This window comes from Streptomyces sp. NPDC102406, from assembly GCF_044765725.1.
Lineage (GTDB): Bacteria > Actinomycetota > Actinomycetes > Streptomycetales > Streptomycetaceae > Streptomyces.
In genome coordinates this window covers 55,579-166,415 of record NZ_JBIWKP010000004.1, presented here as the reverse complement: position 1 = coordinate 166,415, position 110,837 = coordinate 55,579, and the positions used below count along the sequence as shown (strand labels likewise).

Annotated in this window: 102 protein-coding genes and 2 pseudogenes (1 of these 104 running past the window's edge); 61 read left to right on the top strand and 43 right to left on the bottom strand. The window is 71.4% G+C overall.

The window, feature by feature from the left end:
- Window positions 1-127: 127 nt before the first annotated feature.
- The 3 genes from ACIRF8_RS18795 to ACIRF8_RS18785 all read right to left on the bottom strand — a co-directional run bounded on the left by ACIRF8_RS18795 (window position 128) and on the right by ACIRF8_RS18785 (window position 5,250).
- Window positions 128-2,488, bottom strand: a complete 2,361-nt coding sequence (locus ACIRF8_RS18795) for a GH92 family glycosyl hydrolase (RefSeq protein ID WP_404216226.1) — start codon at window positions 2,486-2,488, stop codon at window positions 128-130.
- 147 nt (window positions 2,489-2,635) lie between these two features.
- Complete coding sequence (gene glgX, locus ACIRF8_RS18790; RefSeq protein WP_404216224.1) at window positions 2,636-4,753, bottom strand: glycogen debranching protein GlgX; 2,118 nt, start codon at window positions 4,751-4,753, stop codon at window positions 2,636-2,638.
- Window positions 4,750-5,250: a pep a2 gene (locus ACIRF8_RS18785; protein ID WP_404216222.1), complete on the bottom strand. Its 501-nt coding sequence runs from the start codon at window positions 5,248-5,250 to the stop codon at window positions 4,750-4,752. The genes glgX and ACIRF8_RS18785 overlap by 4 nt, the downstream gene beginning before the upstream one ends.
- 291 nt (window positions 5,251-5,541) lie before the next feature.
- Here ACIRF8_RS18785 and ACIRF8_RS18780 point away from each other — a divergent pair, with 291 nt between their 5' ends.
- From ACIRF8_RS18780 to glgB, 5 genes are read left to right on the top strand one after another with little or no spacing between them, the layout of a single operon-like run.
- Window positions 5,542-5,790, top strand: a complete 249-nt coding sequence (locus ACIRF8_RS18780; RefSeq protein WP_404216220.1) for a DUF5133 domain-containing protein — start codon at window positions 5,542-5,544, stop codon at window positions 5,788-5,790.
- A 34-nt stretch (window positions 5,791-5,824) separates the two neighbouring features.
- Complete coding sequence (locus ACIRF8_RS18775; protein ID WP_404216218.1) at window positions 5,825-7,795, top strand: alpha-1,4-glucan--maltose-1-phosphate maltosyltransferase; 1,971 nt, start codon at window positions 5,825-5,827, stop codon at window positions 7,793-7,795.
- A gap of 44 nt (window positions 7,796-7,839) precedes the next feature.
- A complete protein-coding gene (gene treS / locus ACIRF8_RS18770; RefSeq protein WP_404216216.1) occupies window positions 7,840-9,564 on the top strand; it encodes a maltose alpha-D-glucosyltransferase in 1,725 nt (574 codons plus the stop codon).
- Window positions 9,565-9,567: 3 nt separating this feature from the next.
- Window positions 9,568-11,001 (top strand): maltokinase, encoded by a 1,434-nt coding sequence (locus ACIRF8_RS18765; RefSeq protein ID WP_404216214.1) that lies wholly within the window; start codon window positions 9,568-9,570, stop codon window positions 10,999-11,001.
- Window position 11,002: 1 nt separating this feature from the next.
- Window positions 11,003-13,252 (top strand): 1,4-alpha-glucan branching protein GlgB, encoded by a 2,250-nt coding sequence (glgB, locus tag ACIRF8_RS18760; RefSeq protein WP_404216212.1) that lies wholly within the window; start codon window positions 11,003-11,005, stop codon window positions 13,250-13,252.
- Between the two features lie 28 nt (window positions 13,253-13,280).
- Here the strand turns inward: glgB and ACIRF8_RS18755 are convergent, their stop codons facing one another.
- Together ACIRF8_RS18755 and ACIRF8_RS18750 are read right to left on the bottom strand one after the other, a co-directional pair.
- Entirely contained in the window at window positions 13,281-13,928 is a 648-nt protein-coding gene (locus ACIRF8_RS18755) for an ANTAR domain-containing protein (protein WP_404216210.1), read from the bottom strand.
- 180 nt (window positions 13,929-14,108) lie between these two features.
- Entirely contained in the window at window positions 14,109-14,696 is a 588-nt protein-coding gene (locus tag ACIRF8_RS18750) for a hypothetical protein (protein ID WP_404216208.1), read from the bottom strand.
- Between the two features lie 213 nt (window positions 14,697-14,909).
- On the opposite strand from ACIRF8_RS18750, the gene ACIRF8_RS18745 reads away from it, so the two are divergent.
- Both ACIRF8_RS18745 and ACIRF8_RS18740 read left to right on the top strand, forming a co-directional pair.
- Complete coding sequence (locus ACIRF8_RS18745) at window positions 14,910-15,101, top strand: hypothetical protein (protein WP_404216206.1); 192 nt, start codon at window positions 14,910-14,912, stop codon at window positions 15,099-15,101.
- Between the two features lie 134 nt (window positions 15,102-15,235).
- Entirely contained in the window at window positions 15,236-16,711 is a 1,476-nt protein-coding gene (locus ACIRF8_RS18740) for a hypothetical protein (RefSeq protein ID WP_404216204.1), read from the top strand.
- Between the two features lie 32 nt (window positions 16,712-16,743).
- Here the strand turns inward: ACIRF8_RS18740 and ACIRF8_RS18735 are convergent, their stop codons facing one another.
- Complete coding sequence (locus ACIRF8_RS18735) at window positions 16,744-17,232, bottom strand: carboxymuconolactone decarboxylase family protein (protein ID WP_404216202.1); 489 nt, start codon at window positions 17,230-17,232, stop codon at window positions 16,744-16,746.
- A gap of 141 nt (window positions 17,233-17,373) precedes the next feature.
- Here ACIRF8_RS18735 and ACIRF8_RS18730 point away from each other — a divergent pair, with 141 nt between their 5' ends.
- The gene (locus tag ACIRF8_RS18730; protein ID WP_404216200.1) at window positions 17,374-18,285 is read left to right on the top strand and encodes a pirin family protein; all 912 of its coding nucleotides are present in this window, start codon (window positions 17,374-17,376) and stop codon (window positions 18,283-18,285) included.
- Here the strand turns inward: ACIRF8_RS18730 and ACIRF8_RS18725 are convergent.
- Entirely contained in the window at window positions 18,213-18,590 is a 378-nt protein-coding gene (locus tag ACIRF8_RS18725) for a hypothetical protein (protein WP_404216198.1), read from the bottom strand. The two genes, ACIRF8_RS18730 and ACIRF8_RS18725, sit on opposite strands and share 73 nt — an antisense overlap.
- Window positions 18,591-18,940: 350 nt before the next feature.
- Between ACIRF8_RS18725 and ACIRF8_RS18720 the strand changes: the two genes are divergently transcribed.
- Entirely contained in the window at window positions 18,941-19,081 is a 141-nt protein-coding gene (locus tag ACIRF8_RS18720; protein ID WP_404216196.1) for a hypothetical protein, read from the top strand.
- Window positions 19,082-19,115: 34 nt separating this feature from the next.
- On the opposite strand, the gene ACIRF8_RS18715 is transcribed toward ACIRF8_RS18720, so the two are convergent.
- A complete protein-coding gene (locus ACIRF8_RS18715) occupies window positions 19,116-20,399 on the bottom strand; it encodes an MFS transporter (RefSeq protein WP_404216195.1) in 1,284 nt (427 codons plus the stop codon).
- Window positions 20,400-20,633: 234 nt separating this feature from the next.
- Here ACIRF8_RS18715 and ACIRF8_RS18710 point away from each other — a divergent pair, with 234 nt between their 5' ends.
- From ACIRF8_RS18710 to ACIRF8_RS18675, 8 genes are all read left to right on the top strand, one after another.
- Window positions 20,634-21,776 (top strand): FecCD family ABC transporter permease, encoded by a 1,143-nt coding sequence (locus tag ACIRF8_RS18710; protein WP_404216193.1) that lies wholly within the window; start codon window positions 20,634-20,636, stop codon window positions 21,774-21,776.
- Between the two features lies 1 nt (window position 21,777).
- A complete protein-coding gene (locus ACIRF8_RS18705; RefSeq protein WP_404216191.1) occupies window positions 21,778-22,551 on the top strand; it encodes an ABC transporter ATP-binding protein in 774 nt (257 codons plus the stop codon).
- A gap of 14 nt (window positions 22,552-22,565) precedes the next feature.
- On the top strand, window positions 22,566-23,576 hold the full coding sequence (locus tag ACIRF8_RS18700; RefSeq protein ID WP_404216189.1) for an ABC transporter substrate-binding protein: 1,011 nt from the start codon (window positions 22,566-22,568) through the stop codon (window positions 23,574-23,576).
- Window positions 23,577-23,678: 102 nt separating this feature from the next.
- Window positions 23,679-24,437, top strand: a complete 759-nt coding sequence (locus ACIRF8_RS18695) for a methyltransferase (RefSeq protein WP_404216187.1) — start codon at window positions 23,679-23,681, stop codon at window positions 24,435-24,437.
- Window positions 24,434-25,243 carry a Rossmann-like domain-containing protein gene (locus ACIRF8_RS18690; protein WP_404216185.1) on the top strand — a complete coding sequence of 270 codons (810 nt, stop codon included), beginning with the start codon at window positions 24,434-24,436 and terminating at the stop codon, window positions 25,241-25,243. The genes ACIRF8_RS18695 and ACIRF8_RS18690 overlap by 4 nt, the downstream gene beginning before the upstream one ends.
- Window positions 25,240-26,247: a GHMP kinase gene (locus ACIRF8_RS18685; protein WP_404216183.1), complete on the top strand. Its 1,008-nt coding sequence runs from the start codon at window positions 25,240-25,242 to the stop codon at window positions 26,245-26,247. Before ACIRF8_RS18690 ends, ACIRF8_RS18685 begins: the two co-directional genes overlap by 4 nt.
- Window positions 26,205-27,218, top strand: a complete 1,014-nt coding sequence (locus tag ACIRF8_RS18680; RefSeq protein ID WP_404216181.1) for a pyridoxal-phosphate dependent enzyme — start codon at window positions 26,205-26,207, stop codon at window positions 27,216-27,218. The genes ACIRF8_RS18685 and ACIRF8_RS18680 overlap by 43 nt, the downstream gene beginning before the upstream one ends.
- Before the next feature lie 438 nt (window positions 27,219-27,656).
- A complete protein-coding gene (locus ACIRF8_RS18675) occupies window positions 27,657-28,760 on the top strand; it encodes a cytochrome P450 (protein WP_404216179.1) in 1,104 nt (367 codons plus the stop codon).
- Between the two features lie 72 nt (window positions 28,761-28,832).
- On the opposite strand, the gene ACIRF8_RS18670 is transcribed toward ACIRF8_RS18675, so the two are convergent.
- A complete protein-coding gene (locus ACIRF8_RS18670) occupies window positions 28,833-29,231 on the bottom strand; it encodes a helix-turn-helix domain-containing protein (RefSeq protein WP_404216177.1) in 399 nt (132 codons plus the stop codon).
- Between the two features lie 43 nt (window positions 29,232-29,274).
- Window positions 29,275-30,753 (bottom strand): DHA2 family efflux MFS transporter permease subunit, encoded by a 1,479-nt coding sequence (locus ACIRF8_RS18665; protein WP_404216175.1) that lies wholly within the window; start codon window positions 30,751-30,753, stop codon window positions 29,275-29,277.
- Between the two features lie 146 nt (window positions 30,754-30,899).
- On the opposite strand from ACIRF8_RS18665, the gene ACIRF8_RS18660 reads away from it, so the two are divergent.
- Window positions 30,900-31,562 carry a TetR/AcrR family transcriptional regulator gene (locus ACIRF8_RS18660; RefSeq protein ID WP_404216173.1) on the top strand — a complete coding sequence of 221 codons (663 nt, stop codon included), beginning with the start codon at window positions 30,900-30,902 and terminating at the stop codon, window positions 31,560-31,562.
- Between the two features lie 34 nt (window positions 31,563-31,596).
- Here the strand turns inward: ACIRF8_RS18660 and ACIRF8_RS18655 are convergent, their stop codons facing one another.
- Entirely contained in the window at window positions 31,597-32,475 is an 879-nt protein-coding gene (locus ACIRF8_RS18655; protein ID WP_404216171.1) for an SDR family NAD(P)-dependent oxidoreductase, read from the bottom strand.
- Window positions 32,476-32,841: 366 nt separating this feature from the next.
- Here ACIRF8_RS18655 and ACIRF8_RS18650 point away from each other — a divergent pair, with 366 nt between their 5' ends.
- The gene (locus tag ACIRF8_RS18650; RefSeq protein WP_404216169.1) at window positions 32,842-33,285 is read left to right on the top strand and encodes a subtilase-type protease inhibitor; all 444 of its coding nucleotides are present in this window, start codon (window positions 32,842-32,844) and stop codon (window positions 33,283-33,285) included.
- 90 nt (window positions 33,286-33,375) lie between these two features.
- On the opposite strand, the gene ACIRF8_RS18645 is transcribed toward ACIRF8_RS18650, so the two are convergent.
- Window positions 33,376-34,974, bottom strand: coding sequence for an APC family permease (locus ACIRF8_RS18645; RefSeq protein WP_404216167.1), 1,599 nt, complete (start codon window positions 34,972-34,974; stop codon window positions 33,376-33,378).
- A 198-nt stretch (window positions 34,975-35,172) separates the two neighbouring features.
- Here ACIRF8_RS18645 and ACIRF8_RS18640 point away from each other — a divergent pair, with 198 nt between their 5' ends.
- Entirely contained in the window at window positions 35,173-35,514 is a 342-nt protein-coding gene (locus ACIRF8_RS18640) for a GNAT family N-acetyltransferase (protein WP_404216165.1), read from the top strand.
- A gap of 29 nt (window positions 35,515-35,543) precedes the next feature.
- On the opposite strand, the gene ACIRF8_RS18635 is transcribed toward ACIRF8_RS18640, so the two are convergent.
- Window positions 35,544-36,365 (bottom strand): hypothetical protein, encoded by an 822-nt coding sequence (locus tag ACIRF8_RS18635; RefSeq protein WP_404216163.1) that lies wholly within the window; start codon window positions 36,363-36,365, stop codon window positions 35,544-35,546.
- 157 nt (window positions 36,366-36,522) lie between these two features.
- Entirely contained in the window at window positions 36,523-36,969 is a 447-nt protein-coding gene (locus ACIRF8_RS18630) for a MarR family winged helix-turn-helix transcriptional regulator (RefSeq protein ID WP_404216161.1), read from the bottom strand.
- 168 nt (window positions 36,970-37,137) lie between these two features.
- On the opposite strand from ACIRF8_RS18630, the gene ACIRF8_RS18625 reads away from it, so the two are divergent.
- Window positions 37,138-38,103 carry an alpha/beta hydrolase gene (locus ACIRF8_RS18625; protein ID WP_404216159.1) on the top strand — a complete coding sequence of 322 codons (966 nt, stop codon included), beginning with the start codon at window positions 37,138-37,140 and terminating at the stop codon, window positions 38,101-38,103.
- Window positions 38,104-38,135: 32 nt separating this feature from the next.
- On the opposite strand, the gene ACIRF8_RS18620 is transcribed toward ACIRF8_RS18625, so the two are convergent.
- Window positions 38,136-38,339 carry a hypothetical protein gene (locus ACIRF8_RS18620; protein WP_404216157.1) on the bottom strand — a complete coding sequence of 68 codons (204 nt, stop codon included), beginning with the start codon at window positions 38,337-38,339 and terminating at the stop codon, window positions 38,136-38,138.
- A gap of 263 nt (window positions 38,340-38,602) precedes the next feature.
- Here ACIRF8_RS18620 and ACIRF8_RS18615 point away from each other — a divergent pair, with 263 nt between their 5' ends.
- The 14 genes and pseudogenes from ACIRF8_RS18615 (at window position 38,603) to ACIRF8_RS18550 (ending at window position 52,879) form a co-directional block, all read left to right on the top strand.
- Entirely contained in the window at window positions 38,603-38,923 is a 321-nt protein-coding gene (locus ACIRF8_RS18615) for a PRC-barrel domain containing protein (protein ID WP_404216155.1), read from the top strand.
- A 144-nt stretch (window positions 38,924-39,067) separates the two neighbouring features.
- The gene (locus tag ACIRF8_RS18610; protein WP_404216153.1) at window positions 39,068-39,334 is read left to right on the top strand and encodes a DUF4235 domain-containing protein; all 267 of its coding nucleotides are present in this window, start codon (window positions 39,068-39,070) and stop codon (window positions 39,332-39,334) included.
- 177 nt (window positions 39,335-39,511) lie between these two features.
- On the top strand, window positions 39,512-40,015 hold the full coding sequence (locus tag ACIRF8_RS18605) for an SRPBCC family protein (protein ID WP_404216151.1): 504 nt from the start codon (window positions 39,512-39,514) through the stop codon (window positions 40,013-40,015).
- Window positions 40,008-41,630, top strand: a complete 1,623-nt coding sequence (locus ACIRF8_RS18600) for a phytoene desaturase family protein (protein WP_404216149.1) — start codon at window positions 40,008-40,010, stop codon at window positions 41,628-41,630. The genes ACIRF8_RS18605 and ACIRF8_RS18600 overlap by 8 nt, the downstream gene beginning before the upstream one ends.
- Window positions 41,631-41,679: 49 nt before the next feature.
- Window positions 41,680-42,573: an SDR family oxidoreductase gene (locus tag ACIRF8_RS18595; protein ID WP_404216147.1), complete on the top strand. Its 894-nt coding sequence runs from the start codon at window positions 41,680-41,682 to the stop codon at window positions 42,571-42,573.
- A 103-nt stretch (window positions 42,574-42,676) separates the two neighbouring features.
- Entirely contained in the window at window positions 42,677-43,183 is a 507-nt protein-coding gene (locus ACIRF8_RS18590) for a MarR family winged helix-turn-helix transcriptional regulator (protein ID WP_404216145.1), read from the top strand.
- Window positions 43,184-43,357: 174 nt separating this feature from the next.
- Window positions 43,358-44,539: a PP2C family protein-serine/threonine phosphatase gene (locus tag ACIRF8_RS18585; protein ID WP_404216143.1), complete on the top strand. Its 1,182-nt coding sequence runs from the start codon at window positions 43,358-43,360 to the stop codon at window positions 44,537-44,539.
- 180 nt (window positions 44,540-44,719) lie between these two features.
- Window positions 44,720-46,354 (top strand): PP2C family protein-serine/threonine phosphatase, encoded by a 1,635-nt coding sequence (locus ACIRF8_RS18580; protein ID WP_404216141.1) that lies wholly within the window; start codon window positions 44,720-44,722, stop codon window positions 46,352-46,354.
- On the top strand, window positions 46,351-47,460 hold the full coding sequence (locus ACIRF8_RS18575; RefSeq protein ID WP_404216139.1) for a B12-binding domain-containing protein: 1,110 nt from the start codon (window positions 46,351-46,353) through the stop codon (window positions 47,458-47,460). Before ACIRF8_RS18580 ends, ACIRF8_RS18575 begins: the two co-directional genes overlap by 4 nt.
- Entirely contained in the window at window positions 47,457-47,834 is a 378-nt protein-coding gene (locus tag ACIRF8_RS18570; RefSeq protein WP_404216137.1) for an STAS domain-containing protein, read from the top strand. The genes ACIRF8_RS18575 and ACIRF8_RS18570 overlap by 4 nt, the downstream gene beginning before the upstream one ends.
- Before the next feature lie 9 nt (window positions 47,835-47,843).
- Entirely contained in the window at window positions 47,844-48,329 is a 486-nt protein-coding gene (locus ACIRF8_RS18565) for a MarR family winged helix-turn-helix transcriptional regulator (RefSeq protein ID WP_404216135.1), read from the top strand.
- Window positions 48,330-48,441: 112 nt separating this feature from the next.
- Entirely contained in the window at window positions 48,442-50,523 is a 2,082-nt protein-coding gene (locus ACIRF8_RS18560; protein WP_404216133.1) for an MMPL family transporter, read from the top strand.
- A 120-nt stretch (window positions 50,524-50,643) separates the two neighbouring features.
- Window positions 50,644-52,077: pseudogene (locus ACIRF8_RS18555) on the top strand (penicillin acylase family protein); the annotation flags it as partial.
- A 46-nt stretch (window positions 52,078-52,123) separates the two neighbouring features.
- Complete coding sequence (locus ACIRF8_RS18550; RefSeq protein WP_404216131.1) at window positions 52,124-52,879, top strand: penicillin acylase family protein; 756 nt, start codon at window positions 52,124-52,126, stop codon at window positions 52,877-52,879.
- 70 nt (window positions 52,880-52,949) lie between these two features.
- On the opposite strand, the gene ACIRF8_RS18545 is transcribed toward ACIRF8_RS18550, so the two are convergent.
- From ACIRF8_RS18545 to ACIRF8_RS18535, 3 genes are all read right to left on the bottom strand, one after another.
- On the bottom strand, window positions 52,950-53,816 hold the full coding sequence (locus tag ACIRF8_RS18545) for a carbohydrate ABC transporter permease (protein WP_404216129.1): 867 nt from the start codon (window positions 53,814-53,816) through the stop codon (window positions 52,950-52,952).
- Window positions 53,813-54,781, bottom strand: coding sequence for a carbohydrate ABC transporter permease (locus ACIRF8_RS18540; RefSeq protein WP_404216127.1), 969 nt, complete (start codon window positions 54,779-54,781; stop codon window positions 53,813-53,815). Before ACIRF8_RS18540 ends, ACIRF8_RS18545 begins: the two co-directional genes overlap by 4 nt.
- 93 nt (window positions 54,782-54,874) lie before the next feature.
- Window positions 54,875-56,194 carry an ABC transporter substrate-binding protein gene (locus ACIRF8_RS18535; RefSeq protein ID WP_404216125.1) on the bottom strand — a complete coding sequence of 440 codons (1,320 nt, stop codon included), beginning with the start codon at window positions 56,192-56,194 and terminating at the stop codon, window positions 54,875-54,877.
- A 271-nt stretch (window positions 56,195-56,465) separates the two neighbouring features.
- Between ACIRF8_RS18535 and ACIRF8_RS18530 the strand changes: the two genes are divergently transcribed.
- Window positions 56,466-58,877 (top strand): glycoside hydrolase family 2 protein, encoded by a 2,412-nt coding sequence (locus ACIRF8_RS18530; protein WP_404216123.1) that lies wholly within the window; start codon window positions 56,466-56,468, stop codon window positions 58,875-58,877.
- On the top strand, window positions 58,874-59,905 hold the full coding sequence (locus tag ACIRF8_RS18525; protein WP_404216121.1) for a LacI family DNA-binding transcriptional regulator: 1,032 nt from the start codon (window positions 58,874-58,876) through the stop codon (window positions 59,903-59,905). Before ACIRF8_RS18530 ends, ACIRF8_RS18525 begins: the two co-directional genes overlap by 4 nt.
- Before the next feature lie 42 nt (window positions 59,906-59,947).
- On the opposite strand, the gene ACIRF8_RS18520 is transcribed toward ACIRF8_RS18525, so the two are convergent.
- Together ACIRF8_RS18520 and ACIRF8_RS18515 are read right to left on the bottom strand one after the other, a co-directional pair.
- Window positions 59,948-60,967, bottom strand: coding sequence for a LacI family DNA-binding transcriptional regulator (locus ACIRF8_RS18520; RefSeq protein ID WP_404216119.1), 1,020 nt, complete (start codon window positions 60,965-60,967; stop codon window positions 59,948-59,950).
- Window positions 60,968-61,070: 103 nt separating this feature from the next.
- Window positions 61,071-62,081, bottom strand: coding sequence for a glycosyl hydrolase (locus ACIRF8_RS18515; RefSeq protein WP_404216117.1), 1,011 nt, complete (start codon window positions 62,079-62,081; stop codon window positions 61,071-61,073).
- Window positions 62,082-62,271: 190 nt separating this feature from the next.
- Between ACIRF8_RS18515 and ACIRF8_RS18510 the strand changes: the two genes are divergently transcribed.
- The 5 genes from ACIRF8_RS18510 (at window position 62,272) to ACIRF8_RS18490 (ending at window position 67,271) form a co-directional block, all read left to right on the top strand.
- On the top strand, window positions 62,272-63,285 hold the full coding sequence (locus ACIRF8_RS18510) for a LacI family DNA-binding transcriptional regulator (protein ID WP_404216115.1): 1,014 nt from the start codon (window positions 62,272-62,274) through the stop codon (window positions 63,283-63,285).
- A 175-nt stretch (window positions 63,286-63,460) separates the two neighbouring features.
- Window positions 63,461-63,958 carry an N-acetyltransferase gene (locus ACIRF8_RS18505; protein WP_404216113.1) on the top strand — a complete coding sequence of 166 codons (498 nt, stop codon included), beginning with the start codon at window positions 63,461-63,463 and terminating at the stop codon, window positions 63,956-63,958.
- A 260-nt stretch (window positions 63,959-64,218) separates the two neighbouring features.
- Window positions 64,219-65,190, top strand: a complete 972-nt coding sequence (locus tag ACIRF8_RS18500; RefSeq protein WP_404216111.1) for a TIGR03557 family F420-dependent LLM class oxidoreductase — start codon at window positions 64,219-64,221, stop codon at window positions 65,188-65,190.
- A gap of 150 nt (window positions 65,191-65,340) precedes the next feature.
- Window positions 65,341-66,180, top strand: coding sequence for an SDR family oxidoreductase (locus ACIRF8_RS18495; RefSeq protein WP_404216109.1), 840 nt, complete (start codon window positions 65,341-65,343; stop codon window positions 66,178-66,180).
- Window positions 66,177-67,271: a type I phosphomannose isomerase catalytic subunit gene (locus ACIRF8_RS18490; RefSeq protein WP_404216107.1), complete on the top strand. Its 1,095-nt coding sequence runs from the start codon at window positions 66,177-66,179 to the stop codon at window positions 67,269-67,271. Before ACIRF8_RS18495 ends, ACIRF8_RS18490 begins: the two co-directional genes overlap by 4 nt.
- Window positions 67,272-67,275: 4 nt before the next feature.
- On the opposite strand, the gene ACIRF8_RS18485 is transcribed toward ACIRF8_RS18490, so the two are convergent.
- Window positions 67,276-68,334 (bottom strand): VWA domain-containing protein, encoded by a 1,059-nt coding sequence (locus tag ACIRF8_RS18485; protein ID WP_404216105.1) that lies wholly within the window; start codon window positions 68,332-68,334, stop codon window positions 67,276-67,278.
- Between the two features lie 119 nt (window positions 68,335-68,453).
- Between ACIRF8_RS18485 and ACIRF8_RS18480 the strand changes: the two genes are divergently transcribed.
- Window positions 68,454-68,744, top strand: coding sequence for a DUF3253 domain-containing protein (locus ACIRF8_RS18480; protein ID WP_404216103.1), 291 nt, complete (start codon window positions 68,454-68,456; stop codon window positions 68,742-68,744).
- On the opposite strand, the gene ppk2 is transcribed toward ACIRF8_RS18480, so the two are convergent.
- The 8 genes from ppk2 to yicI all read right to left on the bottom strand — a co-directional run bounded on the left by ppk2 (window position 68,723) and on the right by yicI (window position 78,832).
- Window positions 68,723-69,682 carry a polyphosphate kinase 2 gene (ppk2, locus tag ACIRF8_RS18475; protein WP_404216101.1) on the bottom strand — a complete coding sequence of 320 codons (960 nt, stop codon included), beginning with the start codon at window positions 69,680-69,682 and terminating at the stop codon, window positions 68,723-68,725. The two genes, ACIRF8_RS18480 and ppk2, sit on opposite strands and share 22 nt — an antisense overlap.
- Window positions 69,683-69,769: 87 nt before the next feature.
- Window positions 69,770-70,378 (bottom strand): cysteine hydrolase family protein, encoded by a 609-nt coding sequence (locus tag ACIRF8_RS18470; protein WP_404216099.1) that lies wholly within the window; start codon window positions 70,376-70,378, stop codon window positions 69,770-69,772.
- Window positions 70,379-70,398: 20 nt separating this feature from the next.
- Complete coding sequence (locus ACIRF8_RS18465) at window positions 70,399-71,256, bottom strand: cytochrome c oxidase assembly protein (RefSeq protein WP_404216936.1); 858 nt, start codon at window positions 71,254-71,256, stop codon at window positions 70,399-70,401.
- A gap of 20 nt (window positions 71,257-71,276) precedes the next feature.
- The gene (locus ACIRF8_RS18460) at window positions 71,277-71,843 is read right to left on the bottom strand and encodes a DUF2243 domain-containing protein (RefSeq protein WP_404216097.1); all 567 of its coding nucleotides are present in this window, start codon (window positions 71,841-71,843) and stop codon (window positions 71,277-71,279) included.
- A 150-nt stretch (window positions 71,844-71,993) separates the two neighbouring features.
- A complete protein-coding gene (locus ACIRF8_RS18455) occupies window positions 71,994-72,284 on the bottom strand; it encodes a hypothetical protein (protein WP_404216095.1) in 291 nt (96 codons plus the stop codon).
- Between the two features lie 97 nt (window positions 72,285-72,381).
- On the bottom strand, window positions 72,382-73,380 hold the full coding sequence (locus tag ACIRF8_RS18450) for a hypothetical protein (RefSeq protein WP_404216093.1): 999 nt from the start codon (window positions 73,378-73,380) through the stop codon (window positions 72,382-72,384).
- Between the two features lie 1,549 nt (window positions 73,381-74,929).
- Window positions 74,930-76,333 (bottom strand): phosphoribosyltransferase family protein, encoded by a 1,404-nt coding sequence (locus ACIRF8_RS18445; protein WP_404216091.1) that lies wholly within the window; start codon window positions 76,331-76,333, stop codon window positions 74,930-74,932.
- A gap of 267 nt (window positions 76,334-76,600) precedes the next feature.
- A complete protein-coding gene (gene yicI / locus ACIRF8_RS18440) occupies window positions 76,601-78,832 on the bottom strand; it encodes an alpha-xylosidase (protein ID WP_404216089.1) in 2,232 nt (743 codons plus the stop codon).
- A 490-nt stretch (window positions 78,833-79,322) separates the two neighbouring features.
- Here yicI and ACIRF8_RS18435 point away from each other — a divergent pair, with 490 nt between their 5' ends.
- The 4 genes from ACIRF8_RS18435 to ACIRF8_RS18420 are packed head-to-tail and all read left to right on the top strand — an operon-like array spanning window position 79,323 to window position 83,786.
- Complete coding sequence (locus tag ACIRF8_RS18435) at window positions 79,323-80,591, top strand: ABC transporter substrate-binding protein (protein WP_404216087.1); 1,269 nt, start codon at window positions 79,323-79,325, stop codon at window positions 80,589-80,591.
- 14 nt (window positions 80,592-80,605) lie between these two features.
- Window positions 80,606-81,553 carry a carbohydrate ABC transporter permease gene (locus ACIRF8_RS18430; protein WP_404216085.1) on the top strand — a complete coding sequence of 316 codons (948 nt, stop codon included), beginning with the start codon at window positions 80,606-80,608 and terminating at the stop codon, window positions 81,551-81,553.
- A gap of 5 nt (window positions 81,554-81,558) precedes the next feature.
- Entirely contained in the window at window positions 81,559-82,389 is an 831-nt protein-coding gene (locus tag ACIRF8_RS18425; RefSeq protein WP_404216083.1) for a carbohydrate ABC transporter permease, read from the top strand.
- A gap of 8 nt (window positions 82,390-82,397) precedes the next feature.
- Window positions 82,398-83,786, top strand: a complete 1,389-nt coding sequence (locus ACIRF8_RS18420; RefSeq protein WP_404216082.1) for a GH1 family beta-glucosidase — start codon at window positions 82,398-82,400, stop codon at window positions 83,784-83,786.
- Window positions 83,787-83,836: 50 nt separating this feature from the next.
- Here the strand turns inward: ACIRF8_RS18420 and ACIRF8_RS18415 are convergent, their stop codons facing one another.
- A complete protein-coding gene (locus ACIRF8_RS18415; RefSeq protein WP_404216935.1) occupies window positions 83,837-85,096 on the bottom strand; it encodes an ROK family protein in 1,260 nt (419 codons plus the stop codon).
- A 172-nt stretch (window positions 85,097-85,268) separates the two neighbouring features.
- Here ACIRF8_RS18415 and ACIRF8_RS18410 point away from each other — a divergent pair, with 172 nt between their 5' ends.
- The gene (locus ACIRF8_RS18410) at window positions 85,269-86,405 is read left to right on the top strand and encodes a phosphatidylserine/phosphatidylglycerophosphate/cardiolipin synthase family protein (protein ID WP_404216934.1); all 1,137 of its coding nucleotides are present in this window, start codon (window positions 85,269-85,271) and stop codon (window positions 86,403-86,405) included.
- 21 nt (window positions 86,406-86,426) lie between these two features.
- Here ACIRF8_RS18410 and ACIRF8_RS18405 read toward each other — a convergent pair whose 3' ends face one another.
- Window positions 86,427-86,930: a DUF6328 family protein gene (locus ACIRF8_RS18405; RefSeq protein WP_404216933.1), complete on the bottom strand. Its 504-nt coding sequence runs from the start codon at window positions 86,928-86,930 to the stop codon at window positions 86,427-86,429.
- A gap of 204 nt (window positions 86,931-87,134) precedes the next feature.
- Here ACIRF8_RS18405 and ACIRF8_RS18400 point away from each other — a divergent pair, with 204 nt between their 5' ends.
- Entirely contained in the window at window positions 87,135-87,713 is a 579-nt protein-coding gene (locus ACIRF8_RS18400; RefSeq protein WP_404216080.1) for a dihydrofolate reductase family protein, read from the top strand.
- 13 nt (window positions 87,714-87,726) lie between these two features.
- On the opposite strand, the gene ACIRF8_RS18395 is transcribed toward ACIRF8_RS18400, so the two are convergent.
- The 3 genes from ACIRF8_RS18395 to ACIRF8_RS18385 form a co-directional block, all read right to left on the bottom strand.
- A complete protein-coding gene (locus ACIRF8_RS18395) occupies window positions 87,727-88,785 on the bottom strand; it encodes a fatty acid desaturase family protein (protein ID WP_404216932.1) in 1,059 nt (352 codons plus the stop codon).
- Between the two features lie 91 nt (window positions 88,786-88,876).
- Complete coding sequence (locus ACIRF8_RS18390; protein ID WP_404216078.1) at window positions 88,877-90,013, bottom strand: ferredoxin reductase; 1,137 nt, start codon at window positions 90,011-90,013, stop codon at window positions 88,877-88,879.
- Between the two features lie 233 nt (window positions 90,014-90,246).
- Window positions 90,247-90,726: an acetate--CoA ligase family protein gene (locus ACIRF8_RS18385; RefSeq protein WP_404216076.1), complete on the bottom strand. Its 480-nt coding sequence runs from the start codon at window positions 90,724-90,726 to the stop codon at window positions 90,247-90,249.
- A 98-nt stretch (window positions 90,727-90,824) separates the two neighbouring features.
- Here ACIRF8_RS18385 and ACIRF8_RS18380 point away from each other — a divergent pair.
- The 6 genes and pseudogenes from ACIRF8_RS18380 to ACIRF8_RS18355 form a co-directional block, all read left to right on the top strand.
- Window positions 90,825-91,214: pseudogene (locus ACIRF8_RS18380) on the top strand (hypothetical protein); the annotation flags it as partial.
- Between the two features lie 79 nt (window positions 91,215-91,293).
- Entirely contained in the window at window positions 91,294-91,656 is a 363-nt protein-coding gene (locus ACIRF8_RS18375) for an STAS domain-containing protein (RefSeq protein ID WP_404216073.1), read from the top strand.
- On the top strand, window positions 91,653-92,585 hold the full coding sequence (locus ACIRF8_RS18370; RefSeq protein WP_404216071.1) for an anti-sigma factor RsbA family regulatory protein: 933 nt from the start codon (window positions 91,653-91,655) through the stop codon (window positions 92,583-92,585). The genes ACIRF8_RS18375 and ACIRF8_RS18370 overlap by 4 nt, the downstream gene beginning before the upstream one ends.
- Before the next feature lie 169 nt (window positions 92,586-92,754).
- Window positions 92,755-92,988 (top strand): hypothetical protein, encoded by a 234-nt coding sequence (locus tag ACIRF8_RS18365; protein WP_404216069.1) that lies wholly within the window; start codon window positions 92,755-92,757, stop codon window positions 92,986-92,988.
- Window positions 92,989-93,009: 21 nt separating this feature from the next.
- Complete coding sequence (locus tag ACIRF8_RS18360; RefSeq protein ID WP_404216067.1) at window positions 93,010-93,534, top strand: AAA family ATPase; 525 nt, start codon at window positions 93,010-93,012, stop codon at window positions 93,532-93,534.
- Window positions 93,535-93,580: 46 nt separating this feature from the next.
- The gene (locus ACIRF8_RS18355; protein WP_404216065.1) at window positions 93,581-93,895 is read left to right on the top strand and encodes a hypothetical protein; all 315 of its coding nucleotides are present in this window, start codon (window positions 93,581-93,583) and stop codon (window positions 93,893-93,895) included.
- Window positions 93,896-94,041: 146 nt separating this feature from the next.
- On the opposite strand, the gene ACIRF8_RS18350 is transcribed toward ACIRF8_RS18355, so the two are convergent.
- The 3 genes from ACIRF8_RS18350 to ACIRF8_RS18340 form a co-directional block, all read right to left on the bottom strand.
- Window positions 94,042-95,064 (bottom strand): DNA-directed RNA polymerase subunit alpha, encoded by a 1,023-nt coding sequence (locus ACIRF8_RS18350; RefSeq protein ID WP_404216931.1) that lies wholly within the window; start codon window positions 95,062-95,064, stop codon window positions 94,042-94,044.
- Between the two features lie 294 nt (window positions 95,065-95,358).
- Window positions 95,359-96,141 carry an SDR family NAD(P)-dependent oxidoreductase gene (locus ACIRF8_RS18345; protein WP_404216063.1) on the bottom strand — a complete coding sequence of 261 codons (783 nt, stop codon included), beginning with the start codon at window positions 96,139-96,141 and terminating at the stop codon, window positions 95,359-95,361.
- Between the two features lie 46 nt (window positions 96,142-96,187).
- Window positions 96,188-96,640: a MarR family winged helix-turn-helix transcriptional regulator gene (locus ACIRF8_RS18340; RefSeq protein WP_404216061.1), complete on the bottom strand. Its 453-nt coding sequence runs from the start codon at window positions 96,638-96,640 to the stop codon at window positions 96,188-96,190.
- Between the two features lie 141 nt (window positions 96,641-96,781).
- Between ACIRF8_RS18340 and ACIRF8_RS18335 the strand changes: the two genes are divergently transcribed.
- Together ACIRF8_RS18335 and ACIRF8_RS18330 are read left to right on the top strand one after the other, a co-directional pair.
- The gene (locus tag ACIRF8_RS18335; RefSeq protein WP_404216059.1) at window positions 96,782-98,242 is read left to right on the top strand and encodes an MFS transporter; all 1,461 of its coding nucleotides are present in this window, start codon (window positions 96,782-96,784) and stop codon (window positions 98,240-98,242) included.
- Between the two features lie 203 nt (window positions 98,243-98,445).
- Window positions 98,446-100,020, top strand: a complete 1,575-nt coding sequence (locus tag ACIRF8_RS18330; protein WP_404216057.1) for an MFS transporter — start codon at window positions 98,446-98,448, stop codon at window positions 100,018-100,020.
- Window positions 100,021-100,051: 31 nt separating this feature from the next.
- On the opposite strand, the gene ACIRF8_RS18325 is transcribed toward ACIRF8_RS18330, so the two are convergent.
- Genes ACIRF8_RS18325 through ACIRF8_RS18315 form a run of 3 tightly spaced genes read right to left on the bottom strand, consistent with a single transcriptional unit; the run spans window position 100,052 to window position 102,272 of the window.
- A complete protein-coding gene (locus ACIRF8_RS18325) occupies window positions 100,052-100,771 on the bottom strand; it encodes a GAF and ANTAR domain-containing protein (protein WP_404216055.1) in 720 nt (239 codons plus the stop codon).
- A gap of 23 nt (window positions 100,772-100,794) precedes the next feature.
- Window positions 100,795-101,523 carry an ANTAR domain-containing protein gene (locus ACIRF8_RS18320; protein WP_404216053.1) on the bottom strand — a complete coding sequence of 243 codons (729 nt, stop codon included), beginning with the start codon at window positions 101,521-101,523 and terminating at the stop codon, window positions 100,795-100,797.
- Window positions 101,520-102,272, bottom strand: a complete 753-nt coding sequence (locus ACIRF8_RS18315; RefSeq protein WP_404216051.1) for an ANTAR domain-containing protein — start codon at window positions 102,270-102,272, stop codon at window positions 101,520-101,522. Before ACIRF8_RS18315 ends, ACIRF8_RS18320 begins: the two co-directional genes overlap by 4 nt.
- Window positions 102,273-102,480: 208 nt before the next feature.
- On the opposite strand from ACIRF8_RS18315, the gene ACIRF8_RS18310 reads away from it, so the two are divergent.
- Window positions 102,481-103,398: an SGNH/GDSL hydrolase family protein gene (locus tag ACIRF8_RS18310; RefSeq protein ID WP_404216930.1), complete on the top strand. Its 918-nt coding sequence runs from the start codon at window positions 102,481-102,483 to the stop codon at window positions 103,396-103,398.
- A gap of 32 nt (window positions 103,399-103,430) precedes the next feature.
- Here ACIRF8_RS18310 and ACIRF8_RS18305 read toward each other — a convergent pair whose 3' ends face one another.
- Genes ACIRF8_RS18305 through ACIRF8_RS18295 form a run of 3 tightly spaced genes read right to left on the bottom strand, consistent with a single transcriptional unit; the run spans window position 103,431 to window position 106,936 of the window.
- Window positions 103,431-104,999, bottom strand: coding sequence for an FAD-dependent oxidoreductase (locus ACIRF8_RS18305; protein ID WP_404216049.1), 1,569 nt, complete (start codon window positions 104,997-104,999; stop codon window positions 103,431-103,433).
- Window positions 104,996-105,715 (bottom strand): methyltransferase, encoded by a 720-nt coding sequence (locus tag ACIRF8_RS18300; RefSeq protein WP_404216047.1) that lies wholly within the window; start codon window positions 105,713-105,715, stop codon window positions 104,996-104,998. Before ACIRF8_RS18300 ends, ACIRF8_RS18305 begins: the two co-directional genes overlap by 4 nt.
- 27 nt (window positions 105,716-105,742) lie before the next feature.
- A complete protein-coding gene (locus ACIRF8_RS18295; RefSeq protein WP_404216045.1) occupies window positions 105,743-106,936 on the bottom strand; it encodes a lycopene cyclase family protein in 1,194 nt (397 codons plus the stop codon).
- A 193-nt stretch (window positions 106,937-107,129) separates the two neighbouring features.
- Between ACIRF8_RS18295 and ACIRF8_RS18290 the strand changes: the two genes are divergently transcribed.
- The 3 genes in view from ACIRF8_RS18290 to ACIRF8_RS18280 are tightly spaced (each overlapping or abutting the next) and all read left to right on the top strand, a layout consistent with a single transcriptional unit that may run on beyond the window.
- Window positions 107,130-108,419: a polyprenyl synthetase family protein gene (locus ACIRF8_RS18290; protein ID WP_404216043.1), complete on the top strand. Its 1,290-nt coding sequence runs from the start codon at window positions 107,130-107,132 to the stop codon at window positions 108,417-108,419.
- A complete protein-coding gene (locus ACIRF8_RS18285) occupies window positions 108,416-109,954 on the top strand; it encodes a phytoene desaturase (protein WP_404216041.1) in 1,539 nt (512 codons plus the stop codon). The genes ACIRF8_RS18290 and ACIRF8_RS18285 overlap by 4 nt, the downstream gene beginning before the upstream one ends.
- A protein-coding gene (locus ACIRF8_RS18280) for a phytoene/squalene synthase family protein (RefSeq protein ID WP_404216039.1) crosses the window boundary here: on the top strand, window positions 109,951-110,837 show its 5' portion. It continues 127 nt past the right edge of the window; the window shows 887 of its 1,014 coding nt (coding positions 1-887); it begins with the start codon at window positions 109,951-109,953; its stop codon lies off the right edge, out of view. Before ACIRF8_RS18285 ends, ACIRF8_RS18280 begins: the two co-directional genes overlap by 4 nt.

The following is a 110,837-nucleotide window of genomic DNA, read 5'->3' as shown; positions in this document are numbered from 1 at the left end:
CCACCTGTCGTCGTCGGGGCCCCCCCCCCCCTCGGTTTTGTCCCCCCCCCCCCCCCCCGGGGGGGCCCCCGCCGCCCCCCCCCCGGGGGGGGCCCCCCCCCCCCCCCCCCCCCCCCACCCCGCGAGGTCAGTCCCGCGCCATGGCGGGCGGAGCCGCGTCGACGCCCCACCTCGTGGGCCGGTCGGAGAGCTTGATCCTCATGGTGCCGGAACGGAGCAGCTCCTTGTGGGTCAGCCAGCTCCGGCGCAGCTCGCCCGCGCCCGTCCGCACGGACGACACGTACTGGAGCTTCGACGCGTCGGCGCCCGGCGCCTCGATGGTCACCTTGCGTCCGTGCCCCGGCCGGATCTCGACCTTCTCGAACATCGGCGCGGAGACCAGGTAGTCGGCCGAACCGGGCTGCGCCTCGAAGACGCCCGCCATGGCGAAGACGAGCAGCGACGAGGTGGCGCCGAGGTCGTCGTTGCCGGGCATGCCGTACGCGTCGTCGGTGAACAGCGTCCGCTGCGCGCGCAGCACGGCCGACGTCTTCCACGGCGCCCCGGTCCACGCGTACATCCACGGCGTGTGGAAGTCGGGCTCGTTGTTGGGGTTGAAGGCGAAGTTGTCGTGGTAGTCGTACGCGCCCGTCACCCAGGACTCCGAGGCGGCCTTCGCCGGGTCGGTCAGGACGGTCGGCATGTCGAAGAACGTGTCGAGGCGCTGTTCGGCTCCCTTCTGCCCGCCCATGAGACCGAAGAGGGTCCGCGGGTCCTGCTGGGCGAGCCACTGGTACTGCCACGCGGTGCCCTCGTGGAACGCGCCGGACTGCGTCGGGTCGGGATCGCCGGCCACGGTGCCGTCGGCGTTCCTCGTGACGGGGAAGCCGGAGTAGCCCTTCGACGTGACGGAGGGGTCCCAGAGCTTGGTGAAGTTGTCGCAGCGCGAGGCGAGCGTGTCGGCCTTGTCCCGGTACCCGAGACCGTCGGCCATCGTGGACAGCGCGCAGTCCGCGAGCGCGTACTCCAGGGTGGCCGAGCCCGCCTGGCGGCTGTCCCCGTACAGGTAGCCGGGCAGGTTCCGGTAGCCGACGAAGCCGTTCGCGACGTACGACGGGTTGCCGTCACGGCCGCGGAACACCGACTGGTCCGCCGGTACCTCGTTGGCGTTCTCCCAGAGCGCGTCGAACAGTCGGCGCGCCGTGCGGTTGTCGAGCAGACCGCGCCGGTAGAGGTCGACGACCCACGGGGTGACGGGGTCGCCGCTCATCACGTTGGTCTCGCCGCCGCCGAGCCCCCAGCGCGGCAGCCAGCCCCCGTCCTGGTGGATGCGCAGCACGGACTTGGCCATGTCGGTGGCCTTGTCCGGTTCGAGCAGCGCCACCAACTGGTTCTGGGAGCGGTAGGTGTCCCACAGCGAGAACATCTGGTAGTACGGCGAGTCCGAGCGGTGCACCTTGTCGTCGAAGCCGCGGTAGCGGTTGTCGACGTCCGAGCCGACCGAGGGGTGCAGCAGCGAGTGGTAGAGCGCGCTGTAGTACGTCCGCTGGTCGGCGGTGCTGCCACCGGCCACCCGCATCCGGTCCAGCTCGTCCCGCCAGGTGTCGTGCGCCCGCGCCCGGGCCCTGTCGAACGACTTCGGCTGCTCGGCCACGCGGTTGAGGCGCGCGCCGTCGACCGAGGTGTAGGACAGACCCACCGAGGAACCGACCCGGTGGCCGTCGGCCGGGTCGAACGACAGCCAGGCGCCCGCGCGCTCGCTGCCGCGCGACGCTTCGCGCCGGCCCGGGGTGAGGGTGTCGTCGGTCCAGGTGCCGAACGTCGAGAAGGTCCGGTCGAACTTGGCGCTGAAGTAGACCCGGTAGCGCTCCTTGCCGGTCTCTCCGCAGAAGTTGCCGCCCTGGACCCAGCCCTCGACGGTGTCGTCGCCGACCACCTCGATGTCGCCGGCGTACGTGCTGCCGTTGCTCTGCCCGGCCTCGATGAGCACGTTCTGCGTGCCCGAGCCGCCGGGATAGGTGTAGCGGTGCTGGCCGGTGCGCTGGGTGGCGCTCAGTTCGGCCCGGATGCCGTTGTCGAAGGTGACCCCGTAATAGCCGGGCGCCCGCTCCTCGTCGGCATGGCTGAACCTGGCCGCGTACCGCGCCGGGTCGGACGAGGTGACCGCCCCCGTGGTCGGCATGAACCGTATGTTGCCCATCGTCTGGCAGCCGACGCCCGAGAGATGGGTGTGACTGAAGCCCAGGATGGTGTCCTGCGCGTAGTCGTAGGAGGCGTACTTGCCGAGCTGTGTGTCGGGGCTCAACTGCACCATGCCGAACGGGGTGGCGGCGCCCGGGAAGGTCGTGCCGTCACCGTTGTTGCCGATCGACGTGTCGACCAGCGCGGTGGGATCGTCGGCGAACTCCGGCCCCCGCTCCCGGGCGCTCGCCACGCCGGTGGTGACGGAGACACTGGCCATGGTGGCGATGGCCAACAAGGCGGTGGACAGGCGTTTCCACGCTCTCATCAGGGCCCTCTCGTACGACAACGTTGTCATAGTCAATGCCCGTCGATCTTTGTTCTTCCTGCGGGCGTTCGTCAATGCATCGTTGCGAAAAACGTGGGCGGCACCCCCCGGTGAGGGTGCCGCCCACGCCTGCGCTCGCCGTACGGCCTACCTGCGCGGCGCCTTGCCGGCGTCCTCCGGCGGGCAGGACAGGACGACGAGGCTCCGCTCCTGCACGAGCAGCGAGGTCTCCGCCTTGTACTCCGTCTCGTCGGACGTGCCGTTCGGTTCGGCCGTGTCGATCAGCTTGGTCCAGCGGGAACCGTAGACGGCGTCCGGCAGCACGAACTCCGTGGGCTCCCAGTAGCAGTTGAACAGCACCAGGAAGGAGTCGTCCACGACCGTACGCCCCTGGAGGGCCGGCGCCGAGAGCTCGTCGCCGTTGAGGAACACCCCGATCGCGTGGGCGTCGGGCCTGCTCCAGTCCTTGGGCGTCATCTCCTCGGCGTCCGGCCGCAGCCAGACCAGATCGGGCAACTGCCGCCCCTCCTGGGTGGCGTCCCCCTCGAAGAAGTGGCGCCTGCGTAGCACGGGGTGGTCCATGCGCAGGGCGATGAGTTCGCGGGTGAACCGCAGCAGGTCCCGCTGCTCCTCGTCGAGGTCCCAGTCGATCCAGCTCAACTCGTTGTCCTGGCAGTACGCGTTGTTGTTGCCGCGCTGGGTGCGGCCGAGCTCGTCGCCGTGGCTCAGCATCGGGATGCCCTGCGACAGCATCAGCGTCGTCAGGAAGTTCCGCTGCTGCCTGGCACGCAGCTCCAGGACCGCCGGGTCGTCGGTGGGGCCCTCGGCACCGCAGTTCCAGGAGCGGTTGTGCGACTCGCCGTCGTTGTTGTCCTCCCCGTTGGCCTCGTTGTGCTTGTCGTTGTACGAGACGAGGTCGCGCAGGGTGAACCCGTCGTGCGCGGTGACGAAGTTGACGCTGGCGCGCGGGCGCCGCCGCTCGTGTTCGTAGAGGTCGGCGGAGCCGGTCAGACGGGACGCGAACTCCGGCAGGGATCCCTCGTCGGCGCGCCAGAAGTCCCGGACGCTGTCGCGGTACTTGCCGTTCCACTCGGACCACAGCGGCGGGAAGTTGCCGACCTGGTAGCCACCGTCGCCGAGGTCCCAGGGCTCGGCGATCAGCTTCACGCGGCTGATCACCGGGTCCTGCTGGATGACGTCGAAGAAGGCGGAGAGCCGGTCCACCTCGTGGAACTGGCGGGCGAGGGTGGCGGCGAGGTCGAAGCGGAAGCCGTCGACATGGCACTCGGTCACCCAGTACCGCAGCGAGTCCATGATCAGTTGCAGCACGTTGGGGTGGCGCATCAGCAGGCTGTTGCCGGTCCCCGTGGTGTCGTAGTAGCGGCTGAAGTCCTCGTCGGACAGCCGGTAGTACGAGGCGTTGTCGATGCCGCGGAAGGAGATCGTCGGACCCTTCTCGTTGCCCTCGGCCGTGTGGTTGTAGACCACGTCGAGGATCACTTCGAGTCCCGCGGCGTGCAGCTCCTTGACCATGCTCTTGAACTCGGTGACCTGTTCGCCGAGTGTGCCGTGCGCGGCGTAGGCGTGGTGGGGCGCGAAGAACCCGATCGTGTTGTAGCCCCAGTAGTTGGAGAGGCCCTGGTCGAGGAGGAACCCGTCCTGGATGAACTGGTGGACGGGCATGAGCTCGACCGCGGTCACGTTCAGGGACTTCAGGTGCTCGATGACGGGCGGGCTCGCCAGTCCGGCGTACGTGCCGCGCAGCTCCTCGGGCACGTCCGGATGGGTGCGCGACAGCCCCCGCACATGTGCCTCGTAGATGACCGAGTCGGTGTACGAGTACGACGGCGGCGCGTCCGCGCCCCAGTCGAAGGCGGGGTCGACGACGACTCCGCACAGACCGTGCCCCGGCCCCTCGCCGGGCGGACGCTGTTCGTGGACCGCGAGGGCGTAGGGGTCGAGCAGGAACGCCGAGGCGTCACAGCGGTGCCCGGAGCTCGGCTCCCACGGGCCGTGCACGCGGTAGCCGTACCGCTGGCGCGGGCCGACGTCCGGCAGATAGCCGTGCCACACGAAGCCGTCGACCTCGGGCAGGGTCACGATCCGCTCGGTGCCGTCCGCTTCCAGGAGAACCAGGTCGACCTGCTCGGCGACGGCGCTGAACAGGGCGAAGTTCGTTCCGTGGCCGTCGTAGGAGGCGCCGAGCGGGTAGGGGCGTCCGGCCCGGACGCCCCCGGCCTCGCGGACCGTCGGACGTCCCGTCACGACGCGGTTCCGGCCGTCTCGGACGCACGGGCGGCACTGGCGTGCGCGACCGGAGTCTGCGGCACGCTGAGGGCCTCGCTCGACCAGGGCTCGGGCTGCTTCGCGCTGAGCGGCTCGCGGTCGTGGTCGGACTTGCGCAGGGAGAACCAGACGATGTGCTGGTTGTTCGTGGTGCACCGGCCCCAGCCGTCGCACAGGGAGGCCAGTTGACGCAGATGGGGGTGGGCGTCCTTGCGCTGTCCGGCCTCGGAGGGGTCCCGGTGCGACACCGCGGTGATCAGGTGCTGACCGGTCCACCACGTCTCGATCTCCACCCGCTCCACCGGGCCGGCCGCGGCCGCCTCCATCAGCAGCCCGACACCGCGCGCCGCCGACGTCACCAGTTTGTGCAGCCCCCAGTACCGCAGGTGGGCGGCGACGATGCGCTGCATCTGTCCGACGCGCTCAGGCGAGGACTCCACCTCGACGTGGTAGTAGCGGGGCTCTGTCCGGGTCATGGTTCATGCTCCTCACCGCGTGACTCACGCCGTCGCCGCGGCCACGGGGCCGTCGTCCGTACGGAACGTGAGCAGGGGTCGCTCGAACGTCATTGATCAGCCTTCACTCCGTACTCCGTTCGTGCAACACGAGAGTGATCGGGTGGTGACTCTCGGCTCAACAGGACGGATCGCCGATCACACCGCACCATGGTGAAAAGCGGCCGAGCGTGATCGTCCGCTGTCGCTCCGTGCATGTCCGGCGAGCCGCGCACGCATGAGGTCGCGGAATCCAGGAGGTCGACGGATGCCATGGACGCATCACAGGTCGGCGAGGAGATCGAGGCGAAGCTGAAGCACTACCGGTGGTGGCAGCGGCGCTATCTCGCCGCTCCCACAGATGCGCGGGTCCGCGAGCGGTTCGAGCGGACCGTCGCGGCGCTGTGCGCCGCGACGGGCGAGCGATGCGGCCGCGAGGCGGCGTCCACGGCCGAGCGCCGCCTGCGGGCCGACCGTCCTCCGCGCCGGGACGGCCGACCGGAGACGAGGCCGACCGCATGACCGACTGCCGCGCAGAGCACTGGAGGTGAGGGCGATGACGACCAGGACGCAACGGGTTCCGGTCCAGATCGAGGACGTGCGTCCCCGTGTCCACGGTGGCCGCGGCACGGCCAAGGCCGTGGCCGGCGAGACCTTCCCCGTCACGGCCCTGGTGTTCGTCGAGGGGTCGGGCATCGTGCGGCCGCACGCCGTGCTGCGTGACCCCGAGGGCCGCACGGTCCAGTGCGTCCCCATGCGCGAACTCGCCCCGGGCGAGGACCGCTGGAGCGCCCTCGTCACCCCGACGACGCCGGGCCGCTGGAGCTACTGCGTACAGGCGTGGTGCGACGTCGTGGCCGCCTGGCAGCGCGACGCCGCCATAAAGGTGCCGGCGGGTGTGGACAGCGACATCACGCTGGAGGAAGGCGCCGTGCACCTGGAGCAGGCGCTGGGGCGGGTCACCGACGAGGCGGCCCGGCGCATCCTGTTCGAGGCCATCCGGGTCCTCGGCGACGGAACGCGCGACGACATGGACCGGCTGGCGGCCGCCCTGGCGCCGGAGGTCCGTGAGGTGCTCGACACCCACCCGCGGCTCGACCGCCTGACCGAGAGCGCCCCGCTGCCGCTGCTCGTGGAGCGTGAGCGGGCCCTCTTCGGGGCCTGGTACGAGTTCTTCCCGCGCTCGGAGGGTGCCGTCGTGAAGGAGGGGGAGCCGCCGGTGAGCGGTACCTTCGCCACCGCCGCGCGACGGCTGCCCGCGATCGCCGCGATGGGCTTCGACGTCGTCTACCTGCCGCCGATCCACCCCATCGGCACCACGTTCCGCAAGGGGCCGGACAACAGCCTCACTCCTGGCCCGCACGATGTCGGGGTGCCCTGGGCGATCGGCTCGGCGGAGGGCGGCCACGACGCGATCCACCCCGACCTCGGCACGCTCGACGACTTCGACGCGTTCGTGGCACGGGCCCGCTCCGAGGGGCTGGAAGTGGCGCTGGACTTCGCGTTGCAGTGCTCGCCCGACCACCCGTGGGTGGAGAAGCACCCCGAGTGGTTCCACCACCGGCCCGACGGTTCGATCGCCTACGCCGAGAACCCGCCGAAGAAGTACCAGGACATCTATCCGATCGCCTTCGACCAGGATCTGCCGGGTCTGGTCGCGGAGACGACGCGGGTGCTGCGCCACTGGATGGCGCACGGGGTGCGTATCTTCCGCGTCGACAACCCGCACACCAAGCCGGTCGCCTTCTGGGAGCAGGTGATCGCGGAGATCGGCCGCACCGACCCGGACGTGATCTTCCTGGCCGAGGCGTTCACCCGCCCGGCCATGATGCGGTCGCTGGCCGAGGCCGGTTTCCAGCAGTCCTACACCTACTTCACCTGGCGCAACACGAAGGCGGAACTGACGGAATACGTGCGGGAGTTGGCAGGGGATTCGGCGGCGGTCATGCGCCCGAACTTCTTCGTCAACACCCCTGACATCCTCCACGAGTTCCTTCAGCACGGCGGCCGTCCCGCCTTCGAACTGCGCGCGGTGCTCGCCGCGACGCTTTCGCCGTCCTGGGGTGTCTACAGCGGATATGAACTCTGCGAGAACACACCGCTGCGGCCGGGCAGCGAGGAGTATCTGCGTTCCGAGAAGTACGAGCTGAGGCCGCGGGACTGGGAGTCCGCCGAGCGCGAGGGGCGGACGATCGCCCCGCTGATCACCGCGCTGAACGACATCCGGCGCCGCAGTCCTGCCCTGCGCGGACTGCGCAACGTGCACTTCCATCACGCCGACAACGACGCCGTGATCGTGTACTCCAAACGCTCCGGCCCGAACACGGTCCTGGTGGTCGTGAACCTCGACCCGCACCACACCCAGGAGGCGACGGTTCGCCTCGACTGCGCGGAGCTGGAGGTCGACCCCGACTCCACCTTCCCGGTGCGCGACGAACTCAGCGGGGCCACCTACATGTGGGGAGCGACCAATTACGTGCGCCTCGTCCCGGGGGAGTCACCGGCCCACGTCTTCACCGTCGGCTAACCACCCACCTCATTCTCCTGATCGCGGTACGGAGGCCGAACTGTATGTCCACGGACGAAATGGCGCAGTTGCCGTACATGCCCGCCAAGACACCCGACCCCGAGTGGTTCAAACGTGCCGTCTTCTACGAGGTGCTCGTCCGCTCCTTCTACGACAGCAACGGCGACGGTGTCGGTGACCTCAAGGGCATCACGGCGAAGCTGGACTACCTGCAATGGCTGGGGGTGGACTGCCTCTGGCTGCCGCCCTTCTACACCTCCCCGTTGCAGGACGGGGGCTATGACGTGTCGAACTACATCGTCACGCTGCCCGAGTTCGGTGATCTGGCCGACTTCGTGGAGTTCGTGGACGCGGCGCACCAGCGCGGCATGCGGGTCATCATCGACTTCGTCATGAACCACACGAGCGACCAGCACGAGTGGTTCCAGCAGTCCCGCTCGGACCCGGACGGCCCCTACGGCGACTACTACGTCTGGTCCGACGACGACACCAAATACGCGGACGCCCGGATCATCTTCGTCGACACCGAGGTGTCCAACTGGACCTTCGACCCCGTCCGCAAGCAGTACTACTGGCACCGCTTCTTCTCCCACCAGCCCGACCTGAACTACGAGAACCCGGCCGTGCAGGAGGAGATGCTGGCCTCCCTGCGCTTCTGGCTCGACCTCGGCATCGACGGGTTCCGCCTCGACGCGGTGCCCTACCTCTACGCCGAGGAAGGCACCAACTGCGAGAACCTGCCCGCGTCCCACGCCTTCCTGAAGCGGGTCCGCAAAGAGATCGACGCGAACTATCCCGACGTGGTGATCCTCGCCGAGGCGAACCAGTGGCCGGAGGACGTCGTCGACTACTTCGGGGACTACGCCTCGGGCGGCGACGAGTGCCACATGGCGTTCCACTTCCCCGTGATGCCGCGCATCTTCATGGCGGTGCGCCGCGAATCGCGCTACCCGGTCTCGGAGATCCTCGCGAAGACACCGGAGATCCCGTCCGGCTGCCAGTGGGGCATCTTCCTGCGCAACCACGACGAGTTGACCCTGGAGATGGTCACCGACGAGGAACGCGACTACATGTACGCGGAGTACGCCAAGGAGCCGCGGATGCGGGCCAATGTCGGCATCCGTAGGCGTCTGGCCCCGCTCCTCGACAACGACCGCAACCAGATCGAACTCTTCACCGCTCTGCTGCTCTCCCTGCCGGGCTCGCCGATCCTCTACTACGGCGACGAGATCGGCATGGGCGACAACATCTGGCTCGGCGACCGCGACGCCGTGCGGACCCCGATGCAGTGGACCCCGGACCGCAACGCCGGTTTCTCCTCCTGCGACCCGGGCCGCCTCTCCCTGCCCACGATCATGGACCCGGTCTACGGCTACCAGGTCACCAACGTCGAGGCGGCCATGGCCTCACCGTCCTCGCTGCTGCACTGGACGCGCCGGATGATCGAGATCCGCAAGCAGAACCCGGCGTTCGGCCTGGGCTCGTACACCGAACTGCCCTCCTCCAACCCGGCCGTCCTCGCCTTCCTGCGCGAGTACAAGGACGACCTGGTGCTGTGCGTCCACAACTTCTCCCGCTTCGCCCAGCCCACCGAACTCGACCTCCAGGCGTACGACGGCCGGCACCCGGTGGAGCTGATCGGCAACGTCCGGTTCCCGGCCATCGGCGAACTGCCCTACCTCCTCACCCTCGCGGGGCACGGCTTCTACTGGTTCCGGCTGCGCGGCACGAGCCTGACGCCACGCATGGCACACCACGATTGGACCTGATCCATGACATCGCCTCTGCTGTCCGACACAGGCGTGGGTCCCTCGCAGGTACCCGCCTCCTCCCTCGCGGCGCTCCTGGCGCGCTGGCTCCCGCGCCAGCGGTGGTTCACCGGACAAGGCCGCGACATCTCCGGCGTCTCCGTGGTCGCGGCGACGGCGCTGACGGCCGACTGCTACCACCTGCTGGTCCGCGTCGACCAGCGCGGCTCCTCGGGCGGCGACCACTACCAGGTGCTGCTCGGCGTCGCCGCCCAGATGCCGCCGCGCATGTCGCCCAGCCTGATCGGCGAGGTGGAGGCGCGAGCCGGCGAACGGCTCATGATCTACGACGCCGTGCACGACCACCGCGCCGCGATCGTGCTCCTCGAACGGCTCCGCAGAGGCGGCACCGCGGGACACCTGCGCTTCGAGTCGCTGCCCCGCACCGCGGTCCCGTGCGGCCTCACCCCGCGCGTCCTCGACGTCGAACAGTCGAACACGTCGATCGTGTACGGCGACGAGCTCATCCTCAAACTCTTCCGCCACATCCAGCCCGGCATCAACCCCGACCTGGAGGTCACGGGAGCGCTGGCGCGGCACGGTTTCACCCAGGTCCCCGCGCCCATCGGCTGGTTCCAGACGGAGGCCCCCTTCTGGTCCACCCTCGGCATGGTGCAGCCGTTCCTCACCGACTCGACGGACGGCTGGGCCCTTGCCCTGGAATCCGGCCGCCGCAGGCAGGGCTTCACCGACGAGGCCCACGAGCTGGGCCGCACGACGGGCGAATTGCACGTCGCCCTGGCCAGGGCGTTCCCGACCGACGTCGGTCCGGTCGACCAGCCGGCCCGCATGGCCGACGCGATGAGCCACCGCCTCCTGCGGGCGGCGGCACGCGTACCGGCGCTGCGCCCGTACGTGCCGGACCTCCAGGAGATCTACGCGGCCGTCGTCACGGCGGGCGGTGAACGGCCGCTGCAACGCACCCACGGCGACCTGCACCTGGGACAGGTGCTGCACGCGCACGGACGCTGGCACATCGTCGACTTCGAGGGCGAGCCGGCGAAGCCCGTGCCCGAGCGCCGGTCCCTGCGCTCACCCATCGCCGACGTCGCCGGCATGCTCAGGTCCTTCGACTACGCGGCCCAGTCCGGTCCGGAGTTCCACCCGCAGTGGGGCGAAGGCTGCCGGAACGCGTTCTGCGCGGGCTACGGCGAGTCCGGCGGCTTCGACCCGCGCGCCGTCCCCGCCGCCCTGCGCGCCCACGAGGCCGACCGCGCGGTCTACGAGGTCGTCTACGAGTCGGTGTACCGGCCCGACCTGATGGCGGTGCCGATGCAGGCGGTGGCACGCCTGTGCGCCACCCGGGGCACCCACCCGAGCGCCTCCTCCGTCATCGCCGCCCCGTCCGCCCCGCCCGCCGTATCCGGCTCGTCCGACCGCCCCGCCCAGGAGACCTGACATGTCCGTCGCCGACCCCGTCCTGCCCGTCACCCACACACCCCGCGTGGCTCCTCTCCCGGCGCTCGACGACGACGCGCGCCGCCGACTGCTGGACGGCGCCCACCACGACCCGCACTCCGTCCTCGGCGCCCACGGGATGCGCGACGGACTCGCGGTGCGCTGCCTGCGCCCGCACGCGCTGGCGGTGTCCGTCGTCATCGGCACGGGCGAGTGGGAACTCCACGACGAGGGCGACGGCCTGTTCGGGGGCAGGATCCCGGGCCAGGGCTTCGCGCCCTACCGCCTGCGGGTGACCTACCCCGAGGCCGTCACCGAGACGGAGGACCCCTACCGGTTCCCGCCCACGCTGGGCGAGTTCGACCTCCACCTCATCTCCGAGGGGCGCCACGAGGAACTGTGGACGGCCCTCGGCTCCCGGGTCCTCACATGCCGCGGGGTCGAGGGCACCCGCTTCACCGTGTGGGCGCCGAACGCGCGCGGCGTCCGCGTCCGCGGCGACTTCAACCACTGGGACGGCACGTCGCTGCCGATGCGCTCCCTCGGCTCCTCCGGGGTGTGGGAGCTGTTCGTCCCCGGCATCGGCGCCGGAGCGCAGTACAAGTACGAGCTGACCGGCCCGGACGGGACACACCTCGAACGGGCCGACCCCATGGCCCGCCGCACGGAGACCCCGCCCGCGACGGCGTCGATCGTGGACCTCAGCCAGTACGCCTGGGGCGACGAGGAGTGGCTGCGACGGCGCGCCGAGCACCCGGTCCACACCGCCCCCATGTCCGTCTACGAGGTCCACCTCGGCTCCTGGAGACCGGGTGCGACCTACCGCCGTCTCGCCGACGAACTGACAACGTATGTGCGGGACTTGGGCTTCACCCACGTGGAGCTGATGCCGGTCGCCGAGCACCCCTTCGGCGGTTCCTGGGGCTACCAGGTCACCGGCTTCTACGCGCCCACGGCCCGCCTCGGCACCCCGGACGACTTCAAGTACCTGGTCGACGCCCTGCACCAGGCGGGCATCGGCGTCATCCTCGACTGGGTCCCGGCCCATTTCCCGCGCGACGAGTGGGCGTTGGCCAACTTCGATGGGCGCCCGCTGTACGAGCCGCAGGACCCGCGGCGCGCCGCCCACCCGGACTGGGGCACCCTCGTCTTCGACTACGGGCGCAGGGAGGTCCGCAACTTCCTCGTGGCGAACGCCCTGTACTGGTGCGAGGAGTTCCACATCGACGGCCTGCGCGTCGACGCCGTCGCCTCCATGCTCTACCTCGACTACTCGCGCGAGGACGGGCAGTGGTCCCCGAACCAGTACGGCGGGCGCGAGAACCTCGACGCGGTCGACTTCCTCCAGGAGATGAACGCCACCCTGTACCGGCGCGTCCCCGGCGTCGTCACCATCGCCGAGGAGTCCACCGCCTGGAACGGCGTGACCCGGGCGACCCACGAGGTCGGACCCGACGGCTTCGGGGGACTGGGCTTCGGCCTGAAGTGGAACATGGGCTGGATGCACGACTCCCTCGACTACGTCGCGCACGAGCCGGTGCACCGCAAGTACCACCACAATGAGATGACCTTCTCGATGGTGTACGCGTACAGCGAGAACTACGTGCTGCCGATCTCCCACGACGAGGTCGTCCACGGCAAACAGGCCCTGGTGTCGAAGATGCCGGGCGACTGGTGGCAGCGACGCGCCAACCACCGCGCCTACCTGGCCTACATGTGGGCCCACCCGGGGAAGAAACTCCTCTTCATGGGACAGGAGTTCGCCCAGGGCGCCGAGTGGGTGGAGGACGAGGGCCCGCAATGGTGGGTGCTGGACGAGAAGCACGACGCCCACGAGGATCACCGAGGCGTGCAACGTCTGGTGGGCGACCTCAACGACCTGTACGCCTGCCACCCCGCGCTGTGGGAACAGGACACGCACCCCGACGGGTTCGCGTGGAGCGCGGCCGACGCCGCCGAGGACAACGTCTTCGCCTTCGTCCGCCGATCCGCCGACGGCACCCCCCTGCTGGCCGTGGTGAACTTCTCCCCGGTGGTCCGCCACGACTACCGACTCGGGGTCCCGGCCACCACGACGGGGCAGTGGCGGGAGATCCTCAACACGGACGCCGCGCGCTACGGCGGCAGCGACGTCCGCACCACCGAGCCGACGGCGGAGCGACCCGAGCCGATGGGCGGCTTCCCCGCCTCCCTGAGCCTGCGGCTGCCACCGCTCGCGGCGATCTGGCTGGCGCCGGTGCGCGAGGGCTGAGCGGGCGGCGTCGGGCGCGGTGGGCCGGTCACGTGGGGTCGTGCCGCAGCTCCCGCTCGATGATGCCGTGGGCGGTGTCCGACAGGGACGTGCCCGAGGCGTAGGACTGGGCGCGCAGCCGGTCCAGGGCCTCGGCCAGCGAGATGCCGAGCCGCTCGCTCAGGACGCCGGTGGCCTGATGGACCTCGGCCCGGTGCAGCCCCACCGTCCCCGCACCGCCGCTGCCGCGCGCCTCACCGGTGTCGCCGCCCGCGGGCCAGCGGGTCAGTACGTGCTGCGCCAGCGCGTCGGCGAGCAGCCGGCCCTGCGCGGACTGCCGCGCGGTGAGTGCGCCCGGGGTGCGCCGGTAGCCGGTCATCGTGCCGACGCGGACGGCGCCGAAGCGCACCGGCCAGACGAAGAGCGCCGCGATCCCCAGCTCCTCCGCCTCGGCGGCGAACTGGGGCCATTGCTGGGCGAGCAACCGGCTGATGTCGGGCACTTCCCGTGCCTCCGTCCCGGCCCGGAAGAGCCGGTTGGGGCCTTGTCCCAGGACGAACTGGAGGTCCTCCAGGCGTGCGCTGGTGTCATCGCTGAACCACACCAACTCCTGTGCCATCGAGATGGCGATGCCACCCAGACCCAGGGCGCGGGCGCAGGCGGTGGCCCATGACCGGCGCTCCTTCTCGTCCGCCACCGCATGCAGTCTGTCCAACAGTTCCCGGACCGTGGAACGCATATCCGCACACGCTTTCGTCAAGGCTTACCGCAGCGGCGTCAGACCGCCGCACCGCACCTTTTCAGCCTAGCGAGGACGTCCCGGCCCGACAGCCGGTCAGGGAGAATCCCCTGCGCCGCGGCCGGAGCGCCCGGTCCGCTACTCGGCCGCGGGGCGCGGGGACTCCGCCTGGCCCGGCGCGCTGTAGAAGACCGACGAACCCTGCTTGCTGCGCTGTGCGAGGCCCTTGGCGACCTGGCCCTCGACCGTGGTGCGCACGACAGGCTTCCTGAAGGTCCGGTCCGGGTGCGCGGCGGCCAGTGCCTCCGTCAGTTCGGCCGCCGAACGCGGTTCCTTCTGCTGCCTCAGGATGTCCTGCACCAGGGTCACCAGGGTCGGCCGCCCTTCACCCGACGGCTCCTTGTCCGTCCCGGACGGGGGTGCCGACGGCGTGGACGAGGCGGTACGCGCCGTTTTGCGCTTCGGTGAGCCGGTCTTCGCGCCCGCCCGGGCGGCGGACGCGCGCCGTGGCTTCACCAGCGTCGCCGCGCTCTCCTTCGCGTCGAGGGCCCGCCGCATGTTCTCCAGGATCGCCTGGTCGTCCCGCAACGCCTGCAACTGGGCCTCTAGCTTCTCCAGTTCGGCGACGATCCGCTCCTGTTCCTTCGCGTTGCGTTCGAGGTCGGCGGCGACCTGCGTCGCGTACTGCTCTTTGACACCTGTGGTGCCGGGGCGAGGATCCGTCACGAGAAACTCCTGTGTGCGCTGGGCGGATGGGCGGGAGCCACTGAGGGCGCCGATGACTGCGGGAGTCTACGGGCGTACCCATGGGACTCCTCTCTCCAGCGCTCCTCGCCCGAACCCCCGCGGGCCGCCGCGTCTTCGCGACGTCCGTCACGGAGCGTGCGTGGCCAGTAATGTTCTGGCCTGTGCTTCACGGGGAGGGCTACGGTCCTTCATATGTCCGCTACATATGCCCACGGCGCCGACCGGTCGGCTCATGAGCTCAACGAGCGGATCCGCTGTCTGATGCTCCGCTCCGGCGGACGGCTGACAGCCGACCAGCGGCGCGAGTACGAGGCCCTCGTCGCCGCGTGGGCGACGGCCGTGCGCGCGCACCCGTCCGGCGTCTGCCCCCCAGCCGTCCGGTGACGTAGAAACGCCGTACATCCCGCCTCGGCGTACGTGTGCGGGGGGTCGGCGGGAACGCGGAGGGCTTCCAGGGACGGGCCGCCGGGCCCGTCCCCCACCTTGCCGCTCGGGGCGGCGTCCCCAGGGAGTGAGCCATGCCGCAGCCGACCGCGTTGCACGACCTCGGCGCCCTGCGCTTCGGCAGCCGGGCCCAGTTCGACCCCGCTCACCTGCGCGGCGTGCGCGAGGCCGTACGGGACAGCGGGGTCCGCGACCTCTATGTGATCGTCCACGGGGCCCACAACGACGCGGCGGCCGGCGACGCCGTCGATGACGCCTTCCGGCGGCTGCTGACCGAGGCGTGGGGCGACGACGCCCACGACCTGGGGTTCCTCGGGGTGCGCTGGCCGTCCCTGTGCTTCAGGGACGAGGGAGCGCCCGGCGTCACCGAACCGGCCGCCGACGACCGGGACGGTCGCTCCGTGATCACCCGGGCGACCGCCGACGACCTGCACCGCCAACTGCCCGACAGCGCAGATTCGTTGGACGAGATCATCGACCTGCTGAACGAGCGACCGGAGCGAGGGACCGCCTTCGACGACTTCGGGTCCGCCCTGCGCCGCCTGGCGGAGGTCCCGTTGCAGGACCCGGCCGCGGGCTTCGCCTCCGACACGGAGGGCGAGGTGCTGCCGCAGGCCGATCCCCTCATGCTGTTCGAGGACACGAGGACGATGTGTGCCGAGTTCGCGGGCGCTTCCGCGGATGTGCGGAGTTCCCTGAAGGCCGAGGCGGGCGTGCCCCACCGGTACGAGAACGACGTGGACGAGACCTCCGTCTCCGACAACGGGACCCTGCTGGAGGATCAGGCGGCAGGACCACGGCCCGCGCGGCCGCTCAGTGACAGCGTGAACCGCACCGGCATGGTCGCCGCGGGCGGCCCCCTGGGCGAAGCCGCCCGCGCGATGGACCACGCCGAGCTGTGGGCGGGGGCCCACGAACTCTTCCGTCAGGTCGTACGTCATGTCCTGCGCCGCAGGGCCGGGTTGATCGGCGAGGCGGGTCTCGGCCCCTGCCTGCCGGCGCTGGCCGAGGGCGCCGAGGTCCGCCTCCATCTCGTGGGCCACGGACTCGGCGCCCGCCTGGCCGGTTTCGCGCTACGAGGTCTGGAGACGAGCGGGGCGGACCCCGTCACGCTGGCCTCCCTCACCCTGCTCCAGGGCGAGTTGTCGCACTTCGCCTTCGCCGACAGCCTGCCGCAGCAGGTCTCCGGGCACGGGGCGCTGTGGGAGCGGCAGCGACTCGTACAGGGCCCGCTGATCTGCACGTTCTCCCACCTCGACGCCCACCTGGGCGTGCTGTACCCGCTGTCGGCGCAGATGATCGGCGACTCCGCCGAACTGGCCACGTCCGCCCGCAAATGGGGCGCGCTCGGCTTCGACGGCATCCAGGGCGTCGACGGCCCGTCACCGGTCGCCCTGAAGGACGCGGCGACACAGGATCTGTGGGAGGTGCCGTACGTCAACGTGGACGCCTCCGACGTCGTCCGCTGCGACGAGACACCCTTGGGCGGCCACCACCACGTATTTCACCCGGAGATCGGCCGATTGCTGCGGCGCGTGGCGGAGCGCTGAGCCGAGCGCTCGACCGACACCTCTTCGGCTGGTCAGGCGCCCGGGCCGCGCACCGGGTGTTTGCTGAGGATGGAGACGCGGTTGAAGGCGTTGATGGTGATGGCGACCCAGATGACCGCGGAGATCTCGTCGTCGGTGAGGGCCGCGCGGGCCGCCGCGTAGGCGCTGTCCTGCGCGGTAATGTCCGAGGGCGCGGTGGTCGCCTCGGCGAGGGCGAGCGCCGCGCGTTCCCGTGCCGTGAACAGTTCGGTGTCGCGCCAGGCGGCGAGCGTACCGAGGCGCCGGGTGGTCTCACCGGCGCGCAGGGCGGCCCGGGTGTGCACGTCGAGGCAGTAGGCGCAGCCGTTGATCTGGGAGACGCGCAGGTTGACCAGTTCGACGAGGAGGCGGTCGAGCCCGGCGTCCGCGGCCGTCGCGCGCACCGCTTCCGATGTCTGCACCAGGGCGTGATACGCCTTCGGGCTCTGCTTGTCGACGAAGACGCGCCCGTAGGCCGGGGGTGGGACCGGTGCTGGTGCCATGTCGCTCAACTTGATCTCCTCGGGGGCCATGACGTGGTGACCCGGTAGGTGGTCCGGTTCGCTTCGCGCATCGCTCGGCCTTATGATCATCCATGGTTGTTGAATATCAAAATACTTGGGGTGGCAGTGGGAGGGCCAGAGATGGGCAAGGCGGAGGTACTCACCGCCCGGGACGTGCCGCTGGGCGGTCCGCGGGCCATGACGGTGCGGCGCACGCTGCCGCAGCGGGCCCGGACGCTGATCGGGGCATGGTGCTTTGTCGACCACTACGGCCCCGACGACGTGGCGGACACCGGCGGCATGGACGTCGCGCCGCACCCGCACACCGGTCTCCAGACGGTGAGCTGGCTGTTCAGCGGGGAGATCGAGCACCGGGACAGCCTGGGCAGCCACGCCATGGTGCGCCCCGGCGAACTGAACCTGATGACCGGCGGCCACGGCATCAGCCACTCGGAGGTCTCCACCCCCACCACCACCGTGCTCCACGGCGTCCAACTCTGGGTCGCGCTGCCGGACCGGCACCGGCACACCGACCGGGACTTCCAGCACCACGTTCCGCGGGCGATCCGGACCGACGGCGGCGCCGAGATCCGCGTGTTCCTGGGCTCGCTGGCCGGTACGACCTCACCGGTGTGCACCTTCACCCCCCTGCTCGGCGCCGAACTCCTCCTCGCACCGCGCGTGAGCGTCACCCTCACGGTGGACCCCGACTTCGAACACGGCCTCCTGGTCGACACCGGAGAGGTGATGATGGCCGAAACCCCCCTCGGCCAGGCCGAGTTGGGCTACGTCGCGCCGGGCGAGACGACCCTGACCCTCACCAACCCGACGGACGCGCCCGCACGCACGATCCTGCTGGGCGGGCCGCCTTTCGACGAGGAGATCGTCATGTGGTGGAACTTCATCGGCCGGTCGCACGAGGACATCGCGCGGGCGCGGGCGGACTGGATGGACGGTACGCGCTTCGGTGAGGTGAAGGGCTACGACGGGGACCGACTGCCCGCTCCGGAACTGCCGTCCGTACCCCTGAAAGCCCGGGGCCGGGTGCGCTGACCCGCGCCGACGGACAACTCGCCCCTCTCACGCTCCAGGAGCCGGCCGACCGCCACATCCCCGCCCTGGGCGGCGCTCGATCGCGCGCTGAAGGGCAGCGGCGACTCGACTTCGACGACGTCCCGAGCCTCGACCTCACCGGCGTCTCCACGCTGGTCCTCGTCTCGGCCGGGTACGCCGAGGACGAGCAGGCCATCGCCCGGCACCGGGCGGCTCTGGATGCGGCCGTGCGCGATGGCGTCCGTCACGTGGTCCGTACGAGCCTCACCGGCGCTGCCGATCACCTCGGCTCCGCGCTCGCTCATCGCGCCACCGAGCGGTTGGTCAAGGCCAGTGGACCTGGGTGGACCATCCTGCGCAACGGGCTCCGCGCCGAACTCTTCGGGGCGCTTGCGACCTGGACGGACGACGGCGTGGAATCGGCGTTCGGTGACGGAGCGCTCGCCGCCGTGGCGCGGGCGGACCTGGCGGCGGCTGCGGCCGTCGTGGCCGGTGACCCGACCGGGCACACCGGCAGGACCTACGACCTGGTCCGCGAACCGGTCACCGCCGCCCGCGTCGCCGCATCCCTCGACGTCGCGCACCGACCATCGCGCTCGGGGAGTACCGGGCCCGACTCCTCGCCGACGACGCGCTCCTGCCGTTCCAGCCGCCGATGCTCGCCTCGATCGCGACCAGCGTCCGCCACGGGTCCCTCGGCACCACCAGCCCCGACCTGGTCCGACCGCGCACCGACCCGCTCACCGTGGCCACGGCCACGGCCACTGCGGCTGCGATGCGCCCCGATGCCGGCTGACACGGACGGTTCAGCACGATGCGCCTTGTGCCCCTCAGCGGGCGTCACCGCGTCCTCGCCCCGTGGAGAAGGTGCGGGCGCTGGGAACGAGGGCGGCGGTGGCGGGCGCCGCGAAGCAGACGAGGGCGCAGGCCGCGAGGACCGCTGTGGTGCCGAAGGCGTCGATGGCGGGGGCGATGACGGTGAGTCCGACGGGGGCCAGGCCGTAGGAGAGCAGGAAGTCCAGTGAGGAGACGCGGGCCAGTTTGTCCGGGGCGACCTCGCGCTGGGCGGCGGTGAACCACGGCACGTTGAACAGTTCGATGCCGATGCCCGCGACGGCGTAGGCGGTCATCACGACGACCGGGTGCACGGGGAACACCAGGCTGAGCGGGGCGAAGCCGTAGGAGGCCAGGCCGGCGAGGGCGGCCCGGCCGGGGGAGCGCGGGCGCCAGCGCGCCATGAGCAGGGCACCGCCCAGCGCCCCGGCGGTGTAGGCGGTCATCGCACCCGCGAGAACGACCTCGGTCCCGTACTCGTCCCTGCTGACCATGGGCAGGGCGACGCCGGTCGCGGAGTAACCGGTGGCTATGACGGCCGTGAGCGCGCCCAGACCGGCGAGGAACCAGGGGTGCCTGCGCGCCTCGCGGACACCCTCGGTGAACTCGGCCAGAAAGGACGCCCTGCCCGCCCCGGCCGAACGCTGCGAAGTGTCTTGCTCAGCCCCGGGCCGTGCGCCCCGCCCGGGAACGCAGGCCGCGACGAGCCAGAGCAGCCCGATGCCCATCAGCAGGGTCCACACGTCCAGGAGGACGGCGAGCAGCGCGGTCAGGGAGGGGCCCACGAGTGTGCTGACCCGTACCGCCAGGGTCATGGCGGCGTTTGCCTGCTGCCTGCGACCGGCGTCGACCACCTCGGCGGTGAGGGCTTGGTAGGCCGGGCGGCAGGCGCCCTGGCCGGCTCCCGCCACCGCGGCGGCTGCCGCCATCAGCGGCACCGAGCGGTCCAGCCCCGCGGCGATCACCGGAGCCGCGGCTCCGGCGGCGAGTCCCGCCCACAGCACGACGCCCCGGCGGGAGTGCCGGTCGGCGAGGACCCCGGCCACGGGCACCGCGGCGAGGAACCCGACGGTGCGCGCGGCGAGCAGCAGACCGAGATCGGTTGCGGTCAGGGTCCGTTCGAAGACGGCGAGGCCGAGGACGAAGGGCAGGGCCCAGGTGGCCAGGCCCGATGCGGTGGCGCCTGTCCAGAGGCGGAGGAAGGCCAGGTCGAGGAGGATCGAGCGCCGCGTCGCGGGAGGGGACTCGGCGGCGGTGGGAGGAGCGGAGGGAGTGGGCACGACGGAGTACTCCTGTCCTGTCGGTGGGGACGGATCGGACGCGACACGGCCGCAACGGCGCTGCTCAGCAGGGAAGTTGGGCGACGGAGTCGACCGGGGCAACGGCGAGCGGCGCGGCGCGGGCACCACACTATCGCAGTGATAATCATTTCCATTAGGGTGCTGTCCGCCGGGTTCGACGGCGTGCTAGGTTCCTGCACATGAACATGATTGTCATGAGCGAGAGGGGTGGAGATGCCGTACACGCCCGCGCCCTCGGGCTCCGCGTCCACGGCTGACGCGGTCGAGCAGGCCGAGGTGTCGGCGTCTCGGCCCGCAGGGTCTGTGCGAACCCGCTTCGCGTCCCGGAAAGTGCTGCTGCTCAGCCACGCGGTGTTGGCCGCCGTCCTGCTCGTGTCCGTCGTCGTCGCCATCGGGCTCGGCCCCGCGGTCGTCACGCCGGGGGAGACCGCCCGCCATCTGTGGGCGGCCCTGAGCGGAGGGTGTATCGACCGCGACGAGGTGACGACGTATCAGATCGTCTGGCAGATCCGCACGCCGCGCGTACTGCTCGCGGCGCTGGTCGGGGCCGGGCTGAGCGCGGTCGGAGTGGCGATCCAGGCCATGGTGCGCAACGCGCTGGCCGACCCCTTCGTCCTCGGCGTCTCCTCGGGCGCCTCCGTCGGCGCCGTCGGGGTCACGGTCACCGGAGGGCTTGCGGTCTTCGGCATCTACGCCGTCTCCGTCGGCGCCTTCCTCGGCGCGCTTGTCGCCTCGCTGATGGTGTACGTCTCCGCCTCCAGCAGGGGTGCGCTGTCCCCGCTGCGCCTCGTACTGACGGGCGTCGCCATGTCGTTGGGGTTCCAGGCTGTCATGAGCCTGATCATCTACGCCGCGCCGGACAGCGAGGCGACGAGCATGGTCCTGTACTGGACCATGGGCAGTTTCGGCGCCGCGAGCTGGGGCGCGCTGCCTGTCGTCTCCGCCGTCGTGCTGGCCGGACTCGCGCTTCTGCACCGGTACGGACGGGCACTCGACGTGCTCTCCCTCGGCGACGAGACCGCGGCGAGCCTCGGTTTCGCCCCGGACCGGCACCGCAAGGCACTGCTGGTCCTCGTCTCGCTCATCACCGGCGTCATGGTCGCCGTCAGCGGAGCCATCGCCTTCGTCGGTCTCGTCATGCCGCATGTCGTACGGATGGTCGTCGGCGCCCCGCACGCCCGCGTGCTCGTCGTGGCCCCCCTCGTCGGAGCCATCTTCATGGTGTGGGTCGATCTGGCGGCGCGGACCCTGGTGGCCCCGCGCGAGCTGCCGCTCGGGGTCATCACCGCGCTCGTCGGGGTGCCGGTCTTCATCACCCTGATGCGGCGCAGGGGTTACACCTTCGGAGGGCGCTGACGTGGACCTGAGACTCGACGAACTCTCCGTGGTGACGGACGGCAGGAGCCTCGTGCGCCGACTGTCCCTTGAGGTGCCGGACCGACACGTCGTGGGGCTCGTGGGCCCCAACGGAAGCGGCAAGTCCACCGCGTTGCGATGCGTGTACCGGGCGCTGCGTCCCCACTCCGGAACCGTCTGGGTGGGGGAGCGGGACCTGACGCGGCTCCCGGTGCGCCACAGTGCCCGCACCATCGCGGCCATGGTCCAGGACGGCGGCGTCGACTTCGACTTCACGGTCGAGGAGGTCGTCGCGCTCGGACGCGCGCCGCATCTGCGCGGCAACCAGGCCCTCAGCGGCCGGGAACGCGAGTTGTGCGAGCGGGCGATGGACCAGCTCGACATCGCCCACCTCGCGCACCGGGGCGTCATGACGCTGTCGGGCGGGGAGCGCCAGCGCGTCCTGCTGGCCCGCGCGCTCGCGCAGGAACCGGAGATCCTCGTCCTGGACGAGCCGACCAATCACCTCGACGTCCGCCACCAGGTCGACCTGCTCTCGCTCCTGCGCGGGTCCGGGCTCACCGTCCTCGTCGTCCTGCACGACCTCAACCTCGCGGCGGCGGCCTGCGATCGGCTCGGCGTGCTCAGCCGGGGCCGCCTGGTCGCCTCCGGCGCGCCCGCGGAAGTGCTCACGACACAACTCGTCGGTGACGTCTTCGGCGTCGACGTCAGCGTCGTCCCCCACCCGCTGACGGGCGACCCCCAGCTCCTGTACTCGCTCGACCCCACCCGTTGAAAGGCTGCTCACGCATGCGCACCACCCGAATGCCCACCACGGTCCGCCGACCCGTCGCTCTCAGCTCCGCCCTGGCGGCGGTCCTGGTGCTCAGTGGATGCGGTGCCGACGTCGCGTCGGACGCCAAGAAGTCCGCCGAGGTCACCGTCAAGCGCTGCGGTGAACCGGTGGAGTACACCGTGCCCGAGCGGGCCGTCGCCTACGAAGGCGGTAGCGCGGACAAGCTGTTCGCCCTCGGTCTGACCGAGCACGTGCACGGCTATGTGATGCCTCCCGCGAACCCGCCGGTGAGCGAGTCACCCTGGGCGTCCGAGTACGCGAAGGTGAAGATGCTCAGCGACGACCTCCTCAACAAGGAGATCGTGGTCGAGGCCAAGGCCGACTTCGTCGTCGCCGGCTGGAACTCCGGCTTCAAGGACGAGCGGGGCATCACACCCGAGATCCTGGACAAGCTCGGCATCCAGAGCTTCATGCACACGGAGAGCTGCTTCAACTACCCCGGCCACCCCGAGAAGATGAGCCCCTTCGAGGCCCTGTACACCGACTTCGAACGGCTGGGCAAGATCTTCCGGGTCGAGAGGAAGGCCACGGACGTCGTCGACGGGTTGAAGAAGCGTGTGAAGAAGGTCGAGGCCCAGGCCCCGGCGGGTGAACCGGTGCCCGTCTTCCTCTACGACTCCGGCACCGACCAGCCGTTCACCGCGGGCAACCAGGTGCCCCCCAACGACATCATCAGGACGGCGGGCGGCAAGAACGTCTTCGACGAACTCGACGAGCGCTGGACCCAGGTCAACTGGGAGTCCGTGGCCGAGGCCGAGCCCGAAGTCATCATCGTCCTCGACTACGGCGATCTGCCCGCCGCGAAGAAGATCGACTTCCTGAAGAAGTCGCCCCACACCAGAGAACTCCCGGCCGTGAAGAAGAACAACTTCTTCGTCCTCGACTACAACGAGGGCATCAGCGGCCCCCGCGACATCGACGGCCTGGAGAAGTTCGCCACCTACCTGCGCGAGCTCAAGGGCTGAGTCCCCGCACACCCACGGCCTGCCCGACAGGCGCGAACGCCCGTCGGCCGGACCGCACTTCGGTGTGCCCGCCACCCCGTCTTACGACAAGGAAAGGACCCCATGGACACGAGCCGTGACGCGATCGGCCAGGCTCTTCTGGAACGATTGCCCCCACCTCTGCCCGCCGACCGGATCATCGCCCTCAACCAGCCCAAGGCGAACCTGCACACCACTCGTTCCTACGAGTGGAACGGCTGGACGTTCGACGTGCCACCGGGCGTCTTCATACCCGGCTGGACCAGCCGCCTCATCCACGAGCGGGTACTCGACGGACGGATCGAGACCCGGGGCCTCCGCTATGCCGCCATGGGCGTCGGCCTGGGCGTCGAAGCCGTCGCGGCGGGCGTCCGGGGCGCCCGGGAGATCCACGCGCTGGACGTCCACTCGGCAAGCGTGGCCGCCACCACCGGTCACTACCGTCGGCTGGTCGGCGAACGCCCGGACACCGCGTTCCTCCCCGCGGTGAGCGACGTCTTCGACGCTCTCCCGCAGGGCGTCCAGTTGGATGTCGTCACCTTCAACCCTCCCGCCGTCAGCCAGACCGTCAGCGACGACCCCGACGTCGTACGCAACGTCTGCGTGGGCGCTCCACTGCTGGCCAGGTTCTTCGCCCAGATCGCGGAGAAGGACCTGCTGGCCCCCGGCGGCGAGATCTACGTCATCGCCTCCAACACCGCCGATCTGCGGGCCCTGGTGCGGCACGCCCTGGACCACGGACTCAGCCCCCGCATCGACCATCTCCACGACTGGCAGGACGGCGTGCTGACCTTCCTCTTCCGTATCACCCACGACACGCCCCGCACCGGAGAGCAGCGATGAAGAACACCGACGAACTCCTCACCGCCGTCCTCACGGGCGAGCACGGCCCCCACCCCGCCGGCCTCGTCGCCACCAGCGTCTTCTGGGTGCACCACGGCACCCGGCTGGCCGGCGGCGACACCACCTACCTCAACCAGTACCTCCTCGTCCGCCTGGGCGACTCCTTCGGCGGCTGCGCCTTCGAGGCGGGCGAGGTCGACGCCTCCCTGTGCCGCGATGCCTCCGGCAGCCCCGTCGACACGCTGCTGCGCGAAGGACCGAGGCCGCTGCGGATCGCCGCACTCGACGCGTACCTCAGCTCGGTCCGCCCGCACCGGGAGGCGACCGAGGCGGAACCGGTCACCCTGCCCGCCGGCACACCCGAGACCCGGGCACTGGCCAGGGACGCGGCCATCGCCGGGCTCCTGGACATCGATGCCGGGGCCAAGGTCGCCCTGATCGGGGTGGTCAACCCGCTCGTCGCGGCCATCCGCGAGCGCGGCGGTGATCCCCTGCTGTGCGACTTCAACCTGCGCACCACCCAGTGGGGCGACCCGGTCACCGACGACATGCACGAGGTCCTCGACACCGCCGACGCCGTCGTGGCCACCGGCATGACCCTCAGCAACGGCAGCTTCGACACCGTACTGGCTCGCTGCCGCGAGCGCGGTGTGCCTCTGGTGGTCTACGCCCAGACCGGCAGCGCCGTGGCGCGTGCCTTCCTCGGCCGGGGTGTGACCGCCCTGTCCGCGGAACCCTTCCCCTTCTCCCAGTTCAGCGCCGAACCCACCACCCTGTACCGCTACCGGGTGGCGGTCGGCGCATGACGTCCGCTCCGCGCCCGCAGGCAGCCGCCGGCCCCGGCACGGAGGGCACCGGACGCGCCGCCCGCCACCACGGCGAGATCCTGCAAGGCGTCTTTCTCGATCAACGCCGTCGCCCCGTCCACGCGCTGGTCACGCTGCCGATGCGGGGACCGGGCAGCGCCGCCCGGTTCGCGCGTCGGCCCGGCAGCTCACCGGACGAGGTGACGGTGACGCCCGCCGGCCGGACCAAGGCGCGGGCGGCGGCCGTCCTCGCGGTACGGGAGTGCGCCGCACGCCGCGACGCGGAACCCTGCGGCGGGGAACTGACGCTGAGCGGCGACCTCCCCGTCGGCCTCGGCATGGGCTCCTCCACCAGCGACGTCATCGCCACGGTACGGGCGGTCGCCGACTCCTGGGACGTACCGCTGCCGCCGGAGACCATCGCCCGGATCGCGGTGCGCGCCGAAGGCGCGAGCGACCCCCTGATGCACGGTTCGCGCGCCCTGCTCTTCGCGCAGCGCGAGGGCCGGGTCCTCGAAGTGCTGGGCTCCACGCTGCCGCCGACCGTGGTGGTCGGGTGCGCGCTCGCCGCGGGAGCACCGGTCGACACCCTCTCTCTCCCCGCCCTCCGCCACGACGAGGACCTCGCCGCCTACGGACACCTGCGCCGCATGCTCCGCCGCGCGGTGGCCACCGCCGACACCGCCCTGCTCGGCCGGGTCAGCACCGCCAGCGCCCGCCTGCGCCAACGGGTGCTGCCCCACGCCGAGTTCCCGACCCTCACGGAGATCGCCGCGAGCACGGGCGCCGTCGGCGTGCAGATCGCCCACAGCGGCAACGTCGCCGGCATCCTCTTCGACCCCCGCGCTCCCGGTCTGCGTCACGGAGTGCGCCGCTGCACCCGCGCCCTGGACCGCGAGGGCATCACACCGACCCTGACCTTCACCACCTTCACGTCGTCCCCCACCAGCGAGGAGTTCCCGTGGACGAACACATCTCGGAAGCCATCGGCCGCCCGGACCTGATACGCCTCGACGACGGCCTGCTCTGCCTGCGCTTCGAGACCATGAAAGTCGTCTCAGCCCTGGCCGCCGTACGCCACCTGCTCGACACCGGAGCCGTACGCCGCGGCGACACCCTCATCGACAGCTCCAGCGGCATCTACGCCTACGCGCTCGCCCTGGCCTGCCACCGCTACGGCATGCGCTGTCACATCGTCGGCTCCACCACCGTCGATCACACCCTGCGCACCCAACTCGACATACTCGGCGCACACCTGGAGCAGATGCCGCCCAGCAGCAGCCTCAAACTCGACCAGAGCCGACGCGTCGCCCGCGTCCGCGACATCCTGCGCGCACACCCGGACTACCACTGGATGCGCCAGTACCACGACGACATCCACTACCTCGGCTACGAGACCGTCGCCGAGCGGATACACGACCTGACCGGCGGCAGCCCCCTCACTGTCGTCGGAGGAGTGGGCTCCGGGGCCTCCACCGGCGCCCTCACCCACTACCTGAGGAAACGCTCCGTCGACGTGCGACTCGTGGGCGTCCAGCCGTACGGGAGTGTCACCTTCGGCAGCGAGCACGTCGCCGACCCGGACATCATCATCGCCGGTATCGGCAGCTCCATCCCGTTCGGAAACGTCCGCCACGACCTCTACGACATCCTGCACTGGCTCTCCTTCGACGCCGCACTCGCCGGCAGCGTCGACCTGCTGCGCCGGCACGCCGTGTTCGCGGGCCTGTCCACCGGAGCCGCCTATCTCACCGCCCGGTGGGAGCGCCACGAAGAGCCGCGCCGGACCACCCTGTTCATCGCCGCCGACACCGGCCACCGCTATGCCGACACCGTGTTCGCCCGGCATCCGGAGGCCGCCCGGATCGAGGATCTGGCCCCTCGCACGGTGAGCGGCACGGACGAACTCTGCCTCCCCTGGTCCCGGATGAGCTGGGACGGATCGCCCGCGCCCGAGGTAGCGACCCTCGGGTAGGCCGCGTCCGCTTCGGTCCCCGCCATGGACGGCCGTCCCGCCGTGCAGCAGACCCTCCTCGACCGGGGCGAGGGACGCGATGCAGGACGTTCTTCGCCCGCGCCGGATGTGACGTTCCTCTGACACTGCTTGACCTGCCCCGCACCTTTCTGTGCCCCGTCTGTAGCTGCGCGCGAGAGTTGTCGCCGGGCGGTGTTGCGGTGCTGGACCGTGGACCGGGAGGCTGGGAGCGGGGCCGGTGCTGGGCCGGTTCCCGTCAGTCCGTGACGCCTTGTGACGGGGATCGCGTCCGGTTGCGGTCCGGGGGAGGAGCCCTGTGACCGTGGTGTCGTTCAGCACGGCGGGGGCCCAGCGCACCGCCCTCGAACTGGTGCGGCAGCAGTTGAAGGACGTCGGCATCGAGCTGACCGTCCGGCAACTCCAGGAAGGAGTCCCGCCATGACGGGTCCCGTACCCATGCCCAACAACCCCCAACTCGGCGCGTGCGACGCCGCGTTGGTGACCCGTGCGACCGACGCGCGCGAGGTGCTGTCCGACCACCGCCACGAGGCCGGCTTCGCCTTCGACCGCACCGGCCCCCGCACCGTGATGAACCAGCCGGGCATCCTCCTCAACTACGACGGGGAGGAGCACGCCCGCTACCGGCGGATGCTCACCGGGGCGTTCACCGTCAAGCGGGTGCGGGCGCTCGCGCCCGCCATCTCGCGGATCGTCGAGAACCAGCTCGACACCCTGGAACAGGCCGGTCCCGGCGCCGACCTGATCGAGACGTTCGCCGGACCGGTCCCGCTGCTCGTCATCTGCGAACTGCTCGGGGCCCCGCCGCAGGACCGTGACGGCATCCAGCGCCGAAGTGCCACCGGCACCGATGTCGCCAACACCCTGGACGACCAGTTGGAGAACTTCGCGGCGATGGCCGCGTACATGGGCGACCTGGTCCGCCGGCAGCGGGAGCGGCCCGGTGACGACATCCTCGGCGACCTGATCCGCAGGCACGGCGACGTCCTCAGCGACGACGAGCTGATCGGCATGGGCAACAGCATCCTTGTCGCGGGCCACGAGACCGTGACGAGCATGATCGGCATGAGCGCTCTCGCGCTGCTGCGCGACCCCGAGCAGCTCGCGATCGTGCGCGACGACGAGGCGGCGGCGCCGGACGCCGTCGAGGAGTTGCTGCGGCTGCTGTCCGTGGCACCGCCCCTGGTGCGCCAGGCCGGCACCGACCTGGAGCTCGGCGGGCAGACCGTGAAGGAGGGGGAGCGGGTCGTCCTGTCGACGCTCGCCGCCAACCACGACACCGCCCTGGTGCCCGACGACCCCGACCGGCTCGACGTCCGGCGCAGGCCCGTGGCGCATCTTGCCTTCGGCTACGGCGCCCACCAGTGCATCGGCCAGCAACTCGCGCGCCTGGAGCTGCGGATCGCGGTGCCCGCCCTGCTGCGGCGCCTGCCCGGGCTGCGCCTCGACGTCGACCTCGACGCCGTCGACTACCGGCAGGACGCCTTGGTGTTCGGCGTGACCAAGCTGCCGGTGGCCTGGTAGCGACACCCGGCCGCACGACAGCGGGTGGGCCCACCGACGTTCCGGTGGGCCCACCCGTTCTGTTCGGCCGCTTCAGGCCCCCACACACTCCTGCGCGCCGCCCGTGTCCCGTACGCCCGCGCCCCGTACGTCCGTGTCGCGTGTCCGGTGCAGGATCGCGTGCACCGTCGACACGGCGGGCACGGGCGAGACGCCTTGCCGCACCAGCTCGTTGCGGATGCGGCGGGCGCCCCACGCGGGCCGTGCGTCGCGGATGCGCAGGATGAGCTCCTCCGTCGAACGCGGCGTGCGCAGCGGGGAGTTCAGCGGCCGGCGCGACCGAGGGGCGAGACCGTCCGGGCCCAGGGCGCGGAACCGGTCGCGGTAGACGTAGAAGGTCTTGCGGGAGATTCCGTTGCGCCGACAGACCTCCGCGACGGACAGCCGGTCGCGTTCCGGGGCGAGGAGGATGTCGATCCTCCGCTCGGACATGGGGCATCACCTTCCATGACGGGCTGTCCTGGCACGCCGCCGGTCACCTGGCGGGTTGTTCGCCGCCGACCTGGGCGGTGGCCGGGGGAGCCTCGGCGTCGTCCGGTCCGGCGGTCGGTGTCGCGGGCGGGGGAGCGGCCTTCCCCGGAATGAAGAAGGTCGCGACGATCATGACGACCAGCGCCGCGACGACGACCACGTACGCGTCCTGGAACCCGTCGACGGGATGGTCGGGGCCGGCGTTCTGCATGAGCAGGGCCACCAGGGCGATGCCCAGCGAGGCGCCGAGCTGGTTGAGCATGTAGAGCACGGAACTGCCCTGCGGGACCAGTGCGGGCGGCAGCGTCCGGTACACGGAGCCGATGACGGGCGCCCCGGCCGATCCCGTGCCGATGCCGAGCGTGAACGCGGCGAGCAGCGGCCAGAACTGACCGGTCCCGGCATCGAACCGGGAGAACGCCAGGGAGCTGAGGAGCGCGATCACGGCACCCGTCAGCGCGAGGTTGCGCGAACCCCAGCGGTCGGACAGCCGGCCCGCGAGCGGCATGACAAGCGCGGATCCGACGCCGAACGGGGCGAGCCTGAGCCCGGCCTCGAACACGCCGGTGCCGCGCACCTGCTGGTAGTAGAGCGGGATCACGAAGATGCTCGCGAACGTGGCGATGCCGAGGATGGCCGCGGCGACGACGCTGGCGGTGAAGCTGCCGCGCCGGAACAGCCGCAGGTCGATCAGCGGCGGCGTCTCGCGCCCGCGCAGCGCGTGCACCGCGTAACCGGCGAGCAGGACCACGGAGGCGGCCAGCGGAAGCAGTACCTGCCAGGTGGTGAAGGTGCCGCGCAGCGCGACCTCCGACAGCGCGAGCACCCCGACGGCGACGCCCGGGCCGATGAGCGCCACACCGACCACGTCGAGTTTGCCGACCGTCGCCTGAGCGCCGGGGGAGTCGGCGGGCAGGGTGCGGCGGGCGAGGACGAACGCGACGACCACGATCGGCACGTTCACGAAGAACATCCAGCGCCAGTCGAGGCCCTGGAGGATGACGCCGCCGATGATCGGGCCGAGCACCGGCCCGGTGGAGCTGACGATGCCCATGACGCCCATCACCCGGCCGATCCGGGCCGGTCCCGCGGCGCGTGCCAGCAGCGTGAGCATCAGCGGATCGAGGAGCCCGGCGCCGAAGCCCTGGAGGACACGGAAGGCGATGAGGCTGCCGATGTCCCAGGCGAGTCCTGAGGCGACGGAGCCGACCATGAACAGCACCAGGCCGGACAGCCACAGCTTCTTGCCGCCGACCTTGTCGACGGCCCAGGCGGTGACGGGGATCGTGACGGTCAGGGCCAGCAGATAGCCGGTGGAGACCCAGCCGGTCGCACTGATCGAGGCGTCGAACTCGGTGGACAGAGTGTCCACCGCGACAGCGGTCATGGAGCTGTCGAGGATGCCCATGATCCCGCCGACGAGGATCACACCGATCGTCCGGCGTAAGGCCGAATCCAGCTTGTCTTCCGATGGGTTGGTCATGGTCCTCTCCCGGTGTCCACTGACGTTAGCGACTTCGAATTGAACCAGCAAGTTCAATCTAGCAACCCCATGAGTAACGCAACAGACGGGTCAGAAAAGCTGAATCCCCCGGTTCACCCGGAGAGGGCGGCGGTTACCCTGGGGGCATGGCATCAGCACCGGCACCAGCAGCGAAGACGCCCCCGCGCGGGCGCATCGACAAGCGGAACGCGATCCTCGGTGCGGCGTTCGACGTCTTCGCCGCGCACGGCTACGCACAGGCCCTGGTGCAGGAGATCGCGGAGCAGGCCGGCGTCGCCAAGCCGACGGTCTACAACCACTTCACGGACAAGGAGACGCTGTTCCGTGCCAGCCTCACGGCGCAGGCGGAGGCCGTCATGGGGAAGAACATCGAGGTGCTCGACCGGCTGCGCTCACCGGGCGAGGATCTGCCCGCGGCGCTGCGCGAGGTCGCGCTGCGCCTGGCCCGCTCCTGTTGCGACAAGCGCTCCCGCTCGCTGCGCTGGCTGACCTATGCCCAGGTCGCCCGGTTCCCGGACCTCATCGAGATCGTCCAGGGCTGTACCTCGGTGCGGATCAGCGAGGCCCTCGCGGACCGTCTCGCCCGGCTCACCGTCTCGGGCCGACTGCGGCCCTGCGATCCCGCGCTCGCGGCAGAGCAGCTTCTCGCCCTGATCACCGGCCCGCTGGAGGTCCGCTCGCGGCTCGGCACCCGCAGGATCGGCCCCACGGAACTACGGGAACTGGCCGACGCCGCGGTCGACACGTTCCTGCACGCCTACGGGACCGAAGCCCCCGCGGCGGGCTGACCGGCCCGCCGCGACAGCGACCCCGGGCAGGTCCTCACGCCGGCACCTTCTTGAGGACCACCTCCGTCACCTCGTCCAGGCGCCGCGCCGCCGCCGCGTCGAAGTCCCCCGTACGCACGTCGAGTTCACGCCCCTCGACGAACGCGCTGAGCGGCTGCCGCGGCGGACGGTCGACGACCGCGGCGATCGGCTCCAGGGCCTGCGCGAGCGGCTTCGCGGTGCGCTGCATCTCCTCGATGTGCCGACGCGTCGCCTCGTCGTACTGGCCGGAGAGGCTGGTCACGGTCGCGCCCGGGTGTACGAGCACGTAGCGCAGCCCGGCGTCGGCGTACCGCTCGGCGGACACCACCCCGAGCAGATCGTTGAGCTTGCCCGCCTGCCCCAGCGCCGCGCCGCCGTGATACCCGTCCCGGAACTCCAGGTCGTCCCAGCGGATCACGTCCAGACCGGCGCCCGGCCCGGCCACATTGACGACGACGGGGTGCGCCGACCTGCCCAGCGCGTCGGCCAGCCCGTGGCCGAGCAGATACCGGCTCAGGTAGAAGTGCGCGAATGTCTCCTCGACGCCCTCCGCCGTCTCCGCCCGGTCGGAACGGTAGTGGCGGGCGCAGAACACGAGCGTGTCGATGACGGGGAAGGCGCCGCGCAGTTCGTCGAGCACCCGCCGGTTCTCCGCGACGAGCCCGAGGTCGGCGCGGAGTAATCGCGCACGGTCCGCGGCGCCGATCTCGCGGGCGTGGGCGAGGAACGCCTCCCCCTTCTCCCGCGCCCGCCCGATGATGACGACGGTGTCGCCGAGCCCGAGCCGCCGCTCGGCGAGAGCCCGCCCGATCCCGTCCGTACCACCGGTGACGACGAGGATCCCGGGCCCCCGTGCGGCCGTCTGCTGCGCGGCGTAGGTCGGCTGACTCATGGCTCTCCCTGGGCGACGGACGTCAACTGGGGTGAAGGTAACCGGAGGTGCCGGACCGGGAACGGCGTTCGTGCCCCGCGTCATACGCCGTTCACGCGGGCGCATCACCGCCGCGGTGAGCGGTGATCACGAAGGCGCTTTCCGGCCGTTTGCCGAACCGGGGTCAATCGGCCAGACGGCGCCGAACGGACCCCGGGCGCCGCCTGGTCACGCACTCCCCGCCCTCCGCTTCCGCTACTTCTCGCCACTGATTCAGCACTCAAAGTTACCGAAACGCGTGGCCCGGATTGGGTGTTTCCGGGGTCGACTCAGCAGACTCGCGCCTGCCGAACCCGGCACTCCCACCGAAGCGGAAGGATGCACACCATGCCGATCACCGCGCGCCTGGCCACAGCGGTCCCCCTGGCGGCCATCGCCCTGTTCGGACCGCTCAGCGGTACCGCGCTCCCGGCCACCGTCCCGTCCACGGCCTCCCTGTACGCCCCGTCCGCCCTCGTCCTGACGGTCGCTCACGGCGACTCGGCGGCGAGCGCGGCCCCCGACCGCGCTGTCACCCTGACCTGCGCCCCCAGGCCGTCGGGAACCCACCCGGACGCCGCCCGCGCCTGCGCCGAACTCGCCGCGGCGGGCGGCGACTTCGACCAGGTGACGATCGCGGAGGACACCGAGGGAACTGTCTGTACGCACAAGTACGACCCTGTCACCGTCACCGCTCAGGGCGTCTGGCGAGGCGAACGCGTCACCTATGAGCGCACGTTCGCCAACGAGTGCGTGAAGAACGCGGGATCCGGGGCCGTCTTCGAGTTCTGACCGCCCCCGACCCACGGTGGGCGCGGCCCCACACACGGCCGCGCCCACCTCGCCCGGTCCCGTCGGCGACCCCGCCGGGGCCGGGCTCTCTCAGTGCGCCGGGTTCGTGCGCAGGTGGGCGACGCCCGAGCGGACCGCCCATCCGAAGACCGCGAACGCCACGACGCCGACCACGAGCGAGTCGTACGGTGCCGGCAGACGCCCGGAGCCGCCGAACGTGCCGAGCCACGACAACAGCGTCAGCGCGGCCAGATGGAACACGAGCCAGGCGCCCTGGCGCAGTTCGTCGGAGGGGGAGACGCCTGTCGTGCCGCGTCGTTGCAGCAGGAACAGCGGGACGCCGACAAGGACGAGCGGCAGGGCGAGCCGCAGATCGTCCCAGCCCGACCAGTAGACGAACTCGCTCGCCACGGCGAAGCTGACCGGCGCGATCCAGCGCACCCCCGGCATGTGTCCCTCCGCGAGCGGCAGGCCACGCTCGCGGTCATGTGCCCGGAAGGACGCGACGGCCACCGCCGAGGCCGCGTAGATGAGCAGATACATGTCGCCCATCACGCTCACGATGTCCTGCCAGCCGCCGAACGGCAGCATGAACACGATGATGACCGCGAGGTTGAGCACCAGGGCGCGGCGGGCGATCCCGGAGCGGGGGTCGATGCGCATGAAGAAGCGGGGCAGCAGGCCGTTCTTCGCCAGGGCGTAGGTGTGGCGGGCGTCGATCGCGACCCCCACGTAGGCGGAGCCGCCGGGGGAGACCACCGCGTCGGCGTAGAGCAGGGTGGCCAGCCAGTGCAGGTTGAGGACGAGGGCGAGCTGGCCGAAGGGCGAGTCGAAGTTGACGCCCTGCCAGCCGTGCGCGAGCAGGGAGTCGGGCACGGTGTAGAGGAAGGCGAGTTGCAGCCCGAGGTAGACGAGGACCGCGAGGCCGATGCCGGTGAGGACGGCGGCGGGTACGTTGCGGCGCGGATTGCGGGCCTCGCCGGAGAAGTCCAGAGGGGCCTGGAACCCGTTCACGGAGTACACGATGCCGCCGCCCGCCAGCGCCGTGAGGCAGGCGGCGTACCCGTACGGGGCGAAGCCGCCGTGGTCCGTGAGGCGGCCCGCGTGGGTGCCGGACAGGAACAGGGCGACGACCGTCAGCACGGGGACGACGACCTTGAAGACCGACACCAGGTTGTTGACGCGCGCGAACAGCCGCACCGCGAACCAGTTCAGCACGGTGAGCAGCACGCTCAGCGCGGCGGCGACGCCCAGGCCCGACGCGGTGAGGCTGCCGCCGTCGTACAGGCCGGGCACGTAGTGGGCCGCGTACTGCATGATCGCGCTGATCTCGGCCGCGGTGCCGCCCACGGAGAGGAGGACGGACCAGCCGACGAGCGTGCCGACCAGCCGTCCGTTGGCGTACAGCGGCCAGCGCACCGTGCCGCCGCCCTCGGGCCTGGTGGCGCCGAGTTCGACCATGACCAGGGCCACCAGCGCGCAGAGCAGACCGGCCGCGATCCAGGACAGGAGAGCGGCGGGGCCCGCGGTCTGAGCGGCGTACAGGGCGGCGAACAGCCAGCCCGAGCCGAGGATGTTGGAGAAGCCGATCGCGGTCAGACCCCAGAACCCGAGGTCCTTGCGCAGCCGGTTCTCCTCGACACGGACATCCGGGGCGCCGGCGGTCTCCGCCGGTTGTTGCTGCGCCACGTGGCAAACCTCCTCGACGATCACGGACCCGAAGGGTCAGCGTGCCACGGGACACCTCAGGTATGCCGAAACACGGGCGTCCCGGCCCGTTCGGTGCCGGACCGCGCCTCTGACCTGCGTAATGCGGCGAAGTACGCTCTGTCTCGCACGCTCCCGTCACCCCGCGCGCGAAGCGCCCCCGGCTCCGAGAGGCCCGCCATGACCCAGCCCGCCGCCCCGCCCACCGTCGAACACCTCGACGCCCGGCACCGCTACGCGATCCAGGTCGGCGGCGCCACCGCGGGCTTCACCGCGTACCGCGACCGGGACGACCGGCGCGTCTTCTTCCACACCGAGATCGACGACGCCTACGCCGGACAGGGCCTTGCCTCGATCCTCGTGCGGGAGGCTTTGGACGACGTGCGCCGCACGGGCCGACGGATCGTGCCGGTCTGCCCCTACGTGGCGAAGTTCCTGAAGAAGCACGAGGAGTACGCCGACATCACCGACCCCGTGACCCCCGAGGTCCTGGAGTGGCTGGAGGGGCAGCTCAAGCACTGAGAGCCTGTCCTCGCACCCGTGGGCCGGTGTCAGTGCTCCTCGGGATCGGAGCGCTCGGCACCGTCGCCGAGGTCGAAGACGCTCTCCCGCAGCGCCTGGATCACCCCGTCGAGTTCGGCGACGCCCCGCATCAGCCTGGTGTGCGCGGGGCCTTCGCCGATCATCGCGGCCGTGCTGTGCAGATTCAGCCCGGCGTCGAAGATCCTGCGTACCACGCTCTCCCGGAGATCGGCGGCGATCCGGTCCCGCTCCCGGGCCAGGGAGAGTTCGCGCACCTCCGCCTGGAGCGCCGCGTTGGCGGCCGACGAGCCCCGCACCCGGGCCCGCAGCCCGTGCGCGGCCACCGCGATCAGCACGCTGAGGGCGCTCCACAGCACCACGCGCCTGCCGATCACACCGCCCGGCGCCCCCTGGACGGCCGACGACGCCGTCTGGACGGCCACCACCGTCACCACCACGCACGCCGACTCCCACGGCCGGTGGAACAGCACCGACCAGATCAGCGGCACCAGCAGCACGAGGCCCACACCGGAGGCCACGCCCGAGGCCAGGATCAGCTCCAGCACGGACCCGGCGTAGAGCAGCGGCACCAGGAGCGGGGTCCACGCGGGCATCCGCCACCACGGCAGAAGAAAGGCTCCTGCGCACGCGCACAGCAGTGCGACGCTCGACAGGTACATCGGCCAGGACTCCACGCCGCCGTCGGGCACCAGCACACTGACCGTGGCCACCACCGCGACCAGGCCGAACGGGACGGCCCGCGGGGCGAGGCCGGGCTGCCGGAACTGCCAGCCGACGGTGCCGCCGTCGGTGTCCGTCAGCGCGAGCCAGGGATCGGCCGGTGACTGCACAGCACACCCCCGTCGGTCCTGCCCGCACAAAAACCTCACCGGAGGGGATGTGCGACCGTACGCATCATATCGACGCACACCAGGGGCGCGCAGTGGACTTCGCCCCGAAAGTACGCGCCCGCGTGGGGCGTCGGGTGGGCGCGGGACGCGGGTGGCGTCAGGTGCGGGTGACGTTCGCGGTGAGCAGTCGGAGCAGGTGTTTCGCGGTGGCGTCCTGCTCGGGCGTCAGCCCCATGGCCCCGCCGATGGCCAGGGGGACGGCGCGGGCCTTCTCCTGGAGCCGCGCACCGGCTTCGCTGAGGCTGACGGTCACGGAGCGTTCGTCGTCCGCGCGCCGCTGACGGTGGATCAGACCGCCCGCCTCCAGGCGCTTGAGCAGCGGCGAGAGTGTGCTGGACTCGAGTTGCAGTGCGGCGCCCAACTCCCGCACGGAGGCCGACCGTTGGTCCCACAGTACGAGCATGACCAGGTACTGCGGATAGGTCAGCTCCAGCTCGTCGAGCAGTGGGCGGTACCGCGCGGTGACCGACCGCGAGGCAGCGTACAGGGCGAAGCACAACTGGTCCTGGAGGAGCAGGGAGCCCTGATCTGCGGCGTGGTCCACGGCTGCGGTCCTAACGTCGAGGCGGTGGCGGCTCCATTCTAACAGTTCATGCGTCCACGATTGTATACGGCTCTATTAAGTTGTGCGCGACTTAATCGCGAGGTACCTTTCATGTCGTCCCCGACGGCCGGTCAGCCCGGTCGCCGACCTGACCATGAGGAGCGCCCCATGTCCGAGTCCGTCACACCCCCCGTACTGGAACCGGCCGCCGCCGCCTTCGTCGAGGCCACGGCCAACCCGCCCTACCTCTTCGATCTCGGCCCCGTCGAGGGCCGCAAGGCCGTCGACGAGGTGCAGTCCGGCGAGATCGACAAGCCGGAGATCGCCGAGGAGTGGATCACCGTGCAGGGCGGCCCCACCGGCTCGGTCCGGGTGCGCCTCGTCCGCCCCGTGGACGCCGACGCGACCCTGCCGGTGATCGTCTACGTGCACGGCGCGGGCTGGGTGTTCGGCAACGCGCACACGCACGACCGCCTGGTGCGCGAACTGGCCGTCGGGGCGCGGGCGGCCGTCGTCTTCCCCGAGTACGACCTCTCGCCCGAGGCCCGCTACCCGGTCGCCATCGAGCAGATCTACACCGTGGCGCAGTGGGTCGTCCGGGAGGGCGCGGACAACGGCCTGGACGCCACGCGGATCGCGGTGGCCGGTGACTCGGTCGGTGGCAACATGTCCGCCGCGCTGACCCTGATGGCCAAGGAGCGCGGCGATGTCCCCCTGGTGCAGCAGGTGCTGTTCTACCCCGTCACCGACGCGGCCTTCGACACCCCGTCCTACCACCAGTTCGCCGAGGGCTACTTCCTGCGCCGCGACGGCATGCAGTGGTTCTGGGACCAGTACACGACCGACGAGAAGCAGCGTGCCGAGATCACCGCATCACCCCTGCGCGCCACCGTCGAACAACTGCGGGACCTGCCCCCGGCGCTCGTCGTCACCGGCGAGGCCGACGTGCTGCGCGACGAGGGCGAGGCGTACGCGAACAAGCTCCGCCAGGCCGGTGTAGCCGTCACCGCCGTGCGCTACCAGGGCGTCATCCACGACTTCGTGATGCTCAACGCCCTGCGCGGGACGCACGCCGCCGAAGCCGCCATCCGCCAGGCCGTCGCCACCCTGCGTACGGCGCTCGGTACCGAGTAACCCCCGCCGCTCGCGGCCGACTCCGGCTGGTCTCAGGCCGCCTCGCCGTGTCGGCGGCCCGAGACCGGCGTTCGCCTGCGGTGCGTCCCGCCGTGTCCGTGGACCAGGCGCAGGTGGCGGACGCGGTGTCGGCCGGCGGACGGTCGCGCGGTGCCGGTCAGTCTGTCCTCGATACGGTCCATGCAGATCAGGAGCAGCCCCATGGCGGGCAGCAGGAGTAGAGCGACAGTCAGCATCGGCGGCGTCCTCCCCGCAGCGTCCCTGTCCGACTGCCCCAGGTACCCGTCCTCATCGATACGGCGATGTGAAGATGGTGCAACGTACCCGTTCACGACATATCCATTCCTGCGCCAACTCGCGTACGGCGGCGCGCCGTTGTCACCCCCCGAGCGACGTTTCGGCGCGGCCGACGCGGACATGGGGGAGTGCACACGGAGCCGATCCAAGACGCTTCCGGCACACGACCGCGGCACCGCCCGCGGTGGAGAGGATCAGACCGATGAACGACCCCGCGCCCCTGGAGCTCGTCGGCTACGCGGTCGAGGCGAGCGACGGCTCGGCCGGCACCGTCGACGCGCACTCCGAGGAGGTGGGCCCGCACCACCTCGTCGTCGACACGGGCGGGCCGCTGCTCAGCAAGAAGGTGGTGCTCCCTCGCTGGGTCATCGCACGCGTCGACGCGGCGAACCGGACCGTCCACGTCGCCCGCGACCGGGACCGCATCAAGGACGCCCCGCGCTTCGACAGAGACATGCGGGTCACCGACCCCGGATACCGCGCGCGGATCGACGACCACTACCGCGAGGAACTCGCGCACTGACCTGCGTACGACCCGCAGCTCGCCCCCGGACCCGGTGTCAACCACCCGGGCCTGGGCACGCGGTGGGGGCGGGCCGGACGGCCCGGCGGAGGTGCCGCCCGCGTCGTCCGGCCGCAGTATGAGCGTCAGGGAAACGGAGGCAGCATGAATATGGTCAAGATCGCCTACAAGCCGTTCGGCATCGGCCTCGGCATGGCGGCGGGCGCGGTGGCGGGCACCGTCTTCGATCAGGTCTGGAAGCGGCTCGGGCACGAGGAGGACGCCCCCGACGCCACCGACGAGCAGCGCCACTGGCGCGAGATCCTGCTGGCCGCCGCACTGCAAGGCGCCATCTTCGCCGTGGTACGGGCCGCCGTCGAGCGGGGCGGCGCACGCACCACCAAGCGGCTCACCGGCGTATGGCCCGACTGAGAACCGGCCCTCGCCCCCACGCCCGCGGCGATGTGCGGCCGTGATCAGGTCGTGCCTTACTGGGATGTGACCAGGGCGCCGCCCGCCGGATCATGATGTTGAGGCGCGGGGAGTCGGGGCACTCGGCGGGGGAACGACGGCGGAAGCAGACCGTCCACACCAACGCGGGAGGAAGCAATGGCGCGGCGTCATCGAGTGGTCGAGGCGAGTCCCGCGGCGGTGTGGGCCGTCCTCGCGGACGGCAGCCGGTACGCGGACTGGGTGGTGGGCACCTCCTCGTCCCATCCGGTGCGCGGGCAGTGGCCCGAGGTCGGAGCCGCCCTCGAGTACGAGGTGCGGCTCGGCCCGCTGACGCTCACCAACGAGACGGTCGTCCGCCACCGCGAAGAGGGCACCCTGCTGGAACTGGAGGCGAAGGCCGGGCCCCTGGGCACCGCGCGGATCTCCTTGCAGCTACGGCCGTGGGGCGAGAACACCCTCGTGACGGTCGACGAGCATCCGCTGCACGGCGCGGCCGGAGCCCTGCACAACTTCGGCGTGGAGGCCGTGATCCAACTGCGGCACCGCCCGATGCTCGCCCGCCTCGCCCGGGTATGCGCGGCCGAACAGGCCGACCCGGACCACTCGGGGCACCCGAGGACGGGCGCACGCTTCGGCGGGAGCGGAGAGGCCCATGCCTGACGCCGTAGTCATCGGCGCCGGTCCCAACGGCCTGGTGGCGGCCAACCTGCTGGCCGACGCGGGCTGGAGCGTGACCGTGCTGGAGGAACAGCCGGAACCCGGCGGCGCGGTGCGCCACGACCGCGAGGTCGACCCCGACTTCGTCAACGACCTCTTCAGCTCCTTCTACCCGCTCGCCGCGGCCTCGCCCGTCCTGCGCCAACTGCGGCTGCACGAACACGGCCTCCGGTGGAGCCACGCGCCCAGCGTGCTGGCCCACCCCCTCACCGACGGCCGCTGCGCCGTCCTGAACCGGAGGGTCGACGTCACGGCCGGTTCGCTCGACCGCTTCGCGGCCGGGGACGGCGACGCCTGGCGCCGCCTGCACGACGTGTGGGAGGACGTGCGCCCCGACATCCTGGAGGCGCTGTTCACCCCGTTCCCGCCCATCCGCTCCGGCGCCCGCCTCGCCTACCGGCTGCGGACCGGCGGCGGACTGCGCCTGGCCCGCTCCCTCGTGCTCCCGGCCCGCCGCCTGGGTGAGGAGGAGTTCGTCGGCGAGGGCGGCCGGCTCCTGATCGCGGGCAACGCGCTCCACGCCGACCTCGCCCCCGAGGCGGCGGGCAGCGGCGGGTTCGGCTGGCTGATGTCGATGCTCGGGCAGACCTACGGTTTCCCCGTGCCCGTCGGCGGGGCCGGTGAACTCGTCCGGGCCCTGGTCGCGCGGCTCGAGACGCGCGGGGCGAACGTCCAGTGCGGTCGCCGGGTGGACGAGGTCGTCGTACGCGGCGGACGGGCCGTCGCCGTACGCACCGCCGACGGCGAGACCGTACCGGCGGCACGCGCCGTCCTCGCGGACGTCTCCGCACCCGCGCTGTACGGAGGTCTCGTCGCCCCCGAGCACCTGCCCGCCCAGGTCATGGACGACCTGCGCCGCTTCCAGTGGGACTTCAGCACCTTCAAGGTGGACTGGGCGCTCGACGGGCGCGTGCCCTGGCGGGCGGAGGAGGCCGCGCACGCGGGCACCGTCCACCTCGCCGACGGGGTCGACGAACTCACCCGGTTCGCCGCGCAGAACGCCATGGGCCAGGTACCCGACCGGCCCTTCCTGCTGTTCGGGCAGATGACCACCTCCGACGCCTCCCGCTCACCCGTCGGCACCGAGTCGGCCTGGGCCTACACGCACGTGCCGCAGCGCATCCGGGGCGACGCGGGCGACGACAACCTCACCGGCGCCTGGGACCAGCGGGAACAAGAAGCCATGGCGGACCGCGTCGAACAGCAGGTGGAGCGCTTCGCCCCCGGCTTCCGCTCCCTGATCCGCGCCCGCCGCGTCCTGGCCCCGACCACCCTGCAGACGCTCGACCGCAACCTGCACGGCGGTGCCATCAACGGCGGCACCGCCTCCATGCATCAGCAACTGATCTTCCGGCCCACGCCGGGCACCGGCCGCGCCGAGACCCCCGTCCCCGGCCTGTTCCTCGCCTCCGCGGCCGCCCACCCCGGCGGCGGCGTGCACGGCGCCCCCGGAGCCAACGCGGCACGCGCCGCCCTGCGCCGCCGGGCGCCGGCCCCGCTGGCCGCGGCGCAGCGCATGCTGGCCCGTCGCGACCGCACCGGCCGCAAGAATCCGTGACGACACCGGTCCCCGGGCCGTCCGAGGCGCCGACGAAGGGCGAACAGGCATGCACGACAGTCCTCTGAGCGGCCGTACGGTCGTGGTGACCGGAGCGGCGCGGGGCCTGGGGGCGGCCCTGGCAGGGGAACTGGCCGGGCGCGGTGCGCGGATCGCCCTGCTGGGCCACGAGAAGGCGGGCCTCGAAAGCGTGGCGGCGTCCCTGCCCACCCCGGCCATCGCCCTCGCGACGGACGTGAGTGACGCCGAGGCGCTCCGGGCGGCGGCCCACACCGTGCGCACCCGCCTCGGACGGCCGTCCGTCGTCGTCGCCAACGCGGGCATCGCGGAGGCGGGCCCCCTGCGCACGGCCGACCCGCGGTCGTGGCAGCGCGTCATCGACGTCAACCTCACGGGCAGCGCGTTCACCGCGCGGACCTTCCTGGAGGACCTGACCCACACCCGGGGCTACTACTTGCAGATCGCCTCTCTGGCGGCCGTCGGAGCCGTACCGATGATGAGCGCGTACTGCGCCTCCAAAGCGGGGGCGGAGGCGTTCGCCCACGCGCTGCGCGCCGAGACCGCCCAGGACGGCGTGGCGGTCGGCGTCGCCTACCTCAACTGGGTCGACACCGACATGATCCACGACGCGGACGACCATCCGGCGCTGCGGGACCTGCGCGCCATGCTGCCGCCCCCGGCCCGCCGCGTCATGCCGGTGGGCCCGGTCGCCGCCCGCCTCGCCCGGGCCGTGGAGCACCGCCGTACCGCCGTCTACGTACCGGCCTGGGTGCGCTGGGCACAGGCGGGGCGGGGGCTGCTGGCGCCCGTCATCACGAGCCGTGCCCGGGCCCACTACGCGCGTCGGGCGGCGGGGGCGCCATCGCGGCAGTCGGGCCCGCTGGGGGAGGGTGGTCTCGCCGACCACTCCCTCGCGGACGTCTCGGAACGCGAGGGCCGGTAGGTGTGGGGCCGGCGGGACAACGCCGCATCGGCTGACCCGGACCCGGCGACGGCGGTAGGCTCGTGCTCTGTCGACCTCACTTTCGGAACGGGAGGGTGCTGGGATGTCCCGGAGTCTGCCCTTCCGCAGTGCTGACCAAGTGGCCCACGTCGCCTGCCACGTGTCGGAGCTGCTGGAGGTCCTGTGGGGCCGTGGCCAGGAGGCCGCGCCCGCGGGGCCGCTGCCGCTCTCGCAGTTCCGGGCGCTGACGGTGATCGAGGATCAGCAGCGGGTCAACCAGAGGACTCTCGGTGAGGCGCTCGGCTCGCGCCCGTCCTCCGTGAGCCGCCTGTGCGACCGGCTGGAGGCGGCCGGCCTGGTGGAGCGGATGGCGAGCCCCACCAGTCGCCGGGAGGTCGATCTGCGGCTGAGCCGTCGTGGCTCGGCGGTCCTCGACGATTTCCGCGCATCCCGGGCCCGGGAGATCGAGGCGGTTCTGCGGAGCATGTCACCCGCCCATCTGCGCACGCTCGCCGAAGGTCTGGAGCGGTTCCAGGACGCTGCCGCGGCGCACATCGCGCCGGGCGGCGCCGACGGCGAGGAGGACGGCTCCTCGGAGGCCATCGCCTGACCGGCGCGACGCCGCTGAGCGGTCACGCGCGGGATACACTTCTACAACAGTTGCCGCATGGCAACTTTTTTCGTGCTGTGCGTTCCCGCCCGGCTCGTAGGCGCGGTGCGTGATGCGGTGGCGCAGGACGCCCGTTCTCGTCTCCCCCTCGGCAGGCGGCCCGATGTGTTGGAGATGGCTGCTGTGAAGAACTTTCTGGCCGTGGAGCGTGCTGTCCGCACCGCTGAGCCCTTCGGGCTGCTGGAGGCGGCGCGCGCCGCACTGAAGGAGCACTACGACGCCCTGAGCGTCGACCTGCTGCTGGCCGACTACGCTCTCACCGTCCTTCAACCGGTGACGGATCTGCCCCACACCGCCGAGCCGCTGCCCGTCCACGACAGCCCGGCCGGTCGCGCCTTCGACAGTCAGGACCCCTACCGGCACGCCGTGAGCGGCGGGGGAGCGGTGGACGTCTTCCTGCCGGTGACCGTCCGCGGCGACAGACTCGGCATTCTCGTGGTGCGCGTACCGGAACGAAGATGCACGCGCGAGGAGGTCGAGGAGTTGAGCGCCCTCGCGGAGATCCTGGGCCGTGAGATCGTCGTCGCCGACCGGGACACCGACGTCTATCTCCAGGCGCGCCGGGCCAGTCGTCTCACCCTGGCCGCCGAGATGCAGTGGCAATTGCTGCCGGGGCGCTCCTCCACCCGTACCGAATACGCGATCGGCGCCCAGCTCGAACCCGCGTACGCCATCCATGGCGACAACTTCGACTGGGCCGTGACCGACGACACCCTCACCCTGACGATCACGAACGGCATGGGGGAGGGGATCGGGGCCGCACTCCTGACCAACCTCGCCGTCAACGCGCTGCGCAACGCCCGCAGGGCCGGCCTCGGCATCGCCGACCAGGCGGCCCTCGCCGACCAGGCGCTCTACGCGCAGCACCGTGGTGAGGAGTACGTCTCGACGCTGCTGCTCTCCTTCGAGCTGGGGACGGGGCGGGTGGAGGTGGTGGACGCCGGTTCGCCGCAGCTCTGGCGGCAGCGCGACAGGACCGTGGACCACGTCCCCTTCGAGGCCCAACTGCCGCTCGGCATGTTCGAGGAGACCGATTACGTCGCGCAGGAGTTCGATGTGCGACCGGGTGACCGACTGCTGTTCGTCAGCGACGGTGTCTACGCCGCCCTCTCCGAGACGGGTGAGGAGTACGGCGAGCGCATGCTCGCGCGCGCGATCCAGGCCGCGAGCCTCCTGCCCGCGTCGGCGGTGCCCCGGGCGATCCTGCGGGAACTGGCCGCGCACCTGAACGCCGTCGCCGACGACGACGCGCTCGTGGTGTGCCTGGACTGGTTCGGTCGCAAAAGCGAGGCATGAGGTCCGCGCTTCGCGGTACCCGGGTCTGTCGGCCGGTCGCGCGGAGGAACGGTCATGGTTGCCGGGGCACCCCCGGGCGTGCAACTGTTGCCCTATGGAAACTGTTATGCGTCATACCGTTCCGGAACCTCGGCGGGCCGGTCTTTCCGAAAGCCGGTCGACGTCCTGAGGTCCCGACACGTGGAGGTGGACACCGCCGCCGTCCCGCGTGACTCGTACCCGACGGTCACGGTGGACAAGGCCGGCCGTGTCCTGTCCTGCAACGACGAAGCGGAGGAACTCCTCCGAGGGCTCAGGTCCGGCGCGCTGCTGTCGGAGACGGCTCCCGGCTGGCTGGCCGAGGCGCACGCCCGGGTGCTCAGGACCGAGGGGCCGGGGCTGCTGCCCGCGGCCCGCGGCCGGGTGAACGAGCGGACGGTGGACGCCTTCCCCAGCCGCGGGGCCGACGGCGCGGTGTCCTGGTGGCTGGTCGACGACGGCGACCTGCGATGCGCCCGTGACCAGCTCGAAAGTGAGCGGATCCGTTCACGGGTGCTCCAGGAGGTCTCCAGCGAGCTGCTGGCCTCGCTGAACGCGGAGCGGTGCATGGAAGTGACCGCCCGCATGGCCGCAAAGCATCTCGCGGACGCGGCGCTCATCGTCGGCGTCCGCTCCGGGCGCACGTACCCCGTCACCCGCTGCACCGCCGACGGTTCCCTGACCCAGGAGCAGATGGCACTCGATCCCGGTGAACTGCCGGGCCTGTCCGAGGCGTTGCTCGGCTTCCCGCCGGTCCCCTCGCGCTGGATCGACCCCGACCAGGTGCCGCAGTGGGCGATCCCGCCCGGTCTCACGGCCGAAGGCGGCCGGATCGGCTCGGTCGTGGTGGTCCCCCTGCCGGGACACGGCCTGCCCGCCGGGGCCATCGTGCTGATGCGCCGCAGCCGGGAAGCGGCGTTCACCGACGGCGAGGAGGCCTTCGCCCGGCTCTTCGCCGCCCGCGCCGGCGCGGCCCTGTCGGCGGCCCGGATATACGCGGAACAGACCCACATCACCGAGGTGCTGATGCGGGAGCTGCTGCCGCCGGTGCTGCAAGGCGTACGCGGCATCGACTTCTCCGGCCGCTACCGCGCGGCCGCCGCCAGCGAACGGGTCGGCGGTGACTTCTACGACGTCTACCCGGCCGACAGCGACGAGGCGGAGACCTTCGCGGTCCTGGGTGACGTGTGCGGCAAGGGACTGGAGGCCGCCGTGCTCACGGGAAAGATCCGCAACACGCTGGAGGCGCTGCTCCCGTTCGCCGCCGATCACCACCGGGTGCTGACGCTGCTGAACAACGCGCTGCTCACCTCGCACCACACCCGGTTCGCCACCCTCGCCCTGGCCTCCGTACGGCGCGCGGGCAGCCGGGTGCGGCTGCGGGTGTCGAGCGCGGGGCACCCCACGCCGCTCATCGTGCGCAACGACGGGCGGGTCGAGGAGGCGGACACCCACGGCATGCTCATCGGCGCCCTGCCCACGAACATGCTCAAGGTCACCACCGCGAGCGTGGAGCTGGAGCCGGGGGAGACGTGCCTCCTCTACTCCGACGGCATCACCGAGGCGCACGGCGGACCGCTCGGCGACACCATGTTCGGTGAGCAGCGGCTGCGGGAGACCCTGGCCAGGTGTGCCGGTCTGCCGGCCGAGGCGGTCACCGAGTACGTACAGATGGTCGCCTCGCAGTGGATCGACGGCGGTCCGCACGACGACATGGCCCTGCTGGCCATCACCGCACCGCGCAACAACCACCTCACCGCGGTGGACGGACATACTCGGGGCAGGTTCACAGCATGACGACAGGAGAGACGGCCCTGGGCACCCCGGCGGCGCCGGCCTACGGCGAACTGCGCGAGCTGCTGTGGCGAGCCTTGATCGACTGCGACGGGGCGGGCGCGGTCGCGCTGGTCCGCGACGCCGTACGCGCGGACGCGTCCGTTCAGGTCCCGATCGCCGCCGAACGGGTGCTGCTCGACCTGATCGCCCCCGTGCAGGAACGTGTCGGCACCGAATGGGCGGCCGACAGGATCTCGGTCGCGCAGGAGCACGCGGCGACCGCGACCAACGAGCGCTGTGTCTCCGCCGTCGCCGACACGGCCGCGTCCGCGCTGCCCGGACAGCGGCTCGGCCGGGTGACCGTGGCGTGCGTGGACGGCGAATGGCACGCCCTGCCCGCCCGCCTGGTGACCGAAGTCCTGCGCCTGCGGGGCTGGACCGTCGATCACCTGGGCGCCCAGGTCCCCACCGAGCACCTCATAGCCCATCTCCACCGGCGCGCCTGCGACGCCGTACTGCTGTCGTCCTCGATCCCGGCCCGGCTGCCCGCCGCCCACACGGCGATCAGCGCCTGCCGGACCACCGGTACGCCCGTCATGGCGGGCGGCGCCGCGTTCGGCCCCGACGGCCGCTACGCCCGTCGGATGCGGGCGGCCTGGGCCCCGGACGCCGTCGGCGCCCACACCCTGCTCGTCCAGGGCCTCGAGCGGCCCACCGTCGAAGCGGCCCGCCTGCCGGACCTCGACCTGCCGCACCTCTCCGACCAGGAGTACACCCTTGTCGGAAAGACGAAGCGGCGCCTGGTCAAACAGACGCTCGCCGACGTGGAGGAAGCCTTCGCGCCGATGCGCCGCTACAGCTCCTCCCAACGGGAGCGCACCGCCGAGGACATCGACCACATCGTCACCTACCTGGGCACCGCGCTCTACGTCGACGACGCCGACTTGTTCACCACATTCGTCACCTGGACCGCCGGCATCCTCGGCGCCCGGGGCGTGCCTCCGGCGGCCCTGCTGCCCGCACTCGACTCGCTTTTGCGCCAGTTGACCGATTTCCCGCGCGCCGAGGCCATCCTGACCGCGGCCCGCACGACCCTGACCGTTCCCGGACCCGGACGGCCCGTATGAGCACCTACGCCGCTTTGGACCTCACCGTCTCCGCCGCCGACGACGGCGCGCTCACGCTGCACGTCGAGGGGCCCCTCGACTACGACACCAGCGGGCTGTTCACCGAGCGCACCGACCGGGCGCTGGCCGACCACCCCGCCGCCCGCGTCGTGCGTCTGGACTGTTCCGGCCTGAGCGGCGTCGACTCCATGGGCCTGGCCGTCCTCCTCGGGCTGCGCCGCAGACTCGACGGCGCCGGGGGAACCCTGCACATCATCGAACGCCCCCCGCGCCTCGACCGGCTGCTCACCATCACCGGCACCTTCGACTACCTCGTCAGCGTGGAGTCGGAGACCGGTGACGGTGATCCGGGGCAGCCGCAGGAGCGTCGATAGGGTGTCCGGGTGGACAGTCGTGAACCAGACAGGACGACCGCGGATCCCCACCCCGATCTGCAGGCACTCGCCGTACAGCTACGCCGCCTCAACGGCGAACTGAACCGCCTGGTCCACGGCTTCGCCGCCGGGCAGGACCTGCACCCCACCGACGTGCAGGCGCTCGCCGCCATCCTGGATTCCGAGGTGCCGCTCACTCCGAGCGCGCTCCGCCGCCGCCTGGGTCTCACCTCGGGCGCCGTGAGCGCGTGTGTGGACCGGCTGGAGCGGGCGGGCCACATCAACCGCGTCCGCGAGAGCACGGACAGAAGAGTCGTTCACCTGCACTACGTGCCGGGCGCGCGTGCGCAGGCCAGACGGTACTTCGGGCCTCTCGCGGAGGCCGCCGACCGGGTCCGCGGCCGTTACGACGCGCCCGAACTGGCCGTCGTGCTCAGGTTTCTGGGTGACCTGAACGAGGAACTCGGCGAGACGAACGGGCCGCCGGCCCGGTAGCCGGAGCGGACGCGGCGACCGGAAGGAACGGAGAGGCGGCTCCATTTAACTCAATCATTAAGATACTTTTGGATTGAGTTTGTTTGTCCATGCCGCCTGCCCTGGGAGACCCATGTCCCGCACCACGCGAGGTACACGCTGGCTCGTGCCCCTCGTCCTGCTGATCGTCTGGCTCGCCGTCGGCGCCACGCTGGGGCCCTACGCCGGGCGGCTCGGCGAGGTCGCGACCAACGACCAGGCGGCGTTCCTGCCGCGCAACGCCGAGTCGACCCGCGTGATCGACGCGCAACGCGCCTTCCAGGAGGACGAGACCCTCCCGGCGATCGTCGTATGGACCGCCGACGACGACGGCCGCGTCGGCGCGGACCAGCGCGAGCAGGCCACCCGGGCGCTGGCCGGGCTGCGCGGGACACCCGGGGTCGTCGGCAAGACGTCTCCCGCCGTGCCCTCCAAGGACGGCAAGGCGCTTCAGGGCATCGTGCAGCTCCGACCCGACCTCGGCGACGACCTCTCGCCCACCCTCGACCGGATCGAGCGGGCGGCGGCACAGACCAAGGGCACCACGGTCGCCGTCGCGGGACCGGCGGCGAGCCAGGCCGACCTCTCAGGCGCCTTCGCGGGCATCGACGGACTGCTGCTCCTGGTCGCCCTCGTCACGGTCCTGGTGATTCTGCTGCTGGTCTACCGCAGCGTCCTGCTGCCCTTCGTGATCATCCTCGGAGCGGTGTTCGCCCTCGGCGTCGCCTGCGCCGTCGTCTACGTCCTCGCCGACCACGACGTCGTCCGCGTCGACGGACAGGTGCAGGGCATCCTCTCCATCCTCGTGATCGGCGCGGCCACCGACTACGCCCTGCTGCTGACCGCCCGCTACCGCGAGGAACTCGCCGGGCGCGACGACCGGTTCGCCGCGATGCGGGCCGCGCTGCGCCGGTCGACCGGAGCGATCGTCGCCAGCGCCGCGACCGTCGCCCTCGGCCTGCTCGCCCTCCTGCTCAGCGACCTCACCAACAACCGCGCCCTCGGCCCGGTCGGCGCCATCGGCATCGTCTGCGCCGTCCTGAGCACCCTCACCTTCCTGCCCGCCGTACTGGTGCTGCTGGGCAACGCCGCGTACTGGCCCGCGCGTCCGCGCCCGGCCGACGCGGCGGGCGGCGGCCACGGCGTGTGGGCCCGCGTCGCACACGCCGTGCGGAAGGCGCCGCGCACGATCTGGGCGGTGGCCCTCGGCGGGCTGCTCGTCTGCGCGGCCTTCGCCCCCGGACTGGACTCCAAGGGCGTACCGCTCGACGAGATCTTCGTCAACGACGCTCCGTCGGTCTCCGCGCAGCAGACGCTGGCCGCGCACTTCCCCGGCGGCTCGGGCAACCCGGCCGTGGTGATCGCCGAGGCGGGCCACGCCCGGGAGGTCACCGCGCGGGCCGAGGCGACCGGGGGCGTGGCCGACGCGGCGGCCCTCGGCGCCCAGGGACGGCCCGGCGGCCCCGCCCGCGTCGTGGACGGCAAGGTCCGGATCGACGTCACGCTGAAGGACCCCGCCGACAGCGACGCGGCGAAGGCGACCATCTCCCGGCTGCGCTCCGCCCTGCACGGCGTGGACGGGGCCGACGCTCTGGTCGGCGGCTACACGGCGCAGCAGTACGACACCCAGCACACCGCGGAACGCGACCGCGCGCTGATCGTCCCCGTCGTCCTGCTCATCATCCTGGTCATCCTCGTCGGACTGCTCCGCTCCGTGCTCATGCCGTTGCTCCTGGTCGCGACCGTCGCCCTCAACTTCCTTGCCACGCTGGGCATTTCCTCCCTCGTCTTCCAGCACGTCCTCGGCTTCGGCGGCACCGACGCGTCGGTGCCGCTGTACGGGTTCGTGTTCCTCGTCGCGCTCGGCGTGGACTACAACATCTTCCTGATGTCCCGGGCCCGGGAGGAATCACTGGAACACGGGGTCCGCGACGGCATCCTCAAGGCCCTCGTCGCCACGGGCGGGGTGATCACGTCGGCCGGTGTCGTGCTGGCCGCGACGTTCGCCGCCCTGGGTGTCATCCCGCTCGCGTTCCTCGTACAGATCGCGTTCATCGTGGCGTTCGGCGTCCTGCTCGACACGCTGGTCGTGCGCTCGCTCCTGGTCCCCGCGCTCGTCCGGGACATCGGACCGAAGGCATGGTGGCCCGGCCGACTGAGCCGCCGCACGGACTGACGAACCCCTCCCGCTCACGCGCCGCCCCTTGCTTGATCGCGGTCTTGTCAGGGGCGCAAGGCGTGGATAGGACTGTCCGTCGGGGGAGTCCCATCGGACGTCTGTGAGACGGAGCGGCCCATGAGCCAGGCGCGTAGGACGGCAGTCAGCCGACGGCGGGTGCTGGGCACGGCAGCCGCGGTGGCCGCGGCCACCGCGGTGGCGCCACCGGGGACCGCCGCCGCGGCACCGGAACGGAAACGGTCCGAACGAGCCCGCCGACGCTCACATGCCGAACGCGTCACGATCACCCGCGACGACTGGGGCATCCCGCACATCGTGGGGGAGACCGACGCCGACGCGGTGTTCGGGATGATGTACGCGCAGGCCGAGGACGACTTCGACCGGATCGAGCGCAACTACCTCGTCTCTCTGGGCCGCCTGGCCGAGGCCGAGGGGCAGAGCGCCCTCTGGCAGGACCTGCGCCAGCGACTGTTCCTCGACCCGGCGGCGCTGAAGAAGGACTACGCGAAGTGCCCCGGGTGGCTCCGCGACCTGATGCGCGCCTGGGCGGACGGGCTCAACCACTACCTGGCGACACACCCCGAGGTACGCCCGCGCGTGCTCGACCGGTTCGAGCCGTGGATGCCGCTGAGCTTCTCGGAGGGCAGCATCGGCGGCGACATCGAATCGGTGCTGCTCAGCCGGCTCGAAGCGTTCTACACCGGCCGCGACGTGCCGATGACCGACGAGGAGCGCGGCCTCGTCGCACGGGAACCGACGGGCTCGAACGGCTTCGCCGTCGCGCCGAGCCGCACCCGCGACGGCCACGCCCTGCTCCTCATCAACCCGCACACCAGCTTCTTCTTCCGCTCCGAACAACATGTGACAAGCCGTGAGGGTCTCGACGTCTACGGCGCCGCGACCTGGGGGCAGTTCTTCGTCTACCAGGGCTTCAACGCGCACACCGGCTGGATGCACACGACGAGCGGTGTCGACAACATCGACGAGTTCGCCGAGACGATTCTGACGAAGCCCGACGGCTCCCGCCACTACCGCTACGGCGGCGAACTGCGCCCCGTCACGACCAAGAGGATCACCCTGACCTACCGCACCGAGGACGGCCGACAGGAACGGCGCACCTTCACCACGTACGCCACCCACCACGGCCCCGTCGTGCGGGAGGCGGACGGCGCCTGGATCACCTGCGCGCTCATGAACAGGCCCGTCGAGGCGCTCAAGCAGAGCTTCCTGCGGACCACGACGAGCACCTACGGGGAATACCTGCGGGTGGCGGGCCTGAAGGCGAACAGTTCCAACAACACGCTCTTCGCCGACTCCCGGGGCGACATAGCCTTCCTGATGCCGCAGTTCATGCCGGTGCGGGAGGACCGCTTCGACCACCTGCGCCCCCTCGACGGCAGCGACCCGGCGACCGACTGGCACGGCCTGCACAGTCTGGACAGCATGCCGCACGTCGTGAACCCGAGGAACGGCTGGGCGTTCAACACGAACAACTGGCCCTGGACCGCCGCGGGCCCCCGACAGCCCCGACGCGGCCGACTATCCGCGCTACTTCGACAAGGTCGGCGAGAACCCGCGCGGGCCGCAGGCGGTACGGGTGCTGTCCGCGCGGGACGACTTCACGCCGCGCACCCTGATCGAGGCCGCGTTCGACCCGTACCTGAGCGCCTTCGCACGGCTGCTGCCGGGGCTCGTCGCGGCATGGGACCGACTCCCGGCGGGCGACGGGCAGAAGGCGAGGCTGGCCGGACCGGTCGCACTGCTGCGTGGCTGGAACCACCGATGGGCCGCGGAGTCGACCGCGACATCGGTGGCCGTGTTCTGGGGCGAGGACATATGGGCGCTCACGTCCGGGGCGGCGGCCGAGGCCGGGACATCGGTGTGGGACTACATCGACGACCGCGCGAGTGACGCCCAGCGGCTCACCGCGCTCGACACGGCGATCCGGCGCCTGACGCGGGACTTCGGGGACTGGCGGGTGCCCTGGGGCGACATCAACCGCTACCAGCGCAACGACGGCGCCGTCGTCCAGCGGTTCAGCGACGCCGAGCCGAGCATCCCCGTGCCCTTCACCTCCTCGCGCTGGGGCTCCCTCGCCTCGTTCGGGGCGAAGGCGTACCCGGGGACGAAGCGGTACTACGGCACGAGCGGCAACAGCTTCGTGGCGGTGGTCGAGTTCGGGCCGCGGCCGCGGGCCTGGGCGGTGACGGCGGGCGGCGCCAGCGGCCACCCCGACTCCCCGCACTTCGACGACCAGGCCGCGCGCTACGCCACGGGCAGGCTGCGGCCGGTCTACTTCTCCCCGGACGACCTCAAGGGCCACATCGAGCGCAGGTACCACCCGGGCGACTGACCCCGGCGCCCGACCGCCGTGCGGCGCCCGGTCAGGGTCCGGGCGCCGCACTCTCCGCCGGGGCGCGGAGCTACTTGGTGGCTCCCTGCGCGAAGCCGTTGTAGATGTAGCGCTGGAGGAAGAGGAAGACGAGCAGGGTCGGCACGATCACCAGGATCGCCCCGGCCGAGATCGACTCCCAGTGCGCCCCGAACGGGCCCTTGAAGCGGAACAGGGCGGTGGAGATCGTGCCCTTGTCCTCGGAGGGCATGTAGAGGAACGGGATGTAGAAGTCGTTGTACGTCGTGATGCCCTTGACGATGACGACGGTGGCGATCGCCGGTTTGAGCAGCGGGAAAATGATCTTCCGGTAGATGGTGAAGGTGTTCGCCCCGTCCAGCCGGGCCGCCTCGTCCAGGGAGACCGGGATGCCGCGGATGAACTGGAGGAAGATGTAGATCGACACGATGTCGGTGCCCATGTACAGCAGGACCGGCGCCCAGCGGGAGTCCACCAGGCCGAAGCTGTTGACCACCTGGAAGGTCGCCACCTGCGTCGTCACCCCGGGCACGAGCGTCGCGATCAGGAACAGCGCCATGACGGTCTTCTTGAACCGGAACTCGAAGCGGTCGATCGCGTAGGCCGTCATGGAGCCGATGAGCACGGTCCCCGTGATGGAGAACAGCAGGATGAACGCCGTGTTCCCGAAGGCCCGGAGCATATGGCCGTCGTCGAAGGCGGTGGCGTAGTTGGACAGGTTGAACCAGTCGTCCGGGAGGCTCAACGCCCCGCTGCCGTCGCCCACTTCGCGCGACGACTTGAGCGAGGTGAGGAAGACGACGACGAGTGGTACGAGGACCACGAGCGAGGCGACGATCAGCGAGAGGTAGGTCAGCGCCGTGCCGATGCGCAGCCGGCCGCGCGCCGCGGGCCGGTCGTCAGTGGTGAGCGTGGTCATACGAGGTCCACCTTGTCGTCGGGCACGAGCCGCCGCTGGATCCAGGTGACGAGCAGGATGATCAGGAGCAGCACCACGGCACAGGCCGAGGCCAGGCCCGTCTTGTTGAACTGGAAGGCGAGCTTGACCGTCTGGATCACGAAGGTCGAGGTGCCGGTCGCGCCGCCGGTCATGATGTACGGGATCTCGAAGACGGCCAGCGAGCCGGAGATCGCCAGGATGACGCTGAGGCTGAGCACGGGCCGGATGCCCGGCGCGATGATGTGCCGGAACTGCTGCCAGCGGCTCGCGCCGTCGAGCTGCGCGGCCTCGTACAACTCGCCCGGGATCGACTGGATCGCCCCCAGGAAGAGGACGAAGTTCAGTCCGGTGAACCGCCACACGGAGACCCCGGCGAGCGAGGTGTTGGCCGAGTCCGGGTCACCGAGCCAGGCGTGGTCGCCGTCGGCGCCGAACCAGGAGAGGATCGAGTCGAGCGTGCCGCCGTCCTGGAAGAAGTAGAGGAAGACGAACCCGATCGCGACGCCGTTGATCAGATAGGGGAAGAAGAGGATCCCCTTGAAGAGATTGCGGAAGCGCAGGTCGAAGCTGAGGACCGTCGCGAAGTACAGCGCGATCACGATCTGCACGGCCGACGCCGCCAGGTAGTAGAAGCTGACGAAGAAGACCCGGAACAGCTCGGGGCGGGTGAAGAGCTGGGTGTAGTTGTCGAGACCGGTGATGTTCCGGTCGGGGCTCACACCGTCCCAGTCGGTGAAGCTGTAATAGATCATGTTGCCCACGGGGACGTACGTGAACGTGATCAGCAACGCGAGGGGCGCCAGCAGGAACAGCCACGGGGTGATCTTGCGGAGGAGATGGTTCCGCCAGGACCGCGCCGCGGGGGCGCCGCGGCGGGCGGGGCGCCGGACGGGCACGGCGCGCGGGTCCGGCGCCGGGGGTGCTTTCGAGGTGGTGTCAGTCATGCGGGACGGCCCTTTCATGGTCCGCGACGAGCGGCCGGCAGACGGGGGGCCCGGCCCCGGCCGGTGGCGCGGGCCCCGTGCGCGCGGGGTCGGTCAGTTCCCCGCGGCGGCGGCCGCTTCACCCCAGCGCTTGTCCAGCTCGGCGAAGTAGTCCTTCAGGGACCCCTTCTGGGCGCCGCGGGCGATGTCGATGAGCTTCTGCCGGTAGTCCGGCTTGGAGAGGCCGATCTCGGAGGCGTTGTCGATGGCGTTGACCTGCTCCGTCTTGGCCTCGGAGCGCTCGACGAGCTTGACATCGTTGTCCTGGAAGGGCTTGAGCACCGCGGGGAAGCTCATGGAGGTCAGGGCCGAGACCCCGCCCTCCTTGGCGGCGAAGCCCGACTTCTCGGTGAACCAGTCGATCCAGGCGCGGGCGGCCGGCTTGTGGTCCGAGTGCGTGTTCACGGCGAGCTGGTAGTCGGAGACCAGCGTGGCGCAGAACCGGCCGTCCTTCTGGGCCGGGAACGGCATGAAGCCGATGTCGTCCGGGTTCTCTCCCGCCTTGGTCGCGGCGGCCCGCATCTGGTTGACGGCCCACGAGCCGAGCAGCATGCTGCCGATCTTCCCCTTGGCCAACTGCGTCTTGGAGGCTTCCCAGTTGGTGGTCGTGGGGTCCTTCTCCGACAGCCCGGCGTGGACGATGTCGTGCAGCAGCGTGTCGTTGACGCGCAGTTCACCGCCGGCGCTCCACGGCTTGTCGGCCGAGGCCAGGGCGTCCCACGCCTTCCCGTCGCAGCTCACCGAACCGACGTTGTTGGTCCAGGCGCCGCTCAGCGGCCAGCCGTCCTTGAAGTTGGTGTAGTACGGCACCGCGCCGGTCCGCGACTTGATCTTCTTCAGGTCGTCGAGGAACTGCGCCGGTGTGGTGGGCCAGTCCGTGACGCCCGCCTTCTTCCACAGGGCCTTGTTGTAGACGAAGCCGTTGGCGGTGCCGAAGTTGGCGATCCCGTACGTCTTCCCGGCGACATCGGTCTTGCCGGTGAAGCGGTAGATCTTCGCCATGTCCTTGGTGGAGCCGAGAGGGGCGAAGAACTTGGGGTAGTCCCCCTTGGAGATCGCCGCGGGGATCAGCAGGACGTCACCGTAGTTGTCGGTGTTCATCCGGATCTTCACCTCCCCCTCGTAGTCGGTGATGCCCTGGAACTTGACGGTCACCTTCGGGTACGTCTTCTTGAACTGGGCGGCGTACTTCCCCATCGTGCCGTCCTGCACGAGGTCGGTGCGGTTGGTGAGCACCGTGATGGTGCCCGTCACCTTGCCGGGGTCGGAGGGGGAGTCGGCCGCCTCCCCCGAGGAGTCCCCTCCACCACCGCACCCCGCGACGGTCAGCAGTGTGGCGGCAAGCAACATCGCGCTCAGCGGCTTCGTCCTCATGTGCCCAACTCCTTTCAAGGGTCACGGCTCAGGCCCAGCGGGCTGACGGCACTATGTCAGCCATCCATGAACCGGTAAAGCCCAGATTTCCGCCGCGATACTCAATCGTTACCACTGCCTGGCAGTGGTGCGGTCAAGTAAGCGCTCTATCTGCGCTGTTGCGCCGCAAGGGAGTGAGGGCGTGAGGACTAGACCGGTTCATGAATCAGAGGTTAGGTTGGCCGACGTCTCATACGAACCGGGCCCGCGTCCGTCCGATTGGAGCCGCACTATGAAGGACACCGCCCAGCTCAGCGAGGGATGGAGCCTCGATCACGACGGGGAGCGGATCCCCGCCCAGGTCCCCGGCTGCGTCCACACCGACCTGCTCGCCGCCGACCTGATCCCGGACCCCTTCATCGGGCAGAACGAGCGGGAGCTCGCCTGGGTGGGCCGCCGTGCGTGGAGCTACACCCGAGACCTGTCGGCGGCGCAGACCTCGAAGGACACCCACGAGCGGACGGACCTGGTCTTCGACGGCCTCGACACCGCCGCCCGCATCACTCTGGGCGGCGCGGAGTTGGGCCGCACCCGCAACATGCACCGCTCCTACCGGTTCGACGTCAGCGGTCGCGCGGGAGAGCTGAACGTCACCTTCGCCTCCGCCTACGAGGAGGCCGAGGCGGTACGGGCCCTGACGGGGGAGCGGCCCAACGTCTATCCCGAGCCGTTCCAGTACATCCGCAAGATGGCCGCCTCCTTCGGCTGGGACTGGGGCCCCACCGTGGTCACCGCCGGCATGTGGCGCCAGGTCCGCCTCGAACGCTGGTCGACCGCGCGGATCGTCCGGGTCCGCCCGCTCGTCACCGTCGACGGCACGCGGGGACGCGTCGAGCTGCGCGTCGATCTGGAGCGCACGGCCACGGGCACCGGCCGACGGCTCGTCGCGCACGCCGCGGTGGCCGGAGTCGCGGCACAGGCCGAGACCGACGGCGACGCCGTCACCCTGGTGCTCGACGTCCCCGACGTACGCCTGTGGTGGCCGCGCGGCCACGGCGAACAGCCGCTCTACGACATCGAGTTGACCCTCTTCGCCGACGGCGGACCGCTCGACACCTGGCACCACAGGGTCGGCTTCAGAACGATCGAGATCGACCGCGGCGCCGACGCGCACGGCACGGGCTTCACCTTCGTCGTCAACGGCGAGCGGATCTTCGTACGCGGAGTGAACTGGATCCCCGACGACGTCCTGCCCTCCCGCATCACCCCCGAGCGCTACCGCACCCGCCTCGAACAGACCGCCGCCGCCAACGTCGACCTGGTCCGCGTCTGGGGCGGCGGCATCTACGAGGACGAGGCCTTCTACACCGCCTGCGACGAACTCGGCCTCATGGTGTGGCAGGACTTCCTCTTCGCCTGCGCCGCCTACCCCGAGGAACAACCGCTGCGCGGCGAGATCGAGGCCGAGGCCCGCGACAACGTCGTACGCCTCATGCCGCACCCCAGCCTCGTCGTGTGGAACGGCAACAACGAGAACCTGTGGGGCTTTCGCGACTGGGACTGGGAGGACCGACTCGCCGGGAACTCCTGGGGCGAGGGCTACTACCTCGGGCTGCTGCCGCGCGTCGTCGCCGAACTGGACCCCACCCGCCCCTACACGGCGGGCAGCCCCTGGTCCGGCTCCTGGGACCACCACCCCAACGACCCCGACCACGGCACCCACCACTCGTGGGAGGTGTGGAACCGGCAGGACTACACCGCATACCGCGCCGACGTGCCGCGGTTCGTCTCCGAGTTCGGCTGGCAGGCGCCCCCGACGATCGCCACACTGCGCCGCGCCCTGCCCGGCGAGGACCTCGCACCCGACTCGCCCGGCATGCTGCACCACCAGAAGGCCGAGGACGGCAACGGCAAACTCGATCGCGGCCTCGCCCGCCACTTCGCCCCGCCCGAGGGCGACTTCGACCGCTGGCACTACCTCACCCAGGTCGTCCAGGCCCGCGCCGTCGCCACCGGCATCGAGCACTGGCGCGCCCACTGGCCGCGCTGCGCCGGCACCGTCGTCTGGCAGATCAACGACTGCTGGCCCGTCAGCTCCTGGGCGGCGATCGACGGCGACGGCCGCCCCAAGCCGCTCTACCACGAACTGCGCCGCCTCTACGCGGACCGCCTGCTCACCCTGCGACCGGGCGCCGACGGCCCCGAACTCGTCCTGGACAACCAGGGTGGCGAGCCGTGGAGCTGCGACGTGACGCTGCGCCTCATGCACGCCGACGGGACCCTCGCCGCGCGTGTGTCCCTGGGGCTGACCGCCCCCGCGCACGAGGTCCTGCGGCTTCCCGTCCCGCCGGAGGTGACACCCGCCACCGGCTCGGCCAAGGAGTACCTCGTCGCCGACGCCGACGACCTGCGCGCCGTCCACTTCGAGGCCAGGGACCACGAGTTCGACTACCCCCGGCCCCGCTTCGAGATCGCCGTCGAGACCGTCGGCCGGGAGCGGGATACAGTCGACGTCGTGGTGACCGCCCAGACACTCGTACGCGACCTGCTGCTCCAGGCCGACCGCATCGCACCGGACGCCCGGGCCGACCAGGGGCTCATCACCCTGTTGCCCGGCGAGCGCACCCGCATCCGCGTGCACGGCACGCAGGGCGCCGGAGCCAACACGATCAGGGCCGCACTCTTCTGCGTGGAACCCGCGTGAGCGCACCCACGCAGCGGGTCACCATCAAGGACGTCGCCGCCGCCGCGGGAGTTTCCAAGGGTGCGGTCTCGCTCGCGTTCAACCACAAACCCGGCCTGTCCGAAGCGACCCGGGAACGGATCTTCGCAGTCGCCCGGGACATGGGCTGGGCCCCCAACTCCTCGGCCCGCAGCCTCTCCCGGCAGACCACGGACACGATCGGCCTGGCCATCTGCCGCCCGGCACGGCTCCTCGGCCTCGAACCGTTCTACATGGAGTTCATCTCCGGCATCGAGAGCGTGCTGGCCGAGCGCTCGTGCTCCCTGCTCCTGCGTCTGGTCAGCAGCAGGGAGGAGGAGATCGCGCTGCAACAGAGGTGGTGGCGCGAGCGGCAGATCGGCGGGTCCGTCCTCGTCGACTTCGACCGGGAGGACCCGCGGATCGGACCGCTGAAGGAGTTGGGCATCCCGGCCGTGGCGGTCGGCCACCCCGACCTGACCGGCGGTATCCCGTCCGTGTGGACCGACGACGCCACCGCCATGGCCGAGGCCGTCCGCTACCTGGCGGCCCTCGGCCACCGCCGCATCGGCCGGGTCGGCGGGCCCGAGGGCCTCGGGCACAGCGCCATCCGCGAGGCGGCGTTCCGACGGACGCTGGAGTCGCTGGGGCTCGACGGGTCGCTCCAGGTGGCGTCCGGTTTCGCCGGGGAGGAAGGCGCCCGCGCCACCAGATCACTGCTGCTGCGCGCGGAGCGGCCCACCGCCATCGTCTACGACAACGACATCATGGCGGTGGCCGGGCTGGGTGTCGCCGCCGAGATGGGCGTCTCCGTCCCGGCGGACCTCTCCCTGCTGGCCTGGGACGACTCACAGCTCTGCCGTCTGACCCACCCGACCCTGTCGGCGATGAGCCACGACGTGCACGGCTTCGGCGCGGACGTCACCCGGGCACTGTTCGAACTCATCGAGGGCAGAACGGTCACCTCCCACCCGGTGCCCATGCCGTCGCTGACGCCCCGCGCCTCCACCGCCGCCCCGCCCTCCCGCTGAACACCGTGTGGCCCACGCCCCGTCGGCGCGGGCCACACCTCTTCACCGCGGTGGCGGGGCGGCGGTGCTGGCGCGCGGTTCGAGCCGGCCCGGCGCGACCTGGCTCGCCTCCACCGGAACTCCGTCGACGGCGGCCAGCAGCGTACGGGCCGCACACGCCCCGTACGCGGCGATGTCCCGCGTGAGAGCGGTGAGTCGAGGGCGTACGGCCTGGGTGACGGGGGAGTCGTCCCAGGCCACCAGGGACAGGTCGCGCGGCACGTCCAGGTTCAGTTCCTGCGCCACGGACAGGCCCGCGACCGCCATGATGTCGTTGTCGTACACGATGGCCGAGGGCCGCCGCTCCGCGATGAGCAACCGGCGGGTGGCCCGCGCGCCCTCGTCGCCCGAGTAGTCCGTGTGCACCACGACCGGCTCGGGCAGCCCCGCCGCGCGACACCCCTCCTCGAACGCGGCATCGCGCACCGTGGTGTGCGCCAGACCGGGCAGACCCGCCACCCGCGCGATGTCCCGGTGGCCGAGAGCGGCCAGATAGGCGACGGTCTCGTGCACACTCGCGCCGTCGTCGGACCACACGGCGGGCAGCGGCCCGGCCGCCCCGGGCGGGCCGAGCGCCACCACCGGCAGGCCGAGTCCGGCGAGCGCCGGGACGCGGGCGTCGTCGTCGCGCAGGTCGACCACCAGCGCCCCGTCCACCCGGCCCTCGCCCCACCAGCGGCGGTACAGCTCGATCTCGTCGTGGGCGCTGGGCACGATCTGGAGCATCAGGGCGATCGAGCGCGGCGCCAGCTCGGACTCGATGCCGCTGATCAGCTCCATGAAGAACGGCTCGACGCTCAGCGTGCGGGCCGGGCGGCACACGGCGAGACCCACCGCGCGCGCCCGGGCACCGTTGAGAGCGCGGGCCGCGCTGCTGGGCCGCCAGCCGACCTCCTGGGCGATGGCCTTGATCCTCGCCCGGGTCTGCGGGGAGACCCCGGCCTTGTCGTTGAGGGCGTAGGACACCGCGACCTTGGAGACGCCCGCCCGTTGCGCGATGTCCGCGATCGTCGGCCGTTTCATGCGCCCTCCCGCTGGACCGGTTCCGTACCTGGCCGCCGACCCTATCGCCCGGCGGCGCAGGAGCCGGCGTCCGGCCACTGAACCGCGGTTCAGTCGGCCACCGCTACGGCAGAGCCACCTCGCCCTGGTTGAGGACGCGCGGGTGGAAGTAGCCGGCCTGGAGCTCGGCGTTGGTGTTGTTCCCCCTGAGCTGCTCCGACCACATCATGAAGTAGGCCCAGCGGGTCTGGCTGTCGAGGAGCGAGGCGTCGGGGATCTTGCCCGTCTCGGCCAGCGCGATCGGCTTCCCGCCCGCGATGCTCTGCATCTGCTGGTAGTCGGACGCGCTCGGGTAGTTCTTGTACCAGACGTCGAGGGAGGCCACGTCGACGTACCCGGCACCCGGGTAGTAGGAGGACCAGCCGCCCGCCGGGTTGTCCTGGACGTTCCACACCCAGATCAGGTTGGACAGGCCCTTGGCGACGAGGTAGTCGTGGGTGATGCGGTAGAGCCGCGCGCTGCCGTCGGTCCCCGGGCGGTGCCCCCACCAGTTCCAGGACTCGTTCATCTCGTGCAGCGGCCGGAACAGGACGGGCACACCCGCCGCCTTCAACTGCTGGAGATAGGGGACCGCCTCGTCGAGGCGGCGCTTCCAGGCGGTGTTCAGGGCCGTGCCGTCGGTGACGACCTGGGTGAACTGGGCGTCGCTGATCGTGGACTTGACGCCTCCCTCGAAGGCGCACGAGCTGCCCATGGTCGGCGGGCAGACGTGCCAGGTCAGTGCCACGAGCGAGCCGTTGGCCCACTCGGTCTTCGCCTGGTCGATCACCCGCTGCCGGTTGGCCACGTCCGCCGACTGGAACATCAGGTCGCCGCCCCACAGCCCCGGGTACTGACCGGTGACGTCCTTGACCTGCTGCGTGTACTGGCCCGGGCTGCTCGCGGGCTCCTTGTTGTGCTGCCCGGAGACGATGTGCGAGCCGCTGATGGAACGCAGGTAGTCGAGCACCTGCTGCTTGGAGCGGGCCGGGAACGCCTGGGCGTCCGGGGGCAGCGCCAGGGCCACCAGCGCGGAGGCCAGGAGGGCGACGAGCAGCGCGAGGCCGCGCGCTCGGAACAGAGGGGTGCTGCGCATGGGGACACGTCCCTTTCCTCGTAGGGGAGTTGCTGATGACGGTGCTGGCGGGACACTTTGCACAGCGCCGACATCGTTGTCTAGGCGTTGAGCAAGTTGAGTAAAGAGCCAGTAATGTGCGGGCGTCGGGTCGGAAGTATCCGCGCTCCTCCTGCCCCTGCCCGCTGGACCGGTCTATGGTGGCGGCCTCATGAGCGCGCATCGGGTGACCATCCAGGACGTCGCGGCCCGCGCCGGAGTCTCCCGGGCCGCCGTGTCCCTGGCGCTGCACGACAAGCCCGGCCTCTCCGACGCGACGCGCGCCCGCATCCTGCGGATCGCCGAGTCCATGGGCAGGCCCGCGCGCGGCGCCCCACGGCAGCGGTCGGACACGATCGCGCTCGTCCTGCGCAGACCCGCACGCCAACTGGGCCTGGAACCCTTCTACATGGAGTTCGTCTCCGGCCTGGAGAGCGTAGTCTCGGACCACTCCGGCGCGCTGCTGCTGCGCCTGGTCAAGAGCCTGGACGAGGAGATCGGCCTCCAGGGCCACTGGTGGCGGACCGGTCGGATCGCCGGCTCGGTCCTGGTCGACTTCCGCCCGCACGACCCGCGCGGGCCTCTTCTCGCCCGGCTCGGGCTGCCCGCCGTCGCGGTCGCCCACCCCTCGCTGACGGGGCCGTTCACCGCGCGGTGGACCGACGACGCCACGGCCGTCGACGAAGCGGTGCGCTACCTCGCGGCGTTGGGACACCGTGCCATCGCCCGGGTGGGCGGCGCCCCGGAACTGGGCCACAGCGCGATCCGTCGCGCCGCGTTCACCCGGACCATGGGCGCGCTGGGGCTCGGCGTGGGACAGCAGACGGAGACCGACTTCTCCGGCGCTTCGGGGGCCAGGGCCACCCGGTCGCTGCTGACCGCCGTCCGGCGGCCCACGGCGATCGTCTACGACAACGACCTGATGGCTGTCGCCGGACTGTCCGTGGCCGCCGAGATGGGGCTGCGTGTCCCCGCCGACCTCTCCCTGTTGGCCTGGGACGATTCGCAGCTCTGCCGGCTGACGCATCCGACGCTCTCGGCGATGAGCCATGACATCCACGCCTTCGGCGCCGACGTCGCCCGCACCCTGTACGACATCCTCGCGGGCCGATGCGTCACCACTCGTCCGGTGCCGACTCCGACGCTCGTACCGCGCGGCTCGACGGCGGCGCCGGGGGCCGGGTAGGAACGGCGCGGGGGCGGTCCGACACTCCCCAGTGATAATGACCGCCCCCGCAGCGCATCCTGCTCCCGTGTGTCCCCGAACCCGCCCGTCAATCCTGCGCGGACACCCGCGAGGATGTGGCGTTGATCACTCGGTGCGGCGCCGGCGGGCGCGGGTGGCTGTACCGTCACCCGGCATGAGCTGGTTGCCGCACGACTTCGTCCACCCCGTCCATGTGCCCGTCCCCACCACCGCGCTGCACCTGCGGCCGATCCGGGAGGCGGACGCCGCGATCGACTACCCGGCCGTGATGGGTTCCCGGGAGCGCCTGTTCGAGATCTTCGGCCCCGCCTGGGGCTGGCCCGCGGAGACGATGACGTATGAAGCGGACCGTGTCGACCTGTTGCGCCACGAGAAGGAGATAGCGGCCCACCAGTCGTTCAACTACGCGCTGTTGAACGAGGCGGAGACGGAGCTGCTGGGCTGCGTCTACATCGACCCGCCCGAGCGCACCGGCGCCGACGGCGAGATCTCCTGGTGGGTCGTGGACGCACTGGTCGACACCGCGGCCGAGCGCGCGCTCGACGCGCTGGTGCCCCAGTGGATCGCCGGTGACTGGCCCTTCCGGCAACCCCGCTACCTGGGCCGCGACATCTCCTGGCAGGACTGGCTCGCGCTGCCGCCGGTCTCCTGAGGCCCCGGTCAGCCTCGTCGCCCGCGCTGCTCGTCCATGACGTGGCACGGACGGGGCGTGCCCGGGGCCATCCCGGTGACCTGAAGTCGCCCGTCGGCGCGTGACGACCGGGCGGCGGGGGCCCGGCTGCCAGCATGTGCGGGACCTCTGGCCGACTACGCCGTCGGTGCCGCTCGGGACGGTACGGCGGCGGGCCTCTTCCCTCCGACGGGCAGGCGGTCTCGGCCAGGGCCACGGGCTTCGGCGGGAAAGAGGAACTGGTGCAGATCGGCTACAAGCTGGCCTCGGAGGCGTTCGGTCCTGACGAGTTGGTACGTCAGGCCGTCCTCGCCGAGCAGGCCGGGTTCGACTTCGTGGAGATGAGCGACCACTACCACCCCTGGCTGGACGTCCAGGGGCATTCTTCCTTCACCTGGACCGTCTTCGGGGCGATCGCGGCGAAGACCGAGCGCATCGGGCTGGCCACCGGCGTGACCTGCCCGACCGTGCGGTACCACCCGGCGATCATCGCGCAGGCGGCCGCCACCCTGGCGCTGATCTCCGACGGGCGCTTCACCCTCGGGGTGGGGTCGGGGGAGCGGCTCAACGAGCACGTCGTCGGTCAGGGATTCCCCAACTCGGTGCCCGAGCGGCACGCCCGGCTGCGGGAGGCACTGGAGATCATCCGGCTCCTCTGGCGCGGCGGCTACCAGTCGTACGACGGCACGTACCTGCGGCTGGACGACGCCCGCGTTTTCGACCTGCCGCAGGAGTCACCGCTCATCGCCGTGGCCGCGGGCGGCCCGCTCTCGGCCCGCATCGCCGCCGAACTCGGCGACGGCCTCTTCGCGACCGAGGCGGAGGGCGCTCTCGTGGACGCCTACCGCGGCGCGGGCGGCGACGGCCCGCGCTACGCGGAGGTCCCCATGGCCTGGGCGCCCGACGAGGACACCGCGGCACAGGCGGCCCTGAAGACGTCGCGGTGGGCGGTCACCGGCTGGAAGGTCATGAGCGAGCTGCCCAACCCGGCCAACTTCGAGGCCGCCACGACCACCGTCCGCAAGGAGGACATCCTCGCCCAGTTCGCGTGCGGCGCCGACCCCGCTCGCTACGTCGAGGTGGCCCAGCCCTTCGTCGACGCCGGGTTCGACCGCCTGGTGATGCAGAACGCCGGTCCCGACCCCGACGGCTTCATCGACTTCTATCAGCGGGAACTGGACCGGCGTCTGCGCGCGCTCACCCCCTCCGCGTAAGCCAGGAGGCGGGCGGCCCCTCCCGGATGGCGGGCCGCCCGGCGGCAGGTGAGCATGAACGCGGGACACGATCCCGGGCAGGCCGCGCGGTGTGCCCGGGGCCCCGCGCCCGCGATCCGCGCTCGCGTCCACCGAACCCCGGAAGGCGTCATGGCACAACCTCGGCAGCAGCAGACTCCGCCCGGCCTCACCTCCGCGATGACCCCGCGGCCGGACCACGGCGAGGAGAGCTACCGCGGCTCGGGGCGGCTGACCGGCAAGGCGGCCGTGATCACGGGCGGTGACAGCGGCATCGGCCGCGCCGTGGCGATCGCCTACGCACGCGAGGGCGCGGACGTCCTGATCTCCTACCTCGACGAGCACGAGGACGCCCGGGAGACCCAGCGCTGGGTGGAGGACGCGGGCCGCACATGCGTGCTGGTCCCCGGTGACGTGGCCGATCCGGAGCACTGCCGGTCGCTCATCGGCACGGCCGTCGAGGCGTTCGGCCGCCTGGACATCCTGGTGAACAACGCCGCGTTCCAGATGACGCACGACTCCGTCGAGGACATCCCGGACGAGGAGTGGGACCGCACCCTCGCCATCAACCTCAGCGCCTTCTTCCACCTGACCAAGGCCGCCGTGCCCCACCTGCGGCCGGGCGCGTCGATCATCGGGACCACCTCGGTGAACTCCGACGCGCCGCCCCCGCAACTGCTCCCGTACAACGTCACCAAGGCGGGGATCGCCAACATGGCCGGCTCGCTGGCGCAGATGCTCGGCGCCCAGGGCATCCGCGTCAACAGTGTGGCGCCCGGGCCCATCTGGACCCCGCTCATCCCGTCGACGATGCCGCCGGAGCAGGTGGCGGAGTTCGGGGCGCAGGTGCCCCTCGGGCGCCCCGGGCAACCCGCCGAACTGGCGGCGGTCTACGTCATGCTCGCCTCGGACGAGGCCAGTTACGTCTCCGGCGCCCGCGTCGCGGTCACCGGCGGCCAGCCGATCCTGTGAGCGGGCACGGCGGCGGTCTGCATCCGCTGCGACTGACCGTCACCGCCAAACCGCTGGTCTTCGGCGGCCATGCCATCGCCCGCCGCCTCGGCAAGACCGGCCTGCCCGACTGGAACATCGCCGAGACGTGGGAGTGCAGCGACGTCGACGGTGCCGGCTCCGTGGTGACCACCGGACCACTGGCCGGGCGCTCGCTGCGCCAGTTGGTCGCCGCGCACCCGGAAGAACTGATGGGCACCGGATGGCGCGGCGACCGCTTCCCGCTCCTCACCAAGTTCATCGACGCCACCGGCACTCTGCCGGTGCACCTGCACGCCGACGACGAGGCCGCCCGACGCCTGGAGGGGCAGCCCAACGGCAAGACCGAGGCATGGCACATCCTCGATGCCGCGCCGGGGGCGACAGCACTCTGCGGCGTCAAGGACGGCGTCAGCCCCGCACGGTTGCGGGCCGCCCTGGAGGCGCAGGACTTCGACGCCGTGCTGCGCCGCCTGCCGGTGCGCGCCGGGGAGACCCTGTACGTACCCGGCGGCACCCTGCACAGCTTCGGCCCCGACACCCTCGTCTACGAGATCGAGCAGACCTCCGACATCCAGCAGCACGCGATGCGCTGGAACATGGAGGACGGCTCCCCGGTGGCGGACGCGGAGTTCGTCTCCCACCTCGACATGCTGATGCGCCAGGCCGACCTGGGAACGAGACCGGAGTTCACACCCGGGCTGCGGCTCGCCGTCGGCGACGGGGTCGAACGGGTCTTCCTGTGCGTGAGCCCCTACTTCGTCCTCGAACGCTGGTGCGCCGGAACCGCCGAACCGCTGCGGCACTCCTTCGCCACCGCGCAGATCCTCTCCAACGTCGGTGCCCCGGTGCGTGTCCGTACGGGCGTCTGGAGCGGTGAACTCGGCCGGGCGGAGACGCTTCTGCTGCCCGCCGTCTGCGGGGAGGTCGAGATCGCCGGACCCGCCGACGTCCTGTTCGGCTACCTCCCCGACCTCGACCGCGACCTCCGCCCCCTGTTCGACGCGGGCTACCCCGCACGCCTCGTCGCGTCCCTCGGCTCCCTCGGCCGCGTCGGCGTGCAGGCCGCCTGAAAGCTCAGAGCATGATGAGAAGGCGTGTCCGAGGCTTGAGTTTCCTGTTCACCGAGCGACTTTGCACATAGACCTCCAGATCGGGATTGTTCCCCGCCTTCACGGACACCGTTCCGTGAATTCCCGTACCGAAGAGAAGGCTGCGCGCCGCGTCACCCGTATAAGCGCGATCGGTGCTCTTCTCGACCACGATGACTTCCTTGTCCGGCTGCACCTGGACCCGGGCGCCCAACTGGTAATAGCAGGCGCCGCGTTCATAGGTCACTCCGGGATGTGAGTTCACGAAGGCGCGGATCTCCGCCTCCTTGTCGACCTTCAGGAGCCGGTACTTGTCGGCGGGAACGGGTTCGAGGTTCGCCCGTATCTCGTCCACCGACAGGTCCTGCCCCACCGCGAACAAGTTCTTCGTGCCGCGCACCCCCTGCTCCCGCCCGCGCAGGAAGCTGGTGGCGGCGGCGCGCACCGTACCGATCGCCTCCTCGACGCCCTTCTGCGAATCCGCGTCCCAGATGGCGATGTTCCCCGCCGGGAACCCGTAGTTCTGGGCGGTCCGCTTGGCCAGGGAGTTCGGCACGAGGATCGCGGAGGTCCAGTGGTCCGGGAGGCCGCCCATCTTCGCCGTGATCCTGTCGAGCCAGGGCCCGAGGATGCTCATGTCGCCGTCATGGCGCCTGTCTCCTCCCGAGGCGTTCTCCTCGCCGTCCGTCACCACGATCTGGAGGAAACTGTGCTCACCGTATTCCTCCCATATGTGTTCCAGGTCGGCCAGGGACTTCAGAGAAGCCTCGATGAGCGCGGTGGCGCCATTCTCGACCTGGTACAACCCCCGCATGGACGGAAGGTGCTTCACATCCATGTCCCAGACCAGGTTCTCCACCCTGTGGTCGAACGAGTAGAGGCTGATCCGGGTCTCATGGCCGAGACTGTCCGACTCCGCCTTCAGACCCGCGACGAACTCGTCCACCACACGCACCAGTTGATTCTGATGCGGACGCATGGAACCCGAACAGTCCACCACCAGCGCGACGTGATTGACCTTGTGCTGGATCCTTTTCGCGGACATGATTCCGCTCCCCCTCCGACGCTCCCCGAGTGATGTTTTCACTCTATGGGGAGGCACTGACAACGCCGTCCGAAGCCGTCGGGAGTGCCGGGCGCGGGCCCCGGTGTGACACTGGGACCGTGACGGACGACAGGGAGCGGCGGCTCGGACAACGCCTGGAACGGGCCATCGTGGAGTTGCTGGAACGCCGCGCGCCGACCTCGTCGATCTGCCCCTCCGACGCCGCGCGGGCGGTGTACCCGGGGGACGACGAGGGCTGGCGCGCGTTGATGGAACCGGCCCGCCGCGCCGCCCGACGGCTGGCCGCGGCCGGTGAGGTCGAGATCACCCGGGCCGGTCGCCCCGTCACGACGTCCGAGTTCCGCGGACCGATCCGTATTCGCCGCCCTCAGTGCGGCCGGGGGTGCTGACCGCGTCCCTCGTGGTAGTCGGCGAGCCTGCTGGGGGAGAGGTCCGTCGGGTCCTCGCCCGCTTCCAGGAGGGTGTCGGCAGGTCCGATGACGAGCGGGTCCGCCTTGCCGACCGCGGTGTCGTCCCGGGGCTCGTAGTCGAACCGCAGCAAGAGGTGGCGCATGGCTTCGAGCCGGCCGCGGCGCTTGTCGTTCGTCTTCACCACGGTCCACGGGGCGTGATCGGTGTCCGTGGAGCGGAACATCTCCACCTTCGCCTTCGTGTACGCGTCCCACAGGTCCAGTGAGGCGACATCCGTCGGTGACAGCTTCCACTGACGTACGGGGTCGACCTGCCGGATCGCGAAGCGTGTGCGCTGCTCGGCGCGGGAGACGGAGAACCAGAACTTGACGAGGACGATGCCGTCGTCGGTGAGCATCCTCTCGAACAGCGGCGCCTGCTGGAGGAACTGTTGGTGCTGGCGCGGCGTGCAGAACCCCATGACGGGTTCGACGCCCGCCCGGTTGTACCAGGAGCGGTCGAAGAAGACGATCTCACCGGCGGCCGGCAGATGCGCCACATAGCGCTGGAAGTACCACTGGGTCGCCTCCCGCTCGGTCGGCTTGTCCAGTGCGACGACGCGGGCGCCGCGCGGGTTGAGGCGCTCGGTGAAGCGCTTGATGGTGCCGCCCTTCCCGGCCGCGTCGCGTCCTTCGCAGAGCACCACGACGCGCTGTCCCTGGTCGCGGATCCACCTCTGGAGCTTGAGCAGCTCGATCTGGAGAAGTCGCTTGCCGCGCTCGTACTCCTTGCGCCCCAGTTTCTCGGTGTACGGATAGTTCTCCCGCCATGTGCGCAGCGGACGGCCGTCCTCGTCGAGGAGGACCGGACGCTCGGGCTGGGAGTCGTCGACCCGCAGCCCGTCGAGGAGATCGTCCTCGTGGTTGCCGCTCAACATGGCCTCCTCATCGGGCAGACGGTGCGATATCCCCATCATTACCCCCTGTCGAAAAAACTGACCCCGTCGTCTTCACCACGGCCGGGATCAGGGCGACCCGTCCCGGACGCCATGGGAGGAGGCAGTGGCCTCGGCCCAGTCGTCCACGGTGCGCACGTCCGCCCACTGCGGGAACAGCCGCTCGGTGAGGACCTGGTGCACCGTGGGGTCGGGGTCCAGACAGCCGTCGGAGAGCACGGTCAGGCCGAAGTCCAGGTCGTTCGCCTGGCACAGGGTGGCCAGGACCACGGCGCTGGTGGCGATGCCGGTGAGGACGAGGCTGTCGATGCCGCGGGCCCGCAGCACCACGTCGAGGTCGCTGCCCGAGAACGCGCTCGCCCGTCTCTTGGTGACCACCACGTCGCCGGGCCGGGGCGCGACCGCGGGGTGGATCTCGGTGCCCGGTGCCCCTTCGACGTAGAGACCGGCGCGTGCGACGGCGGCGAGGGCCCTGTTGCGCGTGCCGACCTCCGGGAAGCCGGGACGCAGCGCGATGACGACGTAGGCGACAAGGACGTCCGCCGCCCTGGCCGCGTCGATCGCATGGCGCAGGCGGGTCAGGTATCCGGGGCCTTCGGCGGAGTCGGGGGCGCCTGCCGTGTCCACGGCGTCGACGACGGCCCGTTGGACGTCCATCACGAGAAGTGCGCTGCCCATGTCGTCTCCGGGGAGGGGGGTCAGTGGTCCTGGACCGCCCCTACCCGTACGGCGGTCGGGCGATGTGTGGAGCGCGGACGGCGGCGCCGGTCGCGTGCGGGACGCCAGGTGGCCACCAGGGCGGCGGCGAGGAGGAGTTCGGCGATGTCGCCGCCGTAGTACATGATCTCGGCGCCCCCTCTGACCTGCGCGGCGGGTGCGTGCACGTCGAGGAGGAAGCCGCCGTAGAGGAGCTGCGAGATCGTGGCGTGCGCGGCGACCGCCACCCCGAGGACGACGAGCCGGGCGGGCACACCCGGCCGGGCCGGGGCGGGGTCGGGGCCCGCGATGACCCAGGCGAACAAGCAGCCGGACAGCAGGAAGTGGACATGCATCAGCCAGTGGAGTACGGGCTGCTCCAGGGTCGCGTTGTACAGCGGGGTGAAGTAGAGGACCGCGAGCGTGCCGGTGCTCAGGATCAGGGCGGTGACCGGGTGCGCGCACACCCGGGCCGGGCGGCTGTGCAGGACGGCGGTCACCGCGCGGGCGCGGGCCGCGGGCAGGGTACGCAGCAGGAGGCTGACCGGGGCGCCGAGCACCAGGGCCAGCGGCGCGTACATGCCGAGCAGCATGTGCTGGGCCATGTGCCCGCGGAAGTCCCCGTGCGCGAAGGGGGCCAGAGGAGGCAGGAGGGCCACGGCGATCAGGGCGCAGCCGGTCAGGAAACTCGCTGTCCTCCGGCGTGCCCAGCCCTGCGCGGGGTTGCGGCGCCGGGCCCGTGCGGCCAGGAGGAGGTAGGCGGCGGCGAGGAGGACGACAGCCGCCGCGGGCAGCAGCGTCTCCCACAGACCGCCGCCCATGCCCGCACCGTGCGTCGGGTGGTGCATGTCATCGGACATGTGGTCGTGCGGGTCCGGATTCATCGGGCGCGTCCACCGGCCCGGTCGGCGGCGACGTCGGAGGTGTCGGGGGCGAGCGGTCGGCCGGTGCGCTGGAGCAGATGGCCGCCGATGATCAGGAGGAGGCCCAGGAGCAGGAAGCCCATGTCCCACCAGACCTGGTGCGGGCCGCTGTGCACGTGGTGGATGCCCAGGATCTGGTGGTCCAGGAGGCCCTCCACGATGTTGAACAGGCCCCAGCCGACGAGGATCCAGCCCCACAGCACCCGGGAGGTCCACACCTGACGGCGGTGGTGGGTGACGCGGGAGTACAGGATGCCGAGGCCCACGATGACCGCGACCCAGCAGACGGCGTGGAAGACGCCGTCCCAGACGGTGTTCATCTCCAGACCGGAGACGGTGTTCGCGGGGTAGTACTTCACGCCGATACGGTCGTGGTCGGTGCTGGTGAGCATGTGGTGCCACTGGAGCAACTGGTGCAGCAGGATGCCGTCCACGAACCCGCCGAGCCCCACCCCCAGCACGATCCCCGGCAGGCGGATGCTCGCGGATGTCGTGCCCGTTCGTGTCTGACCCGTGGTGGCCATCGCGTGTCCCGTCTGGTCTGTCCGTCGGATACGTGAGTTCGAACCACTACGTTTCCCCGCCGCGACCCGGCCTGTCCCGCCCTGCGCGAACGGGCGTCCGTTCGGCCGAACGGCACCGCCGGGCCGTGGTCACGGCGGTCCCGGCTCCGGTTACGACCTGACCGCGGTCGCGGTCGGCCGGGGCCGTGCCCGATGGCGGTGCGGCGGCGCCGCGCGGACCGGCTCGGACCGGCTCAGCCACAGGGACGTGGCGGCCAGGAGGGCGCCGAACACGGCGAGGAGAAGGAGGGACACCCACATCTGCCTGCTGCCGGGAGCCAGCCACCCGGTCCACGCGGCGGACGCCGCCCACAGGACGGTTCCACCCGTGTAGAAGACGCGGATACGGCGCAGCCCTCGCACAGCCGACGCGCGCTCGGAGGGCTCGGTGTTAGCTGTCATGCCGGGCCGTGTACCCGCTAATCGCACGATCACCGAAGTAATTCGGACGGTCCTGAAACCGGCCGCCGGGCAGGCCGGCGCGGCCGGTTCACCGTGGTCAGGCCGCCTTGTTCAGGAGAGCGGCGGGGTGGACGCTGCCGTGGCCGAAGCGCGCGTTGGCACGGTCGACGGCCTGCTCGGCGCGCAGCCGCATCTCGCGGCTGCGGTCGAGACTGATCTGCTCCGCCGCGGCGGAGGCGGCGACCAAATCCTCGGCCCTGACCAGCAGCCCGGCGAGTCGGCCGCGCTGGAGGCCCGCGCGATCCATGAGCCGGTAGGCGGCGGCCCGCAGATCCTCGTCGTGCGCGGAGGACTCGGGCAGCCGCAGGGTCTTGGTCCAGCGGGCTCCGGTGGCGAAGTCGAGTTGCAGGGTGAGGCCGCGGGCCACCTGGTCCCGGGTGCGCAGGGTGGCGGCGAGCCGGACGACGAGGTCCAGGAGCCTGGCCCGTACGGTCGCTCCGTCCATCTCCTGGCGCTCGAAGCGGTGCCGTACGGCCGCCGACATGGGCAGGGACCTCGGTGTCACCGGGCGCGGGTCGATGCCCCGGGCCCGGTCGGAGGCCAGGCGCCCGGCGCGCCCGCCGAGCACCCGCTGGATCGTGGCGGGCGGCAGGGCGGCCAGCATGCCGACGGTGTGGACGCCGTACTCGGTGAGCGCGGCGGCCTGCACCGGACCGATGCCGTGCAGCGCGTCGACGGGCAGCGGGGCGAGGAACCCGGCGACCTCATCGGGCTCGACGGTCACGATGCCGCCGTGCTCGGGCGCCCGCGCGGAGGCGGTGGCGGCCAGCGCCCAGGTCGGGGCCAGCCCGATCCGCAGGTCGACGCCGAGCCGGGCCAGCGAACGCACCCGGGCCCGCTCGCACAGCCGTACCGCAGGGACACCGAAGTAACGGAGCGCGCCGCGCAGCTCCACCAAGGCGGCGCCGGGCGGCAGGGCCTGCACGACGGGCGAGATCTCCGCCAGCAGTTCCAGCACGTCCCGGTAGGCGGGCTCCGCCAGACCTGCCGGTACGCGTACGTGCATCACGGACGCCACCTCATCGGTCTTCGTCATCACAGCACCTCCCGCACCCACATTATCGAACTGGAATTCGAACACGCGAGTTCGGACGCCGGGGGTGCGGGGAGAGAACGGCGCATACCGGACGGCGACTGACTCAGGCAGGGCAGGCCGGTCGGCCCACGGCGTCGCCGACCGAGGCCTCCCCACGCCGCGAGCGACGCGTTCGACGCAACCGCACACGGCTCGGACCCGCTCGGCGGCCGGGGAGGGACGGCCGGCCCCTCATCACGCGGTGGCCGTGGCGGGTGACCCTGGGGGCACGGGGCGCGCGCGAGGAGGTGCCGGGGCGGGACTCCACCGCGCGGCGTCAGGCTGCCCGGCCGTCGGCCCGGGAGTCTGAGCGCCGCGCCGCCGTCGCCCCGCCTTCGCCCTGCCGAGCACCGCTCACGACGGCCCCGCCGACTGGTCGCGCGCCCGGCAGGCGCTGCAACACATGCTGCTCGTGGCCACGGCGCACGGGTTGCGCACGTCCCCGCTCCGCCAGGCCATGGAGTGGCCCGGCCTACGCGAAGGACTGAGTTCGGCAGAGCCCCGGTGGGCGCCGCCGTCCCGGTGACGTCCGGGACGCACCGTGCCGCAGGGGCGAGGGGGCGGGCGTCGTCAGGTTCCCGCCACTTGCGTAGGGGAACGCGGACGTATCGGGACTCCGGCCGGGGCGCGCGCCCGTGCCAGGTGCGCACGGCCCCCGGCATGTGCCAGAAGTCTGTGCGTAGGCCGGGAAGTTGCGGCCAGAAAGGGACTTGAGCCGATTCTGGCAATTGCCATAGCGTGGCAACCCGGACGAGGGGTGACGCCCTCGCGGTGCCCCCCAGCCCCCGGGCCACCGATGCACAGTCGACTGGAATCGCATCGCCGACACACAGCGGTTCCGGTCCTCCATCCGCGCTGCGGCCGATCGGGGCACTCTCCCGCGTGCCCCGGAAGCCCCCGGATGGAGCGGAGGACGGAGCACGCGAAGGGGAGCCGTGCTTCTGTCCTCCTCGGCGGCCCCCGTCGACGTTCGGTTCCGATTACCGGTGGGGGCCGCCTCGAAGCGCCCTGGACCGGAAACATGCGGCGCACTGCCGGCTGCGTGCTCTCGACATCGAGGGGGCTGACATGGCGTGGGCTGTTCCGTACCGGAAGCCGTTGTGGGTGGGCCGCGCCGCACAGCCGCGAACGAAGGTGCGCCGGCGCCTCGCGGCCTGGGCCACGGCGGCGGGCGGCGCGGACGGTCCGCCGCCGATCGAGGTGCGGTGGTTCGCCGGAGTCGCCGTACTGCAACTGACGGGCGACGTGGGCCCGTTCAGCGAACCGAGGATCGCCCGCGTCCTGAGCGAGGTCATCCGGGACGACATCGCCGGGGTCGTGGTGGGGGTGCGGGACACCACCCCTCTCGGGGAGGTCGGACGGAGCCTGGTGGAGCTGGCCCGCATGCTGGCCGCCGAACGGGGCTGTCCCTTTCACCTCGTCGACGCCTCGCGCGCGGTCTCCCCGCCCCCCTGGATCGTCCGGACCGCGGCGCTTGCCGCCGTGCACCTCCCGACCGCGGATCCCGTCCTCATCCCCACGACGGCGCCGGGCGGACGGACGGCTTGCCGGGGCGCTCCCTCGCCTGCGAACGGGCCGGAGCCGCCCGTCGGGGCAGCGCCACAAGCACCGGCCGTGCCACATGCCCGGCGAACCAGTCCCGGGCCAGCTCTGCCGCCGCGGACAACGCTCCCGGCTCCGTGAACGGATGCGAGGCGCCGGGGACCATGGCGAGCCCGCACTCGCCGCGCAGCACATCGGTCGCGCGACGGCCGGTGTCGAGCGCCTCGGGGTCCTGGCCACCGACGATGAAGAGAACGGGGGCGCGCACGCGGGCGAGCTTCGACGGACTCGCCAGCTCGGGGCGGCCACTGCGCGCGACGACGGCGAGGACGTCGCTGCCGGGGACCGACGCCGCCTCCAGGGCAGCCGTGGCCCCAGTCTCGGCGCCGAAGTAGGCGACGGGCAGGGCGACTTCGTGGCGCAGCCAGAGGGAGGCCGCGTGCAGACGCCGGGACAGCAGGGCGATGTCGAGGACGGCGCTGTGCCGTGACTCCTCCTCCTCGGTGAGCAGGTCGAGGAGGAGCGTGCCGATACCGGACCGGTGCAGGGTGGCGGCGATGTACCGGTTGCGGGGACTGTTCCGTCCGCCGTTGCCGGCCAGCGCGAACACCGCGACGGCCGTCGCGGTGTCGGGCACCGCGAGATGGGCCGCAAGACGTGTACCGGCGGCCGGGACGGTGATCGCCCGGCCGGGATGGACCGGATCGAACGCGCCGGACGGCGGTGCCGCGGAGCCGGGCCGCGCGGACTGCCCGAGCAGGGCCAGCACCTCCGCGTCGGAGACCTGCCCGAAGTCGTCGTACCAGGAGCCGACCGAGCCGGGCCCGTGCACGGTTTGCAGACAGTAGAGGTGGTCGACGCCCGGACGCAGCCGCTCGACGACGGAGGCCGGCGCGACGGGCGCCGCCAGGACGATCCCGGCCGCGCCCTGGCTCCGGGCGGCGGCGCAGGCGGCCTCGGCGCCCGCGCCGGTGGACAGTCCGTCGTCCACGATCACGACCGTGCGTCCGGCCATCGGCACGGGGGCCCGGGTCGCGCGGTAGCGGCGCACCTGGCGTTCGAGCTCGGCCCGCTCGGTCTGTTCGACGGCCGTACGGGTCGCGTCGGCGAGCCCCGTCCGCCGGATCACGTCCTCGTCCAGGACGCGGACGCCGCTCTCGCTGATCGCGCCGAACCCCAGCTCCGGCTGGAACGGCACGCCCAGCCCGCGGACGACGAGCACGTTCAGGGGCGCGCCCAGATCCTGCGCCACTTCGTACGCCACCGGCACTCCGCCACGTGACAGACCCAGCACGACCACGTGCCGGCCGCGCAAGAACCTCAGATGCCGGGCGAGTCGCCGCCCGGCCGCCCTGCGGTCGTCGAAACGCACGGCACACCGCCTTCCCCCGGTCCCGCCGCGGAGTCGGCATGACCCCAACGAACGTGCCGCGGCGGGGAGTTGTCTCTTTACTCCCATTGCAGCGGACAGGGCCGACCACCGACAGGAGGCGATCAGCCCTGGCCAGGGGCCGAACGGCCCTGAGTCGGGCAGTACCGGCCCCGGCCGCGGCGACACGTGAGGCGCGTCGGCACGGCCGGGTCGGGCGGGAGCGAGGGGGCCCGAAGGCGACTGGACCGACGGCCTCCGCCTAGGGCGTCACAGCTCCCTGAGCGTGGGTGCCGGGACACCCTCGGGCGCCGTCACCGTCAGGGCGCCGCTGTCCGCGTCCCGTGTCACCCGGTACGCGGCGGCCTGCCGGCCGTGGTGGTCGGGGACGCCCACGGTCACGTCGTGCGCGTCCGGGGTGACGAGCAGGGTGAGGCCGTCGGTCCAGTCGCCGTCCGGCCGCCGCTCGTCCGCCCCGAGCGGGAGCACCGCGCCCGGGCGCACGTACAGCGGCAGGCTGTCGTACCCGTGGGTCTCCTGGCGCCAGGCGGGTCCCTGGACCCGTTCGCCGGTCAGGAGATGGGTCCAGGTGCCTTCCGGCAGGTAGACCTCGACGTGGCCCTCGGCGGAGAACACGGGCGCGACCAGCAGGTCGGGGCCGAGCATGTACTGGCGGTCGAGCGCGCGGGCGGTCGGGTCGCCCGGGAACTCCAGGAGCATCGGCCGCATCAGGGGCACGCCCGTGGAGTGGGCCTCGGCCGCGGCCCCGTACAGGTAGGGCATGAGGCGGTGCTTGAGCTTGGTGAAGGCGCGGGCCACGTCGACCGCCTCCTCGCCGAACTCCCACGGCACCCGGTACGAGCTCGAACCGTGCAGGCGGCTGTGGGAGGAGAGCAGGCCGAAGGCGAGCCAGCGCTTGAAGACGGCCGGGTCGGGGGTGCCCTCGAAGCCGCCGATGTCATGGGACCAGAACCCGAAGCCGGACAGGGACAGGGAGAGCCCGCCGCGCAGCGACTCGGCCATGGCACCGAACGAGGACCAGCAGTCGCCGCCCCAGTGCACGGGGAACTGCTGCCCGCCCGCGGTCGCCGACCGGGCGAACAGGACGGCTTCGCCGACGGCGCGCTCCTTCTCCAGGAGCTCGAAGACGACCTGGTTGTACAGGTGCGTGTAGTAGTTGTGCATGCGCTCCGGGTCGGAGCCGTCGTGCCAGACGACATCGGTGGGGATGCGCTCGCCGAAGTCGGTCTTGAAGCAGTCCACGCCCTGGTCGAGGAGGACCTTCAGCTTGCCCTGGAACCAGTCGCAGGCCTCGGGGTTGGTGAAGTCGACGAGCCCCATGCCCGCCTGCCACAGGTCCCACTGCCAGATGTCGCCGTCGGCCTTCCTCACGAGGTACCCGTGCGCCGCGGCCTCGTCGAACAGGGCCGACTTCTGGGCGATGTAGGGGTTGATCCAGAGGGAGATCCGCAGGCCGCGCTCCTTGAGGCGGGCCAGCATGCCGGCCGGGTCGGGGAAGACGTCCGGGTCCCAGGTGAAGTCCGACCACTGGTACTCGCGCATCCAGAAGCAGTCGAAGTGGAAGACGCTCAGCGGGATGTCGCGCTCGGCCATGCCGTCGACGAACGACGTGACCGTCTCCTCGTCGTACTGCGTGGTGAACGAGGTGGTCAGCCACAGGCCGAACGACCAGGCGGGCGGCAGCGCCGGGCGGCCGGTGAGTGCGGTGTAGCGGCGCAGCACGTCCTTCGGGGTCGGACCCGCGACGACGTAGTACTCCAGCGACTGGTCCTCGACGCTGAACTGCATCTGGCCGACCGCTTCGGAGCCGATCTCGTAGCTGACCCTGCCGGGGTGGTTGACGAAGACCCCGTACGCGCCGGTGGGGGAGAGGTGAAGGCTGAAGGGGACGTTCTTGTAGGCCTGCTCGCTGCTGGTGCCTCCGTCGGCCTGCCACATGTCGACGACCTGGCCGTTCCTGGCGAACGGGGTGAAGCGCTCGCCGAGGCCGTAGACCTGTTCACCGACGCCGAGCCGCAGTTGCGTGGCCATGTGGTGGGCGCCGTCGCCGGTGGTGAAGAAGGCCGTGCCCTTGCGGCCCGCCTGGGTCACCTCGCGCCCGTCCGCGTCCCGGAAGGACAGCGTCCAGGGCGCGGCGGTGTCCAGGCGCACCGTCAGGGGGCCGCTCGTCAGCTCGACGAGGTCGCCCTCGCGCCGCACCTGGGCGGCGGAGGTGTCCGCCGCGCCGGTGAGCGCGAAGTGGGGGCCGGTCTGCCGGGCGCCCGCCAGGTGGGTCGTGCGGACGCCGATCACTCCCTCGGCGGGGGAGAAGCATTCGGTGGTCAGCAGGGGCGAGTTGAGGGTGTCGCCGCGACGCTCGACGCGCTTGACGGCGGCGTACGCGGTGAAGCGGCCGACGCCCGTACGGACGTCGCGGACCTCGGTGGCGTACGAGGCCTCGACCCCGTCGCGCATCAGCCAGAAGCCGTCGGTGAACTTCATGATCTTCCCTGGGAGCAGAGGTGGTTCAGGTGAGCGGGGCGGACGGGCAGGCTGCCGACGTCATTTGATCGCACGTAAAACAAAAGAGCAAGCGATGCGGAGCGAAATTGTCGAAGCGCTTCGACACTGTTGTCGCCTGGTCACGGTGGGTTGAAGCCCCGAGATCTGGTCCGGAAGGTCTAGCGCTTCGACGCGCCATGGCGTATTAGTCAAGGAAGAAAACAAACGCTCGGTGGACGCCGGGTCGTCGCGCATCAGCAAAGGGCCGCACCATGTCCGTTCGCTTCACTCCCACCCCTGACGGCAGGTTCACCTTCGGTCCGTGGACCGTCGGCCCATGGGGGTTCGGCGTCGGCTGACGCCCGGCGCGTTCGCGCGGCAGTCCCCACGGCACGGGTCGGAGCCGTACCGGGACACGCGAACCTCCCCGGCGGGACACCGGAGTCCCCGCCGGGCCGGCCATCCCTCCCAGGCAAGGGCAATCACCACCGTGACAGCAGTACCTCCACCGGACGCGGCGCGGCGCACCAGGCGCCGCCGCCCCGGCCGACGAGCCGTAGTCCCGCTCACCGTCGTCTCCGTGTTCGTCGCCACCGCCGCGCTCGCCGGCTGCGGCGCCCAGCGGGACGACGACGTGTACACCGTCCTCAACTCCTCGACCGACGACTCCTACCACGGGTGGGACGCCGCCACGCTCGCCCGGTGCAGCAAGCGGCTCGGCATCGACATCGAGCAGCAGAGCGTGCCCGCGGCGCAGGTCATGACCAAGTCACTGCGCATGGCGTCGTCGAAGTCGCTCCCGGACGTCATCCAGTTCGACGCCTCCGAGATGCCGACCTTCGCCGAGGCGGGCGGCCTGGTCGACCTGCGCACCCTCGGCCTGTCCACGAAGGACATCCCCAAGGGCATCGTCGACTTCGGCTCGTACAAAGGGACGTACTACGGTGCCGCGCGCACGGTGAACACCCTCGCCCTCTTCTACAACAAGGACATCCTCGACAAGGCCGGGCTCCAGGTGCCCACCACGTGGGCCGAGATGCGGGAGACGGCGAAGAAGCTCACCAAGGGCAAGCAGTACGGCGTCGCTCTGAGCGCGGGCGGCGCCGAGGACGGTGTCTTCCAGTTCACCCCCTTCATGTGGTCCAACGGCGGCGACGAGACGAACCTCGCCACGCCCCAGGTGGCCCAGGCACTCGACTACTGGAAGGGCCTCCTCAAGGACGGCTCGCTGTCCAAGTCGACGGTCAACTGGACCCAGGCCGACGTCAACGACCAGTTCATGGCGGGCAACGCGGCCATGATGATCAACGGTCCCTGGCAGGTCGAGACCCTCAACACCAAGAAGAACCTGCACTGGGAGATCGCCCAGATCCCTGTCCCGAAGGCGGGTGACAAGTCGGTCGGCCCGCTCGGCGGCGCCGTGCTGACCGTGCCGAAGACCGGTGACAGCGCGCGCGAGAAGACCGCCGCGAAGATCATCGACTGCATGGCGAGCGAGAAGGAGCAGATCTCCTACGCCCGCAACTCCTGGATGGTCCCGGCCAACGAGAAGGCCGCCGCGACCTGGCGCAAGGACGTGCCCGAACTCGACGCGCTGGCCGACCAGGTGGCGACCGCCCGCTCCCGCACCGCGAAGGTCGGGGCGCGCTGGTCGTCGGTGTCGCTGGCCCTCCAGAGCGCCTTCCAGTCGGCGCTCACCGGCCAGTCGAGCGAGGCAGCGCTGAAGAAGGCGCAGATTCGCGCCACGAGCGGGAACTGAGGGGACACAACGACATGTCGACCACCACGGCTTCCGCCACCCCCACCCGCCCGGCGCCCGCCGCCACCGTGCAGCAGCGCGACCCGCGGCGCCGCCGCAGGCTCTCCCAGTGGGGCTTCATCGCCCCCGCCGTCGTCTTCATGCTGCTGTTCTTCGGCTACCCGCTCGTCCGCAACGTCGTGATGAGCTTCCAGGACTTCTCACCCTCCACGTTCTTCGACGGCGAGTCCCCCTTCAACGGCACCGACAACTGGAGCAAGGTCTTCCAGGACGACCTCTTCGGCAAGGCGCTGTGGCACACCATCGTCTTCACGATCGGCTCCTTGATCGGCCAGTTCGGCATCGGCCTCGCGCTCGCCGTCTTCTTCACGAAGCGCTTCCCGCTCAACGGCGTCCTGCGCTCGCTGATCCTGCTGCCCTGGCTGGTCCCGATGGTCGTCTCCGGCATCGTCTGGCGCCGCATCCTCGACCAGGACACCGGTGTCCTCAACTCCTTCTTCGACACCCTCGGCCTCGGCGGCCACACCCCGTGGCTGACCAGCCCCGGCATGGCCCTGTTCTCCGTGATCATGGTGAACATCTGGATCGGCATCCCGTTCAACATGGTGATCCTCTACGGCGGGCTCCAGGAGATCCCCAAGGAGCTGTACGAGGCCGCGTCCCTGGACGGCGCCTCCGCCTGGCGCACCTTCCGTTCCGTCACGCTGCCGCTGCTCAAGCCCGTGATCACGGTCGTCCTCGTGCTCGGCTTCATGTCGACGGTGAAGATCCTCGACCTGATCCTCGCCCTGACCGACGGCGGCCCCGCCGACTCCACCCAGACGCTCGGCACCCTCACCTACCAGAACTCCTTCGTCCAGCTCGACTTCGGCGCCGGCGCCGTCGTCGGCAACATCCTTATCCTGATCTCCGCCGTCTTCGCGGTGTTCTACCTGCGGGCCAACCGCTCCGAGGGGAAGTGACCGGCATGGCGACCGTCTCTGTCACCACCAGGCCCAAGCGCCGCTGGGGCGCCACCGTCGCCGGTGTGGTCATCCTGGGCGTGATGCTGTTCCCGCTGTACTGGATGATCAACACGGCGCTGCAACCCGAGTCGGGGCTGCTCGAAGTCTCGCCCGTACCGCACTCGCTGGACCTGTCCGGCTTCTCCTCCGCCGTCCGCGAGCAGGGCGGCCACCTGCTGACCTCGTTCGCCGTCGCGCTCGGCGCCGTCGTCATCTGCCTCGCGATCGCCGCGCCCGCCGCGTACGGACTCGCCCAGTTCCGGCTGCGCGCCGCCCGCACCATCGTCTTCGGCACCCTCATCACGCAGATGGTGCCGGGCATCGTCATCGCCAACGCCCTCTACAGCGCGTACGTCGATCTCGGCCTGGTCAACTCCTACTTCGGGCTGATGCTCGCCGACGCCTCGCTCGGCATCCCCTTCGCCATCGTCCTGATGCGCTCGTTCATGCTGGCCATCCCCAAGGAGGTCATCGAGGCCGCCGAGGTCGACGGCGCGGGCAAGCTGCGCACGTTCGTCCAGGTCGTCCTGCCGATGAGCCGCAACTCCCTGATCACGGCGGGCCTGTTCTCCTTCCTGTACGCGTGGAGCGACTTCATGTTCGCCCTCACGCTCAACACCACCGACGACGTCAAGCCCGTCACCCTCGGCATCTACCAGTACATCGGCGCCCACGTCGGCGACTGGGGCTCGGTCATGGCCGCGTCCGTCCTGTCGGCGATCCCGGCGGCCGTGCTGCTCGTCCTCGCCCAGAAGTACATCGCCGCCGGCATCACCGGTGGATCCGTCAAGTAAGGCTGACCATGAGCGATCCGCACCCCTTCCCCGTGTTCCCCGAAGGCTTCGTGTTCGGCGCGGCCACCGCCTCGTACCAGATCGAGGGCGCCGTCACCGAGGACGGCCGCGGCCCCTCCATCTGGGACACCTACAGCCACACCCCGGGCCGCACCGACGGCGGCGACACCGGCGACGTGGCCTGCGACCACTACCACCGCTACCCCGAGGACGTGGCACTGCTGCGCGACCTCGGCGTGGACTCCTACCGCTTCTCCCTCGCCTGGCCCCGCATCCAGCCCACGGGGGAGGGGCCCGTCAACCGCAAGGGCCTCGACTTCTACTCCCGGCTGGTCGACGAACTCCTTGAGGCGGGCATCGAGCCCGCCGCCACCCTCTACCACTGGGACCTGCCGCAGGCCCTGGAGGACAAGGGCGGCTGGCGGGTCCGCGAGACCGCCGAGCGGTTCGGCGAGTACACGGCCGTCGTCGCCGAACACCTCGCCGACCGCGTACCGCGCTGGATCACCCTCAACGAGCCCTGGTGCAGCGCCTTCCTCGGCTACTCCGTGGGCCGCCACGCCCCCGGAGCGCAGGAAGGCACCGGCGCCCTCGCCGCCGCCCACCACCTGCTCGTCGGACACGGCCTGGCGATGAAGGCTCTGCGGGCGGCCGGGGTGCGCGAGGCGGGCATCACCCTCAACCTCGACCGCAACGTCCCCGCCACCGACTCGGCCGCCGACCGCGCCGCAGTGCTGCGCGCCGACACCCAGCACAACCTCGTGTGGACCGAACCGATCCTCGCCGGCCGCTACCCGGACTCCGACGAGGACACCTGGGGCGAACTGATCACACACCAGGACTTCCGCCGCGACGGCGACCTCGAACTGATCGCCCAGCCCCTGGACTTCCTCGGCATCAACTACTACCGGCCCATCGTCGTCGCCGACGCCCCCCACCGCGAGCCCGACCCGGCGGCGCGCGTCGCCACCGACAACCGGTACACGGAGGTGAGCTACCCGGACGTACGGCACACGGCCATGAACTGGCCGGTCGTCCCCGAGTCCTTCACCGACCTGCTCACCGACCTGAAAGCCCGCTACGGCGACGCGCTGCCCCCCGTCCACATCACCGAGAACGGCTCCGCGGAGCACGACGAGGTCGCCGAGGACGGCGCCGTGCACGACACCGACCGCGTCGCCTACCTGCACGGTCACCTCACGGCGCTCCGCGCGGCCATGGACAAGGGCGTCGACGTACGCGGCTACTACGTGTGGTCGCTCCTGGACAACTTCGAATGGGCGCTGGGCTACGCCAAGCGCTTCGGCATCGTCCGCGTCGACTACACCACCCAGCGGCGCACACCCAAGGACAGCTACCACTGGTACCGGAAGCTGATCGCGGCGCACCGAAGCTGAGAGCCCGCCCCCGGCACCCGCGCCGCGGCCCGGAGCGCGCGACGGGCACGTCAGCCCGTCACGCGCTCCGCGTACGCCGCCGGGTCCGCCAGCACCTCACGCACCCCGCGGGCCGCCGCGCCGCGCGCCGCGTCCCCCGACGAGGACGAGGCCCGAAGGCGTCCGTTGCCGGGCGTCCACAGCCCCGACACCACCCGCGCCGTCAGCTCCCGGTCCGCGGCGGGCGCCAGCCACGGCATGAGCCCCCGCAAGACGCCGCCCAGCATCACCGCGTCCGGGTCGATCAGGTTCACGGCGCCCGACAGGACCTGCCCCAGGCGCCGCCCCGCCCCTTCGAGGGCGGCCAGCGCCGCCGGGTCGCCCGCGCGGGCCCGGCGCTCCAGCTCCGCGACGCCCGCCGCGCCCGCCGCCTCGTCGAGCCCCGCCGTGCGCAGCAGCGCCGCCTGCCCCGCGTACTGCTCCAGACAGCCGCGCGCCCCGCAACGGCACTCGGGCCCGGCCGGGTCGACCACCACATGCCCGATCTCCCCGGCGAACCCGTGCGCGCCGCGCAGCAGCCGCCCGTTCAGGACCAGCGCGCCGCCGATCCCGACCTCACCGGTCAGGTAGAGGAAACTGCTCACCCGCGGCCCACCGGCGCCCCCCGCGCACCCGCCGAACCACAGCTCGGCCATGGCCGCCAGATTCGCCTCGTTGTCCGCGCTGACCGGCAGGGCGCGCTGCGCGGGCCGCAGCGCGGTCAACGCCTGTGCGAACAGCCCCTCGACGGCCACCCGGTTCCAGCCGAGGTTCGGTGCCTGCCGCACGGCGCCGCCGGAGACCAGGCCGGGCAGCGCCAGCTCGGCCGAGACCGGGCGCAGCTCCTGCTCGGCCGCCGACTCGATGGCACGCGCCGCCATCCGCGCCGCCTGCGCGAGCACGACGGCGGGCGCGACGCCCCGGTTGTCCATCCGCTCCACGAGACGTACGCGGCCGGTGCCCGCCAGGTCGACCACGCACACCGTGATGTAGTCGATGTTGATCTCGACCCCGAGCCCGGCGGGCCCGCTGCGCGCCACCTTCAGCACCGTGCCGGGGCGCCCCGCCTGCCCGCTGAAGGTCTTGCCCCACTCGGTGAGGAAGCCGTCGGTCAGAAGCTGGTCCACGAGCGAGGAGACCGCGGCCCGGGTCAGCCCGACCCGCGAGGCCACCCCCGCCCGGGTCGCCTCGCCCTCGTCGTGGACGGTGGTCAGAACGAGGCTGAGATTGTGCCGACGTACGGTCGCCTTGTCTGCCTTGGGCGGGGTCCCGGACGGATTGGTGCTGTTCATCGTGGTCATGAGCCTAGGCGACGAGGTGGCAGGCCACGGTTCACGGTCCATGGCGTACAGTCACCCCGGCCCGATCCCAGGGAGAGCCATGACGAGCACCACCGGTACGTCCGACCTGTCCGTACGACCCGCGGACGCACCCCCCTTCGCGGCGGCGGAACGCAAGCAGCGCATGCGCCGCCGCCTGGAGAGACTCATCGGCATCGCCGCCACCGAGGGCAACGCCCTGCTCGCCCTGCGCAACGGCGACGAGATCTTCGCCGCGATGCTCGACAGCATCCGGGGCGCCGAGCACACCGTCGACATGATGACGTTCGTGTACTGGCGCGGGGACATAGCCCGCGAGTTCGCCGAGGCCCTGGCGGACCGGGCCCGCGCCGGCGTACGCGTACGGCTGCTCCTGGACGGCTTCGGCAGCCGGCTCATCGAGCAGGACCTCCTGAAGCTCATGCACGAGGCGGGCGCCGAGGTCGCCTGGTTCCGCAGACCCCGTTCGCTCTCCCCGCTCAAGCAGAACCACCGCTGCCACCGCAAGGTGCTCGTCGTCGACGAGCGGACCGCCTTCACCGGCGGGGTCGGGATCGCCGAGGAGTGGTGCGGGGACGCGCGCGACGAGAACGAGTGGCGCGACACCCACGTCCAGGTCCGCGGTCCCGCCGTGGACGGCATCGCCGCCGCCTTCGCCCAGAACTGGGCCGAGTGCCACGACACCCTCTTCGACGACCGGGACCGGTTCACCGCCCATGAGCCCGGCGGCGACGCGGTGGTCCAAGTGGTCCGCGGCTCCGCCAGTTTCGGCTGGCAGGACATGCAGACACTGCTCCGCGTCGTCATCGAGTCGGCGCAGGAACGCTTCCGCCTCGCCACCGCCTACTTCGCCCCGGACGCCTTCTTCGTCGAGCTGCTGTGTGCGGCGGCGCGGCGCGGTGTCGAGGTGGAGATCCTGCTGCCCGGCCCGCACACCGACAAGCGTGTCTGCCAGCTCGCCGGCCAGAACTTCTACGAGGACCTCCTCGCCTGCGGCGTGCGGATCTTCCAGTACCAGCCGACGATGCTGCACGCCAAGGTCATCACCGTCGACCGGGTCGCCGCGCTGGTCGGCTCGACCAACTTCAACCGCCGTTCCCTGGAGCACGACGAGGAGGTCATGCTCGCCGTCCTGGACGAGGGCTTCACGGCCACCCTCGACCAGCACTTCGACGACGATCTCCGGGTCAGCGAGCGGATGGAGGCGGAGCGCTGGCGGCGCCGCCCGCCCGTCCAGCGGCTGCGGGAACTGGCCGTGGTCCCCATCCGCCGCTTCCTGTAGGCCGCCGGTCGGCCGCTCGGCTCAGGCAGTTTTCTGGTGGCGCCGGGCCGAGCGCTTCTTGAGCCAGGCGGGCAGCGCGTACCAGCACAGGGCGAACCAGAGCAGGACGCCGCCCGCGAGGAGTTCAGCGAGCAGGTCGGGCAGGACCACGTGCAGGATCAGGAGCACGGTGCAACTGATGGTGAGCGCGAGCAGTACCAGCCCGGTGACCATCAGCCGCCCGGCCACCTTCACCAGGTCGTCCTTCATCTGCTGGCCCGTGAGCAGCCGGTGCAGCGAGACCGGTGCGATGAGGGCACCGGTCGCCGCGGCGCCGAGGATCACGGTCACCACGTACACGCTGGTGTCGAAGGCGCCCAGGTCGCGGAAGCGGGGAGTGAAGGCGACGCTCAGCAGGAAGCCGAACAGGATCTGCACGCCCGTCTGCGCCACGCGCGTCTCCTGAAGGATCTCCGCCCACCGCCGGTTGACCCTCTCGTGGGCTTCCTCCGGTCCCGCGCCCTGCGCCGGAACCGGCCTCGTCATCTCACTCGTACTCACGGGCAACCTCCTTTGTAAGAGGCGGATGCCCGCGAAATCGCTGGTTACGTGTCCGGGACCGGAGGGTGAACCGATTTCCGGCCCCCGGAGTCCCTGGCGATGCGTCCCGGCGATGAGTCCCGCGCGCCGCAGCGGTCTGCACTCGTGACACGGGAGCGACCGTGGACGACCCCGATCGAGGAGACCCTCATGACCGCCACCTACACCTTCGATGTCTTCTGCAGCCTCGACGGCTTCGGCGCGGCCGGCGGTGACTGGACCGGCTACTGGGGCAAACAGGGCCCCGAACTCCTGGAGCACCGTCTCGCCCTGTACGCGGGGGAGCAGCGCATGGTCTTCGGCGCCCGCACCTACCGGGCGTTCGCACGGATGCTGGACGCGAGCACCGAGGCGTCCGATGTACGCGACGCCTGGGTCACCCGGATGAGGAACCTCCCGGCGACGGTCGTCTCGACCACCCTGGACGAGAAGCTCGACTGGCCGGACGCGACCGTCGCGTGCGGCGACGCCGTCGATGTCGTCGCCCGCCTCAAGGAGGAGTCCGACGTGCCGTTGCGTTCACACGGCAGCCTCTCGATGAACCGGGCCCTGATGGCCGCCGGTCTGGTCGACCGCGTCCAGGTGACCCTCTTTCCCGTGATCACCGGCCGCACCGGACTCGAACCGATCTTCCAGGGCGCGGCCGACTTCGACCTGGAACTGCTGGAGCACCGGACGCTGGACGGCCACATCCAGGAACTCGTGTACCGGCCCACCCTGCACGGCTGAGTCGGACTCCGAGTCAGGCGCCCTGTGAGGGCAGGGCGTGGCGCAGGACGCGCTGCCACATCGACGCGTACTGGCGCCAGAGCGGCCCGCTGACGTACGGGAGGCCGTGCCGGGCGCAGATCTCCCGCACCCGCGGGGCGAGTTGGGCGTAGCGGTTGCTGGGCAGGTCGGGGAAGAGGTGGTGCTCGATCTGGTGGCTCAGATTGCCGGAGAGGACATGCAGCAAGGGGCTGCCCTCGATGTTCGCCGAACCCTGGATCTGCCGCAGGTACCAGTCGCCGCGGCTCTCTCCGTCGAGCCGGTCCTCCGTGAAGGTCTGTACGTCGCTGGGGAAGTGGCCGCAGAAGATGACGGTGTGGGCCCAGACGTTGCGGGCGGCGTTGGCGGTGACGTTGCCGAGGAGGCAGGGCAGCGCGGACGGACCGGCGAGGAGCGGGAAGAGGACGTAGTCCTTGGCGGCCTGCCGCACCGCCTTGCGGGCGAGACCGGTCACGTCGCGCAGGAAGGAGCGCACGCTCTTGCGGCCGTCCGTGACCGCGTCGGCCTCCAGGTCGTACAGGGCGATGCCCCACTCGAAGACGGGCGCGAGCAGGGCGGTGAACAGCGGCTGGAGGAGATGGAGGGGGCGCCACGGCTGGTCGGCGCTCATCCGCAGGACCGTGTACCCGAGGTCGCGGTCGCGCCCGACGACGTTGGTGTACGTGTGGTGGAGGTGGTTGTGCGTGTGCTTCCAGGCGTCGGCGGGGGTGACGAAGTCCCACTCCCAGGTCGTCGAGTGGATCGCCGGATCGCCGAGCCAGTCCCACTGGCCGTGCAGCACGTTGTGGCCCAGCTCCATGTTCTCCAGGGTCTTGGCGACCGCGAGCAGGGTGGTGCCCGCCGCCCAGGCGGGCGGGAAGAGGGAGACGGCGAGCGCGAGCCTGCCGCTCACCTCGCAGCCGCGCTGCACGGCGATCACCGTACGGATGTAGTGGGCGTCGTCGGGCCCGCGCGTACTGATGACCTCGGCGCGGAGCCGGTCGAGCTCCTGGCCGAGTTCTTCGGTGGGATCGTTCGGGGGTACGTGTGTCAGGGAGGTCGTGGACGTGTTCGCGGGCAAGGCGTCTCCCTAGGGGACCGTGCGATGTCTGATGTCCGATGTCTGATGTCTGATGTCTGGTGTCTCAGAGGTCGAGGACGAGCGGGCCCGCCGCGGCGCTGACACAGGTCTGGATCGACTCGCCCGGCTCACCGCGCTGTTCACCGGTGCGCAGATCGCGTACGCGGCCGTCGAGGAGCGGGACGAGGCAGCCGAAGCAGATACCGCGCCGGCACCCGTGGGGCATCGGCACGCCCGCCGCCTCGCCGACGGCGAGCAGAGGCGTCGCGCCCGGCGCGGTCACCTCCGTGCCGCTGCGCGCGAACCGCACCCGGCCGCCGACGGCGTCGGCGCCCGGCGGCAGCACCGGCGCCAGGTGGAACCGTTCCAGGCGCAGGCGTTCCCGCACCCCCGCGGCGGTCCACTGACGCTCGGTGGCGTCGAGCAGACCGGCCGGGCCGCACACCCAGGCGTCCCGGTCGCGCCAGTCGGGGCACGCTGCGGCGATCCGTCGCGCGGTGAGGCGCGGGCCTGTCCGCGTATGGGTCACCTGGACGGTCAACCAGGCCAACTCCTTCTCCAGCACGGACAGTTCCGTGCGGAAGAGGCAGTCGTCCGGTGTCGGCGCACTGTGCAGGAGGAGAACGTCCGGGACGGGTCCGGGGTGCCGGGCCAGGGTCCGCAGCATGCCCATGACGGGTGTGATGCCGCTGCCCGCCGTCACGAACAACAGCCGACGGCGCGGGGCTCGGGGCAGCGTGAACTCGCCCTGGGCCGGGCCGAGGCGGAGCACCGTGCCGGGAGCGGTCCGGTGCACCAGATGCGGGGAGACCGTCCCGTCCGCTCGGGCCTTCACGGTGACGGTGACCTCGGCGGTCCTGTCGGCGGCGGGTGAGGTCAGGGAGTACGTACGCCAGTGTCGTACGCCGTCGATCTCGACGCCGAGCGGGAGGTACTGGCCGGGGCGGTGACCGTGCCAGCCACGGCCCGGCCGGATCGTCAACGTGGCCGCGCCGGGACCCTCGGGCCGCACCGCGCTCACCCGGCCCGCGGGGTGGCGCGCCGACCACAGCGGGTCGAGCAGGCCGAGGTAGTCGTCCGGCGAGAGCGGGCTGGTCAGCCAGGACGCGGCCGCCAGAGCGGCCCGTCTCCCCGGCCATCGGCCCCGGCCGGTGAGCGACGGCGGCAGTGGCCCCGACGGCCACCGGGGAAGCTTGGACATGTGGGCGCCTTCCCTGTCCTTCACGTCATGGTTCGCGTTCGAGTCCGCGCCCGCCACCGTCGCCGGACCGCCAGCGCCGAGCGAAGCACACCGCTGCCCGCGCCACACCGCCGTACGCACGCTTTGCGCCATGCGCCGCGAGGCGTCTGTCAGGCGGAACGCGCCGACGCCCAGCGTGCCGCCACCGCCCGCGCCTCCGAGGATGTCCCGATGGCGACCCGCGCCCGTTGTTCTCAGTCCCAGGTGATCAGCGCGTCCAGCGCCTCCACCCGCCCGCCGGCGACCAGCAGCGGGTTGATCTCGACGGACTCCAGGCGCGGGCCGAGCGAGCGGGCGAGTCCAGTGACACGGACCACCGTGTCGGCCACGGCGTCGAGGTCGGCGGGCTCGGTCCCGCGCGCCCCGTCGAGCAGCCGGGCTCCTCGCAGTTCGCTCAGGGCGCTTCGCGCGCCGGCGCCGGTGACGGGCAGCAGGCGCAGCGCCGAGTCCGCGAGGACCTCGACCCGTACGCCCCCGAGGCCGACGGCGAGGGTGAGTCCCCAGGCCGGGTCGCGGACGACGCCGACGAGGAGTTCGGTGCCGCCCGTGCGCTGCGGCTGTACGAGTACGGCCGGGCCCGCGGGGTCGGCCGCGCGGCCGTGGCGGCGCAGGGCGTCGCGGATGTCGTCGAAGGCGCCGCGGACGGCGCCGGGCCCGTCGAGACCGTCGTCCACAGCGACGGCGTACCGCTGGCCCGCGTCGGCGCGGTCCTGCTGCGCACGAGCACCCCGCCGCCGGCCCCTGGGACGCGCCGCCGCCCGACGAACTCCCCGCATCCCACAAGCCCCGCACCTCCTGGCGGTTCGACGAGGAACTGCGGCCGGTCCGGGAATGGCCCCGCGACCAGCGACGCCGGGCCTGGCTGCGCGAGGCCCGGCCGCTCGTCGCCGGGGAGTCCCTCTCGCCCCTCGTCCGCGTCACCCTCGCCGCCGACACCGCGAGCCCGATGGCCCACGCGAGCGACGAGGGCCTTCACTACATCAACGCCGACTACACCCTGTGCCTGAGCCGGCTCCCGCTCAGCGACGAGATCGGCCTGGAGGCCGGGGCGCACACCGCCGAGGACGGCATCGCCGTCGGCCACTGCACCCTGTACGACGCGGCGGGCCCCCTCGGTTACCGCGCCACCACCGCTCTCGTCAACACCGCGCCCGCCCGGTGAGCGCGGGCCGATACCCTTGGAGGCGCTGTCCGGGCCCCGGGGTACAGTCCAAGATGTCTTGAAGGAGTGGGGGAGCGAAGTGACCGAGCCACGGGCGAGCTATGCGCCGAAAGGCGGAGGCGCGATCCGTGCGGCCGAGTTGAGGTTCTCCCCCTTGACGGGCCGCGCCGGGCTGAAGGTGGCCGGGGAGATCTGTCTGCCCACGCACGACACGTGGGAGCGGGCCTTGGAGCGTGTGGTTCAGCAGAGCGAGCCCTCGTACCACCTGGAACTCTCGGCGGTGACCTTCGCCGACATGGCCGGGGTCACGGCTCTCGCGGTCGTCGCCCAGAGCCTGGACCACGGCCGACGCGTCGTCCTCGACCGTCCGCCGGCCAGTATGAGCCGCCTGCTGGATCTGTTCTGGCCCGATTTGCCCGCCATTGAGGTGTCCGCAGTATGAGTACAGTGTCCGCATCCCAAGCCTTCGATCACCCGGCACTGTTCTATCGGGACGAGCAGGAGTACCTGGCGGGTACCGTTCCCTTCGTCCGGGAGGGTCTCGCCGCCGGTGACCCCGTGGCCGTGGCGGTGCCCGGCCCCAACCTCGCTCTCATCCGGGACGCGCTGGGCGAGCAGGCCGACGACGTTCGGCTGCTCGACATGACGCGGGCCGGCCGCAACCCCGGGCGGATCATCCCGAGGGTGCTCCGCGCCTTCGCCGACAGCCACCCCACGCGCCGGCCCCGCATCATCGGCGAGCCGATCTGGGCGGGCCGCACCGAGACCGAGTACCCGGCCTGCGCACAGCACGAGGCACTGATCAACCTGGCGTTCCAGGGCCGCGATGTGACGATTCTCTGTCCCTACGACACGACGGCCCTGGAGGAGTCGGTCCTGGCCGACGCCCACGCCACACATCCCACGATCATCCGGTCCGGCCGGCGGTCCGACAGCGACGCCTACGCCCCCGAGGCGCTGGTCGCCCGCTACAACCAGCCCCTGTACGCCCCGCTCTCCGTGGCCGTGACGGCCTACACACGGGCGACGCTGACCACCGTCCGCCAGGACGCCAGCCGTCGGGCGGCCGACCTCGGCCTGCCCGCGTCCCGCCTGGACGACTTCGAGCTGGCCGTCGCCGAGCTGACGACGAACAGCGTGGTGCACGGCGGTGGCGAGGGCGTGCTGCGGGTCTGGGCCCAGAACCAGCACGTCGTCTGCGAGGTCCATGACGCCGGTCTCCTCGACGACCCGCTCGCCGGGCGCCGCCTGCCGGCCGGGGACCAGCGCGGCGGGCGCGGACTCCTGCTGGTCAACGTCGTGGCCGACCTCGTACGGATCCACTCGACCCCGGACCACGGCACGACCACGCACGCCTACTTCCGCGTCTGACCGCCTCACGGGGTGTCGCGCAGGGGCGACTGATCGCGCGGAACGCCGCGCGACAGTGCCTCGTGCGCTCCTGGCTCGGCTCGCAGCCCACCCCGCCGCCGCACACTTTTTTCCGCGGTCGACGCCGCGCCCGCTGCGGTGTGCCGCGTGTGCTGCTTAGGATCCGCATGTGGATCTACCTGACGATTTGATCGCATTGCAGCGTTCGGCCGACGTCGAGGGCAAGAAGCTGGAGCGCCTCGACGACGGCGAGCGGGAGACGCAGCGCCTCGTGTGGTTCGACGCCGCGGCGGAGGTCAAGGCCGCGGTCGCCGAGTACGCGCGCGAGCACGAGCTGAACCGGCACGAGGTCGCACAGAACCTCAGGCAGACGGTGCGGCACCCACCGCGCCCCAGAGAGTAGGCGCCTCGCTAGCGTGGCCCCATGATCGTATGGCTCAACGGCACCCATGGCGCGGGCAAGACGACGACCAGCGCGTTGCTCCAGCAATTGATTCCGCATGCACGGGTGTTCGACGCCGAGAAGGTCGGCGAGACGCTCATGGACATCAGACCGGGGCTGCCCGCGACGGACAACTTCCAGCACTGGCCACCGTGGCGGCCCCTCGTCGTCGAGACCGCCCGCCGCGTGCTCGACTACACCGGCGGCACCCTTGTGATGCCCATGACCGTCCTGGTCGAGCAGTACTGGCGCGAGATCAGCGCGGGCCTCGCCCAGTACGCCGTCCCGGTACGGCACTTCGTGCTCCACGCCGATCAGGACACCCTGCGCGGACGGATCGAGGGGGACACCGTCATGGGACCCTCCGCGTTCCGTCTCGCATACCTGGAGCCCTACGCGGAGGCCGCCCGCACGTGGCTGCACGACGAGGCCGACGAGGTCATCGACACCACCCACCGCACACCGGCGCAGATCGCCCGGCACATCGCGCGGTCGCTCGGCCACTGAGACCCGCGGGCCGACGGACCGGGCGTGTTCGGCGCAGACTTGTCCTGTGCGAAGCAAAAGCGGCGGCGAGCCGAGCGACGAAGGGCACTACATCGTCATCGACGGCCGCAGATGGAGGGCCACCGATCCGCTGGTGCCGGAGGAGATCGCGGCGGAGCTCCGACGGCAGCTCATGGCGGCCCGGCGGGCCGTGCGCGATGCCCTGCGGCAGGAGGACGCCGAGGCCGAGAGGCGGGCACGGGCCCGGGTCCAGATGGCGAAGACGGCGCTCGGCGAACGTGGGACCGCCTGGTGGGAGCAGTCCGGAGCCGAGCGCCGCAAGCGCTGGGAGGAGGGCCTGACCCGGCTCAGAGAAGAGTGAGAGCTTGTCTTCGAACGTGCATTTGAACGCATCTTTGAACGCGTCCTTGAACGCCTGAGCCGCGACGCGAAGCAGCCGGGGAGAGCGACACGAGGTCGGCCTCCCCGGCTGTTCGAGGCAGGCTCTCAGCGAGCTGCCCGGGTGGTTCAGTACTGCTCGGTCTCGATGAACCCGGTGTCCGTGTCGTCCGCGGCGGCGAACGAGTCGGCGGCCGTGGTCGGGTCGAATCCGGGCGGGCTGTCCCGGAGCGCGAGGCCCATACCGGCGAGCTTGGCCTTGATTTCGTCGATCGACTTCGCACCGAAGTTGCGGATGTCGAGCAGGTCGGCCTCCGAGCGGGCGACGAGCTCACCCACCGTGTGGATGCCCTCACGCTTGAGGCAGTTGTACGAGCGGACCGTGAGGTCGAGGTCCTCGATCGGCAGCACCATGTCCGCGGCCAGGGCGGCGTCCGTCGGGGACGGGCCCATGTCGATGCCCTCGGCGTCGATGTTCAGCTCACGGGCGAGACCGAACAGCTCCACCAGCGTCTTGCCGGCGGACGCCATGGTGTCGCGGGGACGCATGGCCTGCTTGGTCTCGACGTCGACGATCAGCTTGTCGAAGTCGGTGCGCTGCTCGACACGCGTGGCCTCGACCTTGTACGTGACCTTGAGAACCGGCGAGTAGATCGAGTCGACCGGGATGCGCCCGATCTCCTGACCGAGCTGCTTGTTCTGCACGGCGGAGACGTAGCCGCGACCGCGCTCGACGGTCAGCTCCATCTCCAGCTTGCCCTTGCCGTTGAGCGTGGCGAGGACGAGGTCGGGGTTGTGCACCTCGACACCGGCCGGGGGCGCGATGTCGGCGGCGGTGACCAGACCCGGGCCCTGCTTGCGCAGGTACATCACGACCGGCTCGTCGTGCTCCGAGGAGACCACGAGCTGCTTGATGTTGAGGATCAGGTCGGTGACGTCCTCCTTGACGCCCGGCACGGTGGTGAACTCGTGCAGGACACCGTCGATACGGATGGACGTGACCGCCGCACCCGGGATCGAGGAGAGCAGAGTCCGGCGGAGCGAGTTGCCGAGGGTATAGCCGAAGCCCGGCTCCAGCGGCTCGATCACGAACCGGGAGCGGAATTCGTCGACGACCTCTTCGGTCAACGAGGGACGCTGGGCGATCAGCATGAAGTGTTGCCTCCAGTATTCGGCGCCCGCCATTTGGCGCCTCTAGACACTGCGAAGCGTAACGGGAGAAAGAGGCTCGCAAGCGCCGACCTGCCCCACGCCACGCCCTTCACGTCCTCGGACCCCACCGGACGAGCGCCTCCAGGAATGCCGCGATTACGGTCAACTGCCTTGCCCGGTGGGCGACTTGGCGTATGTGGCTCACCCGACGCCCCCGGGCCCCAAGCCGTCCGGACGTGAGTTTTTCCATTCCCTCGTCCGTGGTCACGATGTGTTCGCCCGTGTACGGGGGGCTCAGACGGTGTAGCCGCCGTCGACCGCGAGATGCTGGCCGGTGATGAAAGCGGCCCGGTCGGAGGCGAGGAAGGCGACCGCCTCCGCGATGTCCCGCGCCGTCCCGAAGCGGCGCAGCGGGATGTTGCGGCGCGTCACCTCCAGGGCCTGCCCGTCCAGCTCGCCGCTGTCGATGAGGCGGGCGGCGATCCCGTCGGTCAGCATGCCGGGCCCGACGCAGTTGAACCGCACCCCGTAGCGGCCCTCTTCGGCCGCGAACGCCCTGATCAGCGCCTCCACCGCGCCCTTCGTGCCGGACGAGAGGCCGTCGCGGACGGGGTAGCGGTGGGTGGCCGCCGTGGTGACCGCGACGACGTTGCCACCGCAGGCCCGCAGGGGTTCGAGCGCCGGGTGGACGAGCTGGTAGAAGGCGAGCGTGTCGGCGTGCACCTGCTCGCGGTACCGGGCCGGTGGCACGCGGCTCAGATGCACCATCGGCACGTGCGGTCCGGCCGCGTACACCAGCGTGTGGAGGGCGCCGAACCGGTCCACGGCCGCCCCGACCAGGGCGGACGCTTCGTCCTCTTCGGTCAGGTCGGCCCGCAGGGAATGCACCCGGCCGCCTTCCGCGGCCACCTCGGCGGTGAGGGCGTCGGCGGCGGCGTCGTTCGAGCGGTACGTGAACAGCACCGTGCTGCCCCGCCGGGCCAGTGTCCGCACGATCGCGCCGCCGATACCGCCGGTGCCGCCCGCGACGAGCGCGACACCCTCGCGCCGGGCGAAGTCCTCGTCCTGCTCGGCCATCGTCCCCCTCCTCGCCCGACCGGCTTCCACGCGCCGAGGAACGTGTTCAGGAACGCGGCCAGGGCTGTCCGCTGAGCCGCTCGATGCTCGTGTTGAACCGCTTCATGAACTGCGCGAAGGTCTCCACGTCCGCCGCCGACCAGTCCTCGAAGACCTTGTCGAGATCGCTGATGTGGATCTCGCGCTCGGCGTCGAGGCGCCGTTCGCCCTCCTCGGTCAGCCGGAACTTGCGCGCCATACCGCCTTCGGGATCGGGGATCCGGTCGAGGAGCCCCGCTTTGACCGCGCCCGCCGTCTGCCGGTTGAGGGTGGAGACGTCGAGCTGGAACGCCTCGCTGAGCTGGCCGATCGACATCGGTCCCTGCACCCGGATCCGGCTCAGCATGATGTACGCGCTGCGCTCCAGGCGGTTCTGCTGTCGGCGGCGCTTGTCGTTGCCGAACTGATGGCGACCGAGAACCATGTGCTCGAACTCGACCAGGTGCGATGGCTTGTCCATGTACGTGCGTCCTCCCGGACCGACGGTATCGCAGCCGTCCCGCCCCCTTTCATGTATGTGCCTCATACACGCAATATGCATGATGCATGCCATGTGTACTATGCACATCGTTTCTCTTGCCAAAAGATTGAGGAGTCCGCCATGGATGCCCCCCAGTCGAGCCGGGCGGGCGCCGTCGTCGCCACTCTCGCGCTCGCCGGTACCGTCGCAGCGATCATGCAGACGCTGGTGACGCCGCTGATCGCCGAGTTGCCGCAGATCCTGGAGACGTCGTCGTCGAACGCGGCGTGGGTGGTGACCGTCACCCTGCTCGTGGCGGGCGTGTGCGTGCCGGTCTCCGGTCGCCTCGGCGACCTCGTCGGCAAGCGGCGGATGATGCTCGTCTGCGTGGTGCCGCTGATCGTCGGCTCGGTGGTGTGCGCGCTCGCCTCGTCGCTCGTACCGATGATCGTCGGCCGCGGACTGCAAGGCATGGGGATGGGCATGGTGCCGCTCGGCATCGCGCTGCTGCGGGACGTCGTGCCCGCCGAGAAACTCAGCGGCTCCATCGCCCTCGTGAGCGCCTCCATGGGCATCGGCGGCGCGATCGGCCTGCCGATAGCCGCCGCCGTCGCGCAGTACGCGAACTGGCGGGTGCTGTTCTGGGGCTCCGCCGTGCTCGCCCTGATCGTCGGCCTGATGATCTTCAGCATCGTGCCGGACGCCTCGGCGGCGGCCAAGGGGCAGCGCTTCGACGCGCCCGGCGCGGTCGGTCTCGCCATCGGACTCGTCTCGCTGCTGCTCGCCATCTCCAAGGGCGCCGACTGGGGCTGGGCCTCGGGGACCACACTCGGACTGTTCGCCGTCGCCGTCGTCGCGCTGCTCACCTGGGGCGCCTACGAGCTGCGCACCCGCGACCCGCTCGTCGACCTGCGGACCACCGCGCGTCCGCGCGTGCTGTTCACCAACATCTCCTCCGTCCTCATCGGCGTCGGCATGTACGCCTTCATGCTCATCGCGCCGCAGTTGCTCCAGTACCCCGAGGCCACCGGCTACGGCCTGGGGCAGTCGATGCTGGCGGCCGGTCTGTGGATCGCGCCCGGCGGCGTCATGATGATGCTCATCTCCCCACTGGGCGGAAAGCTGATCAACAGCCGTGGCCCGAAGTTCGCCCTGATCTGCGGTGCCGTCGTGATCGCCCTCGGCTACGGGGTCGCTCTGCCCCTCATGGGCACGGCCTGGGGCGTCATGGTCGCCGGTATCGTCATCAACAGCGGTGTCGCCCTCGCCTACGGGGCCATGCCCGCCCTGATCATGGGCTCCGTGCCCCTCTCCGAGACGGCCGCCGCCAACGGGTTCAACGCCCTGATGCGTTCACTGGGCACCACGATCGGCTCCGCCGTCATCGGCGTCGTCCTCGCCCAGATGACCACCAGCCTGGGCGGCTTCAGCTTCGCCTCCGAGGACGGATTCCGGACCGGCCTGACGATCGGCTGCGGCGTCGCCCTGCTCTCCGCCGCGGTCGCCGCGCTCATTCCCGCGGTGCGGGACGCGGGCAGTCAGACGCCTGTCGGCGAGCAGCCCGCCGGAACCGACGAGAAGGCGGCCCGCGCCACCGGATGACGTAGCGGGAGCAGGAGGTCTTTCAGGGCCCTGGCGCCATCGGCGCCAGGGCCCTTCGACGTGTGCGCGACCGCCCGGACGGTCCGCCGTTCACCCGAAGCGGACGCCACTGACCTGCGTGGACGGGTGATGAGCGGGAACATGAGCCGATCTGAAGGTGTTCACTCCCGCCCGGCGGGAAGCCAGAGGAAGGAAGACCGTCCGTGAGCGCGGAGACGACGCAGGCGGCCCATGACAGCGAACCGGAATGGGATCCGGAGGCGGTACGCCGCCACCGTGGCCTCTTCCGCGCGATCGAGCGGCGCCGCAACCCCAAGCTGCGGCGCAGCGACATCACGGTGACCGAGGAACCGACCGTACGGCGCGCGGTGAAGGCCGCGATGCTGGGCAACGCCATGGAGTGGTTCGACTTCGGCATCTACTCCTACATGGCCGTCACCCTGGGCAAGGTGTTCTTCCCCTCGGGGAACCCCACGGCCCAGACCCTCGCCTCCTTCGGCGCCTTCGCCGCGGCCTTCCTGCTGCGGCCGATCGGCGGCTTCGTCTTCGGCCCGCTCGGCGACCGCGTCGGCCGCAAGAAGGTGCTGTCCCTCACCATGATCATGATGGCGCTCGGCACCTTCGGGATCGGCCTGGTGCCCTCGTACGCCGCCATCGGCATCTGGGCACCGGTCCTGCTGCTCCTGTTCCGCGTCATCCAGGGCTTCTCGACCGGCGGCGAGTACGGCGGCGCGGCCACCTTCATCGCCGAGTACGCGCCCGACAAGAAGCGCGGCTACTTCGGCAGCTACCTGGAGTTCGGCACGCTCGCCGGATACGTGGGCGCGGCCGGCCTCGTCACCGTCCTGACGACCGTCCTGGGCGACGGCGCCATGACGTCCTGGGGCTGGCGGGTGCCGTTCCTCGTCGCGGGGCCGCTCGGTCTGATCGGCCTGTACATGCGGCTCAAGCTGGAGGACACCCCGGCCTACCAGGAGCTGGAGCGCGAGCAGAGCGGCGCCGAGCGCCCGGCATTCCGCTTCGGCCCGTTCTTCCACGACCACTGGCGCGCCCTGCTGCTGTGCATGATCCTCGTCGCCGCCTACGACATCGCCGACTACGGCCTGCTGTCGTACATGCCGACCTACCTCACCGACGAGGTGGAGTACGGCTCCACCGCCGGGCTCGTCGCCCTCGTCGTCGTCATGGTCGTGCTGATGTGCCTCGTGCACCCGCTCGGCGCCCTCTCCGACCGGATCGGCCGCAAGCCCGTGCTGCTCACCGGCATGGCCGGTTTCGTGGTGCTGACCGTGCCGGCGTTCCTGTTGCTGCGCGCCGGCGGCCATGTGGCGGTCTACGCCGGTCTGCTACTGCTGGGGCTGTGCCTGCTGACGTTCCTCGCGACGATGTCGGCCGTGCTGCCGGCGCTCTTCCCGACGGAGGTGCGCTACTCGGCGCTCGCGATCTCCTTCAACGTCGCGGGCTCCCTCTTCGGCGGCACGACACCGCTGGTGATGGAGGGCCTGACCAGCGCCACCGGCAACAGCCTCATGCCGGCCCTCTACATCATGCTGGCGTCCGTCGTCGGCGCGGTGGCGGTCCTGTCGATCAAAGAGACCGCGCGGCAACCGCTGGAGGGCTCGCCGCCCTCCGTCGCCACCCCGCAGGAGGCCGCGGAGCTGGTCGCCGCCCAGTACGTTCGAGGGCCGCTCTCGCAGGTCCCCGCCGAGGATCCGGCCACGCTCGCGCCGACCGGCCGTGACACCGCGCGACCGGGCGCGGACGCCACGGCCGCCTGAGACCCGGGCGCGGGGGTCCGAAGCCGGGCTCTCAGTGGGTGTCCGGTCCCTCTGGCTCGTGGCGTCCCTCGATCACCTGCTGCGCGGCCTCGCCCAGCGGGATGGCGTGGGCGTAGGCGTGGGCCCGCAGCCGCACCAGCGCCTCGTCGGGGGTGGAGCCGTCCTTGACGGCGAGGATGCCCGCGGCCTGGTGGACGGCCGGGGGATAGCCCTGGGGCCCTGGCCGGGCGGCGCCCGCCTCCACGTGCAGGATCTGGGGGTGCTCGTCGATCGCCATGAGGGTCAGGATCCGGGCCCACGCGCGGGACCTGGCGCGCTGTTCGTCGGTGAGGGCATCCGGGCGGCGGAGGTAGACGTCCATCGCGCCGACGCACGTGCGTCCGACGCTCAGGGGCAGGGCCACCACCGACCGGATGCCCAACTGCGTGGCTTCCGGGGCGAAGACCGGCCAGCGGTCAAAGGCTCCGTGCAGATCGTCGACCGCCACGATCTGCTGGCGCAGGAACGCCTCGGTGCACGGGCCTTCGCCGGTGACGAGCTGGATGTTCTCCAGCCGGTGGGCGTCCTCGTCGGTGGCGCAGGCGAGCACCCGCAGTTCACCGGCGCTGATCAGGGTGACCCCCATCGCGTCGACCCCGAGGTGGTGCGCGCAGACGGTGCCCGCGGCACGCAGCGTCACGGGGCCGTCCGCTCGCGGGGTGGCCTGGGAAAGCAGGTTCCAGGCGTCGGCCTGGTATCGGGCGTCGTCCACCGGTGTCTCCGTGTGCGCGAGGGTCAGGGCCGGGTCATGTGCGTGACGTCCAAGCTGCCGTTGACGACCTGCACGGCCAGGAGGGACAGGCGCATTTGATGGGTGCGGGCGTGGTGGCGGAGCGCGTCGAAGGCGTCGTCGAGGCTGGTCTGCCAGCGCTCCGCGAGATAGCCCTTGGCCTGCTCGATGACGATACGGCTGGACAGCGCCTGTTCGAGCTGGGCCCGTTCGACGTAGCTCTGCTCGACGGTGCGCTGCTGGAGGATCGCGATGGTCGCCACGTCCGCGAGGGCCTGGGCCGCGCGGGCGTCGCCGTCCGCGAGGACCTGCCGGCGGGTGTGGAAGAGGTTCAGCGCTCCGACGGACTGCCGGCGCAACCGCATCGGCAGGGCGTGCGTCGTGGCGAAACCCGCCTCACGGGCGCGGACGGCGAACGCGGGAAAGGTGCGCGTCGCCTCGGCCGAGGCGAGGTCGATGGCCAGGCGGGCGTGGCCGCTGCGGTAGCTCTCCACGGCGGGGCCCTCGTCGTGCTGGAGGGCGAAGATCTCCAGCAGACGGGTGTGCTCGTCCGACGCGGCGATCAACTGGAGCCTCTGGTGCGGGTCGGCGAGCATGACTCCGGCAGCCGAGATGTCCAGCAGTTCCACGCAGCGGTCGCAGAGCCGGTGCAGGAACTCGATGAGATCGAAGTCGTCGACCAGCGTGTCGACTGCCTCCACGATGGCCTCCAGGAGGCGTTGCTCGCGAGTCATGGACCCTCTTCCCTTCCCTGGCCAGACGAGTCCGGCTCGATTCCGTCTTCTGTGAAGCGCACCCGGCGCCCGACCACGTCCTCGGCGAGGTCCACCACGGTCAGCCCGTGCCGGTAGGCGTGTGCCCGCAGCAGCAGCAGGGACTGCGCCAAGGGCACCCCCGTCTGCGCGCTGACCATGCCGGTGGCCTGGTGGACGACCGCGCGGTAGAAGTCACTGCCGTTCTCGGCGGCGGCGAACGTGTCCTGCGCCCCCCGGTCGGCCAGGACGACCGCGGTCAACGCCCGGGCCAGCAGATACGCGTCAGCCGTGGCGGCGCCGTCCAGCGGTCCCGCCGTGGCCCGCTGGAGCGTCAGGGTCCCGAGGCATGCCCCTCCGACGTGCAGAGGGAGGGAGAACACGGCGCGCACCCCCAGATCCAGGACGTCGGGCAGGAGCGCGGGCCAGCGGTCCGCCGCCACCCGCGACACGTCCGGTTCCCACACGGCCGTGCAGGTCGCCGCGGCTTCCGGCCCGGGGCCCTGTCCCGACGTGTACTGGAGGTCCTCGAGGCGGGCGCTGGTGGCCGACGCGTACCAGACCAGTTCACCCAGGCCCGCGCCGTGGGGGCGGGAGGCCAGCGAGACCGCGACTCCGTCGACCCGCAGGACCCGCGCGCACAGCGCCGGGTCACCGCCGATCAGTCCCGCTTCCGTGCCCCGGGGACGTAGATTGCCGAGAACAGTGGCAAGGCCCTCCTTCTCGGCCACCGTCGCCTCCGCTTCGTGTGCATGTGAGGACCACGCGAGCCCATGGGCATACATCTCCCACCCTAGGCCCTGCCCGGCGGAACCGGTCGCATCAGGGGGGCTCTCGCCTGTGTGTTCACCGCGCCTGTGGGACGGAGTCGGTCTGATCACTGGTCCCACGGCCTACCGGCCGGTATACAGACGACGTCGACTTCAGGGGAGGGGCATGATGATGAGACAGACGCGTCCGGGGAAGGCCACGAGACGACGTACCGCGGTGGCGCTCGCCGCCGTGGGCGGTTGTGTGCTCACGGTCGCCGTCGCCGGGACGGCCACCGCCACGACGGGGGAGCGGCACGGCAAGCCGCGGCCGGACTATGTGGCGCTCGGGGACTCGTACACCAGCGGCCCCCTGATCCCCGTCCAGGTCGACGCGAACTGCGCCCGCTCCGACCACAACTACCCGTCGATCACCGCGCGGGAGCGCCAGGTCGCCTCCTTCACGGACGTCAGTTGCGGCGGCGCGACGACCGCCGAGATGTGGCGGTCCCAGGGGACCAACGGACCCCAACTGGACGCCGTCCGGCGCGACACCGACCTGGTGACGCTCCAGATCGGCGGCAACGACATGGGCTTCGGCTCCATCATCGCCACCTGCGCGGCGCTCAGCTCGAAGGACCTGACCGGCAACCCCTGTCAGCAGTACTACGGGGCCTCGGGTCACGACCAGTTGACGCTGAACATCCTTCGGACGGCGCCCAAGGTCGCCCGCGTGCTGCGCGCGGTGCACGCCAAGGCCCCCCACGCGCGCGTGGTCGTCGTCGGCTACCCCGACCTCCTGCCCGACGACGGCACCGGCTGCTATCCGACGGTCCCTTTCGCCGCGAAGGACTTCCCGTACCTGCGGGACACCGGGAAGCGACTGAACGCCATGCTGCGCGCGGTCGCGCTGCTGAACCGGGCCGACTACGTGGACACGTACGGCCCGACGGTGGGCCACGACATGTGCAAGGCGCCCGCCGATCGCTGGATCGAACCGCTGAGCCCGACCTCGCCGGCCGCCCCGGCGCACCCCAACGCCAAGGGCCAGGAGGCCATGGCGAAGGCACTCATGAAGACGCTGGACAAGGACGCGGGACACCGCTGACCCGCGCCCGGGCGCGCTCCCGGCGCGGACCGCTATCCCGCTCCGCGCCGGGGCGCCTCGCCCCACCGTGCCCCTCGCCGCAGCAGGGCGCTCCTGCCGCTGCGGGGCACGGTCCACAGCGTGTGGCCCCGGAGCCGCCACCGCTCCAGCAGCGCGTTGGCCGCGAGCATGCCACTGGTCGCGGCCCGTTCCATCAGAGCCACCGGCAGTCCGGTGCGCACCATGTCCCCGGCGACCATGAGCGACGGGTTCGACGTGCGCACGGTGGGACGGTCGCCGTAACTGCCCACGGCGAACATCGGGCAGTCCTGACGCCATTCGTGCCGGGCGTCGACGATGTGCGCTGCGCGCGTCTCCGGGTACAGCCGGTGCAACTGGTCGACGAGGCGCTTCTGCTCGGTCTCCCGGTCGGCGCCGTCGGCGACGGCGTAGGCGTGCAGTTCCACGACCGAGCCACCCGTGCGGCGCGCCCAGTCCCGTGCCTCGCGCTCCCACCTCTCCAGCACGCTGACATTGTCGAGACCGGCGTAGCCGCTGGTCCCGAGGAAGCCGGCCCGGTCCGCGGCGACCGGCCGGTCGAGCCACAGACGCGAGACGAGGAACGAGGGCGCCGTCCGCAGCCGGGTGACGCGGGCGTACCAGTCCTCGTCCGCCAGGCCGGGGCTGTCGCGGAGCACGGACCGCAGACCGTCCGTGTCGAGGGCGAGGACGCAGGCGTCGTACGGGCGCGTGTGCTGCCCCGCGTCCACGCGGAAGCCGCCCCCCGGCGCCGAGGAGACGCGGTCGACCGGCTCGGACACTCGGACGTCGACGCCCAGCTTCTCCAGGTAGTGACGCAGCGGGTCCCACAGGGCGGCCGGGAACGGGTCGTCGGGCACGTCGAACAAAAGCCCTTCGGCGGACCCGAGGAAATAGATGTGGAACATCAGCGCCATCTCCGCCGCCGAGAGCCGGCGCGGATCGGCGAAGAAGCTGCGCGAGAACACCTCGAAGGCCAGATGGTGGGCGGCCTCGGGGAACCGGATCGAGTCCAGGTAGCTGTGGGCGCTGACCGCGTCCAGCCGTTCGTAGATCTCCGGGACGCGTACGTCCATGAGCGGCAGCGCCGCCCGGGCGTTCATGCGGGGCAGATCGCCGAGGGTGAACGTGGGACTGTGCAGGGCGAAACCGACGGCACTCCACGGTGGGGTCCGCGGGACCCGCCGGAAGCTGTCGCGCGGACCGGACGCGTGCCACAGCGGATAGTCGGGCAGGGGCGTCAGCCGCTCCAGACGCGGATCGGTGCGGCGCAGCAGGGACCGCAGGTTGTAGTACTGGCGGAAGAAGGCGTGGAAGCCGCGGCTCATCGTGACCGAGGAACCGTCGGCGAGCCGGGTGCTCCAGCCGGCCAGGCGCCCGCCGAGCGTGTCCTCCCGTTCGAAGAGGGTGACGCGCACCCCGCGTTCGGCCAGCCCGACGGCGGCCGCCAGACCGGCGATCCCGCCTCCGACGACGGCCGCCGACGGCGGCGCGCCCTCGGCCGTGGCCGCTCCGGGCGCGGCCGGCAGACACACGGCACGGCGGTCCCGCGCACCCGGTGGCAGCGGGGGCCGGCGCCTCACGCGAGAGCCCCTTCGCCCGGGACCTGACCGACGATGGTGTGCGTGATGCCGGTCTGCCAGCCGGGCAGCGGCAGGACGCGTACCCGCTCGAACCCGTGGGCCGTCAGCCGGGCAGCGAAGAGGTCGGCGGTGTCGAAGTCGATGACGCTGCGCCACAGATGGCGGTAGAGGGCGCCGTCGCCCAGGGCCGTGGTGAGGGGCAGAAGCCCCGTGCAGACCGCCGACCACACGGCGCGGTGATGGCGCTTGCCGCTGAGCGTGTAGTCGTGCACCGCCAGTCGGCCGCCCGGTGCCAGGACGTCGCGCACCGCGGACAGGACCTCGTCCGGGTCGGCCGTGTTGCGGAACAGGTAGGCGGCGAAGACGGCGTCGAAGGGGCCACGGACGTCGGCCTCGGCCAGTCGCTCGGCCGGCGTGTGCACGAAGGTGACGTTGTCGGGCCACCGTTTGGCCGCCGCCCGCTCCAGCATCCCGGCCGAGGCGTCGACAGCGGTGATCTCCGCGTCAGGCAGGGCGGACAGGAGCGCGGCGGTCGACGCGCCCGTGCCGCACCCCAGGTCGAGGACGCGCGGCGCCCGGCCGCCCGGGCGGCCGAGGCGGCGCGCCGAGCGCCGCAGATGCGCGTGGTACCCGGGGTTGGCCCGCACCAGGGCGTCGTAGCTGCGTGCGGCGTGGTCGAAGGCCAGGGCGAGGGACGCGTCGCGCAGGGTGGGCATGGGTCTCCTTGGCAAAGCCCCAGCACGTCAGCGTGTGGGGGAGGGGCGCAGCGGGCGGGTGGGCAGCACGAGCGCGCTGCTCAGCAGGGGCAGGACCGGGCTGTTCAGCCCGATGGAGAGGTCCTCGCGGAGCGTGGTGGCGCCGTCGAGGAAGCGCAGCAGCCGCTCGGTGGGGACCTGTGAGAACAGCCGCGTGAAGAAGGCCGCCCCGTCGAGCCGGCCGCTCGCCAGGGCGTGCAGCAGCACCGCGTCCATGGCGCGGGAGCGTCGGGAGTGGGGCTCGGGAGGCACCGGGCGGCGCCCCGCGAGCAGGGCCGCGGCGACGGCCGCCGTCTGGCGCTGGATCGCGGCGAACGTGTACCCCGTGGAGGGGCGGGTGCAGCCACCGGCCGCGCCGATCCTGAAGACGGACTCGCCGCTCCGGCGCGCGAACCGGGCGTCCGTCATGGGGATGACGCCCTCTTCGCTCGCCTCGACGTGGAAGTCGCGGATCCCGAGGACGGTGCGCAGATAGGAGTCGAGGGCGCGGTCGTAGCACTCCGTCGGCAGCACGGCCGCCGAGAACTGGGTGTACTCCACGAGCGCCGTGCGCGGACCGGTCGGCAGTACGTAGCCGAAGGCCAGACCGCGCTCCGGTTGCGGGGTGCGGAAGTCCATCAGCTCCACGGCGCCCGGATCGAAGGCGGGCCGCGCCGTGCGCACGAACCAGCCACGGAAGTGTTGCAGCAGGGTCGTGCGGGACCGGGGGAGGCTGCCGAGGGGACGCGAGTCGAACACCCAGCGCGCGGGCAGGCTCTCCTGACGGCCGTGCGAGGTGCGTACGAGCACGTTCGCGCCGCCGGGGGTCCCCTCGATCGCCTCGACCGTGGCCTCGGTGCGGGTGAGCCCGGGCCGGCCCGCCAGGCGCCGCCCCATCACCGCCTCGAAGTCGTCCGACCGGATCATCTTGTACCGCGCGGAGCCGGTGTCGGCGTCCACGAGCCGTCCTCCGGGGCTGCGCACCCGCAGGCGGTTCCACGCCGCGGTGACCGCGTCGTCGTGGCGGCCCGCCCCGTTCTCCCAGAAACACCAGGTGCGAGGGGGCGACCGCAGCGGTCCGGGCGGCGCCTCGACCAGTCGCACCGTCAGCGGGGACCGGCCTTCCGCCGCGCACAACCGCTCCGCCAGCGAGAGCCCCGCGGCTCCGGCACCGATGATCACCACGTCTGACCGCACACTCACCTCCGGCGTGTGGAGCGTTCGCTCCGCCAACCCTTCCGCTCAGCGACCTGTCCCGGATGCGCCCGAACCGCCGGGACCGCTCACCGACGCGGGGCGCTCAGGTTGCCGCCGCGCGGTGCATCCGATCACGTGGGAGACAAGGAAAGCCTCTGGACAGCACTGTGCCAGCCCCGCCACCCCTGAAGGAGCCGACATGCCCGCCGACGAGGCAACAGGCGCCACCACGGCTGTCGCGCCGCACGACGCGGCCGACCCGACGGGCCATGGCCTCCGCGCGGACGACGGCCTCCGGCCCGGCACCGGCCCCCTCGCGAGCAACGGCCACCCGCCCGTGCCCGCGCGCGTGCGACAGATCGACGCCGAGGTAGCGCAGACGGTCGAACGCCGCCTCGACGAGCTGCTGTCCCGCCGCGTCGCGCAGGCCACCGCCGTCGACGCGACCTTCGGTGCCGACGTCGCCGAGCGCGTGGCCCACTTCACACGCGGCGGCGGACGGCGCATCCGCCCCCAGTTCCTGTGGTGGGGCCTGCGCGCCCGCGGTGTCCCCGGCCCCGAGCAGATCGACGCGGCGCTCCGGCTGGGGGTCGCCCTGGAACTCCTCCAGTCCTGCGCCCTGATCCACGACGACGTGATGGACCAGGCCCCCACCCGGCGCGGCCGGCCCGCGCTGCACGTCGACTACGCCGCGCAATACGCGTCGTCCGCGCCCCCCGGCCGCCACCGGTTCGGTGAGGCCGCGGCCGTCCTCGCCGGGGACCTCGCCCTGGCCTGGGCCGATGACGAGGCCGCCGCGCTCGAACTGCCCGGCCGGTACGCCGGGCGCGTCCGCGACACCTGGTCGCGCATGCGCATGGAGATGGTCGCCGGCCAGTACCTCGACATCCAGGGCGAAGCCACGCAGACCCGGTCCCTCACCCAGGCGATCAGCGTCGCCTGCCTCAAGACCGCCCTCTACACCGTGGAACGCCCCCTCCAGCTCGGCGCGATCCTCGGCGACGCCGACCCGAGGACCCAGCGCGCTCTGGGCGCGGCCGGTCGCGGCGCGGGCCTCGCCTTCCAACTGCGCAACGACCTCAACGACGTGTTCGGCGGCGACCCCCGCCGCGACACACCGGCAGGCGGCGACCTGCGCGCCGGCAAACCCACCTACCTGGTCGCCCTGGCCCACGCCCGCGCCGACGCGGACGGCGACCGCGACGCCCTGCGCGTCCTGAAACGCTGCCTGGGCCGACCGGGCCTGGACGAGACCGAACTGGCCGACGTCCGCGACGTACTCGAACGCACCGGGGCCCGGCGCAGCGTCGAGGAGAAGATCCGCCGCCTGATCGCACGGAGCATGGGCGAGCTGGACACCGCCCCCCTCGACGCCGTCGCCCGCGCCCGCCTCAGGTCCCTGATGCGCCGGGCGGCCGAGGCCCCCCTGCCCACGGACGGTGCGGTCCAGGACCTGTCGGACGCGGCGAGCGAAGGAGTGGCCAGGTGAGGACCGTGGGAGGGAGGACGGACCACGTGGTCGTCGTCGGCGCGGGCCTGTCCGGCCTGGCGGCCACGCTCCACCTGCTCGGCGCGGGCCGCCGCGTCACCCTGGTGGAACGCGACGACCTGCCCGGGGGCCGCGCGGGGCGCCTGGTGCGCGGCGGCTACCGCATCGACACGGGACCGACCGTGCTGACCATGCCCGACCTGGCCGACGAAGCCTTCGCCGCGGTCGGGGAGCGGCTGCGCGACCGCGTGGAACTCATCGCGCTCCACCCCGCCTACCGGGCCTCCTTCGCCGACGGCAGCAGCCTCGACGTGCACACCGACGCGGCAGCCATGGAGCAGGCCGTCGAGGACTTCGCCGGTCCCCGGGAAGCCGCCGGGTACGCGCGTCTGCGCCAGTGGCTGCACCGCCTCTACCAGGCCCAGATGAAGCACTTCATCGACACCAACTTCGACTCACCGCTCCAACTGCTCACCCCCGACCTGGCCCGTCTGGCCGCGCTCGGCGGCTTCGGCCGCATGGACGCCCGGATCAGCCGGTTCATCAAGGACGAACGGCTGCGCCGCGTCTTCTCCTTCCAGGCCCTGTACGCCGGAGTCCCCCCGGCCCGCGCCCTGGCCGCCTACGCGGTCATCGCCTACATGGACACCGTCGCCGGTGTCTACTTCCCCCGCGGCGGCATGCACGCACTCCCGCAGGGCATGGCCGACGCCGCCGCCGCGGCCGGTGCCGACCTGCGTTACGGACAGCGCGTGGAGCGCCTGGAACGCACCGGGGACCGCGTCACCGCCGTCGTCACCGACACCGACCGCATCCCCTGCGACGCCGTCGTCCTCACCCCCGACCTGCCCGTCGCCTACCATCTGCTCGGCCGCACCCCGCGCCGCTCCGTGCCGCTGCGCCGCGCTCCCTCGGCCGTCATCCTGCACGCGGGCACCGACCGCACCTGGCCCCAACTGGCCCATCACACGCTCTCGTTCGGGGCGGCCTGGCACGAAACCTTCGACGAACTCACCCGCCACGGCCGCCTGATGAGCGACCCCTCCCTCCTCATCACCCGGCCCACGGCGACCGACCCCACCCTGGCTCCGCCCGGCCGGCATTTGCACTACATCCTGGCGCCCTGCCCCAACACCGACATCGGCCCGAGCCCCGCCCAGTGGGGCGACCTCGCGCCCCGCTACCGCGCCGAACTCCTCTCCGAACTGGAGCGACGCGGTCTGGACGGCATCAGCACCGCCATCGACGAACAGTGCCTCGTCACCCCCGCCGACTGGCACGCCCAGCAGCACGGGGCGGGCACCCCCTTCTCCGCCGCGCACACCTTCGGCCAGACGGGCCCCTTCCGCCCCCGCAACCTCGTCCGCGGCACCGCGAACGCGGTACTGGCCGGCTGCGGGACGACACCCGGCGTCGGCGTGCCCACCGTCCTGCTGTCCGGAAAGCTCGCCGCCGCCAGGATCACCGGCGCCCGCGCCTCGTCGGCGCCGCGCGCCGGCGGCAAGCTCAAGACCCCTGGAGGAGCCCCCGCGTGACCGCCCGAGAACTCGACGCCGCCGGCGTCACCGACCCGGCCCTGCGCCACGCCTACACCCACTGCCGCCGCCTCAACGCCCGCCACGGCAAGACGTACTTCCTCGCCACCCGGCTGCTCCCGGCCCACCGGCGCCCCGCCGTCCACGCGCTCTACGGCTTCGCGCGCTGGGCCGACGACATCGTGGACGTGCACGGCGACCACCCCGGCCGCCCCGAACGCGCCACCGCGCTGGAGGACCTCGCGACCAGCCTGCGGCACGGCCTGGCCACGCGCGGCAGCACCGAACCCGTCGTCCACGCCCTGGCCGACACCGCGCACCGCTACGCGATCGACCCCCGCCACTTCCACGACTTCATGACGGCGATGCGCGACGACCTCACCGTCACGGACTACCCCACCTACGCCGACCTGCGCCGCTACATGCACGGCTCGGCAGCGGTGATCGGCCTGCAGATGCTGCCCGTCCTCGGCACCACCGGACCGCGGGCCGAGGCGGAGCCCTACGCCGCCGCGCTCGGCGTGGCCTTCCAGCTCACCAACTTCCTGCGCGACGTCGGAGAAGACCTCGACCGCGGCCGGGTCTACGTCCCCCAGGACATGCTGAGCGCACACGGAGTCGACCGCGAGCTGCTGCGATGGAGCCGGGACACCGGGCGCCGAGATCCCCGCGTCACCCGCGCCCTCAAGGCGTTCGAGGCCCTGACGCGCGACGTCTACCGCGAGGCGGCACCCGGCATCGCCCTGCTCGCGCCGGTCTCCCGGCCCTGTATCCGCAGCGCCTTCGTGCTCTACTCCGGCATCCTCGACGCGGTCGCCGACGACGGGTACGACGTGCTGCACCGGCGTGCGGTGGTGCCCCGGCGCCGCCGCGCCGTCGTCGC

What these genes read in the sequence shown, in the direction of transcription:
- ACIRF8_RS18470 (WP_404216099.1), bottom strand. Translation starts at nt 70,378, where the DNA reads ATGGGCAGCGCACTTCTCGTGATGGACGTCCAACGGGCCGTCGTCGAC.
- ACIRF8_RS18665 (WP_404216175.1), bottom strand. Translation starts at nt 30,753, where the DNA reads ATGACCAACCCATCGGAAGACAAGCTGGATTCGGCCTTACGCCGGACG.
- treS (WP_404216216.1), top strand. Translation starts at nt 7,840, where the DNA reads ATGTCCACGGACGAAATGGCGCAGTTGCCGTACATGCCCGCCAAGACA.
- ACIRF8_RS18765 (WP_404216214.1), top strand. Translation starts at nt 9,568, where the DNA reads ATGACATCGCCTCTGCTGTCCGACACAGGCGTGGGTCCCTCGCAGGTA.
- ACIRF8_RS18785 (WP_404216222.1), bottom strand. Translation starts at nt 5,250, where the DNA reads ATGACCCGGACAGAGCCCCGCTACTACCACGTCGAGGTGGAGTCCTCG.
- ACIRF8_RS18655 (WP_404216171.1), bottom strand. Translation starts at nt 32,475, where the DNA reads ATGAGTCAGCCGACCTACGCCGCGCAGCAGACGGCCGCACGGGGGCCC.
- ACIRF8_RS18360 (WP_404216067.1), top strand. Translation starts at nt 93,010, where the DNA reads ATGATCGTATGGCTCAACGGCACCCATGGCGCGGGCAAGACGACGACC.
- ACIRF8_RS18465 (WP_404216936.1), bottom strand. Translation starts at nt 71,256, where the DNA reads ATGTCCGATGACATGCACCACCCGACGCACGGTGCGGGCATGGGCGGC.
- ACIRF8_RS18575 (WP_404216139.1), top strand. Translation starts at nt 46,351, where the DNA reads ATGACGACAGGAGAGACGGCCCTGGGCACCCCGGCGGCGCCGGCCTAC.
- ACIRF8_RS18515 (WP_404216117.1), bottom strand. Translation starts at nt 62,081, where the DNA reads ATGCGCAGCACCCCTCTGTTCCGAGCGCGCGGCCTCGCGCTGCTCGTC.
- ACIRF8_RS18400 (WP_404216080.1), top strand. Translation starts at nt 87,135, where the DNA reads ATGACCGCCACCTACACCTTCGATGTCTTCTGCAGCCTCGACGGCTTC.
- ACIRF8_RS18690 (WP_404216185.1), top strand. Translation starts at nt 24,434, where the DNA reads ATGAAGAACACCGACGAACTCCTCACCGCCGTCCTCACGGGCGAGCAC.
- ACIRF8_RS18570 (WP_404216137.1), top strand. Translation starts at nt 47,457, where the DNA reads ATGAGCACCTACGCCGCTTTGGACCTCACCGTCTCCGCCGCCGACGAC.
- ACIRF8_RS18735 (WP_404216202.1), bottom strand. Translation starts at nt 17,232, where the DNA reads ATGGCACCAGCACCGGTCCCACCCCCGGCCTACGGGCGCGTCTTCGTC.
- ACIRF8_RS18485 (WP_404216105.1), bottom strand. Translation starts at nt 68,334, where the DNA reads ATGTCCGCGAAAAGGATCCAGCACAAGGTCAATCACGTCGCGCTGGTG.
- ACIRF8_RS18590 (WP_404216145.1), top strand. Translation starts at nt 42,677, where the DNA reads ATGTCCCGGAGTCTGCCCTTCCGCAGTGCTGACCAAGTGGCCCACGTC.
- ACIRF8_RS18495 (WP_404216109.1), top strand. Translation starts at nt 65,341, where the DNA reads ATGGCACAACCTCGGCAGCAGCAGACTCCGCCCGGCCTCACCTCCGCG.
- ACIRF8_RS18390 (WP_404216078.1), bottom strand. Translation starts at nt 90,013, where the DNA reads ATGTCCAAGCTTCCCCGGTGGCCGTCGGGGCCACTGCCGCCGTCGCTC.
- ACIRF8_RS18410 (WP_404216934.1), top strand. Translation starts at nt 85,269, where the DNA reads ATGCGCCGCCGCCTGGAGAGACTCATCGGCATCGCCGCCACCGAGGGC.
- ACIRF8_RS18640 (WP_404216165.1), top strand. Translation starts at nt 35,173, where the DNA reads ATGACCCAGCCCGCCGCCCCGCCCACCGTCGAACACCTCGACGCCCGG.
- ppk2 (WP_404216101.1), bottom strand. Translation starts at nt 69,682, where the DNA reads ATGTTGAGCGGCAACCACGAGGACGATCTCCTCGACGGGCTGCGGGTC.
- ACIRF8_RS18660 (WP_404216173.1), top strand. Translation starts at nt 30,900, where the DNA reads ATGGCATCAGCACCGGCACCAGCAGCGAAGACGCCCCCGCGCGGGCGC.
- ACIRF8_RS18335 (WP_404216059.1), top strand. Translation starts at nt 96,782, where the DNA reads ATGGATGCCCCCCAGTCGAGCCGGGCGGGCGCCGTCGTCGCCACTCTC.
- ACIRF8_RS18340 (WP_404216061.1), bottom strand. Translation starts at nt 96,640, where the DNA reads ATGGACAAGCCATCGCACCTGGTCGAGTTCGAGCACATGGTTCTCGGT.
- ACIRF8_RS18450 (WP_404216093.1), bottom strand. Translation starts at nt 73,380, where the DNA reads ATGACGAAGACCGATGAGGTGGCGTCCGTGATGCACGTACGCGTACCG.
- ACIRF8_RS18740 (WP_404216204.1), top strand. Translation starts at nt 15,236, where the DNA reads ATGCCGCAGCCGACCGCGTTGCACGACCTCGGCGCCCTGCGCTTCGGC.
- ACIRF8_RS18775 (WP_404216218.1), top strand. Translation starts at nt 5,825, where the DNA reads ATGACGACCAGGACGCAACGGGTTCCGGTCCAGATCGAGGACGTGCGT.
- ACIRF8_RS18425 (WP_404216083.1), top strand. Translation starts at nt 81,559, where the DNA reads ATGGCGACCGTCTCTGTCACCACCAGGCCCAAGCGCCGCTGGGGCGCC.
- ACIRF8_RS18700 (WP_404216189.1), top strand. Translation starts at nt 22,566, where the DNA reads ATGCGCACCACCCGAATGCCCACCACGGTCCGCCGACCCGTCGCTCTC.
- ACIRF8_RS18730 (WP_404216200.1), top strand. Translation starts at nt 17,374, where the DNA reads ATGGGCAAGGCGGAGGTACTCACCGCCCGGGACGTGCCGCTGGGCGGT.
- ACIRF8_RS18520 (WP_404216119.1), bottom strand. Translation starts at nt 60,967, where the DNA reads ATGAAACGGCCGACGATCGCGGACATCGCGCAACGGGCGGGCGTCTCC.
- ACIRF8_RS18650 (WP_404216169.1), top strand. Translation starts at nt 32,842, where the DNA reads ATGCCGATCACCGCGCGCCTGGCCACAGCGGTCCCCCTGGCGGCCATC.
- ACIRF8_RS18430 (WP_404216085.1), top strand. Translation starts at nt 80,606, where the DNA reads ATGTCGACCACCACGGCTTCCGCCACCCCCACCCGCCCGGCGCCCGCC.
- ACIRF8_RS18535 (WP_404216125.1), bottom strand. Translation starts at nt 56,194, where the DNA reads ATGAGGACGAAGCCGCTGAGCGCGATGTTGCTTGCCGCCACACTGCTG.
- ACIRF8_RS18695 (WP_404216187.1), top strand. Translation starts at nt 23,679, where the DNA reads ATGGACACGAGCCGTGACGCGATCGGCCAGGCTCTTCTGGAACGATTG.
- yicI (WP_404216089.1), bottom strand. Translation starts at nt 78,832, where the DNA reads ATGAAGTTCACCGACGGCTTCTGGCTGATGCGCGACGGGGTCGAGGCC.
- ACIRF8_RS18455 (WP_404216095.1), bottom strand. Translation starts at nt 72,284, where the DNA reads ATGACAGCTAACACCGAGCCCTCCGAGCGCGCGTCGGCTGTGCGAGGG.
- ACIRF8_RS18350 (WP_404216931.1), bottom strand. Translation starts at nt 95,064, where the DNA reads ATGCTGATCGCCCAGCGTCCCTCGTTGACCGAAGAGGTCGTCGACGAA.
- ACIRF8_RS18290 (WP_404216043.1), top strand. Translation starts at nt 107,130, where the DNA reads ATGCCCGCCGACGAGGCAACAGGCGCCACCACGGCTGTCGCGCCGCAC.
- ACIRF8_RS18685 (WP_404216183.1), top strand. Translation starts at nt 25,240, where the DNA reads ATGACGTCCGCTCCGCGCCCGCAGGCAGCCGCCGGCCCCGGCACGGAG.
- ACIRF8_RS18795 (WP_404216226.1), bottom strand. Translation starts at nt 2,488, where the DNA reads ATGAGAGCGTGGAAACGCCTGTCCACCGCCTTGTTGGCCATCGCCACC.
- ACIRF8_RS18595 (WP_404216147.1), top strand. Translation starts at nt 41,680, where the DNA reads ATGCACGACAGTCCTCTGAGCGGCCGTACGGTCGTGGTGACCGGAGCG.
- ACIRF8_RS18370 (WP_404216071.1), top strand. Translation starts at nt 91,653, where the DNA reads ATGAGTACAGTGTCCGCATCCCAAGCCTTCGATCACCCGGCACTGTTC.
- glgB (WP_404216212.1), top strand. Translation starts at nt 11,003, where the DNA reads ATGTCCGTCGCCGACCCCGTCCTGCCCGTCACCCACACACCCCGCGTG.
- ACIRF8_RS18585 (WP_404216143.1), top strand. Translation starts at nt 43,358, where the DNA reads ATGGCTGCTGTGAAGAACTTTCTGGCCGTGGAGCGTGCTGTCCGCACC.
- ACIRF8_RS18600 (WP_404216149.1), top strand. Translation starts at nt 40,008, where the DNA reads ATGCCTGACGCCGTAGTCATCGGCGCCGGTCCCAACGGCCTGGTGGCG.
- ACIRF8_RS18725 (WP_404216198.1), bottom strand. Translation starts at nt 18,590, where the DNA reads ATGAGCGAGCGCGGAGCCGAGGTGATCGGCAGCGCCGGTGAGGCTCGT.
- ACIRF8_RS18620 (WP_404216157.1), bottom strand. Translation starts at nt 38,339, where the DNA reads ATGCTGACTGTCGCTCTACTCCTGCTGCCCGCCATGGGGCTGCTCCTG.
- ACIRF8_RS18345 (WP_404216063.1), bottom strand. Translation starts at nt 96,141, where the DNA reads ATGGCCGAGCAGGACGAGGACTTCGCCCGGCGCGAGGGTGTCGCGCTC.
- ACIRF8_RS18530 (WP_404216123.1), top strand. Translation starts at nt 56,466, where the DNA reads ATGAAGGACACCGCCCAGCTCAGCGAGGGATGGAGCCTCGATCACGAC.
- ACIRF8_RS18710 (WP_404216193.1), top strand. Translation starts at nt 20,634, where the DNA reads ATGCCGTACACGCCCGCGCCCTCGGGCTCCGCGTCCACGGCTGACGCG.
- ACIRF8_RS18420 (WP_404216082.1), top strand. Translation starts at nt 82,398, where the DNA reads ATGAGCGATCCGCACCCCTTCCCCGTGTTCCCCGAAGGCTTCGTGTTC.
- ACIRF8_RS18310 (WP_404216930.1), top strand. Translation starts at nt 102,481, where the DNA reads ATGATGAGACAGACGCGTCCGGGGAAGGCCACGAGACGACGTACCGCG.
- ACIRF8_RS18545 (WP_404216129.1), bottom strand. Translation starts at nt 53,816, where the DNA reads ATGACCACGCTCACCACTGACGACCGGCCCGCGGCGCGCGGCCGGCTG.
- ACIRF8_RS18615 (WP_404216155.1), top strand. Translation starts at nt 38,603, where the DNA reads ATGAACGACCCCGCGCCCCTGGAGCTCGTCGGCTACGCGGTCGAGGCG.
- ACIRF8_RS18415 (WP_404216935.1), bottom strand. Translation starts at nt 85,096, where the DNA reads ATGAACAGCACCAATCCGTCCGGGACCCCGCCCAAGGCAGACAAGGCG.
- ACIRF8_RS18670 (WP_404216177.1), bottom strand. Translation starts at nt 29,231, where the DNA reads ATGTCCGAGCGGAGGATCGACATCCTCCTCGCCCCGGAACGCGACCGG.
- ACIRF8_RS18405 (WP_404216933.1), bottom strand. Translation starts at nt 86,930, where the DNA reads ATGACGAGGCCGGTTCCGGCGCAGGGCGCGGGACCGGAGGAAGCCCAC.
- ACIRF8_RS18675 (WP_404216179.1), top strand. Translation starts at nt 27,657, where the DNA reads ATGACGGGTCCCGTACCCATGCCCAACAACCCCCAACTCGGCGCGTGC.
- ACIRF8_RS18720 (WP_404216196.1), top strand. Translation starts at nt 18,941, where the DNA reads ATGCTCGCCTCGATCGCGACCAGCGTCCGCCACGGGTCCCTCGGCACC.
- ACIRF8_RS18605 (WP_404216151.1), top strand. Translation starts at nt 39,512, where the DNA reads ATGGCGCGGCGTCATCGAGTGGTCGAGGCGAGTCCCGCGGCGGTGTGG.
- ACIRF8_RS18320 (WP_404216053.1), bottom strand. Translation starts at nt 101,523, where the DNA reads ATGACTCGCGAGCAACGCCTCCTGGAGGCCATCGTGGAGGCAGTCGAC.
- ACIRF8_RS18560 (WP_404216133.1), top strand. Translation starts at nt 48,442, where the DNA reads ATGTCCCGCACCACGCGAGGTACACGCTGGCTCGTGCCCCTCGTCCTG.
- ACIRF8_RS18510 (WP_404216115.1), top strand. Translation starts at nt 62,272, where the DNA reads ATGAGCGCGCATCGGGTGACCATCCAGGACGTCGCGGCCCGCGCCGGA.
- ACIRF8_RS18300 (WP_404216047.1), bottom strand. Translation starts at nt 105,715, where the DNA reads ATGCCCACCCTGCGCGACGCGTCCCTCGCCCTGGCCTTCGACCACGCC.
- ACIRF8_RS18780 (WP_404216220.1), top strand. Translation starts at nt 5,542, where the DNA reads ATGGACGCATCACAGGTCGGCGAGGAGATCGAGGCGAAGCTGAAGCAC.
- ACIRF8_RS18460 (WP_404216097.1), bottom strand. Translation starts at nt 71,843, where the DNA reads ATGGCCACCACGGGTCAGACACGAACGGGCACGACATCCGCGAGCATC.
- ACIRF8_RS18505 (WP_404216113.1), top strand. Translation starts at nt 63,461, where the DNA reads ATGAGCTGGTTGCCGCACGACTTCGTCCACCCCGTCCATGTGCCCGTC.
- ACIRF8_RS18540 (WP_404216127.1), bottom strand. Translation starts at nt 54,781, where the DNA reads ATGACTGACACCACCTCGAAAGCACCCCCGGCGCCGGACCCGCGCGCC.
- ACIRF8_RS18610 (WP_404216153.1), top strand. Translation starts at nt 39,068, where the DNA reads ATGAATATGGTCAAGATCGCCTACAAGCCGTTCGGCATCGGCCTCGGC.
- ACIRF8_RS18745 (WP_404216206.1), top strand. Translation starts at nt 14,910, where the DNA reads ATGTCCGCTACATATGCCCACGGCGCCGACCGGTCGGCTCATGAGCTC.
- ACIRF8_RS18625 (WP_404216159.1), top strand. Translation starts at nt 37,138, where the DNA reads ATGTCCGAGTCCGTCACACCCCCCGTACTGGAACCGGCCGCCGCCGCC.